General features: G+C 64.3%; 123 protein-coding genes (2 of these 123 running past the window's edge). 49 read left to right on the top strand and 74 right to left on the bottom strand.

Going from position 1 to position 108,064, the window contains the following annotated elements:
• The 5 genes from HYH08_RS03155 to HYH08_RS03135 form a co-directional block, all read right to left on the bottom strand.
• On the bottom strand, window positions 1-411 hold the start of the coding sequence (locus HYH08_RS03155) for a 3-hydroxybutyrate oligomer hydrolase family protein (RefSeq protein ID WP_220008268.1). It extends 1,590 nt beyond the left edge of the window; only the first 411 of its 2,001 coding nucleotides appear in the window; it begins with the start codon at window positions 409-411; its stop codon lies off the left edge, out of view.
• A gap of 3 nt (window positions 412-414) precedes the next feature.
• Window positions 415-744, bottom strand: coding sequence for an AtuA-related protein (locus tag HYH08_RS03150; RefSeq protein ID WP_220008267.1), 330 nt, complete (start codon window positions 742-744; stop codon window positions 415-417).
• A gap of 34 nt (window positions 745-778) precedes the next feature.
• Window positions 779-2,176, bottom strand: a complete 1,398-nt coding sequence (locus tag HYH08_RS03145) for a DUF6351 family protein (RefSeq protein WP_249782245.1) — start codon at window positions 2,174-2,176, stop codon at window positions 779-781.
• A gap of 290 nt (window positions 2,177-2,466) precedes the next feature.
• The gene (locus tag HYH08_RS03140) at window positions 2,467-3,801 is read right to left on the bottom strand and encodes an acyclic terpene utilization AtuA family protein (protein WP_220008265.1); all 1,335 of its coding nucleotides are present in this window, start codon (window positions 3,799-3,801) and stop codon (window positions 2,467-2,469) included.
• A gap of 11 nt (window positions 3,802-3,812) precedes the next feature.
• A complete protein-coding gene (locus HYH08_RS03135) occupies window positions 3,813-5,123 on the bottom strand; it encodes a CitMHS family transporter (protein ID WP_220008264.1) in 1,311 nt (436 codons plus the stop codon).
• 115 nt (window positions 5,124-5,238) lie between these two features.
• Here HYH08_RS03135 and HYH08_RS03130 point away from each other — a divergent pair, with 115 nt between their 5' ends.
• Window positions 5,239-6,150 carry a LysR family transcriptional regulator gene (locus HYH08_RS03130; RefSeq protein WP_220008263.1) on the top strand — a complete coding sequence of 304 codons (912 nt, stop codon included), beginning with the start codon at window positions 5,239-5,241 and terminating at the stop codon, window positions 6,148-6,150.
• 101 nt (window positions 6,151-6,251) lie between these two features.
• Here HYH08_RS03130 and HYH08_RS03125 read toward each other — a convergent pair whose 3' ends face one another.
• On the bottom strand, window positions 6,252-7,148 hold the full coding sequence (locus tag HYH08_RS03125; RefSeq protein ID WP_220008262.1) for a DMT family transporter: 897 nt from the start codon (window positions 7,146-7,148) through the stop codon (window positions 6,252-6,254).
• Window positions 7,149-7,912: 764 nt separating this feature from the next.
• Here HYH08_RS03125 and HYH08_RS03120 point away from each other — a divergent pair.
• The 3 genes from HYH08_RS03120 (at window position 7,913) to HYH08_RS37855 (ending at window position 12,711) form a co-directional block, all read left to right on the top strand.
• A complete protein-coding gene (locus HYH08_RS03120) occupies window positions 7,913-11,683 on the top strand; it encodes a vitamin B12-dependent ribonucleotide reductase (protein ID WP_220008261.1) in 3,771 nt (1,256 codons plus the stop codon).
• Between the two features lie 198 nt (window positions 11,684-11,881).
• Window positions 11,882-12,511 carry a phosphatidylserine/phosphatidylglycerophosphate/cardiolipin synthase family protein gene (locus HYH08_RS03115; RefSeq protein ID WP_220008260.1) on the top strand — a complete coding sequence of 210 codons (630 nt, stop codon included), beginning with the start codon at window positions 11,882-11,884 and terminating at the stop codon, window positions 12,509-12,511.
• A gap of 8 nt (window positions 12,512-12,519) precedes the next feature.
• Window positions 12,520-12,711 carry a DUF2158 domain-containing protein gene (locus HYH08_RS37855; RefSeq protein ID WP_220008259.1) on the top strand — a complete coding sequence of 64 codons (192 nt, stop codon included), beginning with the start codon at window positions 12,520-12,522 and terminating at the stop codon, window positions 12,709-12,711.
• 372 nt (window positions 12,712-13,083) lie between these two features.
• Here the strand turns inward: HYH08_RS37855 and HYH08_RS03105 are convergent, their stop codons facing one another.
• The 3 genes from HYH08_RS03105 to HYH08_RS03095 form a co-directional block, all read right to left on the bottom strand.
• A complete protein-coding gene (locus tag HYH08_RS03105) occupies window positions 13,084-13,488 on the bottom strand; it encodes a hypothetical protein (RefSeq protein ID WP_220008258.1) in 405 nt (134 codons plus the stop codon).
• A 629-nt stretch (window positions 13,489-14,117) separates the two neighbouring features.
• A complete protein-coding gene (locus HYH08_RS03100; RefSeq protein WP_220008257.1) occupies window positions 14,118-14,570 on the bottom strand; it encodes a pyridoxamine 5'-phosphate oxidase family protein in 453 nt (150 codons plus the stop codon).
• Between the two features lie 89 nt (window positions 14,571-14,659).
• Window positions 14,660-15,019: a c-type cytochrome gene (locus HYH08_RS03095; RefSeq protein WP_220008256.1), complete on the bottom strand. Its 360-nt coding sequence runs from the start codon at window positions 15,017-15,019 to the stop codon at window positions 14,660-14,662.
• Between the two features lie 251 nt (window positions 15,020-15,270).
• Here HYH08_RS03095 and HYH08_RS03090 point away from each other — a divergent pair, with 251 nt between their 5' ends.
• Window positions 15,271-15,786, top strand: coding sequence for a ParB N-terminal domain-containing protein (locus tag HYH08_RS03090; protein ID WP_220008255.1), 516 nt, complete (start codon window positions 15,271-15,273; stop codon window positions 15,784-15,786).
• 205 nt (window positions 15,787-15,991) lie between these two features.
• Here HYH08_RS03090 and HYH08_RS03085 read toward each other — a convergent pair whose 3' ends face one another.
• The 3 genes from HYH08_RS03085 to HYH08_RS03075 form a co-directional block, all read right to left on the bottom strand.
• A complete protein-coding gene (locus HYH08_RS03085; protein ID WP_220008254.1) occupies window positions 15,992-16,258 on the bottom strand; it encodes a DUF2312 domain-containing protein in 267 nt (88 codons plus the stop codon).
• Between the two features lie 103 nt (window positions 16,259-16,361).
• On the bottom strand, window positions 16,362-16,925 hold the full coding sequence (locus tag HYH08_RS03080) for a type 1 glutamine amidotransferase domain-containing protein (protein WP_220008253.1): 564 nt from the start codon (window positions 16,923-16,925) through the stop codon (window positions 16,362-16,364).
• Window positions 16,926-16,996: 71 nt separating this feature from the next.
• Window positions 16,997-17,656 carry a cell envelope biogenesis protein TolA gene (locus HYH08_RS03075; RefSeq protein WP_220008252.1) on the bottom strand — a complete coding sequence of 220 codons (660 nt, stop codon included), beginning with the start codon at window positions 17,654-17,656 and terminating at the stop codon, window positions 16,997-16,999.
• Between the two features lie 133 nt (window positions 17,657-17,789).
• Here HYH08_RS03075 and HYH08_RS03070 point away from each other — a divergent pair, with 133 nt between their 5' ends.
• Both HYH08_RS03070 and HYH08_RS03065 read left to right on the top strand, forming a co-directional pair.
• Window positions 17,790-17,972 (top strand): hypothetical protein, encoded by a 183-nt coding sequence (locus tag HYH08_RS03070; RefSeq protein ID WP_220008251.1) that lies wholly within the window; start codon window positions 17,790-17,792, stop codon window positions 17,970-17,972.
• Window positions 17,973-17,978: 6 nt separating this feature from the next.
• Window positions 17,979-18,470, top strand: coding sequence for a nucleoside deaminase (locus HYH08_RS03065; protein WP_228747469.1), 492 nt, complete (start codon window positions 17,979-17,981; stop codon window positions 18,468-18,470).
• A 49-nt stretch (window positions 18,471-18,519) separates the two neighbouring features.
• Here HYH08_RS03065 and HYH08_RS03060 read toward each other — a convergent pair whose 3' ends face one another.
• The 3 genes from HYH08_RS03060 to HYH08_RS03050 all read right to left on the bottom strand — a co-directional run bounded on the left by HYH08_RS03060 (window position 18,520) and on the right by HYH08_RS03050 (window position 21,003).
• Window positions 18,520-19,530, bottom strand: coding sequence for a Bug family tripartite tricarboxylate transporter substrate binding protein (locus HYH08_RS03060; RefSeq protein ID WP_220008250.1), 1,011 nt, complete (start codon window positions 19,528-19,530; stop codon window positions 18,520-18,522).
• A gap of 44 nt (window positions 19,531-19,574) precedes the next feature.
• Window positions 19,575-20,552, bottom strand: coding sequence for an ornithine cyclodeaminase family protein (locus tag HYH08_RS03055; RefSeq protein WP_220008249.1), 978 nt, complete (start codon window positions 20,550-20,552; stop codon window positions 19,575-19,577).
• 172 nt (window positions 20,553-20,724) lie between these two features.
• On the bottom strand, window positions 20,725-21,003 hold the full coding sequence (locus HYH08_RS03050) for a hypothetical protein (RefSeq protein ID WP_220008248.1): 279 nt from the start codon (window positions 21,001-21,003) through the stop codon (window positions 20,725-20,727).
• A gap of 168 nt (window positions 21,004-21,171) precedes the next feature.
• Here HYH08_RS03050 and HYH08_RS03045 point away from each other — a divergent pair, with 168 nt between their 5' ends.
• Together HYH08_RS03045 and HYH08_RS03040 are read left to right on the top strand one after the other, a co-directional pair.
• Window positions 21,172-21,387, top strand: a complete 216-nt coding sequence (locus HYH08_RS03045) for a hypothetical protein (RefSeq protein WP_220008247.1) — start codon at window positions 21,172-21,174, stop codon at window positions 21,385-21,387.
• Window positions 21,388-21,517: 130 nt separating this feature from the next.
• On the top strand, window positions 21,518-21,736 hold the full coding sequence (locus tag HYH08_RS03040) for a hypothetical protein (protein WP_220008246.1): 219 nt from the start codon (window positions 21,518-21,520) through the stop codon (window positions 21,734-21,736).
• Window positions 21,737-21,757: 21 nt separating this feature from the next.
• Here HYH08_RS03040 and HYH08_RS03035 read toward each other — a convergent pair whose 3' ends face one another.
• The 3 genes from HYH08_RS03035 to HYH08_RS03025 all read right to left on the bottom strand — a co-directional run bounded on the left by HYH08_RS03035 (window position 21,758) and on the right by HYH08_RS03025 (window position 23,760).
• Window positions 21,758-22,075 (bottom strand): non-ribosomal peptide synthetase family protein, encoded by a 318-nt coding sequence (locus tag HYH08_RS03035; protein ID WP_220008245.1) that lies wholly within the window; start codon window positions 22,073-22,075, stop codon window positions 21,758-21,760.
• Window positions 22,076-22,152: 77 nt separating this feature from the next.
• Window positions 22,153-22,968: an FkbM family methyltransferase gene (locus HYH08_RS03030; protein ID WP_220008244.1), complete on the bottom strand. Its 816-nt coding sequence runs from the start codon at window positions 22,966-22,968 to the stop codon at window positions 22,153-22,155.
• Between the two features lie 255 nt (window positions 22,969-23,223).
• Window positions 23,224-23,760, bottom strand: coding sequence for a helix-turn-helix domain-containing protein (locus HYH08_RS03025; RefSeq protein ID WP_220008243.1), 537 nt, complete (start codon window positions 23,758-23,760; stop codon window positions 23,224-23,226).
• Between the two features lie 197 nt (window positions 23,761-23,957).
• On the opposite strand from HYH08_RS03025, the gene HYH08_RS03020 reads away from it, so the two are divergent.
• The gene (locus HYH08_RS03020; RefSeq protein WP_220008242.1) at window positions 23,958-24,308 is read left to right on the top strand and encodes a zinc ribbon domain-containing protein YjdM; all 351 of its coding nucleotides are present in this window, start codon (window positions 23,958-23,960) and stop codon (window positions 24,306-24,308) included.
• A 16-nt stretch (window positions 24,309-24,324) separates the two neighbouring features.
• On the opposite strand, the gene HYH08_RS03015 is transcribed toward HYH08_RS03020, so the two are convergent.
• From HYH08_RS03015 to HYH08_RS03000, 4 genes are all read right to left on the bottom strand, one after another.
• On the bottom strand, window positions 24,325-25,245 hold the full coding sequence (locus HYH08_RS03015; protein ID WP_220008241.1) for a DMT family transporter: 921 nt from the start codon (window positions 25,243-25,245) through the stop codon (window positions 24,325-24,327).
• A gap of 90 nt (window positions 25,246-25,335) precedes the next feature.
• Window positions 25,336-25,482 carry a hypothetical protein gene (locus tag HYH08_RS03010; protein WP_220008240.1) on the bottom strand — a complete coding sequence of 49 codons (147 nt, stop codon included), beginning with the start codon at window positions 25,480-25,482 and terminating at the stop codon, window positions 25,336-25,338.
• 287 nt (window positions 25,483-25,769) lie between these two features.
• Window positions 25,770-26,024, bottom strand: a complete 255-nt coding sequence (locus HYH08_RS03005) for a hypothetical protein (protein ID WP_220008239.1) — start codon at window positions 26,022-26,024, stop codon at window positions 25,770-25,772.
• Window positions 26,025-26,163: 139 nt separating this feature from the next.
• Window positions 26,164-26,328 carry a Flp family type IVb pilin gene (locus HYH08_RS03000; protein WP_220008351.1) on the bottom strand — a complete coding sequence of 55 codons (165 nt, stop codon included), beginning with the start codon at window positions 26,326-26,328 and terminating at the stop codon, window positions 26,164-26,166.
• A 307-nt stretch (window positions 26,329-26,635) separates the two neighbouring features.
• Here HYH08_RS03000 and HYH08_RS02995 point away from each other — a divergent pair, with 307 nt between their 5' ends.
• Window positions 26,636-27,934 (top strand): hypothetical protein, encoded by a 1,299-nt coding sequence (locus HYH08_RS02995; protein ID WP_220008238.1) that lies wholly within the window; start codon window positions 26,636-26,638, stop codon window positions 27,932-27,934.
• A gap of 5 nt (window positions 27,935-27,939) precedes the next feature.
• Here the strand turns inward: HYH08_RS02995 and pdxY are convergent, their stop codons facing one another.
• The 3 genes from pdxY to HYH08_RS02980 all read right to left on the bottom strand — a co-directional run bounded on the left by pdxY (window position 27,940) and on the right by HYH08_RS02980 (window position 30,173).
• Window positions 27,940-28,746, bottom strand: a complete 807-nt coding sequence (gene pdxY / locus HYH08_RS02990) for a pyridoxal kinase (RefSeq protein WP_220008237.1) — start codon at window positions 28,744-28,746, stop codon at window positions 27,940-27,942.
• A 48-nt stretch (window positions 28,747-28,794) separates the two neighbouring features.
• Window positions 28,795-29,436 carry an FMN-binding negative transcriptional regulator gene (locus HYH08_RS02985; RefSeq protein ID WP_220008236.1) on the bottom strand — a complete coding sequence of 214 codons (642 nt, stop codon included), beginning with the start codon at window positions 29,434-29,436 and terminating at the stop codon, window positions 28,795-28,797.
• A gap of 92 nt (window positions 29,437-29,528) precedes the next feature.
• Complete coding sequence (locus HYH08_RS02980) at window positions 29,529-30,173, bottom strand: TetR/AcrR family transcriptional regulator (protein ID WP_220008235.1); 645 nt, start codon at window positions 30,171-30,173, stop codon at window positions 29,529-29,531.
• A 98-nt stretch (window positions 30,174-30,271) separates the two neighbouring features.
• Here HYH08_RS02980 and HYH08_RS02975 point away from each other — a divergent pair, with 98 nt between their 5' ends.
• From HYH08_RS02975 to HYH08_RS02965, 3 genes are all read left to right on the top strand, one after another.
• Window positions 30,272-30,952 (top strand): O-methyltransferase, encoded by a 681-nt coding sequence (locus HYH08_RS02975; protein WP_220008234.1) that lies wholly within the window; start codon window positions 30,272-30,274, stop codon window positions 30,950-30,952.
• Between the two features lie 185 nt (window positions 30,953-31,137).
• On the top strand, window positions 31,138-31,482 hold the full coding sequence (locus HYH08_RS02970; RefSeq protein ID WP_220008233.1) for a DMT family transporter: 345 nt from the start codon (window positions 31,138-31,140) through the stop codon (window positions 31,480-31,482).
• Entirely contained in the window at window positions 31,482-32,051 is a 570-nt protein-coding gene (locus tag HYH08_RS02965) for a TetR/AcrR family transcriptional regulator (RefSeq protein ID WP_220008232.1), read from the top strand. Before HYH08_RS02970 ends, HYH08_RS02965 begins: the two co-directional genes overlap by 1 nt.
• Before the next feature lie 33 nt (window positions 32,052-32,084).
• Here the strand turns inward: HYH08_RS02965 and HYH08_RS02960 are convergent, their stop codons facing one another.
• The 6 genes from HYH08_RS02960 to HYH08_RS02935 all read right to left on the bottom strand — a co-directional run bounded on the left by HYH08_RS02960 (window position 32,085) and on the right by HYH08_RS02935 (window position 38,415).
• Window positions 32,085-33,695, bottom strand: a complete 1,611-nt coding sequence (locus HYH08_RS02960) for a hypothetical protein (RefSeq protein ID WP_220008231.1) — start codon at window positions 33,693-33,695, stop codon at window positions 32,085-32,087.
• Window positions 33,696-33,909: 214 nt separating this feature from the next.
• A complete protein-coding gene (locus HYH08_RS02955; protein ID WP_220008230.1) occupies window positions 33,910-34,269 on the bottom strand; it encodes a hypothetical protein in 360 nt (119 codons plus the stop codon).
• 32 nt (window positions 34,270-34,301) lie between these two features.
• Entirely contained in the window at window positions 34,302-34,634 is a 333-nt protein-coding gene (locus tag HYH08_RS37360) for a hypothetical protein (protein WP_228747468.1), read from the bottom strand.
• 287 nt (window positions 34,635-34,921) lie between these two features.
• Complete coding sequence (locus tag HYH08_RS02945) at window positions 34,922-35,200, bottom strand: hypothetical protein (RefSeq protein WP_220008229.1); 279 nt, start codon at window positions 35,198-35,200, stop codon at window positions 34,922-34,924.
• Between the two features lie 170 nt (window positions 35,201-35,370).
• A complete protein-coding gene (locus tag HYH08_RS02940; RefSeq protein ID WP_220008228.1) occupies window positions 35,371-36,348 on the bottom strand; it encodes an SH3 domain-containing protein in 978 nt (325 codons plus the stop codon).
• A gap of 144 nt (window positions 36,349-36,492) precedes the next feature.
• Entirely contained in the window at window positions 36,493-38,415 is a 1,923-nt protein-coding gene (locus HYH08_RS02935; protein WP_220008227.1) for an FAD-binding monooxygenase, read from the bottom strand.
• Window positions 38,416-38,520: 105 nt separating this feature from the next.
• On the opposite strand from HYH08_RS02935, the gene HYH08_RS02930 reads away from it, so the two are divergent.
• Both HYH08_RS02930 and HYH08_RS02925 read left to right on the top strand, forming a co-directional pair.
• Window positions 38,521-38,979 (top strand): MarR family winged helix-turn-helix transcriptional regulator, encoded by a 459-nt coding sequence (locus HYH08_RS02930; RefSeq protein WP_220008226.1) that lies wholly within the window; start codon window positions 38,521-38,523, stop codon window positions 38,977-38,979.
• 143 nt (window positions 38,980-39,122) lie between these two features.
• Window positions 39,123-39,569: a COG4315 family predicted lipoprotein gene (locus HYH08_RS02925; protein ID WP_220008225.1), complete on the top strand. Its 447-nt coding sequence runs from the start codon at window positions 39,123-39,125 to the stop codon at window positions 39,567-39,569.
• Window positions 39,570-39,589: 20 nt separating this feature from the next.
• Here the strand turns inward: HYH08_RS02925 and HYH08_RS02920 are convergent, their stop codons facing one another.
• Both HYH08_RS02920 and HYH08_RS02915 read right to left on the bottom strand, forming a co-directional pair.
• Window positions 39,590-39,790, bottom strand: a complete 201-nt coding sequence (locus HYH08_RS02920; protein WP_220008224.1) for a hypothetical protein — start codon at window positions 39,788-39,790, stop codon at window positions 39,590-39,592.
• 119 nt (window positions 39,791-39,909) lie between these two features.
• Window positions 39,910-40,506 (bottom strand): L,D-transpeptidase, encoded by a 597-nt coding sequence (locus HYH08_RS02915; protein ID WP_228747467.1) that lies wholly within the window; start codon window positions 40,504-40,506, stop codon window positions 39,910-39,912.
• A gap of 330 nt (window positions 40,507-40,836) precedes the next feature.
• On the opposite strand from HYH08_RS02915, the gene HYH08_RS02910 reads away from it, so the two are divergent.
• A complete protein-coding gene (locus tag HYH08_RS02910) occupies window positions 40,837-41,847 on the top strand; it encodes a hypothetical protein (protein WP_220008222.1) in 1,011 nt (336 codons plus the stop codon).
• A 402-nt stretch (window positions 41,848-42,249) separates the two neighbouring features.
• The gene (locus tag HYH08_RS02905; protein WP_129273143.1) at window positions 42,250-42,480 is read left to right on the top strand and encodes a DUF6894 family protein; all 231 of its coding nucleotides are present in this window, start codon (window positions 42,250-42,252) and stop codon (window positions 42,478-42,480) included.
• 1 nt (window position 42,481) lies between these two features.
• On the opposite strand, the gene HYH08_RS02900 is transcribed toward HYH08_RS02905, so the two are convergent.
• Window positions 42,482-43,267 (bottom strand): SDR family NAD(P)-dependent oxidoreductase, encoded by a 786-nt coding sequence (locus HYH08_RS02900; protein ID WP_220008221.1) that lies wholly within the window; start codon window positions 43,265-43,267, stop codon window positions 42,482-42,484.
• A 147-nt stretch (window positions 43,268-43,414) separates the two neighbouring features.
• On the opposite strand from HYH08_RS02900, the gene HYH08_RS02895 reads away from it, so the two are divergent.
• Together HYH08_RS02895 and HYH08_RS02890 are read left to right on the top strand one after the other, a co-directional pair.
• Window positions 43,415-43,807: a hypothetical protein gene (locus HYH08_RS02895; RefSeq protein WP_220008220.1), complete on the top strand. Its 393-nt coding sequence runs from the start codon at window positions 43,415-43,417 to the stop codon at window positions 43,805-43,807.
• A 102-nt stretch (window positions 43,808-43,909) separates the two neighbouring features.
• Window positions 43,910-44,155 (top strand): hypothetical protein, encoded by a 246-nt coding sequence (locus HYH08_RS02890; protein WP_220008219.1) that lies wholly within the window; start codon window positions 43,910-43,912, stop codon window positions 44,153-44,155.
• A gap of 75 nt (window positions 44,156-44,230) precedes the next feature.
• Here the strand turns inward: HYH08_RS02890 and HYH08_RS02885 are convergent, their stop codons facing one another.
• The 5 genes from HYH08_RS02885 to HYH08_RS02865 all read right to left on the bottom strand — a co-directional run bounded on the left by HYH08_RS02885 (window position 44,231) and on the right by HYH08_RS02865 (window position 47,805).
• Complete coding sequence (locus HYH08_RS02885; RefSeq protein ID WP_220008218.1) at window positions 44,231-44,416, bottom strand: hypothetical protein; 186 nt, start codon at window positions 44,414-44,416, stop codon at window positions 44,231-44,233.
• Between the two features lie 208 nt (window positions 44,417-44,624).
• Window positions 44,625-44,909 carry a cell division topological specificity factor MinE gene (minE, locus tag HYH08_RS02880; protein ID WP_220008217.1) on the bottom strand — a complete coding sequence of 95 codons (285 nt, stop codon included), beginning with the start codon at window positions 44,907-44,909 and terminating at the stop codon, window positions 44,625-44,627.
• On the bottom strand, window positions 44,906-45,721 hold the full coding sequence (gene minD, locus HYH08_RS02875; RefSeq protein WP_220008216.1) for a septum site-determining protein MinD: 816 nt from the start codon (window positions 45,719-45,721) through the stop codon (window positions 44,906-44,908). The genes minE and minD overlap by 4 nt, the downstream gene beginning before the upstream one ends.
• Window positions 45,722-45,740: 19 nt before the next feature.
• Window positions 45,741-46,439 carry a septum site-determining protein MinC gene (minC, locus tag HYH08_RS02870; RefSeq protein WP_220008215.1) on the bottom strand — a complete coding sequence of 233 codons (699 nt, stop codon included), beginning with the start codon at window positions 46,437-46,439 and terminating at the stop codon, window positions 45,741-45,743.
• Window positions 46,440-46,800: 361 nt separating this feature from the next.
• Window positions 46,801-47,805 carry an ABC transporter substrate-binding protein gene (locus HYH08_RS02865; RefSeq protein WP_220008214.1) on the bottom strand — a complete coding sequence of 335 codons (1,005 nt, stop codon included), beginning with the start codon at window positions 47,803-47,805 and terminating at the stop codon, window positions 46,801-46,803.
• A gap of 101 nt (window positions 47,806-47,906) precedes the next feature.
• Here HYH08_RS02865 and HYH08_RS02860 point away from each other — a divergent pair, with 101 nt between their 5' ends.
• The 6 genes from HYH08_RS02860 to HYH08_RS02835 all read left to right on the top strand — a co-directional run bounded on the left by HYH08_RS02860 (window position 47,907) and on the right by HYH08_RS02835 (window position 53,095).
• A complete protein-coding gene (locus tag HYH08_RS02860) occupies window positions 47,907-48,554 on the top strand; it encodes a TetR/AcrR family transcriptional regulator (RefSeq protein WP_220008213.1) in 648 nt (215 codons plus the stop codon).
• 66 nt (window positions 48,555-48,620) lie between these two features.
• The gene (locus tag HYH08_RS02855) at window positions 48,621-49,406 is read left to right on the top strand and encodes an ABC transporter permease (protein WP_220008212.1); all 786 of its coding nucleotides are present in this window, start codon (window positions 48,621-48,623) and stop codon (window positions 49,404-49,406) included.
• 14 nt (window positions 49,407-49,420) lie between these two features.
• Window positions 49,421-50,458, top strand: a complete 1,038-nt coding sequence (locus tag HYH08_RS02850; protein ID WP_220008211.1) for an NAD-dependent epimerase/dehydratase family protein — start codon at window positions 49,421-49,423, stop codon at window positions 50,456-50,458.
• Window positions 50,445-51,266, top strand: a complete 822-nt coding sequence (locus HYH08_RS02845) for a GNAT family N-acetyltransferase (protein WP_220008210.1) — start codon at window positions 50,445-50,447, stop codon at window positions 51,264-51,266. The genes HYH08_RS02850 and HYH08_RS02845 overlap by 14 nt, the downstream gene beginning before the upstream one ends.
• A gap of 6 nt (window positions 51,267-51,272) precedes the next feature.
• Window positions 51,273-52,328, top strand: a complete 1,056-nt coding sequence (locus HYH08_RS02840) for a dihydrodipicolinate synthase family protein (RefSeq protein WP_220008209.1) — start codon at window positions 51,273-51,275, stop codon at window positions 52,326-52,328.
• Window positions 52,316-53,095 (top strand): ABC transporter ATP-binding protein, encoded by a 780-nt coding sequence (locus HYH08_RS02835; protein ID WP_220008208.1) that lies wholly within the window; start codon window positions 52,316-52,318, stop codon window positions 53,093-53,095. The genes HYH08_RS02840 and HYH08_RS02835 overlap by 13 nt, the downstream gene beginning before the upstream one ends.
• Before the next feature lie 125 nt (window positions 53,096-53,220).
• Here the strand turns inward: HYH08_RS02835 and HYH08_RS02830 are convergent, their stop codons facing one another.
• Window positions 53,221-54,309, bottom strand: a complete 1,089-nt coding sequence (locus HYH08_RS02830) for a TRAP transporter substrate-binding protein (protein WP_220008207.1) — start codon at window positions 54,307-54,309, stop codon at window positions 53,221-53,223.
• 159 nt (window positions 54,310-54,468) lie between these two features.
• On the bottom strand, window positions 54,469-55,020 hold the full coding sequence (locus tag HYH08_RS02825) for a MarR family winged helix-turn-helix transcriptional regulator (protein ID WP_220008206.1): 552 nt from the start codon (window positions 55,018-55,020) through the stop codon (window positions 54,469-54,471).
• Window positions 55,021-55,457: 437 nt separating this feature from the next.
• On the opposite strand from HYH08_RS02825, the gene HYH08_RS02820 reads away from it, so the two are divergent.
• Window positions 55,458-57,314: a tannase/feruloyl esterase family alpha/beta hydrolase gene (locus HYH08_RS02820; RefSeq protein ID WP_220008205.1), complete on the top strand. Its 1,857-nt coding sequence runs from the start codon at window positions 55,458-55,460 to the stop codon at window positions 57,312-57,314.
• 141 nt (window positions 57,315-57,455) lie between these two features.
• Here HYH08_RS02820 and HYH08_RS02815 read toward each other — a convergent pair whose 3' ends face one another.
• The 3 genes from HYH08_RS02815 to HYH08_RS02805 all read right to left on the bottom strand — a co-directional run bounded on the left by HYH08_RS02815 (window position 57,456) and on the right by HYH08_RS02805 (window position 59,411).
• On the bottom strand, window positions 57,456-57,956 hold the full coding sequence (locus tag HYH08_RS02815) for an SMI1/KNR4 family protein (RefSeq protein ID WP_220008204.1): 501 nt from the start codon (window positions 57,954-57,956) through the stop codon (window positions 57,456-57,458).
• Between the two features lie 166 nt (window positions 57,957-58,122).
• Window positions 58,123-58,380, bottom strand: coding sequence for a hypothetical protein (locus HYH08_RS02810; protein WP_220008203.1), 258 nt, complete (start codon window positions 58,378-58,380; stop codon window positions 58,123-58,125).
• Between the two features lie 80 nt (window positions 58,381-58,460).
• Window positions 58,461-59,411 carry a DUF2778 domain-containing protein gene (locus HYH08_RS02805; protein ID WP_228747506.1) on the bottom strand — a complete coding sequence of 317 codons (951 nt, stop codon included), beginning with the start codon at window positions 59,409-59,411 and terminating at the stop codon, window positions 58,461-58,463.
• 202 nt (window positions 59,412-59,613) lie between these two features.
• On the opposite strand from HYH08_RS02805, the gene HYH08_RS02800 reads away from it, so the two are divergent.
• The gene (locus HYH08_RS02800) at window positions 59,614-60,054 is read left to right on the top strand and encodes a DUF1810 domain-containing protein (RefSeq protein WP_220008201.1); all 441 of its coding nucleotides are present in this window, start codon (window positions 59,614-59,616) and stop codon (window positions 60,052-60,054) included.
• 134 nt (window positions 60,055-60,188) lie between these two features.
• Window positions 60,189-62,270 (top strand): methyl-accepting chemotaxis protein, encoded by a 2,082-nt coding sequence (locus HYH08_RS02795; RefSeq protein ID WP_220008200.1) that lies wholly within the window; start codon window positions 60,189-60,191, stop codon window positions 62,268-62,270.
• Between the two features lie 215 nt (window positions 62,271-62,485).
• On the opposite strand, the gene HYH08_RS02790 is transcribed toward HYH08_RS02795, so the two are convergent.
• A complete protein-coding gene (locus HYH08_RS02790; RefSeq protein ID WP_220008199.1) occupies window positions 62,486-63,076 on the bottom strand; it encodes an NADPH-dependent FMN reductase in 591 nt (196 codons plus the stop codon).
• Window positions 63,077-63,112: 36 nt separating this feature from the next.
• On the bottom strand, window positions 63,113-64,060 hold the full coding sequence (locus HYH08_RS02785; RefSeq protein WP_220008198.1) for an AraC family transcriptional regulator: 948 nt from the start codon (window positions 64,058-64,060) through the stop codon (window positions 63,113-63,115).
• A gap of 298 nt (window positions 64,061-64,358) precedes the next feature.
• On the opposite strand from HYH08_RS02785, the gene HYH08_RS02780 reads away from it, so the two are divergent.
• From HYH08_RS02780 to HYH08_RS02770, 3 genes are read left to right on the top strand one after another with little or no spacing between them, the layout of a single operon-like run.
• A complete protein-coding gene (locus HYH08_RS02780) occupies window positions 64,359-65,444 on the top strand; it encodes a DUF2336 domain-containing protein (RefSeq protein ID WP_220008197.1) in 1,086 nt (361 codons plus the stop codon).
• 3 nt (window positions 65,445-65,447) lie between these two features.
• On the top strand, window positions 65,448-65,780 hold the full coding sequence (locus tag HYH08_RS02775; protein WP_220008196.1) for a PilZ domain-containing protein: 333 nt from the start codon (window positions 65,448-65,450) through the stop codon (window positions 65,778-65,780).
• A gap of 58 nt (window positions 65,781-65,838) precedes the next feature.
• Window positions 65,839-66,960, top strand: coding sequence for an HD-GYP domain-containing protein (locus HYH08_RS02770; protein ID WP_220008195.1), 1,122 nt, complete (start codon window positions 65,839-65,841; stop codon window positions 66,958-66,960).
• 331 nt (window positions 66,961-67,291) lie between these two features.
• On the opposite strand, the gene HYH08_RS02765 is transcribed toward HYH08_RS02770, so the two are convergent.
• Window positions 67,292-67,504, bottom strand: a complete 213-nt coding sequence (locus tag HYH08_RS02765) for a hypothetical protein (RefSeq protein ID WP_220008194.1) — start codon at window positions 67,502-67,504, stop codon at window positions 67,292-67,294.
• 101 nt (window positions 67,505-67,605) lie between these two features.
• Here HYH08_RS02765 and HYH08_RS02760 point away from each other — a divergent pair, with 101 nt between their 5' ends.
• From HYH08_RS02760 to HYH08_RS02750, 3 genes are all read left to right on the top strand, one after another.
• Window positions 67,606-68,571, top strand: coding sequence for an alpha/beta hydrolase (locus HYH08_RS02760; protein WP_220008193.1), 966 nt, complete (start codon window positions 67,606-67,608; stop codon window positions 68,569-68,571).
• Between the two features lie 173 nt (window positions 68,572-68,744).
• Window positions 68,745-68,993 carry a hypothetical protein gene (locus HYH08_RS02755; protein WP_220008192.1) on the top strand — a complete coding sequence of 83 codons (249 nt, stop codon included), beginning with the start codon at window positions 68,745-68,747 and terminating at the stop codon, window positions 68,991-68,993.
• 218 nt (window positions 68,994-69,211) lie between these two features.
• The gene (locus HYH08_RS02750) at window positions 69,212-70,303 is read left to right on the top strand and encodes a type II asparaginase (RefSeq protein ID WP_220008191.1); all 1,092 of its coding nucleotides are present in this window, start codon (window positions 69,212-69,214) and stop codon (window positions 70,301-70,303) included.
• A 167-nt stretch (window positions 70,304-70,470) separates the two neighbouring features.
• Here the strand turns inward: HYH08_RS02750 and HYH08_RS02745 are convergent, their stop codons facing one another.
• The 12 genes from HYH08_RS02745 to HYH08_RS02690 form a co-directional block, all read right to left on the bottom strand.
• On the bottom strand, window positions 70,471-71,346 hold the full coding sequence (locus HYH08_RS02745; RefSeq protein ID WP_220008190.1) for an MBL fold metallo-hydrolase: 876 nt from the start codon (window positions 71,344-71,346) through the stop codon (window positions 70,471-70,473).
• 69 nt (window positions 71,347-71,415) lie between these two features.
• On the bottom strand, window positions 71,416-73,038 hold the full coding sequence (locus tag HYH08_RS02740; RefSeq protein WP_220008189.1) for an ABC-F family ATP-binding cassette domain-containing protein: 1,623 nt from the start codon (window positions 73,036-73,038) through the stop codon (window positions 71,416-71,418).
• 224 nt (window positions 73,039-73,262) lie between these two features.
• Entirely contained in the window at window positions 73,263-74,342 is a 1,080-nt protein-coding gene (locus tag HYH08_RS02735) for a hypothetical protein (RefSeq protein WP_220008188.1), read from the bottom strand.
• Between the two features lie 205 nt (window positions 74,343-74,547).
• Window positions 74,548-75,828, bottom strand: a complete 1,281-nt coding sequence (locus HYH08_RS02730) for a hypothetical protein (protein ID WP_220008187.1) — start codon at window positions 75,826-75,828, stop codon at window positions 74,548-74,550.
• A 78-nt stretch (window positions 75,829-75,906) separates the two neighbouring features.
• The gene (locus tag HYH08_RS02725; protein WP_220008186.1) at window positions 75,907-77,187 is read right to left on the bottom strand and encodes an amidohydrolase family protein; all 1,281 of its coding nucleotides are present in this window, start codon (window positions 77,185-77,187) and stop codon (window positions 75,907-75,909) included.
• Window positions 77,188-77,520: 333 nt separating this feature from the next.
• The gene (locus tag HYH08_RS02720; protein ID WP_220008185.1) at window positions 77,521-78,171 is read right to left on the bottom strand and encodes a nucleoside/nucleotide kinase family protein; all 651 of its coding nucleotides are present in this window, start codon (window positions 78,169-78,171) and stop codon (window positions 77,521-77,523) included.
• A 133-nt stretch (window positions 78,172-78,304) separates the two neighbouring features.
• Window positions 78,305-79,009 (bottom strand): hypothetical protein, encoded by a 705-nt coding sequence (locus HYH08_RS02715; protein WP_220008184.1) that lies wholly within the window; start codon window positions 79,007-79,009, stop codon window positions 78,305-78,307.
• Between the two features lie 260 nt (window positions 79,010-79,269).
• Complete coding sequence (locus tag HYH08_RS02710; protein WP_084292415.1) at window positions 79,270-79,419, bottom strand: hypothetical protein; 150 nt, start codon at window positions 79,417-79,419, stop codon at window positions 79,270-79,272.
• A 55-nt stretch (window positions 79,420-79,474) separates the two neighbouring features.
• Window positions 79,475-80,296, bottom strand: a complete 822-nt coding sequence (locus HYH08_RS02705; RefSeq protein WP_220008183.1) for a tetratricopeptide repeat protein — start codon at window positions 80,294-80,296, stop codon at window positions 79,475-79,477.
• Window positions 80,297-80,328: 32 nt separating this feature from the next.
• Window positions 80,329-81,015: a substrate-binding domain-containing protein gene (locus HYH08_RS02700; protein ID WP_220008182.1), complete on the bottom strand. Its 687-nt coding sequence runs from the start codon at window positions 81,013-81,015 to the stop codon at window positions 80,329-80,331.
• Window positions 81,016-81,248: 233 nt separating this feature from the next.
• The gene (locus tag HYH08_RS02695; RefSeq protein WP_220008181.1) at window positions 81,249-82,283 is read right to left on the bottom strand and encodes a glutamine synthetase beta-grasp domain-containing protein; all 1,035 of its coding nucleotides are present in this window, start codon (window positions 82,281-82,283) and stop codon (window positions 81,249-81,251) included.
• A gap of 92 nt (window positions 82,284-82,375) precedes the next feature.
• Window positions 82,376-82,795, bottom strand: a complete 420-nt coding sequence (locus HYH08_RS02690; RefSeq protein WP_220008180.1) for a hypothetical protein — start codon at window positions 82,793-82,795, stop codon at window positions 82,376-82,378.
• A gap of 27 nt (window positions 82,796-82,822) precedes the next feature.
• On the opposite strand from HYH08_RS02690, the gene HYH08_RS02685 reads away from it, so the two are divergent.
• A complete protein-coding gene (locus tag HYH08_RS02685) occupies window positions 82,823-83,026 on the top strand; it encodes a DUF2735 domain-containing protein (protein WP_220008179.1) in 204 nt (67 codons plus the stop codon).
• Window positions 83,027-83,137: 111 nt separating this feature from the next.
• Here the strand turns inward: HYH08_RS02685 and HYH08_RS02680 are convergent, their stop codons facing one another.
• Window positions 83,138-83,464 (bottom strand): MliC family protein, encoded by a 327-nt coding sequence (locus HYH08_RS02680; RefSeq protein ID WP_220008178.1) that lies wholly within the window; start codon window positions 83,462-83,464, stop codon window positions 83,138-83,140.
• Window positions 83,465-83,533: 69 nt separating this feature from the next.
• On the opposite strand from HYH08_RS02680, the gene HYH08_RS02675 reads away from it, so the two are divergent.
• The gene (locus HYH08_RS02675) at window positions 83,534-84,292 is read left to right on the top strand and encodes a tyrosine-protein phosphatase (RefSeq protein WP_502787388.1); all 759 of its coding nucleotides are present in this window, start codon (window positions 83,534-83,536) and stop codon (window positions 84,290-84,292) included.
• Window positions 84,293-84,315: 23 nt separating this feature from the next.
• The gene (locus HYH08_RS02670; protein ID WP_220008348.1) at window positions 84,316-84,996 is read left to right on the top strand and encodes an SDR family oxidoreductase; all 681 of its coding nucleotides are present in this window, start codon (window positions 84,316-84,318) and stop codon (window positions 84,994-84,996) included.
• On the opposite strand, the gene HYH08_RS02665 is transcribed toward HYH08_RS02670, so the two are convergent.
• Window positions 84,997-85,344, bottom strand: a complete 348-nt coding sequence (locus tag HYH08_RS02665; RefSeq protein WP_220008177.1) for a GrlR family regulatory protein — start codon at window positions 85,342-85,344, stop codon at window positions 84,997-84,999. It lies immediately after the preceding gene.
• A gap of 141 nt (window positions 85,345-85,485) precedes the next feature.
• Between HYH08_RS02665 and HYH08_RS02660 the strand changes: the two genes are divergently transcribed.
• Both HYH08_RS02660 and HYH08_RS02655 read left to right on the top strand, forming a co-directional pair.
• On the top strand, window positions 85,486-86,169 hold the full coding sequence (locus HYH08_RS02660) for a DUF2161 domain-containing phosphodiesterase (protein WP_220008176.1): 684 nt from the start codon (window positions 85,486-85,488) through the stop codon (window positions 86,167-86,169).
• 95 nt (window positions 86,170-86,264) lie between these two features.
• A complete protein-coding gene (locus tag HYH08_RS02655; protein WP_015686575.1) occupies window positions 86,265-86,570 on the top strand; it encodes a hypothetical protein in 306 nt (101 codons plus the stop codon).
• A gap of 74 nt (window positions 86,571-86,644) precedes the next feature.
• On the opposite strand, the gene HYH08_RS02650 is transcribed toward HYH08_RS02655, so the two are convergent.
• Together HYH08_RS02650 and HYH08_RS02645 are read right to left on the bottom strand one after the other, a co-directional pair.
• Window positions 86,645-87,256: a GNAT family N-acetyltransferase gene (locus tag HYH08_RS02650; RefSeq protein WP_220008175.1), complete on the bottom strand. Its 612-nt coding sequence runs from the start codon at window positions 87,254-87,256 to the stop codon at window positions 86,645-86,647.
• A 152-nt stretch (window positions 87,257-87,408) separates the two neighbouring features.
• Window positions 87,409-87,807, bottom strand: a complete 399-nt coding sequence (locus tag HYH08_RS02645; protein ID WP_220008174.1) for a PaaI family thioesterase — start codon at window positions 87,805-87,807, stop codon at window positions 87,409-87,411.
• Between the two features lie 117 nt (window positions 87,808-87,924).
• Here HYH08_RS02645 and HYH08_RS02640 point away from each other — a divergent pair, with 117 nt between their 5' ends.
• Window positions 87,925-88,704 carry a cobalamin-binding protein gene (locus HYH08_RS02640; protein ID WP_220008347.1) on the top strand — a complete coding sequence of 260 codons (780 nt, stop codon included), beginning with the start codon at window positions 87,925-87,927 and terminating at the stop codon, window positions 88,702-88,704.
• 171 nt (window positions 88,705-88,875) lie between these two features.
• On the opposite strand, the gene kynU is transcribed toward HYH08_RS02640, so the two are convergent.
• The 5 genes from kynU to HYH08_RS02615 all read right to left on the bottom strand — a co-directional run bounded on the left by kynU (window position 88,876) and on the right by HYH08_RS02615 (window position 94,065).
• Window positions 88,876-90,078, bottom strand: a complete 1,203-nt coding sequence (gene kynU, locus HYH08_RS02635) for a kynureninase (protein ID WP_220008173.1) — start codon at window positions 90,076-90,078, stop codon at window positions 88,876-88,878.
• 8 nt (window positions 90,079-90,086) lie between these two features.
• Entirely contained in the window at window positions 90,087-90,926 is an 840-nt protein-coding gene (gene kynA / locus HYH08_RS02630) for a tryptophan 2,3-dioxygenase (protein ID WP_220008172.1), read from the bottom strand.
• A 34-nt stretch (window positions 90,927-90,960) separates the two neighbouring features.
• Entirely contained in the window at window positions 90,961-91,770 is an 810-nt protein-coding gene (locus HYH08_RS02625) for a hormone-sensitive lipase (RefSeq protein ID WP_220008171.1), read from the bottom strand.
• Window positions 91,771-92,009: 239 nt separating this feature from the next.
• Entirely contained in the window at window positions 92,010-93,287 is a 1,278-nt protein-coding gene (locus HYH08_RS02620) for an ArgE/DapE family deacylase (RefSeq protein WP_220008170.1), read from the bottom strand.
• A gap of 52 nt (window positions 93,288-93,339) precedes the next feature.
• Window positions 93,340-94,065, bottom strand: a complete 726-nt coding sequence (locus HYH08_RS02615) for a pyridoxamine 5'-phosphate oxidase family protein (RefSeq protein ID WP_220008169.1) — start codon at window positions 94,063-94,065, stop codon at window positions 93,340-93,342.
• A gap of 75 nt (window positions 94,066-94,140) precedes the next feature.
• On the opposite strand from HYH08_RS02615, the gene pdxR reads away from it, so the two are divergent.
• The gene (pdxR, locus tag HYH08_RS02610; protein WP_220008168.1) at window positions 94,141-95,604 is read left to right on the top strand and encodes a MocR-like pyridoxine biosynthesis transcription factor PdxR; all 1,464 of its coding nucleotides are present in this window, start codon (window positions 94,141-94,143) and stop codon (window positions 95,602-95,604) included.
• A gap of 67 nt (window positions 95,605-95,671) precedes the next feature.
• Window positions 95,672-95,917: a DUF6719 family protein gene (locus HYH08_RS02605; protein ID WP_220008167.1), complete on the top strand. Its 246-nt coding sequence runs from the start codon at window positions 95,672-95,674 to the stop codon at window positions 95,915-95,917.
• Window positions 95,918-95,922: 5 nt separating this feature from the next.
• On the opposite strand, the gene HYH08_RS02600 is transcribed toward HYH08_RS02605, so the two are convergent.
• Together HYH08_RS02600 and HYH08_RS02595 are read right to left on the bottom strand one after the other, a co-directional pair.
• Entirely contained in the window at window positions 95,923-96,288 is a 366-nt protein-coding gene (locus HYH08_RS02600) for a hypothetical protein (protein WP_220008166.1), read from the bottom strand.
• Window positions 96,289-96,322: 34 nt separating this feature from the next.
• On the bottom strand, window positions 96,323-96,487 hold the full coding sequence (locus HYH08_RS02595; RefSeq protein ID WP_220008165.1) for a hypothetical protein: 165 nt from the start codon (window positions 96,485-96,487) through the stop codon (window positions 96,323-96,325).
• A gap of 420 nt (window positions 96,488-96,907) precedes the next feature.
• Here HYH08_RS02595 and HYH08_RS02590 point away from each other — a divergent pair, with 420 nt between their 5' ends.
• A complete protein-coding gene (locus tag HYH08_RS02590; RefSeq protein WP_220008164.1) occupies window positions 96,908-97,117 on the top strand; it encodes a hypothetical protein in 210 nt (69 codons plus the stop codon).
• On the opposite strand, the gene HYH08_RS02585 is transcribed toward HYH08_RS02590, so the two are convergent.
• Window positions 97,107-97,655: a CreA family protein gene (locus HYH08_RS02585; RefSeq protein ID WP_220008163.1), complete on the bottom strand. Its 549-nt coding sequence runs from the start codon at window positions 97,653-97,655 to the stop codon at window positions 97,107-97,109. The genes HYH08_RS02590 and HYH08_RS02585 overlap by 11 nt on opposite strands.
• Window positions 97,656-97,862: 207 nt before the next feature.
• Here HYH08_RS02585 and HYH08_RS02580 point away from each other — a divergent pair, with 207 nt between their 5' ends.
• From HYH08_RS02580 to HYH08_RS02565, 4 genes are all read left to right on the top strand, one after another.
• The gene (locus tag HYH08_RS02580; protein WP_220008162.1) at window positions 97,863-99,536 is read left to right on the top strand and encodes a L,D-transpeptidase; all 1,674 of its coding nucleotides are present in this window, start codon (window positions 97,863-97,865) and stop codon (window positions 99,534-99,536) included.
• 89 nt (window positions 99,537-99,625) lie between these two features.
• The gene (locus HYH08_RS02575; protein WP_220008161.1) at window positions 99,626-100,195 is read left to right on the top strand and encodes a glutathione peroxidase; all 570 of its coding nucleotides are present in this window, start codon (window positions 99,626-99,628) and stop codon (window positions 100,193-100,195) included.
• A 165-nt stretch (window positions 100,196-100,360) separates the two neighbouring features.
• Window positions 100,361-101,350 (top strand): polysaccharide deacetylase family protein, encoded by a 990-nt coding sequence (locus tag HYH08_RS02570; RefSeq protein WP_220008160.1) that lies wholly within the window; start codon window positions 100,361-100,363, stop codon window positions 101,348-101,350.
• 7 nt (window positions 101,351-101,357) lie between these two features.
• A complete protein-coding gene (locus HYH08_RS02565) occupies window positions 101,358-101,921 on the top strand; it encodes a dihydrofolate reductase family protein (RefSeq protein WP_220008159.1) in 564 nt (187 codons plus the stop codon).
• 61 nt (window positions 101,922-101,982) lie between these two features.
• Here HYH08_RS02565 and HYH08_RS02560 read toward each other — a convergent pair whose 3' ends face one another.
• Window positions 101,983-104,511 carry an autotransporter domain-containing protein gene (locus HYH08_RS02560; protein ID WP_220008158.1) on the bottom strand — a complete coding sequence of 843 codons (2,529 nt, stop codon included), beginning with the start codon at window positions 104,509-104,511 and terminating at the stop codon, window positions 101,983-101,985.
• Between the two features lie 338 nt (window positions 104,512-104,849).
• Here HYH08_RS02560 and HYH08_RS02555 point away from each other — a divergent pair, with 338 nt between their 5' ends.
• The gene (locus tag HYH08_RS02555) at window positions 104,850-105,965 is read left to right on the top strand and encodes a helix-turn-helix domain-containing protein (RefSeq protein ID WP_220008157.1); all 1,116 of its coding nucleotides are present in this window, start codon (window positions 104,850-104,852) and stop codon (window positions 105,963-105,965) included.
• Between the two features lie 14 nt (window positions 105,966-105,979).
• Here the strand turns inward: HYH08_RS02555 and HYH08_RS02550 are convergent, their stop codons facing one another.
• Both HYH08_RS02550 and HYH08_RS02545 read right to left on the bottom strand, forming a co-directional pair.
• Entirely contained in the window at window positions 105,980-106,432 is a 453-nt protein-coding gene (locus tag HYH08_RS02550; RefSeq protein WP_220008156.1) for a DoxX family protein, read from the bottom strand.
• 302 nt (window positions 106,433-106,734) lie between these two features.
• Window positions 106,735-108,064, bottom strand: the 3' portion of a protein-coding gene (locus HYH08_RS02545) for an NADP-dependent malic enzyme (RefSeq protein ID WP_220008155.1). 980 nt of this gene lie beyond the right edge of the window; the window shows 1,330 of its 2,310 coding nt (coding positions 981-2,310); its start codon lies beyond the right edge, outside the window — the gene reads right to left on this strand; it ends in the stop codon at window positions 106,735-106,737.

The following is a 108,064-nucleotide window of genomic DNA, read 5'->3' as shown; positions in this document are numbered from 1 at the left end:
CGTCGAGAGGTCCGAGGGAATCTGGAGCAGCATCGCAACGTTCTGCCTGCCGTCCCCATCGTCCGCATAGGCAAGAATTTCGTCGCCGGCAATCTTGCCGCCATCCTCGAATGATTTGCCGGTCTCCTGATCGACATTGGGACCGAACAGCCGGCCATAACCCTGCCCCTTGCTCGTCCGGTAGAATATCGAAGCGCGGCGGAGCTCCTGTGCCGTTGGATGCAGAGGATCCGCAAAGCGAGGTGCGGCCCCCGTCATAGCCTCTGCGCCCATCCCCGCGGTGACGAGGTCATCCGAGGCGCCGTCATAATGGCTCACTTTTTCTTCATGCAGCCAGACCGGCAGCTCGCCCGCGGGAGCTGCCACGATCGATATCAGTGCGATGGAAGCGACAAGGAAGGTTTTGATCATGGCCTACTCGTGCGAAGCGGATCTGATGTCATCGGGAAGGTCCATGTTCAGCAAGGCCGAGCTGAGCGACTTTCCGTGTGCATCGATCGCGAGGGATCGCGTCACGCCGCCGCCAAGCGCCTCGGTCATGACGAAGTTCAGGGCCGCGATGCCAGGCAATTCGTATCGCCTGACCTCGCCTTGGACGACGCCGTCGAACAACTGCCTGACCCGCTCGGCGGTGACGTAGTCGCACAGCACGCCGTAGTCGTTCGGGTCGTAGGCGATCAGGGAGACGTTCGAAATGTTGCCCTTGTCCCCCGTGCGCGAGTGCGCGATGTCCCGTAATTTCATGGAGGCACCTTTCTCCTGTCGGCAGGTCTGCTCGTCAGCGGCGATATGCGGGCGCCGTCAGCGGGTCGGGGTAACGATGGCCATCGGTGCAGCTAAAGCTCGTCGCTTCGTTCGGGTTTCCCCGTCCGTCATAACGAGACTGCTGCGGATAGGGGCAAAGTGGTCGCGTGAGCGCAATCCCTTGCGACGTCTCATCGTTGACGAACTTGGTCGCCATGATCCGATCCGGCGCAGTCTTTTGCTCCACCCAGACCTCCAGCGCCCGCTGCGCGTCAATCACGTTGGGGCCCTCACCTCCCTTGCAATGCTCCATGCCGGGCGCGAGGAAGAGGCGATAGAAATCGGCGCTCGTCGTGACGGATGCGGTGTCCGACTTGGCAAGCGCGCGCTGCACCGCCTCGAAATAGTCGATGGAATCGCGGGGCGGCACCACCGGATCCGCCAAGCCGTGATAATGGATCATCTTGCCTCCGGACGCGCGAAACGCAGACAGGTTCGCATCCATCGCATTGATCGTCGCGGCAAGCTTGTCGTCGACCGCCTTCATATCGCGATCGAAATCGAACGACGCCCAATCCCAATTCGCGTCGTCGAAGGCCCATATCTTCCAGAAATTGGAGCGGGCCGGCTTATCCGGATGCGACGGGTCCGCCCAATACAGGCTCCAGCCCGGCAGCGACTTGACGACGTGTCCGGAGTTCTCGCTGCCCTTGGGCCACGCATAATAAATTGCTTCGCCGCTCTTCGGGTTGCGCGCCCCGCGATACATGCGCTCCAGGGCTTCGGCCTCGGCTTCCGAAAGGCAGTCGGCCTGATCGCCCGCCTTGCACAGGATGTCCTTCGGCTTGAAGTCGCATGCTTCGGGATCCATCAGAAACTTGTCGGTTGCGAGGCCGCCATCCCGTCCGCGGCACGCCTTCAGGACGGCCGCCGAGACCGTCGCGAGCTTTGCCGGCGGAATGATCGGCGCGGCGCCAGGACCTTTGCGATTGGCCACGAATTGCCACAAGAACCCGGCATTGAGATGTGTGCGATTGTGCCCGGGATCGCCGGCGATGATGCCATCGAAGTCGGCGGGATAGCGCTGCGCCTCCATGAAGGCTTGATGGCCGCCGGTCGAGCAGCCGGAAAAGTAGGCGTGATGCGCGGTCTCTCCGTAGCGCGCCACGACGACCGCCTTGGCGGCCAAAATGGTTTCGTGCACGGCGCGGTGCGCCCAATCGACGATCGCTTCGGGATGCCCCGCGGCGAAATCGGGGTCATCGCCCTGATGGCCGGTATCGGTGCCCGCAACCGCGTAGCCACGCTTCAATTGTTCGGCGAGCGACGAATATGCAATTTTGGAACTGTAGCCGCCATTGCCGAACATCTCGAGCTTGCCGTTCCAGCCCGTCTCCGGAAGCCATATCTCGAAGCCGATCTTCGATCCCATGACCGGCTGCGCCGTTCCATGCACGCGGCAAAAAGCAGGCATATCCGTCAGCTGCTGACCATCGGGCGCAGCGAAGAGACCGGGACGCTGATCGTCAGCGACGTCGATCCGGACGTGATCGATCTTGACGCTCCTCACGTCATCGCAGCGCGTCCCGGCCCATGCAGATCCGCCCGCCACCACACTGCAAGCCACGATCGCGAGGTGGTGAATTGTCTTTCTTGTTCGACCCTGCGGTGACGCGTGATGCATGGTGCGTTTCCTTGTTTTCGGCGCCGATTTTTTTGCGCTCACGTTTCGAAATACTGGATCGACGTCGCAACGTCGGTCTCCGGAATCAAAGTGGACGCCACGGCAACGACCTCACGGGCCGATTTCCAGGCGCCGCCGCCGCCGGCTGGACCATTGGTGTAGAGGGTCTCGACCTCCTCGCCGATACGTTTGGCCTCAGTCAGTGTTTCGGTGCGGCCGATCACACGAACCCGCACCTCGTAGGGATGGGCGTCCTGCGACAGGCTCTCGCCATGGAGCGCGTTCGATCCGATGAGATCGCACCGCAGTTCGCTCGTTTCCACGCCCGCGATCGCAAGCCGTTCCCGCACGATCTCGATCGCCAGCCGTCCGCGCTCGAGGGCACCCGGCCCGGCATAGGATATCTGGCCTTCGCCGACATAGCTGTCGATGTAGCCGACCGACACTTTCAATTCGCCGGTCTTCGGCGTGCCGGTCGCACCGAACACATGGACGCGATCCTCGCCAACCTCTTCGACCTGGACAAGCGAGAAGTCGGCGACCACGTCGGGCTGGAAATAACGGGCGGGATCGTGGATCTCGTAGAGCAACTGCTCCTTGACCGTCGCGGCCGTCACCTGGCCGCCCGACCCCGGCACCTTGGTGACGACGAGATCCCCGTCCTCGCGCACTTCGCCGATCGGAAAACCGAGGCGAGCAAGACCTTTGACGTCCTTGTATCCGGGATCGGCAAAATAGCCGCCGGTGATCTGGCCGGCGCACTCCAGGAGATGGCCGACCAGAATGCCTTTGCCCAGCAGAGGCCAATCGTCCATTGCCCAGCCGAATTCGTGGATCAACGGACCGAGGAAAAGCGAGGGATCGGCGGCCCGCCCGGTGATGACGACATCGGCCCCTTCACGCAAAGCCTGCGCGATCGAAGCGCCGCCGAGATAGGCGTTGGCGGACGCGATGCGATTGCCGAGACCATCGACGGTGCAGCCGATGTCGAGCGGACGATCGGAGTTTTTCAAATCGCCGAGCACGTCGTCGCCCGTGACGGAAGCGATCTTGAGCCCGCGAAGGCCGAGCTGCCGCGCGATCGCTGCCGCGGCCCGCGCTGCGGATTGCGGATTGGCGGCGCCCATGTTCGTGACGATGCGGACGCCGTTGGCGCGGCAGGCCGGTAGCACCGCCTTCATCCGCGCCTCCAGCAACGGGTCGAACCCGGCGTCCGGATCCTTCAGGCGAGCAGCCTGCGCCAGTGCAATGGTGCGCTCGGCAAGGCATTCGAACACCAGATAATCGAGCTTGCCATGTTCCGCGAGCTCGACGGCCGGTTCGATGCGGTCACCCGAATAGCCGGCACCTGCTCCCAGTCTGATCGTGCGCATTCATCACCTCGCTACAGCGGGAAAAGGCCGAGACAGACGCAGGCTATCGTCATCACCACGGATGCGGCAAAGAGAAACGGTATCGTGAACTTCTGATGGTCGGCGAGATCGATGCCGGTCAGGCCGACGACCAGGAACGTCGCGGGCGTCAACGGGCTCACCGGAAAACCCGTCGTCATCTGCCCCAGCAAGGCGGCCTGCGCAAGCTGGACCTTGGGCACGCCGAGCTGTCCCCCGACCTCGGCTAGAACGGGGAGAACGCCGAAATAAAACGAGTCCGGATCGAACAGGAGGCTGAGCGGCATCGCAACGACGCCGAGCACGACCGGCATGAATTTCGCTGCGCCCGCCGGCACGAAGCCGACGGCATCCTGCGCCATCGCCTTCAACATCCCTGAACCCTGCATGATGCCCGTGAACACGCCCGCCGCGAGCAGGATCGAGGCCATCAGCAGCGCCGCCCTCGCATGTGCATCCACACGCCGGCGCTGGTCGTCGACATTGGGATAGTTGATGAGAAGCGCCAGACAGGTGCCGATCATGAACACGATCGCGGGCGCCAGTTTGTCCCCGAGAGCGACCATGGTCCCGAGCACGATCACGGTCAGCACGATGTTGATCCAGAAGTTGCGCGGCCGCCGCAGCTTGAGCTCGGCTTCGCTCAGGGTTCGTTGTGCCTGGACGTCGACGGACGCTCCGGCTTGCAGGCCGAGCCGCTTCTCTTCCCTGCGCCCCAGCCAGTAGGAGACGGCGAAAATGAAGACGATGCCGGCCAGCTGAACCGGCACCAGCGGGTTGAATATCTCGGGGATCGGCAGCTTGAGCGACGCCGCGGCCCGGATCATGGGGCCGGTCCAGGGCAGGAAGTTCACGCCGGCGGCCAGCGAGGCCGCACAGGCGAGAATGCGGCGATCGATGCCGAGGCGATCGTACAAGGGCAGCATCGCCGGAATGGTGATGAGAAAGGTGACGGCGCCGGAGCCGTCGAGATGGATCAGCAGGGCCAGCAGGGTCGTGCCCATGACGATCCGCGTCGGCCGTGTCCCGACGGTGCGCAGGATGCGGTCGATGATCGGGTCCAGCATGCCCGCATCCGTCACCACGCCGAAGAACAGGATCGCGAACACGAACATGCCGACGACGGGCGCGAGGCTCTGCAGGCCGCCGACGATGAACTTGCTGGTGTCCCAGCCGAAGCCGCCGATCAGGCAGGCAGCCAGCGGGATGAGAATGAGCGCGATGAGCGGCGACATCCGCTTCGTCATGATGACCAGAAGCAGCACCGCAATGGTGGCAACGCCGAGCAACGCCAGATTGTGCATGTCCTCGCCTGACCGTTCTTTTCGCGGGATCGCTCCCGAACACTTGCCGCAAATTGAATGCGTCGACAGGCATTAGGCAATTGAAATGATTCAATCGCAGCGATAGAGAAACGTTATGGATATCAACGTCCGGCAACTCCGCTCCTTCGTCGCGGTCGCCAAGCTCGGCAGCTTCACCCAGGCGGCATCGGTCCTGCACGTGTCGCAGCCGACCTTGTCGGTGCAGATCCGGCGGCTGGAGGAATCGCTGAGGCTACGGCTGTTCGACCGCAATCCGCGATCGGTCGCGTTGACCCGCATGGGGCGCGAGCTGCTGCCCGCGCTCGAACGCACGTTGCAGGATCTTGAATCCCTGCTCAGCGATGCCCGCGATGTCGCGGGCGAACGGCGCGGCGTCGTCCGCATCGCGGCGCTGCCGTCCTTTGCGGCCGGCGTGCTGCCCGACGTGATCGGCGGTTTCCGGACGCAGAATCCCGGCGCCTCCTTCGCATTGAAGGACGTCATCGCCAGTCGCGTGCTGGCGCTCATTCGCTCCGAAGAGGTGGATCTGGGTCTGACGGGTGGAGACGTGTCGTTTCCCGATATCGAGACCCTGTTCACGGCCCGCGACGAGATGAGCGTGGTCTACCCCGACTCCCATCCGATCGGCGCGCAGCGTCGCATCACGGCGCGCGTGCTGGCCCAATATCCGCTCGTGATGATGGATCAGGGCACCAGCGTCAGGGCCGTCACCGACCTCGCCTTCAACCGATCGGGACTTCTGCCGGCGCCGGCGTCGGAAGCCACCTATATGATGACGGCCATCGGCATGGTGCGGGCCGGCATAGGCCTCACCATCCTGCCGACGTCAGCGCGCGAAATCTTTGCCGAACCCTCGCTGCGCAGCCGCAGGATCAGCGACAGCAACTTTTCGCGGCCGGTCGCGCTGATCAAGAAGGCGCACCGGACCCTTCCGCCGCTCAGCCGGTTGTTCGCGGAGTATCTCCAGGCGAGCAGACGCGGCCTGTTCGCGGGACGCCGATCCTGAACCCTAAAGAGCGATGAGACAGGGATGAATCGTCATCGCGCTTTAGGTTGTTTGAGCATGATCTTTTCGGAAAACCGCTTCGCACTTTTCCGGATCATGCTTTAGCGCGTCGCCAGCCCCACCGCGGCGAGCGTGAAGACCAGCCCGGCGATCTGCCCTGCTCCCAGCGGCTCGTGCAGCGCGAGCGCGGAGGCGACGACGCCGATCACAGGCACCGCCATGGTGCCGATCGCGGCGACCGAGGCCGGCAGGCGCGCGAGCGCGGCGAACCAGCTGACATAGGCGATGCAGAACTGCACCACGGTCGAATAGACCAGCAGCCACCAGCCGACCGGCGTCACCCTGTCCAGATGGGTGGTCTCGACCAGGACGCCGATGATCGAGATCGGCAGGCAGCCGATCCCGATCTGCCAGGCCGCGGCCGTGATCGGTGGCAGATGGATCGGGTATTTCTTCAGGAACACGGTGCCGAGTGCGAAGCCGGCCGCGCCGACCAGCACCATGACGATGCCCGGCAGTTTCTCGGCGCTGGCGGCAAAGCCGTTGCCGCCCATGATCGAGGCGAGCCCGACAAAGGCCATCACCATTCCGAGCGTGCGCAGCACCGTCGGTCGCTCGCCCAGCACCGGCCAAGCGATGATCGAGGCCCAGACCGGCATGGTGTAGGCGATCAGTGCCGCCTCGCTCGCCGGCAGCCAGAGCAGCGCCAGCCCCATCAGCACCATCCAGCCGGTGACGTTGAGCATGGCGGCGGTCAGGAGGCGCGGCCAGATCTTGGCCGCCACCTTCAGGCTGTCGCCGCGGACCAGGGCCAGCGCCGCCAGCAGCGCAGCCCCGAGCACGCCGGTGACGCCGCGCAGGGTGAGCGGCGGCAGTTCGCCGATGAGGAATTTGGTCACCGGCCAATTGAAGCCCCAGCCGATCGAGGTGATCGCGAGGAACATCAGGCCGGCCGGGGCGATGCGCGGCCGCGCATCCCGGCGAGTCGAATCAAGCATGTGGGCAGTCCGGCAAAAGGAGGCTTAGCTTGGCGCGGATTCGCACCCCCGACCACCACCTCGGCGGGCATGCCTGCCCTCAGCTTCCGTACCGCTACGTGAGTCCCGCCGGCGCAAGCCCGTTGCCTCAAAATATAGCTGCCCTGTGAAGAGCGGGTGGAAGGGTCCGGAACATCACGGGATGGAAATTTTTTCGGTTGGGAATCCCTGAGGACTCACTGATACTTGGGCCAACAACAGGCGCGGGCTTGCCCCCTGTTATCCCCCGCAATCCACCATATTTAGTATTTGATTCAGGAACTCGCACTAGTTCTTGACGGGCGCTTTGGAGAGTCCTAGCTTTCGATCCGTTCGGCGCGAGTGAGTTTGCGTCCCGCCGGCACTCCCCCAAAGGGTCCGCAAAACTGCACTCCGCCTGGCCAGACGAAGGCAGCGGGATGAGGGCTTGTCTGCCCTGAGAACGCGGATTTTTCGGGCGCCAGAACGGGCCGGCAACAGGCTCGGATGGCATCAGTGGACGTTGTGACTGTGGGGCGTTGAACGCATGTCGGCCTCATCCCCTTGGGGGCGGATGAAGCTGGGCATGCCGGCGGGTGATCGATGCACGCATCGAGCCATCGCGTCGCGAGAAACAGGGCCGGATCCACCGGTCTGAACTGCGGTGCCTAAGGGCCGATGAGGCCTGGGTGGAAACGCGAAATGAAATGTCGACCCGGCACGCCTGAACGGAGGCTGTCGGTCAAAGAATAGGACGGGGCAAGACCATGCGGATTGAGCGGCGCCACACGACTTCGGGACAGTCACCTTATGCGGGAATCGAATTCCGCCTGACCACGTCGGAGATTCGCAATCCCGACGGCTCGGTCGTGTTCAAAATGGACGGCGTCGAGGTCCCGGCCGAATGGTCGCAGGTCGCCTCCGACGTGCTCGCCCAGAAGTATTTCCGCAAAGCCGGCGTCGCCGCGCGCCTGAAGAAGGTCGAAGAGGAATCCGTCCCCTCCTTCCTGTGGCGCTCCGTACCCGACACCGAGGCGCTCGCCGCTCTCCCCGAGAAGGAGCGCTATGTCAGCGAGCTCAGCGCCAAGCAGGTGTTCGACCGCCTCGCCGGCTGCTGGACCTATTGGGGCTGGAAGGGCAAGTACTTCTCGTCCGACGAGGACGCGCAGACCTTCTACGACGAGCTCCGCTACATGCTCGCGATGCAGATGGTCGCGCCGAACTCGCCGCAATGGTTCAACACCGGTCTTCATTGGGCCTATGGCATCGACGGCCCCGGCCAGGGCCATTATTACGTCGACCCCTTCACCGGCAAGCTGACCAAGTCCAAGTCGGCCTACGAGCATCCGCAGCCGCACGCCTGCTTCATCCAGGGCGTCGGTGACGACCTCGTCAACGAAGGCGGCATCATGGATCTCTGGGTCCGTGAAGCCCGCCTGTTCAAATACGGCTCGGGCACCGGCTCCAACTTCTCCCGCCTGCGCGGCGAAGGCGAGAAGCTGTCGGGCGGCGGCCGCTCCAGCGGCCTGATGAGCTTCCTCAAGATCGGCGACCGCGCCGCCGGGGCGATCAAGTCGGGCGGCACCACGCGCCGCGCGGCCAAGATGGTCGTCGTCGACGTCGATCACCCCGACATTGAGACCTATATCGACTGGAAGGTGAAGGAGGAGCAGAAGGTTGCCGCCCTCGTCACCGGATCCAAGATCAACCAGAAGCACCTCAAGGCGGTGCTGAAGGCCTGCGTCAACTGCGAAGGCTCGGGCGACGATTGCTTCGACCCCGAGAAGAACCCGGCGCTCCGCCGCGAGATCAAGCTCGCGCGCCGCAGCCTCGTGCCTGACAATTACATCAAGCGCGTCATCCAGTTCGCGAAGCAGGGCTACAAGGACATCCAGTTCGACACCTACGACACCGACTGGGACAGCGAAGCCTACCTCACCGTTTCGGGGCAGAACTCCAACAACTCGGTCTCGCTGAAGGACGATTTTCTGCGCGCGGTCGAGACCGACGGCGACTGGAACCTGAACGCCCGCACCTCCAAGAAGGTGACGAAGACGCTGAAGGCGCGCGACCTCTGGGAAAAGATCGGCTACGCCGCCTGGGCGTCGGCCGACCCGGGCCTGCACTTCAACACCACCATGAACGACTGGCACACCTGCAAGGCGTCCGGCGACATCCGCGCGTCGAACCCGTGCTCGGAATACATGTTCCTGGACGACACCGCGTGTAACCTCGCGTCGGCGAACCTGCTGACCTTCTACAACACGGAAACAAAACAGTTCGACGTGAAGGGCTACGAGCACCTCTGCCGGCTCTGGACCATCGTGCTGGAAATCTCGGTCATGATGGCGCAGTTCCCCTCGCGCGCGATCGCCGAGCTCTCCTACGAGTTCCGCACGCTCGGCCTCGGCTACGCCAATATCGGCGGCCTCTTGATGACCATGGGCCTGTCCTACGACTCCAAGGAAGGCCGTGCGCTCTGCGGCGCGCTGACCGCGGTCATGACCGGCATCACCTACAAGACCTCGGCGGAGATGGCGGCCGAGCTCGGCACCTTCCCCGGCTACAAGAAGAACGCCGCGCACATGCTGCGCGTCATCCGCAACCACCGCCGCGCCGCGCACGGTGAGTCCTCCGGCTACGAGGCGCTCAGCGTCAACCCGGTGCCGCTCGACCACGCCTCGTGCCCGCAACAAGACATCGTCGCCCATGCCAAGGCGGCCTGGGATGCGGCGCTCGAACTCGGCGAGCAGCACGGCTATCGCAACGCTCAGACCACGGTGATCGCGCCGACCGGCACGATCGGCCTCGTCATGGATTGCGACACCACCGGCATCGAGCCCGACTTCGCGCTGGTGAAGTTCAAGAAGCTCGCCGGCGGCGGCTACTTCAAGATCATCAACCGCGCGGTGCCCGCAGCGCTCCGCGCGCTCGGCTATCGCGAGAGCGAGATCGCGGAGATCGAGGCCTACGCCGTCGGCCACGGCTCCCTCTCCAACGCCCCCGGCATCAACGCCTCGACCTTGAAGTCGAAGGGCTTCACCGACGAAGCGATTGCAAAAGTCGAAAAGGCGCTGCCGACCGCCTTCGACATCAAGTTCGCCTTCAACAAGTGGACCTTTGGCGAGGATTTCATCCGCGACCAGCTCGGCATCGGCGCCGAAGCCATTGCGGCTCCGGGCTTCGACCTGCTCCAGGCCGTCGGCTTCACCAAGCGCGAGATCGAGGCGGCCAACGTCCACATCTGCGGCGCGATGACCGTCGAAGGTGCCCCGCACCTGAAGGCCGAGCACTATGCCGTGTTCGACTGCGCCAACCCCTGCGGCAAGATCGGCAAGCGTTATCTGTCGGTCGAGAGCCACATCCGCATGATGGCGGCGGCGCAGCCCTTCATCTCGGGTGCGATCTCCAAGACCATCAACATGCCGAACGACGCCACGGTGGAGGACTGCAAGTCCGCCTACATGCTGTCGTGGAAGCTTGCCTTGAAGGCCAACGCGCTCTATCGCGACGGCTCCAAGCTGTCTCAGCCGCTCAACTCGCAGCTCATCAGCGACGATGAGGACGAGGACGATGCGGTCGAGCTGCTGCACGACAAGCCGATGGCGGCGCGCACCACGCAAGTGGCCGAAAAGGTCGTCGAGAAGCTGGTCGAGCGCATCGTGGTGATGCGCGAGCGCGAGAAGATGCCGGATCGCCGCAAGGGCTACACCCAGAAGGCGGTCGTCGGCGGACATAAAGTCTATCTCCGCACCGGCGAATATGACGACGGCCGTCTCGGCGAGATCTTCATCGACATGCACAAGGAAGGCGCCGCGCTCCGCTCCTTCATCAACAATTTTGCGATCGCGGTTTCCCTCGGTCTGCAATACGGCGTGCCGCTCGATGAATATGTCGACGCCTTCACCTTTACCCGCTTCGAGCCGGCGGGCCCCGTGCAGGGCAACGACAGCATCAAGTATGCGACCTCGATCCTCGACTACGTCTTCCGCGAGCTCGCGGTGAGCTACATGTCGCGCTTCGATCTCGCCCATGTCGATCCCAACGAGACCGGCTTCGACGCGCTCGGCAAGGGCGTCGAGGAAGGCAAGGAGCCGGACGAGGACGGCGCCCACCACGCCACCAAACTGGTCTCGCGCGGCCTCACCCGCTCGCGGACCGACAACCTGGTGGTGATGCGCGGCGGCTCTGCCGCAGTGGTCTCGGGCAATGACAGCGCGCCGTCAGGCGGCAGCAAGGTCACGGCGCTGGCCGCGCACGGCGCCAGCGCCCGCGTCGGCGACGTCCTGGAAGGCGCCGTCGCCTTGAAGCAGGAAGTCGCCCACGACCTCTCCCCCACGGAGAAGCTGGAGCAGCTGCAGTGGAGCAAGGCCGGCAGCGCCGCGGTCGCAGCCCCCAGCAAGGCCGAGCGCCGCGCCGAAGCCAAGGCCAAGGGCTACGAGGGCGAGATGTGCAGCGAGTGCGGCAACTTCACGCTGGTGCGGAATGGGACCTGTATGAAGTGCGATACTTGCGGCAGCACGACGGGGTGTTCGTGATCCTCGCAAAATACGATCACGGCACAAACGACTGACGATATTGATGGGCGGAGGGTAGTATCCCCCCGCCCACAATACTTTGGTGTTAGCTCAATGCCCCCAAAACAGATGCAGCCGGAAGAGCTTTATAGGCGCGTTGGACGCCTGATCGAGTCGGCTCCCGCGTTTGGCGGGATAGGTCTCCTATCGGCAGATCAGATGACATGGCTTGGCCGAGCTGAGGCTCTGGTTGCCACTAGTGGTGATGTGGCCGCGCTAGCCGAGTTCACCTTAGCGAAGCCGAAGCTCGCTCAACCAACAACACGAGCAATGGCGCAACAGAGCTTGATGCTGACGCTCTATAAAGTTCTCGCGGCAGCCGAACTAGCGTCACCCCCGGGAGCTCAGGGCGCTTTCATTCCTGTTGGAAGCAGCTTCGACGCATATGCCGCAATTGCCAAGGTTATGTCAGCAGCCAAGCATGACGTTTTGGTTGTTGACCCCTATATGGATGACACTGTCCTCATTGATTTTGGAGGAGTGCTGAATGAGGGGGTGACACTTCGACTATTGACGGATCAAGCAACAGCAAGACCAAACCTTGCTCCAGCAGCCAGCAGATGGAAGGCTCAGTTCGACCGTCGCCCCTTGGAAGTTCGATTGGCTTCGCAAAAGGCTCTTCACGATAGAGCCATTTTTATCGATAGATCTGAGGCTTGGACAGTTACCCAATCCCTCAAGGACTTTGCAAAACGATCCCCGGCAGAAATCGTTCGTGCGGACGATATCGCTTCACTTAAGATCGCGTCTTATGAGAGCATTTGGTTGAATTCTACGATTGTTGTTTGAGGCACCGAATGTCCAACGAGATCAGACCCGGCAGCGTAGTCCAATTGAAGTCCGGGGGACCACTAATGACCGTGGCGTGGGTCAATCACGAAGACGGCGTAAGTATGGCCTTTTGTGAATGGTTTATCCAAGATAAGGCTCCGTGGAAACAGGAAGGAACAACGTTCCCAGTAACTTCCTTAAAGCTCATAGAGCCGTAGTATCGTCTGACCGAGGCAATACGGATCAATGCGCGCAGATGGTGGTCCTCACGCCTTGGGCTGACGACGGAACGGCTTATCAAATCTAAAGTGGCTCACCCATTCGGCCAGACCGATACCGAGAGCGATCACCGAAACCATAGGGAGCGTCAAATTTCTTGCGCACCTCATCGCGCTCTTTCCGACTCATATCCGGCCTAGCCCAAATACAAGACAGAGAACGCTGTTCTTTCGACCACCCCGATGCCTGCGACATCGTATATTCCCAAGTTTCGATCCGATCGGCTGGAAACGGCTCCTCGTCCGCGCGCTCCCATCCGTTAGGGGTCAAGTGTAAGTATCCGCTGTCGCTGTCATATGCCATCGGCGCCGTTAATCCTCTCCGCCAGCCTCAAACAAGGCCTTGACGACATCGACAGCCCGCCGACAGCGGCTTTCAGAGGATTGGTTATTCGTAGGTGCATGGAGCGCTAGATCGTCTCCGTCGTTGGGGGTGTCACCAAGAAGGTTATCTGAATCGCTCCAGTCGATGTGGGCGACGCTATTGGTATCAATAGTGAAGAACTTGATGTCGATGCCTTTGGCCTGAACATAAGATCGGAAGATCATCAACGCTGGTACAACTTCGTTGAGCCAGTCTTCCTCGTCTTCAGGCTTACTGTAACGGAGCACACTGCCGCCGAGACGCTTCCAGCCGAAACGTTCGAACATGCTACGGATGTAGTTGCGATCGTTTGTACCAGCATTAGTCAGATCGTACGAAACAGTAACAGGCATTCTTGATCTCCATACAATGAGTTTCCGCGAAGGAAAGAGGTCCCGAAATTGGGAGGCTTCGCTGCCTTCTTAGCTGGGGATTCGAGGTAGCCCGATCAAGTGTCCCGACCGTTCCCTTGCGAAAAGCAAGCTGCGGGGCACGCGCTGGCCTACCCAGCCTCTGCACCGGAGCCCGTAGGATGGGTTGAGCCTGCGAAACCCATCAATCTAAATTCCGAGCCATGACGAGTACGCCCCGATCACGCACGCCGTTACCGCAATCAACTTCATCTCCGTTACCCCGTCGCCAAAACTCCTTTAAATTACGGTGACAGTGCACTTAATTTCCGCGCTCCGTTCTACGGGTTCGGCTCGTACGCAACGCCTAATGTTAACGAAGCGCTTTTCCAAGCTTGACCTGCATGTGCACGTTTAAGACGCATTGCAGTCAGACGCCACCTGATGCATAATTTTGCTTGTAATTAAGAATTTTTGTCATTGATAAGTCCTCGCGCAAATGCGCCATGCGGGGTGAGACATGACAGAGGCTCCAGCCCGTAGGATGGGTTGAGCTCTTGCGAAACCCATCGGCGAGATGTGCGAGGAGAGATGATGGATTTTCGCAAGAGCGCAACCCATCCTGCGCACCCTCAACACATCACCAAGTCTGTGTGTCCGAATCCCTTGGAATAGTCGAGCAGCGAGATCACGGTCGGGGTCAGGGCGATCAGGCGAAGCTCGGATGGGTTCGGCATCGGCAGGCCGGCGGCCTTCTGCTCGGGATAGCGCGACATCACGAGGCCGATCGCCTTCTCGATTTCGACGGGATCGGTCAGGGCGCGTGCCCGCGCCGCCATGGAGAGGCCGGTGATCTCCATCACCTCCGCCGGGTCATCGTCGATCGCGAGCGAGACCCGGTCGTCGCGAGCCAGGTTTTGCGCTTTCTGGCTGTCGATGCCGCACAGGAAATAGATGGTGAAACCTTCGTTGGCATAGCCGACGGTCGTCACCTGCGGCCAGCCGTCCGCCCGCAAGGTCGCAATCCGCATCGTGCGGTGCCGGTCCAGCAACGTCTGGATCTTTTGTCTGATCGCATCGTCCATCGCGCGCGTCTCCATGTCGGTCCGATGAGGATATCCGCTCGCGCGCGCGATGGGGTTGAGGCGCCTCAATCGCGAGGCCCAACCGTCAACTAGTCGCGCCGCAGGCTGAGAATGTAGCTCGCCAGCGCGTCGGCCTGATCGGGCGCGATGACCAGATTCGGCATGTTCTGATGGCTGGTCTTCAAGAAGACCTTCAACGATAGCGCGGTGGTGCCGTTGCGGTTTGCGATGGCTTCGAAGCTCGGAGCCTGATCGAACAGTCCGGCGATGCCGGGCTCGATCGCGTGACAGGTCTGGCACCAGGCTTGCGCGAGACGATGCCCCTCCGTTGCCGTGCGTGCGGCTGCCCTGGAGGCCCCGCTGGCGCTGCGGACGACCATGACAAGAAACAGCACCGACAACCCGATCAGGATGGCGAGGCCGACATAACTGCGAATGCTCCGCGACATGGCCATATCCCGTCACTGCTGGACAGCTTCACAAGCGTAGACCGGCGCAAGCGGGCGGAATTGATCCCTGTCAAAGGATGAGGGAGATGATGCGCTCAGCTCTCAGGGACGAACTTGGACCTCACGAGCGCTTTCGCATTTTTCCTCACCTCCTGCCCCCGAAATTGCCTTTGCGGTCTGGCCCTTGCCTTCCTAAACTCCTAACTGTACCGGCATGGGTTCCGACGTGCCCGGTCGAAGCGGAGTGCCTTATGCCCAAACCGGAAAGCTTCCCGATCGAGACGATCTTCGTTCCGACGAAGCAGAAGAAAGCCCTCAAGCCCGAGACCGTGGCGGAGATCGCGGACAGCATTCTGGAGATCGGTCAACAGGAGCCCATTTCGATCAAGCGCGACGGCGACCGGCTCGTCCTGGTCGAGGGACTGCATCGGCTGGAGGCCTGCAAGGCGCTCGGCGAGACGAGCATTCTCGGCGTCCTGGTCTCCGCGGAACTTGCTCAGCACAAACCGCAGCTCACTGAGCGACCCGAAGTGGAGGCAGAGCGCCTCAAGATGGCGCGGTTGAAGCAGTTGCGCCTGGAGAAGGAAGCCGCGGAGGCAGCGATGGCTGGCTCGCGGAGCGCCGGCGCAACGGAGGCGTCGCGCACCCGTGCGGCGAAAGGCGGCCGCGACAATGCAAAGGGATCACCGGGGCGCACCGTGAAAGCGCCGCCGCAATCATTGTCGGCCTGGATCAATCAGCAAAAGGGCAGCGGCGGCCGCTATTGAGGGCGACGCCGTCATTCCGGGGCACGCCCGCTTGGGCGCGAGCCCGGAGTCCATCGGGTGGGCATCACGCGGGGCGCAATGGATTCCGGGCTCGCGCTTCGCGCGCCCCGGAATGACGGGGAGTTCCGCTACGCTCCACCTTTTGGTTGCCACCGTGATGGCCGCAATCCAGGGATCGCGGCCATCTCTCGATCATTGAGCCATCTCAGGCCGCTTTCGCCTGCTCCGGCGAAGCCGTCTCCATCGCGCGCAAATAGAGGTCCAGCAAGCCTTCGCGCTCGTCGCGCTCGTTCTTGTCTTCCTTGCGCAGCTTGATGATCTCCTTGAGGATCTTCACGTCGAAGCCTTCGCCCTTGGCTTCCGCAAACACTTCCTTCTTCTGCTCGCTCAACTCCTGCATTTCGCTGTCGAGGTTCTCGATCCGCTCGACAAAGGAACGGATCTTGCCGCCGGGAATGGTGATGTCGGACATGGTGCCTCTTTGCTGACTGAGGTCGCGAAAATGACCGCAAAGACATGACCAATCTGTTAACCCAAGAGGCCCGCGCATCACCCTGCCCGGCATGCAATCGCGCTTACGCCGCGTTGCTGCGCTGCGTGTGACGCCCTTCCTTCACCTCCTCGATGATCTTGGCGCTGAACGCCTTGAGGTCGCCGGGGTTGCGCGAGGTGATGATGCCCTGGTCGACGACGACCTCCGCATCCTCCCACTTCGCGCCGGCATTGGCGACGTCGGTCTTGATCGATTTGTAGGAGGTCATCCGGCGGCCCTTGGCGATCCCGGTCTCGATCAGCAGCCAGGGTGCATGGCAGACCGCGGCGACGACCTTCTTGGCATCGAAGATGCTCTTGATGAATTGCAGCGCTTTCGGCTCGACCCGCAGCAGGTCAGGGTTGATCTGGCCGCCGGGCAGCACCAGCGCGTCATAGTCGGCAGGCGATACCTGGTCGAGGGTCTTGTCGACCTTGACCGGGCGGCCCCAATCCTTCAGGTCCCAGCCCTTGATCTCGCCCGCCTGCAGCGAAACGATCTCCACGGTCGCACCGGCCGCCTTGAGCGTATCGCGGGGCACTTCGAGCTCGGATTGCTCGAAGCCATTGGTGGCGAGAATCGCGATCTTTTTCCCGGACAGTTCCATCCGTGTCTCCATTGGTGGTGAGGTAAGCCCAACCAATCGAGGCTGTCGCATTTCGTTCCTCGCGCTCAGCACTACTCCCGCGCCCGGCGAACCGCTTCGTCCAGCTTCTTCCGCTGTTTCTCCCACCTCGCTTGCTCGGTCGCTTCGCGTTCGTCCAGCGCGGCGCGCTCGGCTTCGATCTCCTCCGCCCGCGCCTGATGTTCGCCCCTCGCCTCCTCCAGCGCCGCCTCCGCGGCCGCGACCGCCTTCTCCCGCCGCGCGCGGGCCTTGGCGAGTTCCGCCTCTTCCTTGTGGCGGGCGATGTCGCGCCGCTCCTGTTCCCGCGCAAAGGCCGCGGCGGCGGCGCGCGCCTGTCGATCGTCGGTCTCGGACCTTGCTGCTCCCTTGGCGGCGCGCTTGGCCGCGCCTTTGGACGCAGCTTTCTTCGGCCTGGATCTGGCTCTGCGCTTCGGGGTGCGGCTGTCCTCAGTGAGATCCGTCGGCAGCTCGGCATGCGTGGTGAACGCGCCGTCCGATCCGACCGGCCGCTTGAGCACGACGCCAGGCGCGGCCATCGTCGCAGCGACGATATCGGGATCGTCAGTCTCCTTCGCGATGCCCTGATGAAACAGGTTGGACCTCGCGCCGAACGCCTCCAGCGCCGCCTTCATCGAGGGCGCGGCGACCGCCTGGTCGTAGAAGCCGAGCGAGGTCTGATAGGTCTTCAGCTTTCGTGACGGCTTTTTTGCCATGTCGTCCTCAAGGCTCACTTCCGATGCGCAGCGATCCCATCAACTTCGCCCGCGCTCCGCAAGGGCAGCGGCTTACTGCGGCGACCGGAGAGAGCCCTCAGGAACAAAGCTCGACTCATGCGATTATCCGCACATGCGCACCCTGCCAATCACCATCGCCGTCCTTGCCAGCCTCGCCCTCGGCGCCGCCGGCCTGCTGCTGCTGCCGGCCAAGGAAGCCGACGCCGGGCGCACCGTCACCACGGAGCAGGCCGCGGCGGATGCCGGCGCAAAAGTGCTGCCGACCGATCCCAAGCTGCGGATCGAGCCCAAATAGCCTGAAATGAAAGAGGATGACGCGCACTGGATGGCCGAGGCGCTGCGCGTGGCGCGCGCGAAGGGCACCGATCCTTCGCTGAGCCCGATCGGCTGCGTCATCGTGCGGGACGGGCGGCTGCTCGCCGCCGAGTTCAACCATGTCGCCGAGCATCGCGACGCCGTCGCCCATGCCGAGATCGAGGCGATCCGGGCCGCCGGCTTCAGGTTCGAGAACGGCGAGCTACGCGGCGCCACGCTCTACACCACGCTGCAGCCCTGCGGCATGTGCACGATGGCCTCGATCTGGTCGAAGGTCGCGCGCATCGTCTACGGCGCCGGCCGCGACGACGTCCACCGGATGTATTTCGAGGCGCGCCATATCGACACGCTCGACTTCGTCGCAAAGGCCTATCGCGACGATCTCACCATCTCGGGCGGCGTGCTGCGCGAGGAATGCGCCCGGCTGTACTACCGCCCCTGGGACAAGGTGCCCGAGAGCGAACAGGGCAACATCTGACCGTCCGTTGCAGGCCGCCGTGGCGCCGGGCAGCCCTGGCCTCACGAACCTATTCGACCTTCACACCCGTCTCTTCCACGATCTTCTTCCAGAACCCGGTCTCCTCGACCAGGATGCGGGAAAATTCGGCCGGGCCCTTGTTCACGACGTCGAAGCCGACCTCGGCAAGGCGCTGCTGCGCCGCCGGCTGCTGCAGGAAATCGCCGATCGCGTTGTTGATGATCGTGACCACGCTGTCCGGCGTCCCCTTCGGCGCCATCACGCCGACCCAGGTGTCACCCTGGATCTCGGGGAAACCCTGCTCGATCATCGTCGGAACATCGGGAAGCAGTTTCGAGCGGGCCTTCCCGGTGACCGCGAGCGCGTTGAGTTGCCGCCCTGATATCATCGGTCCGGCCGATGCCATCGTGCTCCACCCGATCGGCACATGGTTGCCGACCACGGCCTGAACCGCCGGGCCCGCGCCTGGAAACGGCACGCCGACGATATCGAGCTTCTGGCTCACCCTGAAGCGCTCGGCGAGAAGATGCGCCTGGGTGCCGACGCCGCCATGCGCGTAATTCTGATTGGAACGCGCTTTCAGGTAAGCCACCAGCTCCTTCGCATTCTTGACCGGGACGGAGGGATTGACGGAGACCACGTGCGTCGAGGACACCGACAGGTTGATGGCGACGAAATCCGCGATCGGATCATATGGAATGTTGGTGAAGACCGACGCGTTGACCGCATGCGTGCTCAGCGCGAAAAGGATCGTGTAGCCGTCAGGCTCCGACCGCGCCGCCTGGACCGTTCCGCGGTTGCCGGTCGCACCCGCGATGTTCTCCACGACGAAGCGCTGTCCAAGCTTCTCCGAAAGATACTGGCAGGCCAGGCGCGCATAGACATCGGCGGTGCCGCCGGGCGCAAACGTGACGATGGCACGAACCGGACGATCGGGATAGGCCTGCGCCGATGCGATCCGGGGCGCGGCCAGCAGCGCGGCGGAGCCACCGACGAGCCCAATGAATCGCCGGCGACCCATCATGGTCTTCTGCTGTCCAAACGACGAATTCTTGCTCATCCTGCGCTCCATTCCGAACGCGTGCGACACGCGTTGACATCCGTTCAACGTGGCAATCGCGTTCCGATGCCCTTGGCGCGTGCCGCTTCATAAATGAAGGCCGCGGCGGCGAGATCCGCGAGGCCCGCGCCCGAAAAGATCAAGGCATTGCGCTCGTCGCGATGGGCGCGCCCGACGATGCGACCGGACACGAGATCGGCGATATCGCCCGCGAACGGTCCGTCGTAATTCAGCACTCCGTTGGGACCGGCGGTGCTCTGCTCGCGGTCATCGGTCATTGTGCGATCGAAGGCGGCAAGACTGTCGCGCCGCCAGCCGAAGCCGAGATCCACCGAGGAGACGAAGGTGCCCGGCCCGACCCAGCTGGCATCGAGCTGCCTGTTGTCTGCCGCACCATGCGGAATGGAGCTGATGACGATGTCACAGCCTTCGATCGCCGCGCGCGGATCGGACACGGCGCGCGCTTGCAGGCCTTTCTCGCGGGCCGTGGCGGCGAAGGCCTCAGCCGTTTCGAGGCGGCGGCTGAACGCAACGACATGGGTCAAGGGAAACGCCGCGGCGAACACGTCCAGATGGCTTCGCGCCTGGGCGCCGCACGCCAGAAAACCGATCGTGCCGGCGTCAGCGCGCGCCATGAAGCGGGCCGCGACGAGCGAGATCAGCGCGGTGCGGATCGCCGAAATCCAAACGCCATCCATGATGGCCACCGGCCGTCCGGTCTCGATCTCGTTGAGAACGATCAGCGGCATGAAGTCCGGCACCCCATTGCTGTTGCCGGGGAAATAGCCGAACCACTTGAAAGCCGCATAGCCCGGCCGATCCATTACCGCGCCCTTGCCGCGGAAGATGTTGGCCCCGCCTGCGCTGATCGTGACCTTGGGATGCGACCAGACCCCGCCTTCGGCGCGGCGAAGGAAGGCATGCCGGAGCGCGGCCTCCAGTTCGCCGACCTGCGCATCGCATGCGACGACATCCGCCTGCGACAGATAGAGCAGTTCGTCATCCGCAAGATTCAGCGTCATGGCGTCGCCTTTGCAGCGAACAAAAACCCCATCAACCCGCAACCGAGACGATGATGGGTTTCGCAGTTCTGTAGGGTGGGCAAAGGCGCGCTTGCGCCGTGCCCACGATCTCTCTCCATCACGGAAGATGCGTGGGCACGCTGCGCTTTGCCCACCCTACGCATTGTTGCCGCTACCACCAATACGGCCAGCGCCATCCCTCATAGCGCACAAAGGACGGCACCAGCGGCGGGCCATAGGGATCGACCTTGTCGTCCTCGGGGCGATAGCGATAGCGCGGCACCACGTTGTAATCCCACGGCGTCGGCCGCAGCACGGGCGCGGTGACGACGAGCCGCTCCTGCGGCGCGCGAACGACGACCTTGCGCGTCCGGGCCTCGGTGGCGGACGTTGCAAGGCTCGACAGCAGCAGGGCCGTTCCGAGCGCGCAGGCGATGGTCTTGATGGTCATGCGTTGATCTCCTTCGACCAGACAGTGCTGGAGGACGCCGGCCGAGGCAAGTCAAAACGAAGCGAAGCCGGATCGGCTGCGGTCGCCATTGCCCATGCGCTGTTGCATCTTTTTCCCTGAACTTTTTTAGCGCTGCGCCGTTCTCTGTGCCAACGGAGGACGGCGACAATGATCTTTGATTTAAGGGCTGTAGTGATCGCGGCGAGTTTCATCCTGGCATCCATCGCGGTGGCTGCGGCCGAGGGCGCCAAGGACCAGCCGGCGCGGATCGCCTCCAGCGCGAGCGACCATGCCGGCGAGGTGCGGCCGATCCGCGTCATCCTGCCGGCGCCCTGGGAGCCCGCCCCGGCGCAAGCCGGCGCCCAGACCGTCGTGCAGAAATAGGCTCTAGCTTGCGCGGCGACGACGAGCCTTTCCGCCGCGCCCCTTGCACGCCCCTGTTCACAAGTGCACATACGCGGCAAATTCGCCCCGCTATGCGAAAGCCGAAGCAAGTCGCGGGAGAATCGGTCTGATGCAGTCGACCTGGCCGTTGGTGAAACGCTGGACGGCCGAGGAGCACGAGCGGCTGAAGGCGTTGGCGGCGTCAGGCCTGCGCGCCGACGAGATCGCAACCACCCTCGCGCGCAGCGAAAAGGCCATTCGAGCCCGCGCTTGGCAGCACGGAATCACGCTGAAACTGGTGGCGCCGAAATTGCAGCCGCGGAAGCGCGCGCGCAGCAAGGGCCGGTGATCCCGGTTTCCGGGACGCCGCTCATCCCTCGCCCTCGCCGTTCAGCAGCGCCAGCGCCCGCGGCACCTGATCGCGGCCCGCGACCAGCACGTATTCCTGCCGCATCAGGCTGGCGCCACTCGCAACCACCACTGATTTCTTCGGACAGAGACCGAAGCAGCCAGTCATGACCAGCTTTGCCGGCTTGCCGCCCTCCGGCCTGCTCGCCTTCAACTCCGACTTGAGCGCGCGCCTGACATCGGCGCCCTCGTCGCTGCGCTTGAGGCATTTGCGGCACACCAGCACGGGTGCCGCGCGGCGCGAACGCGCGATCATCGGATTTGCGGATTTGTCGGGCATGGCATTCCTGTATGGGCTCATCGCTCATATAGGAATGGAACCGCGAGTCCGCAGCCGGGCTGCCGCTGTGCGGAGCGCTACGCCGCTGGCCGCGCGCCCTGGACCGGGTTGATGTCCCGCAGGCTGGCATCGCTCTGATGCACGGCGAGAATGTTGATGCCGAGCACCATGCTCTGGTAGCCGTTGGCCTGCAGCCATTGCTCGAGCTGCCGGTTGTCGGTCTTGATCTTCTCGATCAGCAGGATCGGGCGATATTTTGCGATCGTCTCCCGCGCGCCCGCGAGCGCCTCCAGCTCCATGCCCTCGATGTCGATCTTGATGAAATCGAGGCGCGGCAGGTTGAGCTCGTCCAGTGTCATCTTGCGGACCAGGACGGTGTTGTCGGTGTAATCGATCGGCTGGCCGATGAATTCGTTGCCGGGGCGCTGGCGCAATTCCAGGCTGCCGAAGCTCGACGGCGTGAAATAGTTCGGGCTCGGGATCTGCATCGTGCCCGATTCAGACGACACGGCTGCATTCACCGCGAGCGCGTTGAAGCAGTTGTTGATGGCGATGTTGCCGGCCAGCGCGTAGTAGATCCGCTCCTGGGCCTCGATTGCGATCACCGAGCCCCAGCCCGTCATCGCCGAGGCCCATTCGATCGTGTGCACGCCGATATTGGCGCCGCAATCGACCGCGACTACGCCGTCGCCGAAGTGCTTGCGCCGCAGCGCCAGCAGCTCGAGCGCGATCTTGACCTCGTTCGGATCGAACGCGGCGGTCTCCAGGATCTGGAAGCCGACGCCATAGCCGCGGTCGGGACCGACCATGCGATAGTCGAAGCGATTGACGATCATCGTGCCATGGTTGGACGAGGTCAGCACGAAGGCCAGCTTTTGCCCCGCGATCGGCATGGTGGAATCTCCCCTTCAAAGAAGCAGATGCCACTATGCGAGGGCCGGCTTATGCGAGGCTTGTCGCGGCGCGAGGGGGATCGTGGTCGATCGGTCCCGACCTTGGCCACGATGACATCTTGCACCTGTTTTGCCCGACGGGTCAAGTAAAATTTCGAAAAATCCGCAATTGCATGCGCGTGCAACGACTTGGCTACTGTGCATGGGGTTGTTTTGGAATTTTGGTCGAGACGGCCTCCTCCGGCCTTGCGAATCTCACACCGCGTCGACATCCTCGGGCACGGGACCTGCCACGAGCCCGTCAAGACCAACCATCAGCAAATCGGCGATGTGCATCAGCTGATACAGCGCAATGTCGGCCTCGCCCCTCTCCGCCTGCGCCAGAAAGCCCGGCGTGACGCCGATGCGCTCGGCGAGCTGCGCCTCGGTGTAGCCACGCGCCTGCCGCGCGGCCTTGACGCGCGCGCCGATGCCGAGCCGGTGGCGCGCCTGCTCGTCCGCGGTCATCATCGCGGCCTGCTCGTCCTCGCTCGCATAGCCGTCCGCGAACGCGCCGCCGATCAGCCGCTCCTTGCGCCAGGCCAGCCGGCAATCCTTGCGCAACCCGCTGGAGAAGATCACCACGAACTGCTCCGGCACCCAGGCCGAGCTGTTGAGCTGCAGCCGCGCGCCGGTGCCGGAGACATCGCGAATCGTGCAGGGCACGCTGACGATGGCGCCGGTGCCGTTGTCGAATTCGACCAGTCCGGTCCGCAGCGTATGATGTCTGACGGCGGCGCGATGCTCGCTCATGACGACTCCAATCGTTCGCGGATGCGTCGAACGGCGCATCCGTCTTGTCAGGACATGGATACCGCGGAATTTTTCCCGAACTCCTAAGGTTCCGGCGCTTCAAACCCGACCGGGCGCCATGGTAAAGGAATTGCTCCCAAACCACCTTTTCCGGCGGACAGCGTGCAGCGCGCCCCCGACAGGCGACGAGGCCAACGATGACCGAACCGATGACATGCCCCAAATGCAGCTCCGAGCACGCCTATCAGGACCGCGATCTCTGGGTCTGCCCGGAATGCGCCCATGAATGGAGCGCCGCGGGGGATGTGGCTGCGCCCGCAGCACAGGAGGCCGGCGTGCGCGATGCCCACGGCAACGCGCTCAGCGACGGCGACAGCGTCATCGTGATGAAGGACCTCAAGGTCAAGGGCTCCTCCTCCATCGTCAAGGGCGGCACCAAGGTCCGCAACATCCGCCTGCAGGAGGCCACCGACGGCCACAACATCGCCTGCAAGATCGACGGCATCGGCGCGATGAATTTGAAGTCGGAGTTCGTGAAGAAGGCGTAGGCTTGCGGGCGCGAACTCATCGCTGCCGCTGTGCCAGATAGAACCCGCACAGCACCGTCGCGAGGCCGGCGGTCTGCAACATCGTCGGCGGCTCGCCGAGCAGCAGCCAGCCGGTGAGCAGCGTCAGCGCCGGCACGCAGGCCGGAAACATCGCCGCGCGGGCCACCCCGAGGCGCTGCACCGAGACCGCGTAGAGATAGAGCGCGGCGGGCCCCGCAAGCACGCCCTGCGCCAGCGCCTGGATCGCGTTTTCGCTCAAGCCGATCGCCATGATGCGGGCCAGCCCGCCGCTGGCGACATAGACCGGCAGGAGCAGCAGCGACAGCACGTTGATGACGAGCGCGGCCGATACGGCGGAGACGCGCCAGTGCCGCAGCAGCGCACCGAAGCCGGCGAACATCAATCCGGTCAGGACGAAGATCAGATCGCCCTGCACACCGTCGGCGCCGATATGGCCGATCGATTCGGCGCCGATCACGCCGAGCCCGCCGACGATCACGAGGGCGCCCATCACGCGCGAGGCGGAGATCCTCTCCTTCAGGAACACGGCCGCGAGCAGCAGGCCGCCGAGCGTGGCGCAGGACGGCTGGATCACGCTGCCATGGCCGAGCGGCACGTACAGGAAGCCGGTGTAGGCGATCAGCGACATCACGGGGCCGCCGAGCACCATCAGCACGAGGCCCCTGCCCCAGCCGATGCCGCAGAGATCGGAGACGCCCGCGCGCAACACCAGGGGCAGGAACGCGATGCCCGACCAGACATAACGATGCAGCAGCAGATCGACCGGCGTGAAGCCGATCTTCAGGCCATGCCGCGTGCCGGCAAAGCCGAGCGCCCAGAACAGCGCCGCCGACAGGCCGCAGACGACGCCAACAAGCGCCGGTGCCGCATCGCCTTTGTCAATGAGAGCGTCAGCGCCGCTCGTCCGCTGATCCATGGATCAAGCGATAATTCGCCAGCAGCCGCGGCTCAACCCATATGCGTGCAAGGCAGGCACGCGGCCGCCGATCCGGATGGGCTGTGCCGCTCAGAAAAACCCGGGGCTGAGATCGAGGCCGTAAGTGAGGCTCAGCACGAACACGAACAAGGCGGCCGCCGCAAACAGCGCAAGATGCCTGACGATGAACTCACGCGGCGAGGTGCTGGCAACAACGGCTTTTTGCGCAACGGGCATGACGGCTCCAGTATGATTCCATAATTGGCCGCTCAATATGCGGCGCGCGCATCAGGCGGCCAGATGTCGAAAACAACTATTAAGAAGATCACACTCGTCTTGAACCGCCGTACACAACACAGCGAGCGCGCGATTGTTTCTTCGTGCCTGCTTCTCGATCCGCGCACGATCGCGAAACAATGCGCCCAGCAAAGAAAAACCGCGCTCCCGGGAGGAAACGCGGCTTCAGCCTTCTTAAAACCCGAATCGCGCGCTAGGGACGATCCGTTCGAACCTTGCAACCGGAATCAGCGAGCCGATCCCGTGGTCGCCGTCGCGGTCTTCAGCTTGCGCGGCGTCAGGATCGCGGCCTGCAGCGCCGTCACGCTGGTCGCGGGCGCCGCCACCTGTTGCTCGATATGCGCGGCACCGAGCACGCGGACCTGCACGGGCGATGCCGGAATGCCGCCCGCCTCATAGGCCGGCAGCTCCGCGGCGAAGGTGGCTGTCGAGCCCGCGATGACGAGGGCGGCGGCTGCGATCGACAAAGTCTTCTTGTTCATTGGTGATGCTCCAAAGGGTGGTGTCGGAGCACATCTAAGCCTGATTTGCTGCATTGCGATATGCATTGCCGCATCGCAATATCGCGCCCTGCGCATGGGCGCAATCGTTAACCCTCACAACGATTTGCGCGGTCCCGTCCTATTTCAGCGCCGTCGCCAGCGCCTGCAGCTTTGCCACGAGATTGGTGCCGAGTGCGTAGATGACTTCGATGATGGCGAGCGCTATGCCCGCTGCGATCAGGCCGTATTCGATCGCGGTGGCGCCGGATTCATCGGCGGCAAAGTCGGCCAACAGGCATTTCAATTTCACGGTCCGTGTCCTTCCCATTTCCACCGGAAGTTGCCGGCGCGAGAGCAATGCCAGACCACAATCGAAGATTGAGTAAATTCCCCACCCGCAATTTGGCGACAATGAACGTCGCATTTGCCCAATCTGTTCAGCCCCTGAAATCGCAATGGAACTTACGTTGCATCCGCGCAACACCTGCGCGAAAAGCCCGTTCTCGCCGAATTGCGCCATTGCACTGCCACATCGTCCTCCGAACAATGGACGCACCGCGTAAGCTCGCTGTGCAAACTGGTTCGGTGAGAACCTTTTGGAGGCAGGGATCATGAATGATCGGCGGTCTCTTCTTGTGGCAGTCTCGTGCCCCTCGGCTGTGATGGCGGGCTGGCTGGCGATGTCTCTGGCTGCTTACGCTCCGGCCCTCATCGAAAACAGCGGTGCCAATGCGGCCGCCGTCTCGCGCGCCAAAGATGTCGGCCGCATCGAGCTCGCCGACGTTCCGCATGCCGCAACCATCGAGGATGGCATTGCACTGACCGCCGACGTCGCCGCGGCAGTCGCTGCGGCACCGGCGCCGATCGAACCGGAGCCCGAAGCCCCCGCCCCGGCGATCAAGCTCGCGTCTGCCGATCCGGCACTGATCCTGCCGGCCGAGGCGCCGCCGGCACCGCAGCTCGCGCCTGAAACGGAGCCCGCCGCCGCCGAAGCCGCACCCGCACCGGAGCCCGCGATAAAGCTCGCCTCTGCCGATCCCGGCGATGTCGTGCCATCGGAAGCGCTGTCGCCCGCGGCGATCGCGAGCGGGCCTGCGCCCGTCGCGAGCAAGGCATCCCCGCCCGCCGACACCGTCGCGGTGCTCGACGAATGCTTCGTCATGGACGCCTGCATCGACCGCTATCTCTGGGCGCTGTACCAGCGCACCCCGAAAGAAGACTCGATCAAGGTCGAGGACCGCCGCGCCGTCACCGTCAAGCGCAGGGGCAAGATGGTCACGGTGATGCGCAGCTTCACCAAGCTCGTCGACGAGGATTTTAGCTGGAAGGATCCGAAGGCGGCCGAGCACGCCGGCATGTCGATGATGGATTACGTCATCGGCGGCATGGACAAGAGCTTCAAGCAAAAGCTGTTTCGCACGCTGCTCGCCGCCGAGGCTGCCGGCCTTTCGCCGGGCATCACCAGCGCTTTCCGCGACGATTATCGCCAGTCGATCGCGAGCGGCCTGAAGGCTGCGTCGGACCGCTCCTATCACGGCGGCAGCACGCGCGGCGGCTATGGGCACGGCATGGCCGCCGACATCGTCTCGACCGCCGGCAGTAACCGCGCGCAGCGCTGGGTCTCGACTGAAATCCTCTGGAAGTGGGTCGACGCCAACGGCAAGGCGCTCGGCATCGGCCGGCCCTATCTCGGCCGCGATCCGCCGCATGTCGGCCCGATCGACGGCGCGGAATACATCTCCAAGCGCGGCGTTGCGACCAAGGAAGCCAGCGTCAAGCCAAAGAAGGCGCACGCCGTGGCCAGCGCCAAATCGACGGCCAGGCCGCCAAAGGCTCAAGCGGCGCGCGAGCAGAAGAGCCCGGCCAAGCCGCAGAAGTCGGCACAGTCGGTCGCCAAGCGGACGACCTGACGCCGTTATTGCGTCGGCAGCGGTACGAGGCGCATCTCGGCTGCCCCTGCGTCCTGCGTGCGCACCAGCACGGCAAAAATGGTCTCGACGGCGAGCCGCACCGCCGCCTCCATGGCCATGCCCTTGGCCAGATGCGCCGCGATCAGACCGGTGAGGAGATCACCAGTACCATAGGGACGGATCGGCAGACGCGGCGTCGCAAAGCGCGCCAGCCTGTCATCCGCGCAGAGGATCGTCTCCACCTGCCCCTCAGGCGTGTCCGTGAGCGTGCAGCCGGTCGCAACGACATCGATGCGGCCGGTCCCTGCGAGCGCGGTGCATGCCGCGCGCAGACCCTGCGCGTCTGCGATCGTGATGCCCGAGAGCAGCGCGAGCTCGAACTGATTCGGTGTGATCAGGTTGGCGGCCGGCAGGAGCCGGTGCCGCACCACGTCCAAAATGCCGTCGGCGACATAGACGCGGCCGTCATCGCCGATCACGGGGTCGCAGAGATAGACCAGCTTCGCGTTGCGATTCAGCGCGCGCTCGACGAAGTCGGCGACCACGGCGGCGTTGCCGGGCGAGCCGAGATAGCCGGTCACCAGCACCGCGGCCTCGTCGACCAGATCCCGTTCCTCGACACCCTTCAGCAGGTCGGCGACGAGCTCGCTCTCCAGCACGCGCCCGCGCACGGTCGGATAGCGCGGATGGTTCGACAGCAGCGTCGTCGGCACCGCCGCGACATTTACGCCCTCCGCCTGCATGGCATAGGCGGCCGCGCTGTTGCCGACATGGCCGTGGACCACCTGGCTTTGAATGGAGATGACGAGCATGAGGAGGTCCGTAAGGTCAAATGCTGCGTGTGGCAAGCGCAGCGCGGATCACGAAAAATCGTACGCGAGCCCCGGCCGCAGCGCCTGCATCTTTCGCGCCAGCCGCCGATGGCCGCTCTCCTCCGACTGCGCCAGCCGGCCTGCCACCGCAACATGATCGGCATCGCTCTTGTGCTGGTTGAGCTTGGCCTGCCCCTCGATCTGATCCACGACGAGATCGACGACACGGATCGCGGCCAGCATGCTCTCACGCTTACCCGGCTCCATCTGCGCGAGGTCCCAGGGCTGTTTCGGCAACCGCGCCTCGGCAACCGCAAGCAGCGCATCGCCATGGCCGCGATTCTCGTCGAGCTCCCGCAGATGCGCGACGCCAGACAGGTGCACCGCCTCGTAGAGCCAGGTCGAGACGTTGTCGCGCGATGAATACCAGTCGTTGGAAACATAGGCATCGTCGCCCGCGACGATCAGCAGGAAGCGCCGCGAGCCATCCGCGAGCGGCACGAGCGGATTCTTCGCCGTGAAATGGATCTGCACGATCGTCTGGCCGTCGCGCTGTTCCACCACGAACGGCACATGCGAGGCCCGCGGGCCGCGCTCATCCGCCGCGACGATCATGCCGAAGCCGCGCTGCCCAGCGAATTCCAGCGCGCGCTGCTCCTCGATGCGAAACTGGGGCCGAAGGACGTGCATGGCGCGAGCACTCGAGCTGAACAAGGAACCGCTGCGAAGCTAACCCATCGTCCGGCAAAACCGGAAACATTATTGGCCCGCAAAGACGGATGTCAGGAATGATCTCGGCGCCGTGCAAGCTCGCCGAGATAGGCACAGAACATGTCGGCCAGCCCATCAGCATGCCGTGCGATCTCCACCTCGCCGCGCGGCATTTCCGAGAACCGCTTGCCGACCTCGCTCAGCGTCGTCTTGATCAGCTCGCCGGCGAGCATGCGCGTCGCATCGGAGGCCTTCGGCAGGGCCTCGCGCATGAAGGCTACGACGATGCCCTCGCCTGCGGTCCGCGCGTCCTGCGCCTCAGGCGCGTCGCGATAGAGCGGAGCGGCATCGCTGAGCGCGCCTCGGATCGCGGCCTCCTCGCACTCCGAACGAATGAAGGCGTGGACCAGCGCGCGCAGCCGCACCAGAGGCGGCTTCGCCCGGTCCGCGAGAATGTCGCGCAGCAGCTCGCTGGTGCGCCGCCACTCATCGCTCTGGAGGCGGAACAGGATCGCGGCCTTGTTCGGAAAATATTGGTACAGCGACCCGACGCTCACCCCGGCCCGCTCCGCCACGCGGGCCGTGGTGAATCGCTGAGCGCCCTCCTTTGCCAGGACCTGAACAGCAGCGTCGAGGATGGCCGCGACGAGCTCGTTGGAGCGCGCCTGCTGCGGCTGTTTTCGCGAGGAAACTGAACGGCTTCGGCGGTCGGCCATGACATTCACGGGGTAATGCGAATAGTGAATGCGACGCATTAGTCGTATTTCAATGGCCACGCAAGCACATGCCTCGCCGCCAACTCTGGAGACCTTGAATGACCACCCCACCTATGGCCTCACTTGCCATCACATCGCTCGCACCGCTGCTGGATCGCCTGTTCGACAAGGACGAAGCAGCACGCGGCGTCACGCGAGCGGCCTTCGCCGATGTGACCGACGCCGACCGCGCGCGGATGATGCGGAGCAAGACCGCTTACCGCGATCTCTATGGACGGCTGAAGGACGCACCGCTGGCGGTGTCCCGCGAGACCGGCCAGCTGCTTTACATGCTCGCGCGCAGCTCCGGCGCCAGGGCCATCGTCGAGTTCGGCACCTCGTTCGGCATCTCGACCCTGCACCTTGCCGCCGGCTTGCGCGACAATGGCGGCGGCCGCCTCATCACCTGCGAGTTCGAGCCGTCGAAAGCAGCACACGCCCGCGAGAATCTCACGGCCGGCGGGCTGATCGATCTCGTCGACATCCGCGAAGGCGATGCGCTGGAGACACTGCAGGCCGATCTGCCCGGCATGATCGACCTCGTGCTGCTCGACGGCGCCAAGGCGCTCTACCCGGAGGTCCTGGACCTCGTCGAAGGACATCTCAGGCCCGGCGCGATCATCGTCGCCGATAATGCCGACGACAGCCCCGACTATCTGGCTCGGGTGCGCGCGCCCGGAAGCGGCTACATGTCCACGCCCTTTGCCGAGGACGTCGAGCTCACCGTGCGGATCAACTGACGCCGCACCGAACGCACCGCCCATTCCGGCGCCGCCGCACGATCCGTCGTGCGGCGGTTCCGCGCCGTGTTCCTTCCTGTCGCAGCGGCGTCACTCACACGTGATACCTGCTCCCCATGAAAAGCCATATTCTGCCTGCTAAACATACCTACCGCGCGGTATCTTTCGTCAGCCTGAGCCCCGTCATGACCTCCGCCTTCAACGCCTACGCAGCGCTTGCCCTCGCCATCATCTTCGAGGTCACCGCGTCCGCCTTCCTGCAGCAATCAGCGCAGTTCTCGCGGCCGTGGCCGACACTCGCCATGGTGCTGTTCTATGTCGCCTCGTTCTATGCGCTGTCGGTGGCGATCCGGGTCATCCCCTTGAGCATCGCCTATGCGATCTGGGGCGGCGTCGGCATCATCCTGACCGCGACCGTCTCCTTCGTGCTGTTCCGCCAGATGCTGGATGCGGCGGCTTTCGTCGGCATCGCGCTGATCGTTTCGGGCGTCGTAGTCATCAACCTGTTCTCGGAGACGACGGTGCACTGATGCCGGCGAGCGCCTATACCCGCGCCAAGCAGCCCGAGCAGGTGCGGCGTGCCCTGCTCGACCATGCAGCCGCCATCGCCATGGACCACGGCGTATCGGGCGTCACGGTGCAGGCGGTGGCGGCGGCGGCCGGCGTCACCAAGGGCGGGCTGTTTCATCATTTTTCGAGCAAGCAGGCGCTGATCGAGGGCCTGTTCGCCGATCTGCTCGCCCGCGTCGACGCCGAGATCGACGCTGCCGTCGAGGCCGATCCCAAACCGCGCGGCAGCTTTACGCGCGCTTACGTCAATGCGGTGTTCACCGGAAAAGCCTTCGGCTTTGCCACGCCCTGGGCGGCGCTGAGCATGGTGGTGGTCACCGATCCCTCGCTGCGCCGGCTCTGGAACGACTGGATGAAGGCGCGGCTGAAACGTCATCGTACAACCGACGCCGCGCCCGAGCTCCATGTCGTGCGCCTCGCCGCCGATGGCGCGTGGTTGTCCTTCGTCACGACGGGCCAGACGCGAATGAATGCGGACCTGCGCGCCGTGCACGACCGGCTGATCGCGCAGACGTATCGGCGCGCGTAGTTGCGCCGCGCTCCATCCGGGCTACGAGGGCCGTCACGGCGCGGTCTTGATCTTGGCGCGCAGCGAATTCGAATCGACGATGCCCGGCAGGAAGCTGAAATTCGCCGAGGTCTTGCCGTCCACCAGCGTCGCGAAATTGTGGCAGCTCACGCAGGAGCCCGGACCAGCGGCGCCATTGTCGAGATAGTTCTGGATGTAGGTCTCGAGCGTCATGTTCGAGAGCATGCCCGGCACGGCGTTGAAGGGCACCGGATTGGGCGGGGTCGGCGGCTCGACATTGCCGCCCCATTGCGTGCCGACCAGCATGTAATTGCCGAACACGCTCTTGAGCGAGCCGAGCGCCATCCGCCATTGCTCGTTGAGGGTGCTCGTGGTCGGATAGATCCGCCAGCAGCGCACGGCCTGCGGCTGCGCGGTCGCGCTGGTCGTGCCTCCCATTGCATACGGCTTGCGCGGATTCCATGGGAAGGCTGTTTTGCCCGTCCCGGGCGATTGCGGCGCGATGTTGGTGCCGAGGCTCGCCGGCGCACCGGTGTTGAAGAACGAGAAATGCGATCCCTGCGGCGGACTCGCCGGCCCGCAGCTCGGCTGATTGATCCAGTTCGTGGCCTTGTCGGTGCCGCAGCCATCGGCGACGTTGCACGGCGCATTCGCGAGCGGCGCGTTGTCGACATGCTCGAAGGTTGCCCATATCCATTGCGGCCGCAGCGCCGGATTGGTCTTGTCCAGCGGATTGCGCTGGAGGATGTGCATGCCGACGAGCCCCACCCGCTCGCTGCGGCAGAACGGACGGCCGTCGCGCACGAGATCGCCCGACACCGCCAGCAGGATATTCTGGGTGAAGAACTTTGACGGATCGTCCTTGGAGGGATCGAGGATGCGCCAGGACGCCTTGATCTCGATCGAGCCGTTGGTGCCGTCGGGCACCGTGGCCGACGACGTGAATTCGGCACCACCAGGATTGCTCTTGATGAATGCGAGCTGGCCTGCCTTGGTCGTCAGCGTCTGCGATTTCTGGCTGCCCGGCGCCCGCAGATATTGCGCCTCGATCTCGTTGACGCGCCGCTCGAACAGCGTCCAGTTGCCGTTGACGTCGATCAGCGGCTTGTTGGTCGCAGCCTGCAGATATTCCTCGTTGTTGGGCTTCGGCTGGCCCTTGCCGTCCGAGCCGATATGGAAGATCGGAAGCGCCAGCGCCTGCGTGCAGCCTGTGATCACGGGCGCGTTGCCGAACAGCGACGACACCGTTGGATAGGTCTGCCAGACTCGCCGGCCCGGCTGCGTCAGCCCCTGTGCCGCCGGCTCCTTGACGCCGGTTGCGACCCAGTTGAGCGCGACGAACATCTGCCAGGCCATGTTGTCGAACGGCGATTGCGCATCGTACTTTTCGCTGTTCGGCGGAGCGCCGTAGAGGCCGTTATAGCCCTGGGTCTGGCTCAGCACCGGATCGGGACCGATATAGGCCGGCACGATCGCGCACAGCCCGCCCGAGCCATTGGCGCAGAATTTCGCCTGCGGAATGTAGGGCGGTGCTGCCGCCTGCGGCTGCGGGCTCGGCGTTTGCGCGGCGGGCCGCAACGGCGAGGCCAGCATCGCCACGGCGATCGCGAGCGGCATCACGGCAAAAGACTGCCAATGCTTCATTGGGAGATCCTCACGGATGCGAGCTCAACCGCCCCGTCCCTCGCCCGAGCTCAAAATGCAATGTGCGACAAAATCCCGAGACCTGCCCGACGGGACGCCTCGGTTGCTTTCTATTCTAAAACTACTTCAGGTTTAATATCATCACACGACGGTTCCTACAATCGTTCTGTTTTTGATTAAGGAGACGGCCACGCCCGGACGTCGCGGACAACGACTACCGGCTTGTCACCGGCTTCGGCTGACGTGGCGCGGATTTGGAGGACTGTGCACCCGGCTTGGCCGCGGCGCCTGGCGGCGGTCCATCGACGGACTGCAAATAGGCCGCGAGCGCCTTGGCGGTGTCGGAGCTGGTCGCGTAATGGTCCGTCAGGTACCAGGACAGCATCAGGCTCATGCGCCCCTTGGCGAGGCCGCGGGGACTCTTGTGGCAGGCCGTGCAACCGTCGGCGAACAGCTTTTCGGGCGGCTTGCCGGCATCGAGATTTTGCGCGGACGCCATCGTCGCCGTCAGCGCGGCAACGGTTGCGAGAGCCAACAGGGGCGCGATCACATCGCGCCCCAACCGCATCAGCATCGTCTAATCTCGTGCCCTCGCCCGTCCTGCGGTCAAGCCGCCAGGAGCTGATCGAATTCGGGCGGCGTATAGACGTTGCCATCCTGGTCGGTGATGACGACCTGCCATCCCTCGCTTGCCCACACCTTGGCCTTCGCCACGATGAGCAACCGGCTCTCGCGGGCGAAACTGCACTTCTCATTATCGCGTTCTGCGATCATCTTATAGGCCAATGCGCATCCCCTTGCGTTGCCCTGCACCCGTTTCCCTGGTGGCAGCGGGCTTTGGCGGCAATTCGCCGGGAGCATGGCAATTTGGTGCCATCCACGGCAGCATTGCGCTTCGGGTCCGACCGAACGAGCGAGGGTGATCGTGCCGGGCATCATGAATGTGATTCCGCTTGCCGCGAGCTTGCTTGTGCAGGCCTTTCAGGTGCAAGCCAGCTCGTCGCGATGCCGGCGAAAGCTAGACCGACGATCCGCGCTATCTCGTCTGCATCGAGGTCTACACCCGCGATGGCAGCTTCATCGATTGCCGTTTCATGACGACGGCCCAGTGCGTAGCGACTGCATCCGGGCCATCGACCCGGTACTACGCTAAACTCTATGCCATGCAAAACCGAGAGCCGGACCTCGGCCCATCGCCGCCGCGAAGGGGCCGCTAGCCGCCGCGTTCAGTGCACGCGGATGACGTGCGGGCGACCGAGATCGATCAGCCCCTGCACCGCCGAGAGGCGGTCGTCGAGGGCGGCGATCGTCAGCAACAGATTGTTGCGACGCTCGTCGAGCAGCCCCATCTCGGCGCCGGAGAGCTTGGTGCTCGTCCGTTCCTTGTGGATGCTATCGAGGGATTTGCGCAGTCCGGCAATCAGGCTGGAAAGCTGCTTGGCCTCTTTGGTCATCGACCGCTTCGCGACATTTTGGCGGCGCGTCTCCGTCTGGCTCTGTCTCATGTCATCCTCCAGTGCCCCGCTGCCCTGAGTGGATGCTTACATCTTTGGATACACATCTTACGACCGATGAAATCTGCCCGCGAAGATCTTTCTTAAATTGGATGAGACCGGAACTCAGGTCCCGCGCAAACAGAAAGCCCGGCGCTCGCGCCGGGCTTTCGTAGGCGATGCTAGTGCTTTTGATGCCCGCCACCGGGACCACCGGCCGGTGCACCAGCAGGATGCGGGGCAGCATTGACGTGCGGAGCGCCGCCGCCGGGGTGCGGCATCGCGGGCGCCGCGGCGCGGGGCGCCGGCATCTGCGCTTGCGCATTCATGGGCGAGCCGTGACTGACATTCGGCTGCGCCATATGCGGCATCGCGGGACGGGCAGCAGGTGCCGCCGACACCCGCGGCGTCTCATGCGCATGGGGTGCGATCGGCTGCGCGCGCACCGTGGCAGCGCGGCTCGCCGCATGATCATGCATCATCCGCGCCTGCGCATCGCGCGGGTTGCGGTTTTGCATGGCCGCCCGCTCGTCCACGACGCGGTCGCGCTGCCCGGCGCGAACGCGGTCAGTGGCAAGTGCGGCATCGCGCCTGGCGATGGCCGCGTCGTGCCGTGCCGTTGCGGCATCACGTCCAGAGATCGCGGCATGACCTCTGGGATTCGTACCGTCGCGTCCCAGCGCGATGGCCGCATCGCGCGTCGCCGCGCGGCCGATCCGGGCGGCATGCGGGTCGATGGTCATCCGCGTCGCAACGCTCTGATGCGAGGTCCAGTAATTATTCCAGTAGGCCTGCCGCCGATACCACGGCCGCGCCTCGTAATAGCTCGACCAGTACGAACTCAGCACGAAGGGCACGACCGGCACGTCGATCTCGTCGGCATAGTCAGGCAGATAGACGTAGTGGTTGCGGTAGAGATATTCGAGATATTGCGACGACACCCAGCCGCGATCGTCGGAGAAGCTCACGTCGCACCAGGCATTGCCGCGCAGGCAGCCATGGATGTTGACGCGGGCGCCCTCGGGGATATGGTCGACCAGGGGAAAGCCCGCCCCCGGCCCGGCACGCAGGCCGGTCGAGACGGTGACGATACCCGGCGCGGCCAGCGCGGCTGTCGGGGCAAGCAGCAGTGCAGCAACTAAAGCGGTTCTGAGCCTCATGGCGAAGTCCTCCTCTTGCGAGTCGGAACGCACGAGGCATATGAGCGTTCCGCGCGCGGCCAGCGCATCCGTCAAAAGATCGAGATGCCTGCCGAACGCGGTTCGATATTCATTCGCCATTCATCGACGCGACGCGCTGGACCGTCAGTTCGCCGGCAACATGAACGCATCGAAGTATGACGCAAGCGCAGCAAAATCATCGAGCGGCAACACGGAAGCAACGTACTGATCCGGCCGCACCACGACCATGCAGCCGGCCTTGCGACCGATGCCGCGCATCGTGAAGACGTCGTAACCGCTCTTGAGGTCCGGGCAGAACATCTTTTCGTAATCGAGCAGACCGTAGCGGCCTTTGCGCGGGAGCAGCAGAGGCGGCATCGCCTCGATGGCGAGCTCGCGATGGTCCTGCTGAAACACCGCGCGCAGATCGATCACGCTGTCGATGTCGGCGCCGGCGGGCGTATAGCGCCGCACCGGCGATTCCCTGGCTTCGACGAGGAAATTGCAGAGGGCACGAATGGCCGAGCCAGATGCCGCGGGATTCTCGGCCGGTGAAAATGCGTAGAGGCGAAAGCGGCCGTCGGCCTGGGCCGCGTGGCCGAGATGAACCGGCTTGGCATCCCCAAGCCGGATCACCGGCGCGGAATGGAAGCGCTTGCCGATGACGAGACCTTGCGCGAGATGCTGATGCGATGCCGTGCCGGTGAGAACCGACGGACGGTAATGCGTCGCCGTGCCGGCGGTGTAGCGGCCATGCCGGACGAAATAGTCCTGCGTCCTGGCGGCATCGGCGCCACCCGTCTTGGCGGCGGACGCAAGAATGCCCGCCCACTCGCGGTCGAAGTCGATCAGCTCCTTCGCCACGGCCTGTCGCTCGGCCGAATAGGAATGCAGCAGGCTTGGCGCGCATTGCTTGCGCAGCACGGCGGCGAGCTTCCAGCCGAGATTGAATGCGTCCTGCATCGAGACGTTCATGCCCTGCCCCGCCTTCGGGCTGTGGGTGTGGCAGGCATCGCCCGCGATGAAGACGCGCGGCAGGCGCGTATCGATCTCGACCTCCGGCACGTCGTCGAACTTGTCGGTCAGGCGCTGGCCGATCTCGTAGACCGACCACCATGCGATCTCTTTCACCTCAAGCGTGTTCGGCTTCAGGATCCGCTGCGCTTTCGCGATCACGTCCTCAGCGGTGATGTTGCGGTTGGCGACGCGCTCGCCGACGTCGAGCTTGGCCAGCTCGACATAGATGCGGACCATGTAGCCGCCTTCGCGCGGAATGATCAACAGGCTGCCATCCTTCGCCGACTGGATCAGGCTCTTGAAGCGGATGTCCGGAAAATCGGTCACCGCCAGCACGTCCATCACGCCCCAGGCGTGGTTGGCGGAATCGCCATGCAGCTCGCGGCCGATCGACTTGCGCACCGTGCTGCGCGCGCCGTCGCAGCCGACGACATAACGTGCCCTGATCGTCTCGACCTTGCCCTCGTTGCCGGCATCGACACGTTCGATGCGGACCGTCACCGCATGATCGTCGGGACCTGCGGCCGGATCGACCGCAAGGTCGAGCAAACGCCGGCTGTAATAGGGCGCGAGCTTGGCCGGTGCCTTCCGCATGACGTCGAGAAAGCCGTCATGGATGCGCGCCTGATTGAGGATGACGTGCGGAAACTCGGAGAGGCCGTCCTCGACGTCCTGCACCCGCCCGCTGCGGACGATAGTCTCAGGCTTCCGGTCGTCCGGCTTCCAGAACGTGGTCTCGTTGACCCAATAGGCTTCCTTCAGCACGCGCTCGCTGAAACCGTAGGCGTGGAACATCTCCATCGTGCGGCAGGCAATGCCGTCGGCCTGCCCGACCAGCAGCCGCCCCGGTTTTTGCTCGACGATGCAGGTCTTGATGTCAGCAAATTGCGCGAGCTGCGCGGCGAGCGTGAGGCCCGCAGGACCGCAGCCGACGATGAGGACATCGACCTTGTCGGGCACGGCGCCCACGGCGCCCGGGGCAGGAATGCGCTCGGCGGGATCGGCGATCTCGGGATCACCAGGCTGAAATCCATTGAGATGGAATTGCATGAGCACCTCTCCCGGCAAACGTTCTGTTTTGATGTTGCTCAGTATGCTGACTATCAGTATACTTGTCAACGATCGGCACGGACGGCGCCCGCTAAGGAGAATCCGGTGAAAGATAACAACGACATGCCCGGACATCTGGCGCGCCGGTTCCAGCAGATCGCGGTCGCGGTGTTCCTCGCCGAGGTTGGCGAGGCCGGCTATGACCTCACGCCGGTGCAATACGCGGCCCTTGCGACCATCAAGGCCAATCCGGGGCTCGACCAAGTGACGCTCGCCGGCCTGATCGCCTACGACCGCACCACCATCACCGGCGTGATCGATCGCCTTGCACAGAAGGGTCTGATCGAGCGCCGCGCCTCGAGCCGCGATCGTCGTGCGCGAGAGCTCGAGGTCACCGACGAAGGCAAGCGCACGCTGCGCAAGATCACGCCCGCGGTGGAATCGGCGCAGCGCATCATGCTGCGCGGCCTCAGCGCGAAGGAAGGCGACGAGCTGATGCGGCTGCTCCGCAAGGCCATCGCCGCCGGCAACGAGCTCAGCCGGGCGCCCTTGCGCGAGGCTTAAGCAACGCCTCAAGCCGCCCGGCCCCGTAGTTTTGCTGCCCTATTGTCGCAGTGCCGCGAAACCTTGAACTAACCTTCCGCTGCTAGGGTCGGCCGCATTGTGCGCTTAACGCGCGATTAACTTTGCCGGTTCGGGAGATCAGAATGTTCAGGTTCCACATCGCGGCCGCGGTCATCGCGCTCTCGACCGTCCCCGCGCTCGCGAACGGTCACGGCGGCGGCGGCCATGGCGGGGGTGAACCTGCTGCGCCGAAGGTCGAGGCTCAGGCCGCACCGGCAAAGGTGATCCTGACCAAGCAGGGTCCCAAGCTCGTCGATCTCAAAGGCATGACGCTCTACACCTACGAGCGCGACACCACCGGCAAGACGTCGAACTGCAACGGCAAGTGCACCGAGAGTTGGGTACCGCTCGCCGCCACGGCCGAAGCCCGCGCGGTCGGCGACTTCACCGTGATCAGCCGCAACGACGGCAGCAAGATGTGGGCCTATCGCTACCGCCCGCTCTACACCTCGCCCGCCGACAAGGCGCCCGGCGATGCCAACGGCAATGCCACGACGCTGCAATGGCGAGTCGCCCGGCCCGAGGAGTAAGGACGAGCGACGCCGCCACGTCAGTGTTTCGTCGTGCTGACGATAACCTTCTCGCGCGCGCTGGAATCGACCGAGGCGTAATTCACCTCCGCATTCCAATGCAGCGCGACATAAAGCGCCATTCCGGCCAGGATTGAACCGTAGAAGCCGAACGTGGCGAGCCGCCATTTGCGCACAATCCGGCGGTCGTTCTCATTCAATGGATAAATGAATTTTTGCATGATGCCTCCGATGGCAACCGGCCATCGAGGCATAGCGCAGAACGGGCGAATCCCCTGTGAAGCACTTCACCCTTCGGGGATCGCCGGTCCGGCACGCATTCACGCCTGAGTGAGCGCGACTAGCCGCGCCAGCTTCGCCCCGCCTCGACCTGCGCGCTCTGTCCGGGCGGCAGCACGACCACGGTCGAATTGAGCTTTACGCGGTCGTAGAGGTCGATCACGTCCTCGTTGCGCATCCGGATGCAGCCCGACGAGATCGCCTGCCCGATATATTCGGGCTGGTTGGTGCCGTGGATGCGGTAGAGCGTGTCCTTGTTGCCGGTATAGAGGTAGATGCCGCGCGCACCCAGCGGATTGGCGGGGCCGCCCGGAACGCGCGCCGGATAGGGTCCGAGCCGCGCCTGGATCTCCGCCGTCGGCACCCAGTCCGGCCATTCCGCGAGGCGGCCGACGCGTGCGACGCCAGAGAACGCCATGGCCTCCTCGCCGACCGCGACGCCGTAACGGATCGCCTTGCCCTCCGGCAGCACGAAATAGAGATAGCGCGCATCGGTATCGACCAGGATCGTGCCCGGCTGCTCCTTGCGCGGATAATCGACGATGTGACGGAGATACTGCTCGGGCACGTTGGCTTGGGCGTAAGGCGTGTGCGCGAGCAACTGACGGTCGCGCGGCGTCATGCTCGCATCCGTCGATGGCGAAAGCGTCGTCTGCATGCAGCCGCCCAGCGGCAGCAAGGCTGCGACGAACAAAACGAGTAGAGATTTTGGCACCGCCGGCCCCCCGATCGCGGATAGCAGCGCCCCCAGCGGGGCCAGATACTGCCAAAATCGTGCTGAAAACAAGGCGGGTCCCGAACACTTGCGCGTGTTTGGCCGGCAAGGTTCCATCACCACAAACGGCGGAAGAGCGTCGCAGCATCTCCATGGCCTCGCCTTGCTTTGGTCAAACCCGGCTGGACTCGTGCGTCATCGGGCTCGCGACAGCCCCACCTCAACAGATCGGCTCGCGCCAATGCGGACGAACAGAGCTTCAAAGGAGCTGCGATGCTCGCCACGCTGAACTCCAGGCAAATCGTCGATGAGATCGTGAAGGACACGGTCAAGGACAACGACCCGCACGACGCGGTTCAGATCTCACCCGAGATCGTGCTGGCCTCACGCCCCGTCAGCGCTGCACCGGCGCTGGCGCCCGAGATCGCGCCCCGTCCCGAACCCAGGATCGATCTGAAGTTCACGCCGGAGCCGGCGCGCGCGCAGCCCACCGTCAACGTCGTCGACGAGAAGCCCGTAGCGGCAGCCGCGCCGCCGATCGACACAGCGGTGCGCGTGACGGCGAATGATGGCCTGAGCCGGCCAAAACGATCCTCGGCCGGCAAATGGCTGCGCGGCGCGTTCGTCACGTTCCTGTTTGCGGGCGGCAGCGCAGCCGCAACCATCGCCTGGGAAAAACACGGCGACACCGCAAGACAGCTGCTCGCCGAATGGACGCCGGTCGTGGCCTCGCTGCTGCCGTCGACGTCGCAGACAGCGCCGGTCGCCGCCGCGCAGGCCGCCCCACCCGCGGTCGAGGCCGCAGCCGGCCAGACGGCCGATCAGCCGGCAACGCCGCCTGTCGCTCAGGCCGCTGCTGCGCCCGCAACAACGCCGTCCGATGCAACGCAATCGGTGCAGTCGATGACGCGCGATATCGCGGCGATGGCGCTGCAGATCGAAACGCTCAGGGCGAGCATCGCCGAATTGAAGGCCGGACAAGAGCAGATGGCGCGTGAGATGGCGAAGCCGCCTGCGCCGAAGCCGGTCGTCGAAGCGAAGCCACCGGTCGACCCGCGTGCGCGCGTGTCCGCACTGCCGCCGCGGCCCCCGGCTCCACCGGTGCGCAAGCCGAAGCCCGCGGTGTCGCAGACCTACATGCCGGCCTATCCGCCGACGCAGCTCGCACCTCCGCCGCCGCCTTCGCAGGCCGCAGCTCCGCCGCCGGTTGCACCTGTCACGACGACACAGGCCGTTGCAGATGATGAGGGACCTGTCGTGCGTCCGCCGATGCCGGTGCACTAGAGCCCGGTCTCACGCAATGACACGCGCGTTGCGAACGTTGACCGACTCGATGTGATGCGTTGAGTCCGGGCGACTACGGAGCGCGATGTTTCAATCGATGTCCATCAAGAGAAAAGGCCGTCGGGATTTATGCCGCCGGCCTTCTCTTGCAGCTGCCGGTTCCCGGAGCCCGGTTCTGCTGCAATTCCATGCCTTATGATCGCGCCGACATGTTTAATAAAATCTTAATGCGCATGGATGTTGCACATCATTTCTGCGCCATGGGCACAGAGATTGTGCGGCCCGTTCATTCGAAAATCAGAGACTCAGTGATACCATCAGGGCATGTGTTGAAGACTTCCGTCGAAGGCTTCTCTTGAAGACTCCTCTTCAGGATTTGGGTCGTCACATCGGGGAATTCGGATGCCTTACTACTCTTTCGATCTCGTGGTTGGTGAAGAGTTCAAGAACCAGGGTGGAATCATCCTCGAGGACATCGAGGTTGCCTCCGATCGCGCCGTTCAACTGGCGACCGAGCTGTCGCAGGTGAAGCCGGAGCTGCAGCAGAAGGGCTGCGCGGTGCGCGTCACCGACCGCGATCACAACGAGGTCTATCGCACGCCGCTCGATCCCGTGCCGGCCTGGCAGCGCTGAGCTACTCTTCCAGCACCGGCGGCTCGAACCAGTTCGTCAGCGACAATCCGCCGTCGACGACGAAGGCTGCGCCGGTAACGTAAGCCGAGAGCTTGTTCGAGAGCACCGTGAGCGCCATCGGTGCAAGATCGTTTGCCGCACCGAGGCGCCCGAGCGGTATGTGCCTTGCCAGCGAAGCATCCGCAACGAAGCCGCCAGCGGCGACCGCTCCAGGCACCAGTGCGTTGACGCGGATGTTGTGCCTGCCGAACGTCTTGGCGAGCTCTTTCACCAACATCGCCATTGCCGCCTTCGCGGTCGAATAATGCGGCAGGTTGCGCGGCGTGCCCGCATGCAGCGACGTCAGGAACAGGAACGAGCCGGGCCGCCTCGAAGCGATCAGCCGCTTTGCGAGCTCGCGCGCCAGATGAAAGCCGGCGTCGAGATTGACGGCATGCATCTCCTGCCAAGTCGTGCGATCGACTGCGAGCGCATGATCGGCCTCCCGCCGCGGCGGTGAGGCGCTGTGGACGAAATGCGAGACATCGCCGAGCACATCGTGAGCGGCGGCGAGCAGCGCGTCGCAAGCCTCCAGCTTCGCGAGATCGCCGACCCAGGGCACCGCCAGTTCGGGCCTGCTGCTCGCGGCGATCGCCGCACTCACCCGTTCCGCACTGATATCGGCGAACACCGTCCGGACGCCCTCGCCGACCAAGGCTTGCGCGATGGCGCGGCCGATGCCGTTGCCGGCGCCGGTGACGAGCGCGGTGTCGGATGCGGGATCGAACGGCGTGCTGAACAGGCTCATATCGCGCTCCGGGTCAGGAAGCGGCCAATCTAGCGCACCGCAACAGGCAGCGACAATTGCGCCCCGGCGGCCATTGCGGAGCGGCGCGCCGGGCGCTAGCCTTGCGAAAAATAGCCGTGCAAAAAAAGTCCAGGAGGATACCCAGGAATGCGCACCCGTCTTCTGATCGCAGGTCTGTTGCTGATCGCAGCTCCGGCTGCCCAGGCGGCCGATGACGACCATACCCGCTCGACCTATGTCACGATGGTGCTGCAGGCCTTTGCCGCCAAGGTCGAATGCCCGGGCACCGATGTCGTCTACCAGGATCTGGTGCAGAGGGCGCAGCAGATGCAGCTGCCCGACGGCACCACCGAGCAGGTGCGCAAGGCGATCGCCTGGATGCACACCGGCGGCAAGATGGGCGAGAAGCAGTCAGACGACATCATGGCGGAGGTCGCGGTCGCCACCCAGACGACCGATCTCGACCAGCGCCGGCTCGGCATGAGCAATTGGTGCGAGAAGCAGAAGACCGCCGGCCTGATCCGCAGCAAGGGCGGCTAGGCGTCCGGACGCATCGTTAAGCACACCGCGGCGAATCCTCGCCGCGGCAAAAAATTGTCACATTCCTGACCAGCATGCGCGCTTCTTCATCTGGAGAACCCCATGCGAATTTTCCATTTCATCTTCGCCGGTGCTCTCACGATCGGCACCATGGCGGCCCCGGCGGTCGCTCGAGACACCCAGCCCCAGAAGGGCGAAGACCAAGCCATCTCATCATCCTGCAGCGCCTATCAGCAGGCGGCGGACGGCTCGTGGCAGCGGCTCCCTTGCAAGGAGACCAGCGAGCCCGCGCAGCCGCAACCGCGGAACAAGCGGATGACTCAAGGGGCCGAACGGATCACGCGCTGAGTCACGCGGACGGGCAGCCGCATCCTCGACAATGATCAGGGCTGGAACCGGCAGGGGCCGACCTTGGCCGCTGACTTAGCTATGGGCCGGTCCACGAATGATCTTCATGGCATCGGCGATGTGACGCCATTCCCTGGCCTCATCGGCCTCGCCGCGGCCCTCGCAGGCCTGCGCCTGCTCGGCGGCCTTGGCGATCGCCGCAAAACCATGCTGCTCCAGCATTTGCCGCGCGAGGGTATGGACCTGGACCTCGGACATCATGGGCGCTCTCCGTGTTGAGGAAGCCGCGGCGCCCGGCTCGGCGCTCCGCGGGTCTCCGATAACGAGCTCGCGCCTCGTCCCGTTCCGCACCGCGCCGATCACATCGGCAGTCCCGGAAACTCCCCCCGCAAAAGCGAAGAAGGCGGCCCGCCATGCCCAGCGGACCGCCTTCTCACCCACCCCAATAGGCCGCCGTCGGTCGCGCCCCCTACGCGACCGCCACCTTCTTGCGCTCGAAATCGTTGGGCACCTCGATGTCGACCTCGAGGGTCGAGACCTCGTCGCCGCGCTCGAGCCGGACGATGACCTTGGTCGGGTCCAGCGTCACGTGCTTGGACACGACGGCGAGAATTTCCTCACGCAGCACACCGAGCAGATCGGGCTGGCCGCGCATTCCGCGCTCATGGGCAAGCAGGATCTGCAACCGTTCGCGAGCGACCGGAGCAGACGAGGCCTTGTTGCCGCGGAGAAGCCGGAGCAGACCCATGCTCATGCAGCCCTCCGTCGCAGCAGGCGATCCATGAAGCCTTTGCGCTCGGCCGGCACCTGCATGGCGACGGTCTCGCCACACAGCCGCCGCGCCGCATCGGTATAAGCCCGCGCGGGCGCGCCGTCGGCGTTCGACAGCGTCACTGGCGTGCCGACATTGGAGGCGCGCAGCACGTCCTGGCTCTCCGGGATGATGCCGAGCAAGGGCGTTGCGAGGATTTCGAGGATGTCGTCGATGGTCAGCATCTCGCCGCGCGCGGCGCGCGAGGGATCGTAGCGGGTGATGAGAATGTGCTTCTCGACGCGCTCGCCCTTCTCGGCCCGCACGGTCTTGGAATCGAGCATGCCGATGATGCGGTCGGAATCGCGCACCGAAGAGACTTCCGGATTGGTGACGATCACGGCCTCATCCGCAAAGCGCATCGCCATGGAGGCGCCACGCTCGATGCCGGCCGGGCTGTCGCAGATCACCCAGTCGAAACGGCTGCGCAGGTCCGCAATGACCTTGCTGACGCCCTCTTCGGTCAGCGCGTCCTTGTCGCGGGTTTGCGAGGCCGGCAGCAGCCACAGATTCTCCAGCCGCTTGTCCTTGATCAGCGCCTGCGGCAGCTTGGCCACGCCCTGCACCACGTTGATGAGGTCGAACACGACGCGGCGTTCGGCGCCCATCACGAGGTCGAGGTTGCGCAAGCCGACGTCGAAATCGACGACGACGACCTTGTCGCCGCGTTGCGCCAGCGCAGCCCCCAGCGCGGCGGTCGTGGTCGTCTTGCCGACGCCGCCCTTGCCTGATGTCACGACCAGTACCTTGGCCATCTCAAAAATCTCCTTCTGGTCAGTTCAGCGCGGTAATTCGCATGGTGTTGCCTTGCAGCCAGGCCTGGGCCGGCTTGCCGCGCAAGGCTTCGTCGATATCGTCGGCAGTTTGGTAAAACCCATCGATTGCAAGCAGTTCGGCCTCGATCTTCTGGCAGTAGATACGCGCGCTGGTGTGCCCGTTGACGCCAGCCATGGCGCGGCCGCGCAGCGCGCCGTAGATGTGGATGGAGCCGCCGGCCACGACCTCCGCGCCGGAGCCGACCGAGCCCAGAATGGTGACATCGCCTTCGGGGAAGATCACGGTCTGGCCGGAGCGCACAGGCGATTCCAGCAGCAGCGAGGTCGGCTTCGCCTCGACCTTTGCTTCAGGCTTCTTCGGCGCAGTCGGTTCGACCACGCAGCTGCGTCCGCCCGACAGCAGCGGCGGCATCATGGGCGTCAGCCTGCCCTCGTCCACGCCCTCGATCCCGAGCACGCGAATATTGCGGTCCTGCAGGCTGGTGAGGAGATGGCCGATGCCGGCCTGGCTGAGATCGACCGAGGACAGATCGATCACCACGGGCCGCCCGGCGAAGAAGCCGGGCGAGCGGGCGATGGTGGCGTCGATTTCCTGGAGCCAGTCCTGGATCGGAACCGTCGGCACGAACACAAAGGCCACATAGGAGCGCCCGCGCAGGCGCACCATCTGGCGTTGGACTTTTGCTTGGGCCTCCATGGCGGCCGACTCGTTCCCCGTTATTGAATGGTTAACGATGCGGCGGATATGGTTAACGGCCGGTTAATTTCTCCGTGGGGATACGTGGGTTGGGGATGGCTCCTGCGGCAGGCATCGCCCCTTGCCCCGTCATCCTGAGGTGCGAGCGGCGCGATGCAGTCGCATCGCGCCGGGAGCCTCGAAGGATGCACGGCCGAGCTATAGCCGCGACAACAGTGCCGTAGGGTGGGCAAAGCGAAGCGTGCCCACGAACTTACGCGATTATGAAAGGATGGTGGGCACGGCGCTGTGCGCCTTTGCCCACCCTACGGCACCGACTGCAGGGCACCGCCACGCGCTGCATCCGGGAGACATGGGGCCCCTACTTCTTCACCTTGCTCGCATCCATCTTGATGGCGGGATCCAGCATCTTAGTTGTGAACGCCGTCGACACGTCGAACGGCTTCTCCATGCCGAGATAGGTCTGGACCAGTTCGTAATCCTTCTTCATCCGCTCCCCGTCGATCCAGCCGAGGCTCTTGGTCGTGGTGAACTCATCCGTCATCAGGAATTTGATGCGCTCCCACTGGCGCTCCTGGTTCTCCTTGTCGAGGCCGGAGACATGGTCGAGCAGCGCCTTCAGGCAGGGCGTGACGTCGGCGACGCAGGCGGCAAAGGCCCTCTGCGTGACGCGGACGAAATCTTCGACGACCTTCGGGTTCTTCTGGAGATAGGCGCCGTTGACGATCAGCGAGTTGCCGTAAGGATTGAGCCCGATGTCCTTCCAGTTGAGATAGCCGAGATCGGGCCCGAACTCGATCACCTTGAGATCGTGCTCGTTGTAGAAGTCGCTGATGATATCGACGGTGTGGCTCTTCAGCGCCGCGATCTTCGCGGTCGGCCCGACATTGACGAAGCCGACCGCATCGGGCGCAAGCCCCGCGGCCTTGGCAAAGGCCGGCCACATCACGCGCGAGGCATCGCCGGGCGGATTACCGATCTTGTGGCCCGGGAAGTCCTTCACCCCGTTCACGCCATAGCTCCTCAGCCAGTAGAAAGTCTGCCCGGTATTGGCGTAGACGCTCATCACCGCGACGGCGTCGGCGCCCTTGCTCTTGGCCACCAGCATGGTGGCGAGATCGGCGACGCCGAACGGCGAGCCGCCCGAGCCGACCTTGGCGGCGGAGACGCCGGACCCCTTGCCGGTCTCGATGGTGAGGTCGATGCCCGCCTTCTCGTACCAGCCCTGCGCCTTGGCGTAATAATACGGCGAGTGGTCGGCCGTCGGCGTCCAGTTCAGGATCAGATTGACCGCCTCGCCCGCGCTCGCCGGCACCGCCGGCAGACCGAGCGCCAGCGCCATCACGGCCGCCCGCAAATGCTTCATCGCATCTCTCCTCATTGTCCGCGACCCGGCTTGTCGCTCTCCCCCTGTGAGGATACCAATGCAACAAGCCTGCCCCTCACTTGTCAACTGTTTGGTTGGAAATGCCCGCAAAACGATCTGGCGACACCGTGCCGCAGCGGCGCGATCCCGTCGCCACCCGCAAGAAGCTGCTCACCGCGGCGCGCCAGGAATTCGCCAAACATGGCTTTGCCGGCGCCCGCGTCGACGAGATCGCCGAGCGCGCCGCCGTCAACAAGCAGCTGGTCTATCACTATTTTGGCGACAAGGACGCGCTCTACCTCGCCGTGCTCGAAGTGGTCTATGAGGATATCCGCGAGCAGGAGCGCAAGCTCAATCTCGAAGGCCTGCCGCCGGACAAGGCGATCCGCCGGCTGATCGAGGCCTCGTTCGACCATCTCGCCGCAAACCCTGATTTCATCGTGCTTTTGAACGACGAGAACCGCGGCGGCGCCCGCCATGTCCGCGGCTCGACCCGGCTGGAGGCGATGCATTCCCCGCTGGTGAAGAGCGTCTCGCACATCCTCCATGAAGGCGTGCGCTCGGGCGTATTCCGCAAGGGGATCGACCCGATCCAGCTCTATATCTCCATTGCGGGGCTGAGTTATTTCTTCTTCTCCAACACGCCGACGCTGTCGGCGATCTTCGGCAAGGACCTGTCGAGCCGCGCTCAGCGCCGCGCCCGCCGCCGCCATGTCGTTGACCTCGTGCTTCAGTCGCTCCGGCCCTAATCAACCAACTGGTTGAAAGTTGGTGCGAGGGCGGCTAGGCTGCCCCCGCGGCCATGAAGCCGCGGCATGGGGAAGCAAAAGGTGGCCGCTCGCGGAGCAAATCCGGCACGCAGCATTGCGATCGTCGTGATCGTGCACCTCGCCGTGCTCGTGCTCTGGCAGGTCTCGGTCGATGCCTTCCACGTGCCGAAATTCATCCTGCCCTCACCGCTTGCGACCGTGCAGACGCTGGGCACCACGGGCTATGCCTGGGGCGCCAATACGCTGGTGACGGCGGTCGAGATCCTCGGCGGCTTCGCGCTCGGCGCCGTCGTCGGCGTCGCGCTCGCCGTGATCTTCAGCTGGGCGCCGCTGCTCAGCCTCGTGCTGCTGCCGCTGTTCGTGACGCTGAACATGATCCCGAAGGTCGCGCTCGGACCGCTCTTCATCGTCTGGTTCTCCTACGGTATCGTCCCGAACATCCTGATCGCCTTCAGCATCTGCTTTTTCCCGATCCTGCTCACCACCGCGCGAGGCCTGCGCGAGGTCGAGCCCGACCTGCTCGATCTCGTCAAATCGCTGCGCGGCTCGCGCTGGACGCTGTTCCGCAAGATCCAGCTGCCGGGATCGCTGCCTTACATCTTCTCCGGCATGAAGGTCGGCGCGATCCTCGCGGTCGCCGGCGCCATCGTCGGCGAGTTCATCGCCTCCGAGCGCGGGCTCGGCTACCTCATGATCCAGGTGCAGTCCTCGCTCGACACGCCCGCGATGGTGATGGCGGTCGTGCTGCTGACGCTGCTCGGCGTCGCTCTCTACGGCCTCGTGCTCGCCCTCGAACGCATGTTCGTGGTGGGCGACGCGAGGCAGACCTAACGAAGGACCGATCCATGCTGCTCACCCGCCAGACCCTGCCGAAGACCATTCCCGATATCGCGGCGCTCGACGATCTGCTGTGCCGGCCGACCCAGGCGCTGATCGACGACCTCAACAAGGTCGAAGGCGACATCATGATCCTCGGCGTCGGCGGCAAGATGGGCCCGACGCTGGCGGGGCTGGCGAAAGCTGCCGTGCCTGACCGCCGCGTCATCGGCGTCGCCCGCTTCAGCGAAGCCGGCGTGAAAGAGTGGCTGCATGGGCGCGGCGTCGAGACCATCAATTGCGACCTGATGGACGAGAAGGCGATTCACGCGCTGCCGAAAGCGCCCAACATCATCTTCATGGCCGGTCGCAAGTTCGGCGCCGAGGGCGATCTGTCACTGACCTGGGCGATGAACGCGCATGTGCCGGCGCTGGTGGCACAGGCCTTTCCGTCCTCGCGGATCGTGGCGTTCTCGACCGGCTGCGTCTATCCCTTCGTGCCGGTCGACGGCAAGGGCTCGCCTGAAGACATGGCACCGAACCCGCCCGGCGAATATGCCCAATCCTGCGTCGGTCGCGAACGCATGTTCGAGTATTTCTCGCGCAAGTTCGGAACGCCCGGTCGGCTGTTCCGCCTCAACTACGCGATCGACATGCGCTACGGCGTGCTGCACGACATCGCCACGAAGGTGCTGAACGGCGTCCCGATCGACGTCAGCCTCGGACATGTCAACTTCATCTGGCAGGGCGATGCCTCCGCGCAGGCGCTGCGGTGCCTCGCGCACTGCACCGCCCCGGCCTCGCCGATCAATGTCAGCGGCCACGAGATTTGGGCGGTGCGCGATCTCGCGCAGAAATTCGGCGCCCGCTTCGGCCGCGCGCCAGTGCTGACGGGCAAGGAAGAGCCGACGGCCTGGCTCACCGATACCTCCAGGGCCGTCGAACTGTTCGGCCTGCCGGTGGTCGACACCGAGCAATTGATCGCCTGGACCGCCGACTGGGTGTCGCGCGCCATGCCGAGCCTCGGCAAACCCACCAAATACGAGGTGCGCGATGGACGCTACTGACGGCCCCGCGATCCACAAGCTCGGCGCCGACGACGCGATCGCCGGGCTCGCGCTGTCGACGGAAGCGCATTGGAACCAGACCGAGGAGGACTGGCGCATTTTCCTGCGCGACGGCATCGTCTTCGGCATCCGCGATGGCCTGCGGCTGGTCGCGACGGCGGCGCTGCTGCCCTATTCCGGCAACAACGCCTGGATCAGCATGGTGCTGGTATCAGGCACTCATCGCCGCCGCGGCCTCGCCACGCGCCTCGTCGACGCCTGCCTCGAAACCGCCCGCAAGAACGGCCTGACCAGCTGGCTCGACGCCACGCCCGACGGCGCCGCGGTCTACGGCCCGCTCGGCTTCACGCCGACGCTGCAATTGCGCCGGCTGAAACTGGTGAGGCCCGGACGGGCCGAAGCCCCGCCGTCGTCATCCGCGACCATCGATGCGCTGCGCGCGCGGGACCGGCGCGCCACCGGCCTCGACCGCACCGCCCTCCTCGAAGCCTTCGCCCAGCGTTCCGGCTCGCGCATCGTCTCCGCGCATGGCGCCATTGCTCTCGTGCGCGACGGCCGGACCGCCCGCCATATCGGGCCGCTGTTTGCCGACAATGCCGCGGCCGCGCTGGCCCAGGTTCACGCGATCACGCGGTCCGAGACCGGCCCGCTTCTGATCGACGCCATCGCATCCCAATCCGCGTTCCTTGACGGCTTGACCGCCTCGGGATGGACCATCGAGCGCCCGTTCCAGCGCATGCGGTTCGGCCCCGCCACCACGGCCGCTGAGGAATTGCCCTTCGCCGTTGCCGGCCCTGAATTCGGATAGGACATCATGCACCACAGCCAGATCAATTCCGACATCCGCGAGCTGATCGCCGAGGGCACCGTGCTGCCGGCCCACCCCCTCGCGCTCACCGCCGAGCGCCAGCTCGACAAGCAGCACCAGCGCGCATTGACGCGCTATTACATCGACGCCGGCTCCGGCGGCCTCGCCGTCGGCGTCCACACCACGCAATTCGCGATCCGCGACGTCGGCCTCTACCGTCCGGTGCTGGAGCTTGCAGCCGAGACCGCCGCAAACTGGACCAGGCGGCCGCTGGCGATGGTCGCGGGACTTGCCGGTCCGACGAAGCAGGCCGTGACTGAAGCCCGCACCGCGCGGGACATCGGCTATCACGCAGGTCTCCTCAGCCTCGCCGCGATGAAGAGCGCCTCCGAGGACGAGATCATCGCCCACTGCACGGCGGTCGCCGCCGAGATCCCGCTGGTCGGCTTCTATCTGCAGCCGGCCGTCGGCGGCGTCATCCTGTCGAGCCGGTTCTGGCAGCGCTTTGCTGCGATCGACAACGTCATCGCCATCAAGATCGCCCCCTTCAACCGTTATCGTACCCTCGACGTGCTGCGCGGTGTCGCCGCCGCCGGCGCGCTCGATCGCGTCGCGCTCTACACCGGCAATGACGATCACATCCTGCTCGATTTGATGCTGCCGTTCGATTTGCGCGACAAGGGCGTCACCACGCGCACCTATTTCAAGGGCGGCCTGCTCGGCCATTGGTCGGTGTGGACCGCAAGCGCCATCAAGCAGTTCGAGCGCTGCAAGGCGGCGCGGCACAAGGATAGCCTTCCGGCCGATTTGCTCGCGCTCGATGCCCGCGTCACCGATTGCAATAGCGCCTTCTTCGATGTCGCCAACAATTTCCACGGCTGCATCGCCGGCTGCCACGAGATCCTGCGCCGCCAGGGCCTGATGCAGGGCCTGTGGTGCCTCGATCCCAACGAAGGCCTCAGCCCCGGCCAAAAGGAGGAGATCGACCGCGTCTGCCGCGAACACGCCGATCTCAGCGACGATGCCTTCGTCGCCGCCAATTTGAACAAATGGCTGGCATGAGCTCAAACCCGTTCATCAGCCTGCAAGGCGTGCGAAAAGTCTATCGCAGCGGCGGCGCCGAGTTTCTGGCGGTGTCCGACGTGACGATGGACGTGCAGGAAGGTGAGCTGGTCTCGCTGGTCGGTCCCTCCGGCTGCGGCAAGACCACGGTGATGAAGATTCTGGCGGGCCTGCACAGCGCCGACGGCGGCACCGTGACGATCGGCAATGCCAACAGCCCGTTCGATCCGAGCCGCGACATCGGCATGGTGTTCCAGCAGGCGCTTCTTCTGAAGTGGCGCACCATCCTGGACAATGTGCTGCTGCCGGCCGAGATCGTGGGCCTGCCGATCAAGGCCGCGCGCGAGCGGGCGCGCGATCTGCTCAATCTCGTCGGCCTCTCGGGCTACGAGCAGAAATATCCGCAACAGCTCTCCGGCGGCATGCAGCAGCGCACCGCCATCGCGCGCGCCTTCATCCACGATCCAAAGCTGATCCTGATGGACGAGCCGTTCGGCGCGCTGGATGCGCTGACGCGCGAGCAGATGAACCTGGAGATGCTCAGGATCTGGCGCGAGAGCGGCAAGACCATCATCTTCGTCACGCACTCGATCCAGGAGGCGGTGTTCCTGTCCTCGCATTGCGCCGTGCTGACGGCCGGCCCGGCCAAGATGGCCGACTATTTCCCGATCGACCTGCCCTTCCCGCGCGACCTTCCGCTGAAGACGACCGATGCATTCGGCGCCTATGCAAGGAGGATTTATGCGAAACTGGGCCTCAGTTCGTAGGGTGGGCAAAGCGCAGCGTGCCCACGTCTTCTATCGATCATGGAGAGATGGTGGGCACGGCGCAAGTGCGCCTTTGCCCACCCTACGAGGTCTGTGCGCGGCATAAGCACCGCGCCCCCTCACACTCAGCCCTTGCGCATCTTGCTGAGCAGATAGTTGTCGTAAAAATTCTCCGCGATCTGCGTATAGAACAGCAGCTCCTTCATATACGCGTCGTGGCTGTCCTTGGTGCGCTTGAACAGGTCGCTCTTGGCGGCGAGCTCGTTGAGGTGCTCCTGGGTCGCGGTGTAGCAGGCCTCCAGCACCGGTTGCGGGAAGGCCTTCAGCTCGGCGCCGTTGGCGATCAGGCGCTTCAGCGCAGCCGGATTGACGCTGTCATACTTCTCGAGCATCCAGGCGCCCGCTGCTGACGCGGCCTGATTGACGATCGCCTGATACTGCTTCGGCAGGCTCGCCCATTTCTCGTCGTTGACGATCATGTGCAGCATGGCGCCGCCTTCCCACCAGCCGGGGAAGTAATAGTATTTTGCGACCTTCTGGAAGCCGAGCTTCTCGTCGTCATAGGGGCCGACAAATTCGGCGGCGTCGATCGAGCCCTTCTCCAGCGCCGAATAAACGTCGCCGCCCGCGAGCTGCTGCGGCACCACGCCGAGCCGCGCCAGCACGTGGCCGCCCATGCCGGCGATGCGGAATTTGAGGCCCTTGAGGTCGTCGACGGTCTTGATCTCCTTGCGGAACCAGCCGCCCATCTGGGTGCCGGAATTGCCGCAGAGGATGGCGTGCGCCTTGAACGGCTTCAGCGCCTCGTTGGCGAGGTCCGCGCCGCCGCCAAAATACCACCAGGACTCCTGATGGCGATGGTTCATGCCGAATGGCGCGCCGGTGGCGTAAGCCAGCGCCGGCTCCTTGCCGATGTAGAAATACAGCGGCGTCTGCGCCATCTCGACCGAGGCGACACTGACGGCGTCGAGCGCCTGAAGGCCGGGGACGAGCTCGCCGGCGGCAAAGGTCTGGATCTGGAATTTGTTGTCGGTGGCCTCGGCGACGTATTTCGCGAACGTCTGCGCCGTGCCGTAGATGGTGTCGAGCGACTTCGGGAAGCTCGAGGTCAGGCGCCATTTGACCTCGGGCGCGCTCTGCGCGATCGCGGGCGCGGCAACCAGCGTCGTTGCGCCGGCGACGGCGCCGCCCTTGAGGAATGTCCGGCGTTTCATGGGGTCTCTCCCTAAAAGTCAGGCTTGAAATGGGTGGCGCAAGCCACGGTCGTCGCGGATCGTTTGCCCGTTCCGGCCATGCAGTTCAAGCCATGATAAAGGAGGGGCGCCCTGCCAAATCGCCGCTGCGGCATGGCCCAGGAATGGGCCGGGGATCGCTCAGGCGTCCCCGACAAAGACCGACAGCGCCCGGCGCAATTCCTTGTAGGCGCGCGGGCCGATCTTGGCCGCGAGCGCCTCGTCGCTTGCGGCGGCCGCCGGCCGCAGCCGGGCCAGCAGCGCCGTTCCGGCTTCGGTCAGGTAGAGCACGTAATAGCGACGGTTGATGGCCGACGCGCTGCGCCGCACCAAGGCGCGGCCTTCGAGATGATCGACCAGCCGGCCGAGCCCGGCCCGCTCGATCGACAGCAGCTGTGCCACCGCGAGCTGATTGACGCCGGGATTGGCGTCGATCACGCAGAGCACGGAGAACTGGGCGGGGCTGATCGCGAAGGCCGCCAACTGCCGGCTGAACTCCTTGAAGATCCAGAGCTGCGCGCGGCGGATGGAATAGCCCAGCAGTTGCGACAGGTCACCGAGCGCCAGCGGTTTCGCCCGGGTTGATGTCGCGCCGGACGCGGTGCGCGCCACCGTGCGCTGCGGCTTCGTCGCGCGAGGCGCGCGCCGCGGTCCCGCGATCCGTTTCCTCACCCGTGCCTTGGCTGGCCGCATCGACTCGCTTTCTTTCGCTGAAAGATTTGGACAGCGAGCCTAACGCAACGCAGCGGAATCGAGAAGCGCAGCGGAACCTCGGTCCTGACTCTACAGCTTCTACGACAGGTTGCATGGCAATATCGCGCAACGCGTCATGTTGACACGGCAACATGGCTCCCTTAAGCATCGTGAAAACCTGCCGTCACGCGAGCGGGTTCAAGGGAGTGAACGTCCGTGCGGTCCATCAGGGGTGGGCGCCTATCCGCATGCAACACGCATCGCGGCGGCACGATCTTACGCGCAGCCGAAGCTGCCTCGCCGCTCATCGCTGGCACGATGCGCATTCCTCCCAACGTCCATTTCGCAAATCAATCCGGCGCCTTGCGGCCTCGCCAGGCAGCGTGCGTCAAACGTTTTTTGTTCAATCACCAACGTTGAAACCGGGAGGGCATGACATGAAACGACTTTTCCTCGCCTCGACGATCATCGCCACATGGTCTTTGCTCGGCGCTCCCATCGCCGCACACGGCCTGCCGCCGAGCGGCGTCGCGCCGCGCGCGTCCTGCACGGCGCTGACCGGCCTCTCGCTGCCGAACACGCAGATCCTGAGCGCGACGCAGAAGCCCGGCTATTGCAACGTGGTCGGCATCATCAACAAGCGCGTGTCCACGCAGGACCCCGATCATTTCACCTACGGCATCGGCTTTGCGCTCAACCTGCCCAACACCTGGCACGGCCGCTTCGAGATGATGGGCGGAGGCGGCACCGACGGCAGCCTCAATGCCGATCCGCAAGGCGCCGCCGGCGTCGAGCTCGGCCAGGGCTGGGCCGTTGCCGCCGATGACGGCGGCCACGAAGACAACGCCGCGAACGTCGTCGGCGGCTATCAGGACGACGACGCCAATGCCGGCGGCTCCGCGCATTTTGCCATCGACGCGCAGGCGCGCCGGGACTTCGGCTACAACGGCATCGAAAAGACCGCCACGATCTCCAAGCAGATCATCTCCTATTTCTACGGCCTCGACACCGTCTATTCCTACATCATGGGCTGCTCGAACGGCGGCCGCGACGCCATGATGGCCTCGCAGCGCTTCCCCTGGCTGTTCGACGGAGTGATCTCGCAAAATCCCGGCTTCAACTTGCCGCAGGCGGGCATCGCCGAAGCCTGGAACGAGCAGGTGCTCGGCGCGCTCGCTACCAGCACCGACGTCAACGGGCAGCCATTCATTCCGGACACGTTCCCCGGGCAGGATCTTCAGGTCGCGTCCGCCGCGATCCTGAGCGCCTGCGACGCGCTCGATGGTCTCGTCGATGGCATCATCGACAATTACCATGCCTGCACGGCAAGGAAGGTGTATCCGGCCCTCGCCTCTTACACCTGCGGCTCCGGCTCGCACGGCAGCACGCCGCATGGCGGCACCTGCCTCACGGCTGCGCAGGTCGGCGCGCTCAAGAAGATCTATGCCGGGCCCGTCAACAGCAAAGGACAGCGGCTTTATTCGAACTGGTTCTGGGATGCCGGCATCTGGACGCCGCCCACTGCGCCGGGCGCGGGCTGGCAGCTCTGGAACGTCGTCACCGCGCCGGTGCCCGGCGTCAACACCGCCATCAATCTGACGCTCGGCGCCGGCGCGATCCCGATGATCTTTCAGACCCCGCCGGCGGTGACGCCGGTGGGCGGGCCGAACGGCCAGGAAGCCTTCGTGTTCAAGTTCAACTTCGACACCGATGCGCCCAAGATCTTCACGAAGACGGCGGCCTATCCGGAAAGCAGCATGGACTTCATGGCGGCCGTCTCGACCGATCTGCGGCCGTTCAGGGCGCGCGGCGGCAAGCTGATCATCTCCTCCTCCGTCAATGACGGCATCTTCTCCGGCGCCGCGATCGCGCGCTGGTATCGCCACATGGACCGGAACATGAGCGGCCATGCGAGCGATTTCGCGCGCCTGTTCATGGTCCCTAACATGGCCCATTGCGGCGGCGGCGCGGCCACTGCGAACTTCGCCGGCAACCAGCTCAAGGCGATCACTGACTGGGTCGAGAAAGGCATCGCGCCGGAACGCATCGTCGCGGCCAACACCAATGCCACCTCGCCCTACCCGCCCGGTGGCCTCTTTGACCCGCGCATTGCCATGAACTTCCCGGCCAGCGGCACGCGGCCGCTCTGCGTCTATCCGAAGATCGCATCCTACAAGGGCAGCGGCCTGACCAACGATGCCGGCAGCTTTGCCTGCATCGATCCCGGCTTCCCGCACGGCGGCGACCACGACTTCCACGATGACGACGACGGGCGCGGCGACGACAGGCATTGAATTCTCTTGTGCCCCGGACGCAGCGCAGCACGCAGTGATGCGCTGCCGAGCCGGGGCCCACGTTTCCACTTGCTTTGTGGTCTCTGGGTCCCGGCTCAGCGCAGCAGCGTTGCACGCTGCAGCGCGTCCGGGACACGGATATCACCTCGCCGCTTCCTCATAGATGCCTGCGATGAAATCGCCGAATGTCGGCGCGAGCGGCAGGACGTAGCCCCAATTGTCCGACATGGCTTCAGCAAGCGTCCAAGGCTTGTCGTATTCGGCGACCTCGTGATCGATGAACCAGATCCTGCCGAAATGCGCCTTGTCGATCGTCATGCAGATCGGATTGCCGCCATGGTCGCCCATGATCCACAAGAGTTCATCGACAGTCGGCCATTGCGGCGCCTTGCGCGTCTGGACCAGTGAGCATTCGTCGCTGCGCAATCCCAGCACCTCCTGGATCGCGCCGGCCCAGTGTCCCTGCGGCCAGTTGAACTCGGCTGAGCCCCGATGATAGCCGCCGGCGCAGGCCAGCAGGAATTGACGATACTCATCCGGCAAGCGGCAATGAATCGATTGTTCGAATGCCTCGAGTTCAGCTTCTGTCGGTTGTTTCGCGCCGGCGCGATCGACGCCTGCAATGAATGCTGCGATATCCATGTAATCCTGTTCCTCGGCGCCAAATGCGCCAAGCTTGGTCGCAGTCGCGCAGGAACGGGTTCGAGATAGCCGTAGCCCGGATGGAGCGCAGCGTAATCCGGGATTCGCGCCTCAAGCGAGTCGGCCCCGGATTGCGCTTCGCTTCATCCGGGCTACGAGAGCACCATCACAGCAGCTTCGCGCTCACGAACAGCGCGCGCACGGCGTTGGTCGCCTGCACCGCGAGCATGGCGTTGTCGGCAGCGCCTTCCAGCGCCGCGACGGCGTCCTCGTGCAAGGCGCGGAATTCCATCCACTCGACCGACTTGAAATTGGTGAGGAACTGATAGGCCTGGCCGACGGTCGCAATCGCCAGCGTGTCGCCGTTCAGCTTGATCTTGAACGTCGTGCGCAGCGGGGTCTCTGAACTTTGGGGATCACTCATGGGCTGCTTCTGGACGATGACGGCTTAACGAAGGGAAAACGGCAGCCCCGCAGCGAGCAGGCAAACGTCAGATCTTAGGATCAGGAATCGGTGTTGGCGCGCTGCGCCACGGTGGTCGATCCGCTCAGGCTCCGCACCACGACAAGGCGATTGAATTCGCCGTTGTCATAGGCCTTGATGAACCGGTCGTAGTCCTTGATCGAGACGCAGCCGTTCGAATCACCGCGCGGCCCGAGCATGTAGGTGTGGGTGAGCAGGCCGACACGGCCGAGCGCACTGGTGCCGTCGGTCGGCGTCAGTCGCAACGCCCGAACGCCGTGAAACAACTTTTCGCGCGGCTTCAGGTCGTAGGTGGCGGGGGGCGTCGCGCCCACCATCCGCTGGTCGACATGATCAGGGTCGTCCATCAACGCCCCCATGCCCGAATGCGCTTCCAGCGCGACGCCGCTCGGCAGGTAAAGCGCCTTGGCCGTGATGTCATACACCGCCGTGCGCGAGTCGTAGCCAAGAGCAGCCAGATCAGGTCCCCGGCTGAGCAGGCCGTCGCCAGGCGTCAGCGAGGCCAGCCTGATCTTGTCGGTGAATTTTTCGAAGAAGTTGCGGTTGTCGACCTTGGGGTTGGTCTCCGCATAGGCCTGGCTCGAGGCAATCTGGAAGGCGAAATCGGCCTGGGCCGGACGCGAGCGCGGCATCGGGACGGCGTCGGCGCGCTGCGTGGGCCGCGTCTCGTCCGCCGCGGGACGGCTGTCATCGGTCAGGCTCGTACGCCAATCGTCGCTCTGGAGCTTCTGGGCCAGCATCGCCTTGGCATCGCGCAGCTTCGACTGCACGGCATTCAGGGCGGAGCGCTCCATCGTCCGCAAGCCAATGTCGCGGGCCGACGGGTTGACCGAGGCCGAGGCGAAACGGTCTTCGAAGGACGGGGTATTGGACGGCGGCAGGGCGGCGGACACGAGCGGGGTCGAATCACCGATGTCAGCGACCCAGGCGGCCGCTCCGAGCGACAGCGCGACGGCAGCCAGAGACAGCAGTATCGTCTCCGCTCGCCCAATACGGCGGCGCGACAACAGCCTCTCGGCGCGTACGCGGTCGGAAACCATCAGATCCCCAAAATCGACCCCCGGGGGTACCCACCCCCACCCGGAGACTCTATACCAGCTACCACATTGGGAGCCAAAAGTTAGGCATAATCGCGGCCGGCAAGGCACCCCCAAAAGTATCAAAAGGCACCCAATGACCGATCCTTTTGGCCTAGACCGGTTCGTTCAGGCCCAAAACCCGGTTTTTAGCGCCGTTCGGGGGGAGCTGGCCCGGGGCCGGAAGCAAAGCCATTGGATGTGGTTCGTCTTCCCGCAAGTCGCCGGCCTCGGCTTCAGCGCCATGTCGCAGCGCTACGCCATCGGCTCGCAGGCGGAGGCCGAGGCCTATCTCGCCCACCCCGTGCTCGGCCCGCGCCTGATCGAATGCACCCGCCTCGTGCTCGCCGTCGAGGGACGCACCATCAACGCCATCCTCGGCCCGCCCGACGATGCCAAATTCCGCTCGTCGATGACGCTGTTCGAGGCGGTGTCCGATGAGCCAATTTTTGGCGATGCGCTCACCCGCTATTTCGCGGGCGAGCGTGATGCGGCGACGCTGGAGATCCTCGCGAAGCTCGATCAGGCGCCGCGTTAGCGCGACCTACGCCTGGACGAATGGACGCATGCAGGCGGGTCATGGCGCCTTTCAGCGTAAACCCCTGGTTAATACCGGCTACCTATCGTTGCGCGGAATAATTTTCTCTCACCGCGCCAATTGCCGGACAGACCATGAAAATCGGTACCCTGCTGACCACCGCCATCGTCTCGCTCTCGACCGTCGGCGGCGGCCTTGCCGTCTACGTCGCCGTGACGAAGTACCAGACCATGGAGCGGATCACCGAAGCGCAAGGGCGGCTCGCCATTGTCCGCGCCGTCAGCGACATACCGCGCTATCTCAATCCCGAGCGCGGCTTTGCCACCAACATCCTTTATGGTCCGGCGACCTACGATCCGGCACAGCTGTCCGAGCATGACAAGCTGCGCAAGCAGACCGACGGTGCGCGCGACAAGATGAACGCACTGCGCAAGGAGCTGCCCGGTCCGTTCGACGACGGCACCACCACCGGCAACAGCATCGACGCCATCAATGCCAAATTCACCGCGCTGCGCGAGGCCATCGACAAGGCGATGGCGGGACCGCCGGAGTTGCGCAAGGACGCGGCCAAGAAGATCGTCGCCGACAACGCCGTGCTCAACGCCGGCGTGACCGCGCTCCTCAACGAGCAGGTCCGCCGCATGGCGATCCTCAACGGCGACGCTTACCGGCAGGCCAGCTACGCCAACATCGCGATGACATTGCGCGATGTCGGCGGCTTCAATTCCAGCCTGCACAAGAATCTCGTCGGCGGGAAGAAACCGGCAACCGACACCGAGAAGGCCGATATCGCCCGCTCGCAGGGTCGCAACGACCAGATCGTGATGTCGTTGCTGGAGCTGCGCGGCAATCCCGCAACGCCGGCGAACATCGCCGCCGCGCTGGAGAAGTTCAACACGATCTACATCGAGGAGTTCGGCCGCGAGCTCAAGCTCGCGAAGGAAGGTGCGATCACCGGCAAGTACGAGCACGACGTCGACACCTATTACGCCGCCACGCAGCGCGGCCTCGGCACCATCATCGAGGTCCGCGACGCCTTCTACGACAATGCCGAGCAGATCCTTTCCGGCGCCTCCTCCGCGGCGCGCACCAGCTTCGGCATCGCCCTCGTCGGCCTGCTCGCCGTGCTGATCGCCAGCGCCGGCCTCATCATCATGGTCCGCCGCCGCGTCTGCGCTCCGATCGTCAGCCTGACGAGCCGGATGTCGCGGCTTGCCGACGGCGAAATGGCCGAAGAGATTCCCGGTGCCGCGCGCTCCGACGAGATCGGCGCGATGGCCGCCGCCGTCCAGGTGTTCAAGGACAACATGATCCGCGCCGACCGGCTGGCTGCCGAGAAGCAGGCCGAGAACGACGGCAAGATGCGCCGCGCCCAGGCGCTCGACGGCCTCACGCGGGCCTTCGAGGCCAAGGTCACCGAGCTCGTCGGCGGCCTGTCGAAGGCCTCCTCCACGATGGAGAGCACGGCGCAGTCGATGACCTCGACGGCAGCCCAGACCAACAGCCAGGCCGCGGTCGTCGCCGCCGCCTCGCAGCAGACCTCGACCAACGTGCAGACGGTCGCGAGCGCCACCGAAGAGCTGACCTCCTCGATCGCCGAGATCGGCCGTCAGGTCGCGCAGTCCACCGAGATTGCAGCCCGCGCCGTCGACAACGCCCGCCGCACCGGCGATACCGCCCGCGCCCTCGCCGAGGGCGCCCAGAAGATCGGCGACGTCGTCACGCTGATCCAGAGCATTGCCGAGCAGACCAATTTGCTGGCGCTGAACGCCACCATCGAAGCCGCCCGCGCCGGCGAGGCCGGCCGCGGCTTTGCGGTGGTCGCCTCCGAGGTGAAGTCGCTGGCCGGCCAGACTGCCAAGGCCACCACCGAGATCTCCGAGCAGATCACCGCGATCCAGTCCGCCAGCGACGAGACCGTGACCGCGATCCGCAACGTCGCCGACGTCATCGCCGAAATCGACCAGATCGGCACCGCGATTGCGGCCGCGATCGAGGAACAGGGCTCCGCCACCCGGGAGATCGCCCGCAGCGTCCAGGAAGCCGCCCGCGGCACCCAGGAGGTCAACACCAACATATCAGGCGTCCAGCGCGCCGCCGACGACACCGGCGCGGCCGCCCGCGAAGTGCTCGGCGCGGCCGAGCAGCTCTCGACGCAGTCGCGCGATCTCGCCGGCCAGTTCGACCGCTTCCTCGGGGAAGTCCGCGCGGCCTGACGACGGCGAGCAAGGCAGCGAACGATCTCAACCGTAGAGCTCCGTGTACCTCTCCCGAAGGGAGAGGTCGGATCGCATCGAAGATGCGATCCGGGTGAGGGGTTACAGTCTCACCGTATGCTGCGGCCCCTCACCCGGATTGCTCAGGCGCGCAATTGCGCGCCATAGCAATCCGACCTCTCCCCGCTGGGGAGAGGTGACCCCAGACCGCTCCTTCAATACGGCGGCGCCTTGCGTGCGCGCTGTGCCTTGGCAGCTTCAATCCACCAGGTGAGATCATCGGCAAAGCGCGGGAACGACCGCTCCAGCGCCTTGCCACCCTCGCCGATCGGCTGGCTGTCGGCCGACAGCGTCTGCGCGATCGGGCCGACACCGATGGTGCTCGACACCACCACCATGCCCATCTCCGATAGCGTGCCATGCCAGGCGGTCGAGGCGCGCGCGCCGGACAGGCGGCCGGCGGAATAGCTCACGATCGCGGCCGGACGCCAGAACCATTCTTCGAGGAAATGGTCGGTGAGGTTCTTCAGGCCCGGTTGAATGCCCCAATTGTACTCGCCGGTGACGAAGACGAAGCCGTCGGCGCCGCGGATCTGGCCGGCCAGCTTCTCCAGCGCCTCGGGCGCGGTGCCTTTGGGATATTCCTTGTACATGCGATCGAGCATCGGCAGGCCGATCGCCTTGGCGTCGATGAACTCGACGTCATCGCCGCGGCTGCGCAGGCGATCGATCACGAAATTCGCAAGGCGGATGCCCATGCGGTCGGAACGGTAGGAACCGTAGAGGACAAGGATGCGATTGCTCATGGCCTGACGCTAGCACGAACCGATCACCTTGTCGCGCTATCGCCTGCGCCCGAGTTCCAGCGTTTGCGACGGCGTCTCGCCGAACTGGTCGCGATAGCTTCTGGAGAAGTCGCTGAGATGCCAGAAGCCGAACGCCAGCGCGACGGCCTTGACGCTGTCGGCTCCCGCCAGCAGTTGTCGGCGCACCAGCCACAGCCGGCGCAGCCGCAGATAACGATGCAGGCTCATGCCGCGATAGCGGCGGACCGCGTCATGCATGGTGCGGACGGACAGGCCGAGCTTGCGCGCGATCTCTTCGCTGTAGATCGGCTGCGAGAGGTCGTCGGACAACAGCGCGCGGATGTTCTGGAAGATCCTGAAGTTTCGCTCGTCGTTGGCGCGCAGGATCCAGCGCGCGGGCACGATGCTTTCGAACGCCTCGTCGACGGCACCAAGCAGCGACTCCTTCATCGCCGCGGCCTTCGTCGGCAGCCCGGTTGCATCGACGGGTTCGGACGCAGCTGCCAGAACCTCCCGAACCACGCTACGCAGCCGGTTCAGGCCCGCAGCGGTCGTCTCGAAAATCTTGAAGCTCGAGGCCGCATGCGGCCAGCCGCGATCCGTCACCTCCGGCCTGAACACCACAGAGCCGATCAGCCGCTGCACCTCCTCGATGGTGGTGTAGGCCGCACCACCGCTACCGATGACGATGACCGGGCGGGCTCGCTGCGAGCCGTTAAAGCGAATGGGCACGTCGAGATCGTCCATCATGAAGCCGATCGCCGTGCAATTCTCGACGAGTTGCGCGTCGACGACGCGTGGAAACGCGCGCGTTAAATTCACGTCGCAGCCGGGCAGCGACAAGATGGTCTGCTCAGCCGAAATCTTCCGTACGAAAGGCGTGAATTCGAAGCTCAGGCCTCGTATGGCATATCGAAATTCATCGACGTCGGAGAAGCGAAATGTTTTGGGCGCCAAGGCGGGCGCGTCATCAATACTGTTCATGGCAATATGAAACGTCGCGTCACAATGGACGCGCGTCCGGCAACGATGCCGGATGACTTCCCCCTATCGGTCACCATCAAGCCGAAGGAATCACGCTGACTTCGCGGATCAGTTGGCGAGTGTCCCGTTCAAAGGACAAGCCGGCACATCAGGCCTCGCCGAATTTCGATATCGTTTCCGGCGATGCCGGAGGTGCATTCATACCCGGGAGAGCGAGATCTAAAGTTCGAATTAACGTCTCTGGCGCGGAATGGCGGCCGTTAGATCGTTGAAATTTATTTGAGTACAGGCCCCTGCCATGATGGCAAATTCGCCTGCCGATATTCTGGAAGAATTGGAAGAAGCGGTTGCCGCCTGTCCGCAGGACCGCTGCGCTCGCATCCTCGACGGCATCGTGCAGTTGCTCACGAGCAGCCGCGACCGGCCACAGGAGCTGCTGGCCGGTGTGGTCGACGGCGTTCTGCTGCGATTGACCGGGCGGGTCGACGTCCGCGCACTGGCTCAACTCGGCACCACGCTGGCCGAGCTGAAGGTGGCGCCGCCCAAGACCTTGCTGCGTCTCGCCTCACACAGCGACCCCGATGTGGCGTGTCCGGTCCTGCTCAAGTCCCAGGCCATCTCCGCGGCGGATCTCGCGGCGATCGCGGTCTGCTGCGGCGAGCCGCAGCAACGCGCGATCGCAGCGCGGGGCGCCATCGCGCCTGCAGTTACCGAGGCGCTGATCGCGCGCGGGGAAACGATTTGCCTCGCGCTGATCAAGAACCCCGGCGCCCAATTCTCCGATGCGGCCTATGCGGCGCTGATCGCCATGGCCGAGCTGGACGGCGAGATCATGAAGGCGCTGGCGCTGCGGCCCGGCACGCCTGACCTCGTCGTGCGGAAACTGCTCGCGGTCCCTTCCCGGCAGAAGGCCAAGCCCAGCGCATCCGCGGTGCCGCCGGCGCGGGATACCGCACCAAAGCGGCCCTGCGCAACCGACTACACGAATGCGAGGCCCGAGATCGTCGCGCTCAACCGCGTCGGCAAGCTCAACGATTCCACCGTGAACCGCTTTGCGATCCGCGGCGAGACCGCCAACCTCTTCACCGCACTGTCCGTGCTGTCGGGCGCGCCGATCGAGATCGTCGAGCACGTCATGATCGATGACGATTGCGAAGGCCTGGTGATGGCCTGCCGCGCCTCGCGCCTGAACTGGCAGACCACGCTCGCGATCCTGAGCAACCGGAGCGGCACGCGGCTGTCCTTCGCGGAGCGCGAACGCGCGCAGCATCTGTTCGAAACGCTTCTTCTGTCGACCAGCCAATGGACCGTGCGCTGGGGGGAAATTGCAGCAAGCGCCAACATGCGCGATCGGGGACATCGCGGCGCGGGAATGGGGGGTTAGCCGATGAAATTCGATGGTCGCAAAATGCCTCGCGTGCGGATGGACCACCGGCAACCGGTCAATTTGATGGGGTCGGACGGCACCTGGCGGCGCAGCTGCGTGCTGATCGACGTGTCACAGTCGGGCGCCAAGCTCGAGGTCGAGGGCACGCTCGACGTGCTCCAGGCCAAGGAATTCTTCATGGTGCTGTCCTCGACGGGCCTCGCCTACCGGCGCTGCGAGCTGGTCTGGATCGACGGCACCATGGCCGGTGTCCATTTCATCACCGCAGACGGCAAGCGCAAGCCGGCAAGCAAGCAACCGGCGAGCGCGCAGGCTTCCGCACAAGGCAAGTAGATCCGAAGCTTCATTCCACGCATCGAGCTCCCCCCAGGGTCAACGTCCAGGCCAGACTGTGCAGAAGGCGCGAACCATACAGAAGGCCGCGAGTGGTGACGGCGGCGCCCGGGCAACCGAAGCCGCCCGCCCGCTCGTGCAGGTTCTGGCCGACTCCTCCGGCAAATTGTCGGGCGTCTGCGCGATCCTCGAAGAGAAGTTCACCGTTGCGGGCGAGCGGCTCGATGCCGATGCCAAGCTGGCGCAGCTGCCGGACGCCATCGTCGTCCGCGCCGAGCTGCGCGACGTCGACACCATCGCGGCGATCAAGAAACGAGCCGGCAAGTTCGCAAAGGCGAGGAAGCGCATCTTCCTGCTTGAGCACGCCTCTCACGTCGGTGTTTCGCAGGCCTATGCGCTCGGGGCGACACTCGTCCTTCCCGGTCCGGTCAATCGGATCCAATTGCTGGCGGCGCTGAGTGATCCGCGCGACGATGCGGCCGCAGCGCCAGCTGGCGCGACGCAGCCGGACAACGCCGTCGAGACCGCGGCAACCGCGATCGCATCGATGTTCATGTCCGTCACCCTCGGCCAGCCGCTCGATGTCGACGGCACCAGGGAAGCCGGCCGCCAGATCGCCGACCGCATCACCCAGCACGGCCTGTCGGAATGGCTCACCACCGTGCGGCGCCACCATGAAGGGACCTATCAGCATTGCCTGCTGGTCACCGGCGTCGCGATCGACTTTGGCCTCAGTCTCGGCGTCGGGCGCGCTGATCTGGAACGGCTGTATACGGCGGCGATGTTCCACGATATCGGCAAGGCCCGGATTCCGCTCGCCATCCTCGACAAGCCCGGCCGCCTCGATCCGGAGGAGCGCGCCATGATCGAGACTCACCCGGCCGCCGGCTATGATTTCCTGAAAGGCCACGACAAGATCTCGCCGGAGATCCTCGATGCGGTGCGCCACCATCACGAATATCTCGATGGCAGCGGCTATCCCGACGCGCTCTGCGCCGAGAACATCGGCGACATCGTGCGCATCCTCACTATCTCGGATATTTTCGCAGCGCTGATCGAGCACCGCCACTACAAGCCGACGATGCCGCGCAATGAGGCCTACAATATTCTGTGCGGGATGAACGGCAAGCTTGAGAAGGCGCTGGTCAACTCGTTCAAGCAGGTCGCGCTCACGCGCTGAGCGTGGCAACCATTTCGAACGCGAGCCTCAGTGCGTCGCGCGATATCTGGCGCGTCGGGGAATCGAGCGGCAGGCAAGCCCCTCGGCCAGCAGCTTCATATCCTCGCGTTTACCGCTGCGGATCAGCCTGGAGAGCTCATCGGGAGTGAAGGGAAGACTGGGGTCATCGTCGATCGGGTGCCGCAGTCGCGGACCAAACAACCATCGAACCAGGCTAGCCAGCCGCCGCATGCCAATTCCCTCGCGCCAGCAACAAACCTCTCACGGGGCATATTGTTCCTCCCGCACGGTCGAGATTTCAAGAGGCCTCGTGGACTCCACACCAAAAATTTCAGTGAGAATGTTCTTCTCCGTGCGACCGGGCTCGCCCTGCTGACAGGCCGTCGTGCCAATCGGCAAAACCGACATAGCGCTCAAAATCGTCACTGCCCTCGCAATCCGAGCGAACCATGTTGGCGGCAAAGTTGTCGTCGCAACAACCCGTCGCAAAGCAGATCATGATGACTTGCGGCGATGCACCTCTTCCGCCGGCGCGCTCGCTCATCCCACAGCATTGCAAGTGCAACGCGTAATCGGTTGCCGATAGTGCCGGGCAAATCTATGCTGGGGCGCAAACAAGACCAAGAATCCCGTGAGGAGTCCATCATGGTTGCGCCGCTCGATCCTGTCATCGCCCAGATCATCCCGCTGCTGCCGCTGCGCGATCCCGCCACGATGACGCCACAGAGCGCCCGCGATTCCTTGCGTGCACTCGCTGCCTCGCGCGCGGCCGTGCCGCCTCCGCCCGTCGACATCGTGCAGGACATCAAAGTCAGGGGCGGCGCCGGCCCGCTTGCGGCCCGCCTCTATCGCGCTGGTAGCAGCAATCCCGCACCGACGGTGGTGTTCTTCCATGGCGGCGGCTGGGTCGCCGGCGATCTCGAGACCCACGACCGGCAGGCGCGCAATCTGGCCATCGAGACCGGTGGGGTGGTCGTCTCCGTGGATTATCGGCGCCCGCCGGAGACGCGCTTTCCTGGCGCGTTCGAGGACGCCTTCGCGGCGACGCGCGATATTTTCAGCCGCATCGCGGAATTTGGCGGCGATGCGAAACGCCTCGGCGTCGCTGGCGACAGCGCCGGCGGCAATCTCGCGGCCACGACCGCCCTCGCCTGCCGCGATGCCGGCATCAAGCTCGCCGCGCAACTGCTGGTCTATCCCGTGACCGACGTCCTCGGCCATTATGCCGATGCGCGTGAGAACGCACGCTATCCGTCGCGCGCCGAGAATGCCGAAGGCTACTTCCTGACGCGCGCCACGATGGAATGGTTTTGCGGCCATTATCTCACCGAGGCCAGCGATGCCGCCGACTGGCGGGTCTCGCCGCTGCGCGCCACCTCGCTCGAGGGCCTTGCACCCGCGGTTGTGACCACCGCCTGGTACGATCCGCTGCGCGACGAGGGCGCGGCCTATGCGCGGGCGCTTGAGGCCGCGGGCGTCCGGGTCAAGCACCACGAAGGCGCCGGGCTCATTCATGGCTATTTCGGCCTCGGCGATGCATCCGAGGCTGCTCGTAGCGAAGCGCAACGGGCGCGTGCCGACTTCAAGGCCTTGCTCTCGCGCGGCACCTGATCCTGCGCCGGGAATCAGGCGGCGATGTCCGATGCGCTCATCAGGGCCGTCGCCCTCCTAGACCGCTGGAGAAAATGAACCGCGCATGAATGGCTCACGCCTGATCCTGCTTGATTGCGCCACGATTCCGGTCTCCAATTCGCGCCGCCAATTTCTGGTTTAGGGAGACACCCATGATGAAACGGATTTTCCTCGCGGCGATCGTTGCCACCTTCGCAGCGGGCTCGGCGCTGGCCGACGACACCTGCGAGAGCAAGGCGGTCGGCAAGGACGGCAAGCCGCTCGCCGGCGCAGCCAAGACCTCGTTCTTGAAGAAGTGCAAGGCAGACGCGTGCACGCCGAAGGCGGTCGGCTCCGACGGCAAGCCGCTCGCCGGCGCCGCCAAGAACAGCTTCATGAAGAAGTGCGAGACCAGCGCCTGATCGCTGCGGATCTGCTGCTTCTTTAGCGAGCAATCGCCCCGCGAAACGCGTCATGCCCGGGCCTGTCCCGGGCATCGACTTTCTTGCTTCCGCATAACGCGCGCTGCGCGTCATCCCAAGACATCACGACCCTAGACAGAAGCCGCTCGCTGGCGGATCATGCAGCGCTGAGTGAATCCGGGGCGCATGGACGAGGCTTCTGCGAAAGGGACGTCAAGATGTGGCAACTTCAAGTGCGTAATCCGATCATGGCGACGATGAGCTTGCTGGTCGCACTGCTCGTCAGTCTTGACGCTGCGAACGCGAGGGGCCCCGGTCTGCCCAACGTCACGGTTCTCGCGACCGGCGGCACGATCGCCGGCAGCGGGGCGAGCAGCACCACCGTGGTCGGCTACACCGCGGCCACCGTGGGTATCGAAACGCTCCTGAACGCCGTGCCCGAGTTGAAAACGGTCGCCAACGTCAAGGGCGAGCAGGTTTTCCAGATCGCCAGCGAGAACATGAACAATGACTACTGGCTCAAGCTTGCCAAGCGCGTCAACACGCTGCTCGCGCAGGACGACGTCGACGGCATCGTGATCACGCACGGGACCGATACGATCGAGGAGACCAGCTATTTCCTGAACCTCGTCGTCAAGAGCAAGAAGCCGGTCGTGGTCGTCGGCGCGATGCGGCCGTCGACGGCGATCAGCGCGGACGGACCAATCAATCTCTTCAATGCCGTGATCCTCGCCGGCAGTGAAGAGGCGGTCGGCAAGGGCGTGCTGGTTGCGCTCAACGACCAGATCAACGCGGCGCGCGACGTCACCAAGAACAACACCTCGACGGCGGACACCTTCCGCACGCCAGAGCTCGGCTTTCTCGGCTACATGCAGGGCAACAAGCCGTACTTCTATCGTCAATCGACCCGCCGGAACACGGCGGATTCCGAGTTCGACGTGTCCAATCTCGATGTCCTGCCGCAGGTCGACATCGTCTACGGCTACGCCAACATGAACCGGGTCGCGGTCGACGCCTTTGTCGCCGCCGGCGCCAAGGGCATCGTGCATGCCGGCGTCGGCGACGGCAGCCTGGCCCGGCCCGCGGTCGAGCCGGCGCTCGACGAGGCCCGCAAGAAGGGTGTCGTGATCGTTCGCAGCAGCCGCGTCGGCAACGGCATCGTCGCGCGCAATGGCGAGGCCAAGGACGACGAGCACGATTTCGTCGTCTCGGATACGCTCAATCCGCAGAAGGCGCGCATCCTCTTGATGCTGGCGCTGACCAAGACGACCGACACCAAGGAAATCCAGCGGATGTTCTACACCTACTAGGGCGCCGGGGCCGCAGGCGCGCCCGGAGCGCTGAGGCCCGGTAGCCCGGATGGAGCGAAGCGTAATCCGGGTTCGGTACCACGCGGACGGTCGTGCGATGCGGATGGTCCCACCCCGGATTGCGCTGCGCTCCATCCGGGCTACACGTCCACCGACGGCGAAAAGCTCTAATCCCGCTTGTAGCGGTAGTCGAACGCGGCGCCGAACGGCTTGATCAGGCCGACCGTCGGCGCCGGAAAGTGAATCGGCAGGATCAGCGTGTCGGTGTCGGCGACGGAGGCGAAGAATTTTCGCCGCGACACCGCCGACTGCTTGGAATCCCAATCGGGCTTCGACGACCACTCCGGCTCGCGGCACTGGATCTGGTGGTGCATGAGGTCGCCCGCGACCACCGCCCGCTGCCCCCTGGAAAAAATGTTCACGCAGCAATGGCAAGGCGAATGCCCCGGCGTCGGCGTCAGCGTGACGGTATCGTCGAGCGCGTAATCGTCATCCACCAGCAGCGCCTGCCCCGCCTCGACGATCGGCAGGCAATTGTCGCGGAATACGGTTCCGGGCGGATCATTGTTCTTGGCGTTTTCGGCTTCCCATGCCGCGTACTCGCCCTTGTGGAAGACGTATTTCGCATTCGGAAAGGTCGGCACCCAGCGGCCGTCGCGCAACGTGGTGTTCCAGCCGGTATGGTCGATGTGCAGATGGGTGCAAAAGACGTAGTCGATCTGCTCGAAGGAGATGCCGAGCGCGAACAATTCGTTGCGCCAGCGCTCCTTGCCGGGAAAGTCGAACGGCGGCGGATGGCCCTTATCCTCGCCGGTGCAGGTGTCGACCAGAATCGTATAGCGCGGCGTGCGTACCACGAAGGTCTGATAGGTGATCACGATCATGCCGCGCGCGGCGTCGAACACCTCCGGCTCCATCGTCGGCAGATGGCGCTTGAACACGCCCTCGTCATAAGCCGGGAAAAAATCCTGCGGCCGCCGCCACGGCCCCTCCCGCTCGATCACCGCATCGATGGTGATATCGCCGATCCTGAGCTGCTTCATGGTCGTTCACTCCCCTTTTGAAGGGAGCGTAATGGGAGACGTTAGCGCGTCAAGGCGCGCCGCGGAATACTAGCTCCGCAACCCCGGTGCCTCCTGCCCGGTCCGCGCGACATATTCCGTATAACCGCCGCCGAACTGGTGGATGCCCTCCGGCGTCAGCTCCAGCACGCGGTTCGACAGCGTCGCCAGGAAGTGGCGGTCATGCGAAACGAACAGCATGGTGCCGTCGAAATCCGACAGCGCCTTGATCAGCATCTCCTTGGTGGCGAGATCGAGATGGTTGGTCGGCTCGTCCAGCACAAGGAAGTTCGGCGGGTCGAACAGCATCTTTGCCATCACGAGGCGCGCCTTCTCGCCGCCCGAGAGCACGCGGCAGCGTTTCTCGACGTCGTCGCCCGAGAAGCCGAAGCAGCCCGCGAGCGCACGCAAGGAGCCCTGCCCTGCGGTCGGAAACTGGTCCTCCAGCGACTGGAACACGGTACGCTCGCCGTCGAGCAGGTCCATCGCGTGCTGGGCGAAATAGCCCATCTTGACGCTGCCGCCGACCGACACCGTGCCCTCGTCCGGCTCGCTCGCGCCGGCAATCAGCTTGAGCAGCGTCGACTTGCCGGCGCCGTTGACGCCCATCACGCACCAGCGCTCGCGCCTGCGGATCATGAAGTCGAGCCCGTCATAAATGCGCTTGCTGCCATAGCCCTTGTGGACGTTCTTGAGCGCGACGACGTCCTCGCCCGAGCGCGGTGCCGGCGGAAAGTCGAACGCGATGCTCTGGCGGCGGCGCGGCGGCTCGACCCGCTCGATCTTGTCGAGCTTCTTGACCCGGCTCTGCACCTGCGCGGCATGCGAAGCGCGCGCCTTGAAGCGCTCGATGAACTTGATCTCCTTGGCCAGCATGGCCTGCTGGCGCTCGAACTGCGCCTGCTGCTGCTTCTCGGCCATCGCGCGCTGCTGCTCGTAGAACTCGTAGTCGCCGGTATAGGTCGTGAGCGAACCGGAATCGATCTCGATCACCTTGGAGATCACCCGATTGATGAACTCGCGGTCATGCGAGGTCATCAGCAGCGTGCCCTCGTAGTCGTGCAGGAACTTCTCCAGCCAGATCAGGCTTTCGAGATCGAGATGGTTGCTCGGCTCGTCGAGCAGCATGACGTCGGGCCGCATCAGCAGGATACGCGCCAGCGCCACGCGCATCTTCCAGCCGCCCGAGAGTTTTCCGACGTCGCCGTCCATCATCTCCTGACTGAAGCCGAGGCCGGACAGCGCCTCGCGCGCCCGGCCGTCGAGCGCATAGCCGTCGAGCTCCTCGAAGGCGTGCTGGACCTCGCCATAGCGCGCGATGATCTCGTCCATCTGGTCGGCCTTGTCGGGGTCGGCCATGTCAGCCTCGAGCTGGCGCAACTCGGCCGCGACCTCGCTGACGGGACCCGCCCCATTCATCACCTCGGCCACGGCGCTGCGACCACTCATCTCGCCGACGTCCTGGTTGAAATAGCCGATGGTGATGCCGCGATCGGTCGAGACCTGCCCCTCGTCGGGCAGTTCTTCGCCGGCAATCATCCGGAACAGGGTGGTCTTGCCGGCGCCGTTCGGCCCAACCAGGCCGATCTTCTCGCCCTTGTTGAGGGCGGCGGAGGCTTCGATGAACAGGATCTGGTGGCCGGCTTGCTTGCTGACGTTATCGAGGCGGATCATGGGGTCTTTTTGGGGGGATTTTTGCGTTGCAGCGTCATAGGCCATACGGGACGCCAGGGGAAGCCCGGCGGGGTACGGGCTTGGCTCGCCAAACGCCTGCATCTGCAATTCGCCCCGACGCTCCCGATACGACGCTTCGCATCCGGGGAGGGCCGGCCCGCTATCCGCTTGAGCCCCAAGCACACCGGCCGAGCCATCGGGCGCCCGTTGTCACGAGGGTCACGTCATGGGGCCTGTGAAGCGGGGCTCGCGCCACTCGAACTCGGCTGCGGCGCGTATTTGGCTGCGAACTCCGAACAGAGCCTGTTCCGGTATTGGGCGGGCAAGGAGGCCAAGACCGATGCGGCAGCGACCGCCCTTGGATCGCCCTTCGAGTTCACCGCAAGGTAAGCGATCAACCGACGAAGCGTGAGAAAGATAGAAAAGAAATTCCGGGAGTTGACGTAGAAACAATGATTGCTTTCCCGTTTCGTGTCGCCGCGATCCTGCCAATACCGCTGGACTATCACCGTTCCCGCATCGAGGTCGGTCACCGCAAAGTTGCCGTCGCCGAGCGGCGTGAACAAGGGCTGATTGCTCAGAAACTTTGTTCCGTCGAGTTGCTGGCCGCGAACCGCGCCGATCAGCGCCTTACGTTCGGCCATATCGATGTCGCGGCCAACCCGAAACCCTTTCGGCAATTCAAGGGCGCACACGACGTAGCGTGGAAGGCGAATAGATTCCATCGCCCTCCCCTGTGCAGCCGGTGTGCATAGGTCCTGCCTGACGAGCTGCGACAGATGCGCAAGCGCGGTCGAGACCGCAGCCGCCTTCCCATTGAGGAGCAAGGGAGCTGGGTCTTTCTGACGAAGCCTGATTCCAGCTTCCAACAGGTCGTCAAATTGATCGCCTGCGGAAAATTCCAACTCGAGCAAGGAAGACCAGCCGAACGGCCAGAGCCAGATCGTTGATCGCGCCTTCCCGCCCGCGTTCCACTCCGCTCCATTCAAGGCCACATCGAAATTCTTGGGCCTGCAGCGAAGAGGCCACATGAAATCGCAGGCATCCCCAAACCCGGGGATGCTTCCGGGAACATTGTCAGCAGCCGTCTGATAGCGCGGCCAAAAGTGATTCCGGCGCAGATCCAGTTCATCACGCAGCGGAAACAGGACCAGATTCGCCAGTTCGATTTTGGCCCCGCCAACGCGCATCTGGCGATAGCCGGCCGAGGACAAAAGAAAGTGAACTCTTGGATCGAAATCGGTCGCGATGAACGGCTGAGACCAGAGGTGAACATCGAAAACGCAGTACACTACGCGCGCCATTTCAGATCCCTCGCAAGCGCCGCATCCCGATTGGCAACTTCCTGTCGGTCAACTGCAAAACCTTTGTCTTCTTGCGCTGGGCAAGATACCCTGGATGGGCTGTACAGCTGGGCGACAGCCCAAACATGCCGCCACTGCATGCCAGCCAAGGCGAGCAAGGCGGCAGCTATCTCCTGGGGCCAGCCGCAAGGCTGGCCCCAGCCGCTCACCGTTTCACGGTGAGAGGTGTCCTCCCTTTAAGCTCCGCTCGCCCGGCCGTCGACCGCACCGCCTTCCCGTCGAAGTACATCCTCATCTCCGAAGTCGGCTGAAGATCCCCACCGGCGTCCGGCACTTTGATCGGGTCCATCATGGTAGGAGCAATACCCCAGCGGGCCGCATTCTCCAACAGTTGGACGAACTCGTTCCTACGAACCCATTCCTCCGCTTGCGATCGGCGTTTGTCGTCCGGCACCTTGAGCTGAAACCATCCGAGCAAGAAACTGCCACCGTTGTTTGCCGGCACCACGAGTGAACCGAAGAATTGCTTGTTGTCCGCGGCCATCATGACCGGCTCGAACTTGCCGTCGGCGGCGCGCAGAGCTTTCAGAATTATCGTGGACTCGCTGTCGGCTCCCTGGACAATACGAGCATTGCGCCGGTTATCCTGGATCCATGAAATGCCATGCAAAACGGCGGCTACGATAAGGGCCAACACGGCAGCGAATCCACACTGCACGAGAAACGCCAGCGCGTTTACGGTTGATCCGATCCCTGCAAAACGCAGATGCAAGGATGGGAGCCCAAACGCCGCCAGAAGAAACAAGAGAACCGAGATCAAGATGCTGAGTGTGGCGGACTCCGTCGCGCCGAGCTCCATATTCCACTGCGGCGCGCACAATCGCAAGATCATCAGAAAAAACACGCCGGGAATGATATACGACGCGAGCCGCAGTGAAACACCGCCAACGCTTTCAGTTCCGAACAGACCGAGGCTGAGCTTCTTTTCCGAAACAATTGCGCCTGAAGTTATCTTTTTGTCTTTCTCGAGCGAATAGCTGACGCCGAAGCCCAGGTTTTCGTCTCGCTCTTCGATGCTTGAACCTGCCTGCAAGCACAGTCCATTCCAGACCCGAGTTGAGCCGGACTCAATGTCACCGAGATCGATCGCGTCTTCCGGAGTGCATGCGTCATTCTTGCCGAATTTCCCGATCTTCAGGGAGGCGGGGCCATACAGGATGAGCCTAGCTTTGGTCATCTTGGCATCGGTGGCATTCTCGATCCACAGACTGAAGCTCATCGTCTGACCGGCAAGGATTTCGTTACGCTCGAGAATGACCGTCAACGCGGGCTTGCTAGGAGCATCAGCCCAGGCCTCGCTGACAAGCGAGCCTATTAGCAGTTGGAGGACGACGACCGCGAAAGATGCGCGGAGCCAACGCACCATCGAGCGGCGCAAGCGCGCGCTTGTTTCGATTCCTGCCCTGCATGCCCAGCGGCGCGTCATCGGATCAAACCGCCTTCTACCACAACTTGTGCAAGCTAGGCTTACTCGGCGGGCAAGGCAAGACCACGCTGGTTCCCGCTACCTCACTGCGAACGGCGCCTGATACGGCCGGCCGAAGGGCACGCCGTTGATGACGGTCTGGATCGGCTTGAGCTGAGCCGTCCCGTCTCTCTTGTTGTTGCGCGTGTCGACGAAGCTGACCGGCCCCTCCACCAGCTCCATAATCGCGACGTCGGCGGGCGCACCGACTTGCAGCGTGCCGATTTTCGGCGCGCGATTGATGATCTTCGCTGGCGCTGTGGTCGCCATTGCAACCACCTGCTCCAGCGTGAAGCCAAGCGTCATGAACTTGCTCATCACATTGGGCAGGAAGGGCGTGCCCGGCGTATTGCCGGAGAAGACGTGGATGTCGGAGGAGATGGTGTCCGGCGTGCACCCACCGGGAATCGCGACTTCCGCGACGGTGAAATCGAAGCTGCCGCCACCATGACCGACGTCGAACAGCACGCCGCGCTGCTTGGCCGCCAGAGCCGCAGGCAGCAACCTGCCCTCCTGAACGATATTCGTGAAGAGGTTGGACATGTTCGGGGCACCTGAATAGGCATGCGTCAGCACGTCGCCCGGCCGCAGCAGATCCAGAATCTGCGACATCAGCTCCTTGGACTCGACGCCGCCGATATGCACCATCATCTTCGCCGGCCAGCCGCACATCTCGCAGGCCTGGATCCCGCGCTTGAGCGGCTCGAGCCCATGCTTGAAGATCACGTTCTCGGACATGCGCACCTTGACCCCGAGGAGGAAGTCCGGGTTCTCGGCAAGCGCCATCGCGCAGGCTTCGGTCTGTGCGTTGTCGATGTTGTAGAGCTCGGCGACCGGGAACGCCGACAAGCCGTTATTTGCGATGTGGACGAAGGCATACATCCGCGCCCGCGTCTGGGCCACGATGAAACGGCGCAACGCGGCGAGATTGTTGACGCCGGCGTCGCCCGCCGACACGACGGTCGTCGTGGCCTGGAATTGTACCAGCTCGTCCGCGGGAATACCGATCGCCGAGCCGTAGGGGTAGACGTGGCAATGCAGGTCGACGAGACCCGGCATAACGAGCTTACCGGACGCATCGATGCTCTTCAGCGCGCGCTCGGCGGGGATCGTCTCCTGGACGGTCTCGATGAGGCCCCAGCGAATGCCGATATCGCGCCTGGCGCGCAGAGACTGGCTGGGGTCGAGGACCTCTCCCCCGCGGATCACCAGATCGTACTTGTCGTTCGGCCCCATCGCGGCCCGCACAGGCGCGGCGAGGCTGACGGCTGCGGCTGATGTCGAAAGTGCCAGGAAATCGCGACGTGACAACGCGGACATGATGCTCCCCTGTGGTTTATTCTCGTTCGATGACCGACGGCATATCGGCGGACGGCTCGATGTGTCCGTTCCACATGCGTGCAATCGGACCGGGGCCGCTTCGCCCCAAACGATAAATCCTATGACGGCTCACCGGTGCTGAGGAGCCACAAAATATTCTGGGATGCGTGAACCTTCGAAGACAAATGCCGACTAAGCGAGCGCTGGGCCTATCAGGCCATGTCGATTGAGCACCTTCCTGGCGGCGCGGATGGTCGGATACCAGATTGTCGTTGCGATTTGCTCCGCAACACATTTGCCAAGGCCCCGAGCGGCCATAGTTGCTCGATCTGCTCAGATCACAAGCGAGGGGAGCGAAAGATCGTTGTAATCGATGACGAGGGTGGCCTTCGCTTCCGGCTGGCAGGTGCGAAGATAGAGCCGCTGTCCCTCAACGTAACGCCGGTTCGATGGAGCCTCAGGGTCCGGCGACGAGCCATCGCGCGAGGCGCACCGGGCAATGGACACGGCGAAGTCAGTTCGGAGGAAGACCGAAACGTCCCAATAGGTGAGCAGTTCGGGCCGATGCAGAAAAATGCCGTCGATCAGCAAAATGGAAGACGGCGATGCCTCCAGATCAATGGCAGGTACGATGTCGTCGGTCACATGATCGAAGATGGCTCGACGATAGATGCGAGAACCACCGGGGCTTAGCGGGTCCAGCAGGTGTTGTTTCAATGCCGGGTAATCATAGGAGTCCTCGAAAAAGCCTTTCGGAGAATGTCGGCCATGCCGATACCTGACGACCTTGGGATTGTGAAATCCGTCTACCGACGCTCGAATGACCGGCCGCCCCTTGGACGCAATGAAGCTTCCGAGTTCATCAGCGAATGTGGTCTTTCCTGCCCCGTCCACACCGTCGATGGCGATCCGAGCAATCCGATCTGGCGAGGTTAAAACCAGGCGATCAGCCAAGCCGGATAGAAATTTCTTTCTCTTATCCATCTGGATTGAAATGCGCCGGGCGGGAGAGACCTGAATCTACAATGAAGCCGATGACGTCCGCAATCGGGCCCCTGGCCGACACCGAAGCGCATGCCCTCGACGTCGCCTCCAGACGCGACGAACTCTCCGCCGCCTACGCCCTTCGCATCAGCTTGAGCGAAGCCGCGAGGCGCAGGCTCCGCTTGCCCGCGAGCGCGATGCCTTCGAGCTCGCCGCTGTCTTCCGTGCAGGTCCCCAAAAAACCGATCCCGACCTCGTAGCCGCCGAACACCGGGCTCTCGCCTTTCGCAGGCGTATGCTCCTGGTTCAGCATTTCGCCCTTCCAGCGGCCGTCGGCCGACGAGTACGAGCCGAGATAGTAGAAGAACGCATCGCCCCCGAGGATGCGGCCGTCGATCAGCAGCATCACGCCGGAGAGGGAGGCATCGACCCCGTCGAGCGCGCGCAGGCTCATCCCGTAGAGCCCGTTGGCGATCCCGCCCTGCCCGATCGTGCCGCGCGGCGGCAGCGCACCGTCGTCGAGCCGCGTGAGATTGGCCCAGAAAGGTGCTCCCGGCATGGTGTCGGCACCGCCCTGCAGACGGATCTGATTGCCGTGAAGCCGCCCACGCGCGCCGATCGAGGCGACATCGGCTCCCATCAGCGGCTTGTAGTTGGGATCGAGATTGTGCCGTTCGGTGATGACCTCGGCAACGATCTCACCGTCCTGCTCGGTATAGCTGCCAAGATGCGCAAAACCCGAATTGCCGCCGAGCATCTTGCCATCGTGCAGGCACATGATGCTGCGGCCGAACGCGTCGTTGACGCCGTATTCAACCTTGTACAGTCCGTCCAGCAACGCAATGAGCCCACAACATCGAAAAAAGAGTCGCCGGCTGCCTAGCACCGGCGCTGCAGCGAAGCCATCCGGCTTTTCCGCGCAGGGGGCAACCCGCGGAGCCATCGCGGCAAGATGCCATCATGCCACTGTTTTGCCCGACGGGTCAAGAGAAATTTCGTAAAATCCGCAATTCTTGCGATTGCGCCGTGATTTCAATGCACCGTCTACTGTGCATGGGGTTGTTTTCGAAATTTGGTTTGGCGGCGATCTCCGGGGCGTCAGTGACGCTTGAAATACTGCACATCGCGCTCGTGCTTCTCGGCCGCCGCGCGGCTTTTGAAGGTGCCGAGATTGCGCCGCTTGCCGGTCTTCGGATTGACCTTGCGTGAGTAGAGCCGGTATTCGCCGGATGCGAGCTTGCGGATCATGATCCGTGCCTCCTGCTTGTCGCCGATCAACGGCCTGCAGGCAGGCTGGTTCCGCTCAGAAGCACAGCGTGGTGACGAGCTTGCCCTGCTTGTCCTTGATCGCGTAGGGGCAGCGCAGCCGCTCCAGCGCCGCCTTGGCGTCCTCGTCGCCGAGCGCTGAAGCGCGTTCGTAATAGGCCTTTGCGGCGTCCTTGTCCTTCGGACCGCCGCGGCCCTCCTGCGCGAAGGCGCCCATCCGCTCCAGCGCACCGGGATGGTTTTGCGCCGCCGCCTTCTCGAACAGCGCACGCGCCGCGACGTCGTCCTTGGCACCGCCCGTGCCTTCGGAGAGCATCAGGCCGAGCTGGTATTGCGCCTCCGCGTTTGTCTCGGCGGATTTGGCCAGCAGTGCGCGGGCCTGCGCGGGATCGGCCGGCATGGCACCACCGGCGCCGCCGAGCGCGGCAAGATTGCTGACGCCGCGAGGATTGCCCGCCTGCGCCGCCTTCTCGAACAGCTTTCGCGCCTGCGCCTCGTCCTTGGCAACGCCTGCCCCGGTGCCGTAGACGACCCCGAGCTCGACCATGGCCGCGCTCGATCCCTTGTCGGCCGCCTTGCGCCAGGCGGCGATCGCCTCGGCGGTCTGCCGGTTGGCCGCATAGGCGCGGCCGAGCGCGAACATCGCGCGGCGCGACGATGATGCCGCCTGCTTGCAGAACTTGATGGCGGTTGCGACGTCGGCGGCCGCGATCTCGGCCACGCCCTTCACATCGGCCGGCTTGTCGGGATCGCTGGGATCGGCAGCGAGGCGATCGCAGAGGACGAGGTCGGCCGATTGCGCATGCGCCATAACCGGCACCGCAAGCGCGAGGAGAATGGCAAGGAGACAGGTTCGCATGGATACCACGTTGCGTCCGCGTGCCGGCGATTTCAAGGCTCGAGTCCCGATCGGCGCAGCACAGGCACGACCTCCGGCGATGCCAGATAGCGCAGCAGCCTTTCGGCGGCCTCGGCATTCCCAGTGGTCGCGATGCGGCCGGCGGAGAACACCGCCGGCGTCTGCAACTCGTACGGCACTGGACCAACAACCTCGATGCCATCGACCTGCTTCAGCTCGCTGATCTGCTGCACGGCAAGGTCGGCCTCGCCACTGACGAGCCGCTCCGCCGTAAAGCCCTGCTCGACGATGGTGGCCCTGGCGTTGATCTGTTCGGCGATCCCCATCCGCGCGATCAGCTGGGCGAAGTACACGCCGCTGGCGCCGAGCCGCGAATAGGCAACGGAGCGCGCCGCAAGCAGCGTCGCGCGCAGCGCAGCTTCGCTGGCGATATCGGGATGTGTCTGCCCTGCCCGCACGGCGATGCCGACGTAGGAGCGCGCCAGATCGGCCGCGCCGTCGGCAATCACCCGGCCCTCGCCGATGATCTCGTCGAGCCCTTCGCGCGTGAGGATCACGAGATCGGCCGCCTCGCCGCTGCGCAGCCGCTTGAGCAGCGCCAGCGTCGGGGCGAAATCGGCATCGACCCGAAGACCGCTGGCGGCCTCGAAGGCGGCGGACAGGCTGCGCATCGCGCCCATCAGGCCGAGCGTCGAGAGCATGCGAATGGAGTTTGTCATGTGGAGTCCCGGAGTAGCGTTCAGGCGCGGTGCATCAGCTTGAGCGCATCCGGACACACTCTATCCGGGTTTCGCCGGTGATGGACAGACGTCAAACCGGCCTAGAAACCTGGAAGACCGACAGACACGCAACGAGCGTTGCCATCGGAATACAAAAATCCGCCGGAGCCTTGCAGCTCCGGCGGATTGAATGCCAACCCGGGCCAGCCCCCTCGCCCGGGCCGGGAGGATCTTTAGGCCGCGGCCTTCTTGTCAGCCGGGACGGACGCGATCGTCTTCAGGATCTGCGAAGCGATCTGGTAGGGGTCGCCCTGCGAGTTCGGACGGCGGTCTTCCAGATAGCCCTTGTAGCCGTTGTTGATGAAAGAGTGCGGAACGCGGATCGAGGCGCCGCGATCGGCAACGCCGTAGCTGAACTTGTTCCACGGCGCGGTCTCGTGCTTGCCGGTCAGACGCTTGTCGTTGTCCGGGCCGTAGACGGCGATGTGGTCCATCAGGTTCTTGTCGAAGGCGGCCATCAGCGCCTCGAAGTACTCCTTGCCGCCGACGGTGCGCATGTACTCGGTGGAGAAGTTGGCGTGCATGCCCGAGCCGTTCCAGTCGGTGTCGCCGAGCGGCTTGCAGTGGAACTCGATGTCGATGCCGTACTTCTCGGTCAGGCGCAGCATGAGGTAGCGGGCCATCCACATCTGGTCGGCAGCGGTCTTGGAGCCCTTGCCGAAGATCTGGAATTCCCACTGGCCCTTCGCGACTTCCGCGTTGATGCCTTCATGGTTGATGCCGGCGTGCAGGCAGAGGTCGAGATGCTCCTCGACGATCTTGCGGGCGACGTCGCCGACGTTCGAGTAGCCGACGCCGGTGTAGTACGGACCCTGCGGAGCCGGATAGCCGGACTCGGGGAAGCCGAGCGGACGGCCGTTCTTGTAGAAGAAATATTCCTGCTCGAAACCGAACCAGGCGCCGGCGTCGTCGAGGATGGTGGCGCGCTTGTTGGACGGATGCGGGGTCTTGCCATCGGGCATCATGACTTCGCACATCACCAGCACGCCGTTGGTGCGGGCGCCGTCCGGGAACACCGCGACCGGCTTCAGCACGCAATCGGAGCTGTGGCCTTCGGCCTGCTGGGTGGAAGAGCCGTCGAAGCCCCAGAGCGGAAGCTGCTCGAGCGTCGGGAACGACGCGAACTCCTTGATCTGGGTTTTGCCGCGCAAGTTCGGAGTCGGCGTATATCCGTCGAGCCAGATGTACTCGAGCTTATACTTGGTCATTGAGCCTCTCTGTAGATGATGCGAAAGGTGGGGGCCTGAAGGCCCCCGCACGATTGTTACCCGGCCACCATCGGCCGCCCGTTTACAAGCATTTAACGTGCCAAAAGGCCGCACTGCGGGCGTTTTTCCCCTGCGGCGGGAGCCGCCGCGATGACGGCAAACCGTCCACAGCGGCCTGCGTCATAGGCGCGCACCTTGTCGTGAAGCCGCACTGCAAAAATCCTGCGGAAAAAGCCTGATTCTGGAGCAGACGGCGCGCTGCCGAAGGTTGCCGATGAAACGCGCATCAACGGCCGGCAATTTTCGTAAAGTCTTCGTCCCCCGCCCGCAACCTTCGCAATGGCCCAAGCGTTAGTCACGGACACCGTGCCTTGAAGGATGCAGACGGCAAATTGCCCACAAAATGGGCTGAAACTGATCTCCTTTTCAGCACTTTGCATTTCGGGACGCGCGGCCGATATGGGGATTCCAGTAACCACAATCGAACGAGTCGGGCGCACCATGGAGGTCAAGCGCTTTGGCCCGAAGGAGATACCGCGATGATGAACAATGGACTGAGTCAGGGATCGGCAACGATCTATCAATTTCCTGTCGGGGGCCGCGCAGCTCTCGCGGGACGCCGCTACGGTGAGGCCCGCCTTCCCGCCGACCGCCTCTCGCTCCCAGTGAACGAGACGATCTGCAGCGGCAGCTGGTACCATCAGGAAGCGGTCGATGAAGCCAAGCCGAAATGGGATCGCTGATGCCCGCGTTTGGTTTGATACCGCAGCGCTCTCACATGCGCCTGTCGGCAGTTTGAAAAAGGGTCGAAACAACGAGGTTTCGGCCCTTTTTGATTCTGGCCGGCCTTACGGCTAGAGCATGGGCTTTTCGACCACCGCACAGGCCGTCGCCGGCCGCTTCAGGTGCTTCACCGTGGTCGCTCCGGTCTTGGCGATCCTCAACGTGATCCCCGCCCCCGAATAGCGCGCGCCAGATAGCGCCAGCCGCCTCTCGAGCATGACCGGCGCGCCGTCGATCTGGAGGAAGGCCCGCGTGTCGTGGTCATAAAACCCGACAATGAACTGCGTACCATCCGTGCAGCGATAGGTCCGGAACGTCTGCGCGGCCGCCTGTCGCGCGTTGATCATTCCGCCCGCCAGCATGGCGATCGCCAAGACAATGGCCTTGTGCCGGCCCATGATTACCCCCTGAATGCACTCAAGGACGCCGCTCGTGGGTCCAATGGAAACATCGCCCAAGCTGATCTCATGCCAGATTCCTCCCTGAAAGATTCCCCTACCCGCCACCTCGCCTTGCAAGGCGCAAGCAATTTTCGTGATCTCGGCGGCTATCCGACCACCGACGGCCGCATGACGCGCTGGCGACACATCTTCCGCTCCAACCATCTCGGCCAGCTCACCGCGGCCGATGTCGAGATCGTCCGCGCGCTTGGCGTCAAAAGCGCATTCGACTTTCGTGGGCTGGAGGAGCGCGCAGCCGGCGTCTGCGTCGTGAACGAGATCACCGTTCACTCGCTGCCGATCGAACCGACGGTCGTGGCCGGTCTGCGCGCCGAGCTCGCGAGGGGCACGCTGACCGCACCGGTCGCGCTCGAGCTGATGCGTGAGTCCTACCGCAACTATGTCCGCCACAACACCCACAGCTTTCGCGCCCTGTTCGGCCATCTGCTGGAGGACCACGCGCCGCTCGTGATCCACTGCACCGCCGGCAAGGACCGCACCGGCTTTGCCAGCGCGCTGATCCTGCATGCGCTGGGCGTGGCCGATGAGGTCATTGCCGAGGACTATCTGCTGACCAACCAGCACTACAAGCGCGACGCCGCGGCAGCCACCGACCTGCCCGAGGACGTGCGCAATGCCATCGGCAAGGTCGAAGCCTCATATCTTGCGGCTGCGTTCGAAGCCGTCAGCAAGGACTACGGTGACCTCGAAACCTACTTGCGCGACGGCCTCAAGCTCGGCACATCGGAGCAAGCCGCGCTGAAGGAGCGTTATCTGCAATCGTAAGCGGCCGCGCCGGGAGACCAATGATGCAAGGCAAGGTTCTGATCATCACGGGCGCGCTGGGCGCTCTCGGCAAAGTCGTCGCGGAGATCGCACAGTCTCGCGGTGCACGGATCGCCGGCATCGATCATGCGACCTCGCAAGTCCCCGCAACCGCTGAAAGCATCGAGATCGGTGGGGTCGACCTGTCCGACGCCGCGCAGGCAAAAACGGCGGTCGAGGCTGCCGCAAGACATTTCGGCAAGCTGGACGCGCTGATCAATATCGCGGGCGGCTTCGCCTTAGAGACCGTGGGTGACGGCGACATCAAGACCTGGCAGCGCATGCATGCGCTCAACGTGCTGACCGCCCTCAATAGCTCGCGCGCAGCACTGCCGCATCTCGCTGCATCCAGCGCCGGCCGCATCGTCAATATCGGCGCCATGGGCGCGCTCCAGGCGGGCTCCGGCATGGCTCCCTATGCCGCGTCGAAGGCCGGCGTGCATCGTCTCACCGAGGCGCTGGCGAGCGAGTGGAAGGGCAAGGTCACCGTGAACGCGGTGCTGCCCTCCATCATCGACACCAAGGCCAACCGCGCCGACATGCCGAAAGCGGACTTTTCCAAATGGGTGACGCCGCAGGAGCTCGCGGAAGTGATCCTGTTCCTCGCAAGCGACGCCGCCAGCGGCATCACCGGCGCGCTGATCCCGGTGGGAGGGCGCGTCTGATCAATCCGGTACCAGCAGCCGCAGATTGCCCTTGAAGCGGATGCTCTGCTTGCCGGCAAGCGCGATGCCCTCGCCGTAAGCGGTCTCGTCGGTGTAGGTCCCGCTGAAGCCGATGGTCACGACCTTGCGGCCCCATACCGGGCGCTGGTCGAACGAGGGCGAGTGCTCCTCATTGGTCAGCTCGCCCTTCCACTTGCCATCGGCGGAGGTATAGCTGCCATAGGCATAGAAGAATGAATCGCCGCCCCGCATCGTGCCGTCACGCAGCACCATGACGCCCTGGTTGCCGCCCTGGACCGCATCCAGCATCTCGATGCGGATGTGATAGAGCCCGTTCCTGATTGTCATCGTTGCAAGCCGCCCGGCTATCCGGCCGCAGAATAACCGCAGCACCGGTTCCGATCAAATGGCGCAAAGCTCCGTGTCCGATCCGGGCTAGACTGACGGCAACTGATTCTCTGATCCGCGCGCCAGACCCGGAAGCTTTCCTTGGAAACCGAGCTTTATCTCCCCGTCAAACGCTTCCTCGAACAGCTCGGCTTCTCGGTCAAGGGCGAGATCGGCGGCTGCGATCTCGTGGGGCTCAGCGCCGGCGATCCGCCGGTCGTGGTGATCGGCGAGCTCAAGCTCGCCTTCAATCTCGAGCTGATCCTGCAAGCCGTCGATCGCGCGCCTGCCGGCGACGAGGTGTGGATTGCCGCAAAAATGTCATCGCGCGGCAAGGGGCGCGAGAGCGATGCGCGCTATCGCAATCTCTGCCGCCGGCTCGGCTTCGGTATGCTCGGGGTAACCGATCGCGGCCAGGTCGAAGTGCTGGTGAAACCGCCAACCGCAGCACCGCGCCGCGAGCCGAAAGTTCGCTCGCGTCTCGTCGCCGAGCATCAGCGCCGCCAGGGCGATCCCGTGCTCGGCGGCAGCACGCGCGCGCCGATCATGACGGCCTATCGTCAGCAGGCGCTGGCCTGCGCCTGCGAGCTTGCGGCGGGCCCGCGCCGCGTCAGCGAATTGCGCCAGCGCTGCCCCGACGCCGGCAAGATCATGCTTAACAATGTGTATGGCTGGTTCGAACGCACCGAGCGGGGAATCTACCGGCTCACCGAGGCGGGACATGCCGCGCTGAAGCGCTGGCCGCAGCAGCGAGCCGGCGATGGCGGTGTCGCGTCACCGCCATGACACCTGACCGGTGCATAGCTGAGATGCCACACGGATTTCATATTGCAATGCAACATCTCTGGCACTAGGTATCCCGGCATCACATCGAGGCCGTTATGAGCGCAGACTGGAATACCAAATATGGCACGCGTCGCGTGCGTCACGATCCGCCCACCCTGGACGAAGCGATCTTCGCCGCCGTCGGCATCACCGACGACCAGGAGCAGCAGGCCGAGATCGCCGCAGCGCTGATGGGGATGCCGCTCGACGTCGTTCAGGCCGAGGTGAAGAAGCAGGCCCGCACCAACAGCCGCATCACCGCCACGCGCGTGATCGCCGGCGAACAGGGCGCGCAGCGCTCCGTGGTGGTCGAGCGCCGCGTCGTCCGTCGCTTCGGCAACGACAAACGCACCGGCACCTGAGCCTTATCGCCTGTGCCAATACAAAAGCGGACCGGTTTCAGCCGGTCCGCTTTTTGATTCAGGCGGCTTTCGCTTCAGGCGGCACGATTGCCGTACATGCTGGAGATGATCTTCCAGCAGGTCGAGTTGAAGCTGAGAAGCGCGCGACCTGCCGCGAACGGCGAGGCCGCAAGATCCGCGAGCTCGGCTTCGGGCGACTTGGTGAGATCGATCGTGCCGGTCGATTCACCGTGGCGGAATTGCAGATTTGCGCCGAACTTCCGGGCCAGCGCCCGCATCGCGTGATTCTCGGCGCCGGTCGTGATGCGCAGGCACTTAAAACCCTTCCAGCGCGCTTCGGCGATCAAGCGGCTGAACAGGATAGTGCCGACGTTCTGGCGACGCGCCGAGGCCTCAACGCTGAAGGCGACCTCGGGCAGCGAATCGCCCTCCGGCGGATGCAGCTCAGCCGCGCCGCGGACCACGCCGTCGACGATATAGGCGACGATCACGGTGCCGTCCTCGGCGCAGCGGGCGGCGTAGCGCTCGATGAAACTGTCGTCGAGAAAACCGTTGAAGCGGTCATGCCGGCTGGCGGCATCGAGTCTCAGCAGGTGATCGCGCAGAAGCGGCAATTCTTCCTGCCGGCTCAGGGTCCGCACGTAGCCTGGAACGGACGTCGCGCGAACGGTCTCTTCAAGTGTCACGTCAAAACTCCTCTTGGTGTCCCTCGAGGAGGCGTTCGAATCCCTAGGCCCCCTATATTGTGCGACGCATCAAATTTTTCAAGTCGGCAGCCTGCCTAAGTTAGTGGCACCGGAAGCGACTATTTCGTTAACAAAATCAAGGCCCCGTAGTCTTACAGGACCAGCTGCGTCTGGGTCACCACGGCCACCAGCTTGCCGTCCTCGGTCTCCAGCCTGGTGGTCCAGACCTGGGTCCTCCGCCCCCGGTGCACCGGGGTCGCCGTGGCAATGACCGTGGTTCCCTCCTTGGCCCCACCAATGAAGTTGGTCTTGCTCTCCAGCGTGGTCGTGCCCTTGGCGTCCTCCGGCAGGTTGATCACGGTCGCGGCAGCACCGACGGAATCGGCCAGCGCCATCACCGCGCCGCCATGGATGGTGTGGTGAAGCGTGCAGAGGTCGGGGCGGACCGTCATCCGCGCCACCACACGATCCTTCTCGGCCTCAACGAATTCGACGCCCTTGAGCTCGGCGAACGGCATCTTCATCGCTTTAAGTTTCTCGAGCGGCGTCATCGGATTTCCTCCCAATACATTGTTGCCTCAACGTGAATGGCTTCGCGCGGCAAAGCAATGACGTGCGAGGTCATGGCCACCGTGACATCCCTGCGGCATCAGCGCATATGGTCCACCATGCGTCACTTCCCGCCCCGCCGCATTGTCTGCCTGACCGAAGAGACCGTCGAGACGCTCTATCTGCTCGGTGAGCAGCATCGCATCGTCGGCGTCTCCGGTTACGCTGTCCGCCCGCCGCAGGTCAGACGGGAGAAACCACGCGTATCGGCCTTCGTCTCGGCGGACATCCCGAAGATCCTCGCGCTGGAACCGGATTTGGTGCTGGCCTTCTCCGATCTTCAGGCCGGCATCGTTGCCGATCTCGTCCGCGCCGGGGTCGATGTCCATGTCTTCAACCAGCGCGACGTCGCTGGCATTTTGGCGATGATCCGGATGCTGGGTGCACTGGTCGGGGCCGCCGGGCGCGCGGCGGAACTCGCGGAGGGTTTCGAGCAACGCCTCGCCGCAATCGCCGCAACATCCCACCCCTCGCCGCGGCCAAGAGTCTATTTCGAGGAATGGGACGAGCCGTTGATCTCCGGCATCGGCTGGGTATCGGAGCTGATCGAGATCGCCGGCGGTGAGGATGTGTTTGCCGGGCTAGGCCATTGTCAGGCGGCGAAGGATCGCGTCGTTTCGGCGGACGCGGTGTGTGAGGCCAAGCCCGAGGTGATCCTGGCGTCATGGTGCGGGAAGAAGGTCGTTCCCGCACGCATCAAGCAGCGTGATGGCTGGAGCGACATTCCGGCCGTACGGGACAATCGCATCGTTGAGATCAAGTCGTCGATCATCTTGCAGCCGGGACCGGCCGCCCTGACGGATGGGCTCGATGCAATCGTGAAGGCGCTCTGGGGTTAAGCGCAATAGCGTGACCGGCCGACGCTCTCGTGTCCCGGACGCGCTGCAACGCCTTGGCGTTGCTGCGCTGAGCCGGGACCCATTTCGCGACGGCTTCCGGTACGGCATGGGCCCCGGCTCTGCAGCGCACCGCCAAGAGGCGCTGCGCCGCGTCCGGGGCAAGAGACCTCCTCACGTCACCGCATTGACGACTTGGTACTGCGGCTGCCGCCACACCTCGCCCGCGATCACCTGCTCGATGATCTCGGCCGCACGGATGATCTCGCTTTCACCGATGTAGAGCGGCGTGATCCCGAACCGCATGATGTCAGGCGCGCGGAAATCGCCGATGACATTACGGGCGATCAGGGCCTGCATGGCGGCATATCCGCCGTCGAAGGCGAACGAGACCTGCGAACCGCGGTGCGCGTGCGCGCGCGGGGTGACGAGCTTCAACGACGGACAGCGGCGCTCGACCTCCGCGATCAGGAGATCGCCGAGCGCCAGCGAGCGCGCGCGGACCTCGGCGATATCGACGCGGTCCCAAATATCGAGCGAGGCCTCCAGCGCAGCCATGGCCAGCACCGGCGGCGTGCCGACGCGCATACGCTCGACGCCTCCGGCGGCCGCATAACCAAGCTCGAACGCAAAGGGTTTTGCGTGCCCCATCCAACCTGACAGCGCCGCGCGCGCACCGTCTGCGTGCCGCGGCGCGACGTAGAGGAAGGCCGGCGCACCGGGACCGGCATTGATGTATTTGTAGGTGCAGCCCGCGGCGAAATCCGCGCCGCACCCTGCAAGATCGACCGGCAGCGCGCCGGCCGAATGGGCGAGATCCCAGACCGTGACGATGCCGAGCGCATGCGCTTTCGCCGTCAGCTTGGCCATGTCGTGACGACGGCCGGTGCGGTAATCGACCTCCGTGACGTAGAGTACGGCGATCTCCTCCGACAACGCGGCTTCGATCTCCTCCGGCGCGACCAGGCTCAGCTGATGACCGCGCCCGAGTGTCGCGATCAGTCCTTCGGCCATGTAGAGATCTGTCGGGAAATTGCCGGTATCGGACAGGACGACCTTGCGCGATGCGTTCATGTCGAGCGCGGCCGCAAGCGCCTGATAGACTTTGAGCGACAGCGTGTCGCCGACCATGACGGAGCCGGCTTCCGCGCCGATCAGCCGCGCGATGCGATCGCCGACATGGCGCGGCTGGGCGTACCAGCCCGCCGTGTTCCAGGCGCGGATCAGCTCGTTGCCCCATTCGGTGGTGATGACGCGATTGACGCGCTCGGCAACGCCAAGCGGCAGCGCGCCAAGCGAATTGCCGTCGAGATAGATCACGCCCTCAGGCAGATGGAACAGAGCCTTGGTATCGTCGTAGACGCGATATCTGGTCATGGATGTTTCTACAGAATGGTGCGGACGCGCCAGAGTTCGGGAAACAGCTCGACCTCCAGCATGCGCTTGAGATAGCTGACGCCGCCGGTGCCGCCGGTACCGCGCTTGGAGCCGATGACGCGCTCGACCGTCGTCACGTGGTTGAAGCGCCATCTCCGAAAATAGTCCTCGAAATCGACCATCTTCTCGGCGAGCTCATAGAGCATCCAGTGCGCCTCCGGCGCCTCGTAGACGATACGCCAGGCCTGGAGCACGCCCTCATTAAAACTGTGAGTCTCGCGGACGTCGCGCGCCAGCACCGCCGCCGGCATTTTGAGCCCGTTGCGGTCGGCGAGCCTGAGCACCTCGTCGTAGAGGCTCGGCGTCGCGAGCTCGGCTTCCAGCAGCTTCGTCGTCTCCGCATCGTGCGCGTGCGGCTTGAGCATGGCGTGGTTGCGGTTACCGAGCAAAAATTCGATCAGCCGGTATTGCCGCGACTGGAAGCCCGAGGACTGACCGAGCTGCGAGCGGAAGCGGGTGTATTCGCTCGGCGTCATCGTGCGCAGCACATCCCAGGCGCCGTTGAGCTGCTCGAAGATGCGCGACATCCGCGCCAGCATCTTCATCGCCGGCTGTACCTCGTCCCTGGCGATGGCACGGCGCGCGGCGCTGAGCTCGTGGATGGCGAGCCGCATCCACAGCTCCGTGGTCTGATGCTGGATGATGAACAGCATCTCGTCATGCGCCTCCGAGAGCGGATGCTGCGCGCCGAGGATCGCGTCGAGCGCGAGATAATCGCCATAGGACATGCGCCGGGCGAAATCCGTCTCGGCGCCTTCGTTTGAGGGATCGTAACCGCTGGACGTCATGGCTGGCCCTTTCGATCGATCATCCCCGCCCTCGTCAGTCGAGGCCGATCAGGCGCGCGGTGATCTGCGACGACGGATCCTTCAGCCCGTCGATCACGGTGAAATGGTTCAGCGCAGGCTCCACCACGAGGCGCGTCGGCACGTCAAAGCCGGTCCAGACATTGGCCATCAGGTCGGACTGGCGGATGAATTCGGGCCGCTCGCTGCCGCCGACCCAGGCCGTGACGGGCGAATGCCCGCGCGGCAGATGCAGCGCCGCGCTTTCGAGCGTCGCCTCCTCCATGGTCATGCGCAACGTATCGTTCATCTTGGTCTTCAAGAGCGGACGCAGATCATGCAGGCCGCTGATCGAGAGCGTGCCTGCGATACGGTTGAAGATCGCAGGCTCGAGCCGGCTGTCATCGCACAGCATGCGCGTAACGAGATGGCCGCCGGCTGAGTGCCCAGCGAGCCGGATCGGGCCAGCAACGAGCGACGCCGCCTTGGCGATGGCGGCGGTGATCTCTGCGGTGATGTCGGAAATGCGCGCGGCCGGCGTCAGCGTGTAGCTTGGGAGGCAGACCGTCCAGCCATGATGGCGCGCGCCTTCGGCAAGATCGCTCCAGGTCGATTTGTCGAAGCGCATCCAGTAGCCGCCGTGGACGAAGACGACGAGGCCCTTGCTGTCGCCGTCGGGCAGGATCAGGTCGAGGCGCTGACGTTCACCGGGCCCATAGGCGATGTCGGCACGGAACTCCTTCAGCCCGGCGCGATAGGCGGCCGCCCGCTCCGCCCATTGCGCCGGCATCTTGTCCGAGCCCGGGATATGGGCCGAGTTGGCGTAAGCATCATCCCAATCACGCATTGCTACTCCCTCGACGGACTCAGGCTTGCGATTGGAAGCCAGTCTGCCACCGGCGCGGCCGGCATCCTAGTCTTTCTTTTAAGCTTAAAGCATTTGGATCAGCCCGCGTTTCAGGCAGCAGGCCGGCAAACTCGTCATGCGAGCGCAGTGAAGAAATCCAGTCTGTCGCCTCAGCAGCAGTCCGGATTGCGTCGTCGCAAGGCTCCTCGCAACGACGGCGGAGAGATCGCGACTCGCTCCTACGCCTTCTCTACCCCGCACCATTCCGCGATGAACAGCGCCGTTGCCTTGGTCGTCTTCTTCAGCGAGTCCAGGTCGACATATTCGTTGAAGCCGTGCATCTCGCCGCCGCTGGCGCCGAAGCAGAGGCTCGGGATGCCGTAATTGAGGCCATAGAAGCGGGTGTCGGTGAGCGCGGTGAAGACGAGGTCCTCGACCGCGCCGCCATAGACCTTGTTGAAGGCCTTGCCGAAGGCGGCTTCCGGCGCGGCGGAGTCGGTCAGCTCATAGCCCTCCGACAGGAAGCCGGACCATTCGACCTCCGGCGGATTGTTGGCGAGGAAGCGGTGGTTGCGGGAAGCTGCGGCGACGCAGGCCAGAATCTCCTTCTGGTGATCGGCGACCGACCAGCCCGGCAGGATCGCGATGCGGCAATCGACATCGCACCAGGCCGGCACGCTTGAAGCCCAATCGCCGCCCTTGATGATGCCGGGGTTGAAGTTGATGGGATGGTTCAGCGTCTTGAAGTGACGGTCAGTCTTGGCGCGCTCGTTCCACTCGATCTCGAGCTTTTGCAGGGCGTGGACCAGATGATAGGCCGCCATGATCGCATTGGAGCCCGAGCCGGCAAAGGCGACATGGGTCGGATGGCCCTTCACGCGCAGGCGGAACCAGATGACGCCGACCTGCGAGCGCACCATCTTGCCGCCGGTCGGCTCCGGAATGAAGCAGGCGTCGGCACGATAGCCGCGCTGGAGCGTCGAGAGCGCGCCGACGCCGGTGCTCTCCTCCTCGATCACGGACTGGAAGTGAATGCGCGCGGTCGGCTTCAGGCCGGCGGCCTTGATCGCATCGAGCGCATAGAGCGCGCCGATCGTGCCCGACTTCATATCGCAGGCGCCGCGGCCGAACATCTTGCCGTCCTTGATGACGGGCGAGAACGGCGGGGTGTCCCACAATTCCAGCGGGCCCGCCGGCACCACGTCGCAGTGGCCCTGGAGGATCAGCGACTTTCCGGCCTCGGTTGAAGGACGGTATGTGCCCACCACGGTGCGGGCCCTGGAGAAATCATGCTCGATCGGCCCGAAGCCGCGCAGGTCCTTCAAATCGTCGACATTGATGTGCCAGTCGTCGACCTCGTAGCCGCGCCCGCGCAGGAGATCGCCGATCATATCCTGGCACGGCCCCTCCGCCCCCCGGGTCGAGGGGATCGCGACGAAATCGCGTGTGGTCGCAAGCTGGGCTTCGAAGCCGGCGTCGACGGCGTCAAGAATCCTCTGCTGCGTTTCGGCATTCATCAGGCAACTCCAGGCATTCGAACGGTTCAAGGAGCGCGCAAGCTAGCCGATTTCAGCCGTTCGGGTACTCCACAAAATATGCATCCCGCAATGCATCTTCGAGCAGTCGGCCTTCCGAATAGCCAGCGAGCGTCGCAGGCCGGGTCACGCCGTCGAGCAGGCGCGGACAAGGCTCAGGCGCGCCCAGCACCGTGCGCACCGGAATGCGCTCGGCGTAGATCGGCAATTCGTAGTCCTCGTCGTCATCGGCAACGCCCTTGGCGCGGACCTTTGCCGAGGCCTCCTCGATCTCCATCGCGATGAAGGAGGTCGCCTTGATCTCCTGGGTGTTGCTGGCCCGCAGGCTCGCGGTGCGGTTCGGGAAGAAGCGGTCGACCATCGCGATCACCGCGCGCTGCTTCTCCTCGGGGTCGGCGACGAGATAGGCGGTACCAAACGCCATTACCGCACGATAGTCGGCGGAGTGGTTGAAGCCGCAGCGCGCGAGCACGAGACTATCGAGATGGGCCACCGTGAGGCAGACACGCTCGCCCCTGGTCTGGTTGCGCAGCATGCGGCTCGCGCTCGAACCGTGCCAGTAGAGTTTTGTCCCTTCGCGCCAGAAGAAGGTCGGCGTGCAATAGGGCTGGCCGTCAATCACATAGGAGACGTGGCAAAGCATCGAGGAATCCAGGATGCGATGGACGGTCTCGTAATCGTAGAAGCCGCGGTCGTGACGGCGCTTGACCTGGTTGCGCGCCGAGGTCGGATAAGAATTTTGGCTTTCGGTCTGGCTCACGGCCGCTCCTGTCATGCCTGGAACAATTCCAGGAGAGTTGTAGCCGCGGATTTGGTCTGCGATAGTGCCAATTCCATGCAAAAAATTCCGACCAATTCTCCAGCCAAGCCTGAGCTGCCGCTCAACCTCACCGGGGCGCACATCACAGCCGGCGCGTCATCTGCACACCGGCTGTACCAGGCACTGTGCGAGATGATCGTCTCCGGCCTCGTCAAGCCGGGCGAGCCGCTGCCGCCGTCGCGAACGCTGGCGAAGCAGACCGGCTTTCGGCGCAACGCCGTCGTCACCGCCTATGAGCGGCTGATCGCCGACGGCTTTGCCGACGCGACCGTCGGCTCCGGAACGTTCGTTGCCGCGCGCATCCCGGCGCGCGCGGCGGAGCCGAAGAAGTCGAAGGTCGTAGTCGAGGCTCCGCGACAAGGCGCGTTCGCGCTCGGCTGCACCCATATCGACCAGCGCGCCGTGCAGCGCTTTCGTGCCTTCGTCGGTCGGCGCATGCGCGCGTTCGGCGCCGAGCATCTGCATTACGGCGATCCGCGCGGCAGCCGCGAGTTGCGTGCTGCGATCGCCGATCATCTGTTGTCGGTGCGCGGCCTGCGCTGCGATCCCGACCAGATCATGCTGACATCAGGCACACTGCACGCGCTGCGCATCGTGCTGAGTGCGATCGTCAAGCCGAACGACCAGGTCTGGTGCGAGGACCCCGGCTACCCCGCCGCGCGAAAAACCATCTTGCATTGCGGCTATCGCGCCGTGCCCGTTCCCGTCGACGAGCATGGCATGCGTGTCGCCAAAGGACGAACTGCCGGGCCTAACGCACGCGCGGCCTATGTCACACCGTCGCACCAGTTTCCCCTGGGCGTGCAGATGTCGATGCCGCGCCGGCTGGAACTCTTGGACTGGGCCAAGCAGGCCGGCGCCTTCGTGCTGGAGGACGATTACGACAGCGAGTTCCGCTATGACGGCGCGCCGCTGATGTCGCTCGCCGGCATCGACCATCTCCAGCGCGTGATCTACATGGGCACCTTCGCCAAGACACTGTTTCCGGGCCTGCGCATCGGCTATTGCGCCCTGCCCGAGCGGCTGATCGCCGACGTCACGGCCGCGCGCGCCGCGCTCGACCGCTTCCCCGGCACGCTAATGGAGGGCGCGGTCGCCGACATGCTCAATTCCGGCGCGTTCGCCGCGAATTTGAAACGGGTGCGAAAGCTCTATCGCGAGGCGCGCGATGCGCTGGCCGGGACGCTGCAAGCCGAGTCCGACGGCGCGTTGTCCGTGCCGGTGCCCTCGCAAGGGCTACACCTCGTTGCCCGCTTCGATCCGTCCGTTGACTTGTCGGTGGCCGCTGAGGCCAAGCACGCTGCCGGCGCGGAAGGCTGGCTGCTGGCCGACACCTATTCGCGCACACGCCCCCTGCCCGGCTTCGTCCTGGGATTTTCGGGGCACGCGGTTCCACACCTCGTGGCGTCCGCCGAGCGGCTTGCGCGGGAATCGCGCACGGCGTTGCGCGCGAGGGGAAAGCCGGCAAGGCGGGCGTGACAAAGGTTCACTATCAGAATCGCCAGGCCGTCTCTACATTGCAGCACCGATGCCGGGACCTTTCGCTATGCTTCTGCGCTATGCAGTCTGCTTCTCGCTCCTGATCTCCGCAACGTTTGCGACGACGGCGCACGCGGTCACTGTCGGACGCGAGCAGGACATCACCGATCTCAAGCTTGGCCAGCGCGTGCAGGTGGACGATGGAACCTGCCCCGCCGGGCAGGTCAAGGAAGTGCGCGGCGCCAAGATGACCGACAAGGGCGTGGCGCGAACGGCGACCTGCGTGCCACGGTTTGGTCCGAAGACGAAGTGAGCGCTTTAAGACTTCGCCGGATCGAACATGCACTGCAGGGTCGGCTTGGCGATCTTGGTGAAGGTCGGTCCGATCTCGCTTTGCTTTGACGTCGGCACCCAATCGGTCTCGATCGTGGGAACGCCGGTCTCGCTGATGCCGCGCAGCAACGCCTCGCGCAGATCGCGATCCTCCACGACGGCTGCGGCATGGTCATGCAGACAGCCGCAAACCTCTTCTGGATGTTCCCAGCGCCCGAGCATGTGCGGCGCGCATTGGCGCACGAATTCGCTGCGCGGATCGGGCAGTCGCGAGGGCGCACGCACCTGAGCTTGCACCGAATTGATGGTCAGAAGGGAGACGAAGACTGCGGCGCAGAAACGAAGGAACATGATGGCCTTTGCCGGCTGATTTTCTTGTTGGCGATCAGAAGCGCGCGGCAACCACGATCGGCTGCGGCACCGTCGTGGTGATCGGCGAGCCGCTGTACTGGAAGGTGCCGACACCGGGGAGATTGCCATCGGGCGTGCCGGCAAACGAGGAACCGGCGAGAACGAAACCGAAAGCAAGGATGAGGCTGAGCGCGCGCATGGTCTTGTCCCTCAATTCCGTGGCCGGCGGGGCGCCGTCGTCGTTACGGAGGTGATAACCATGGGCGGTTTCGCGCGTGATGCGCCAAAAGCGGAAAATGGTTTCATCTTCGTGTGAATTGTTTCGTCCGGTCCGGAACGACGAAACAATTCGCGAAAAATGCCAGTCATTTCAGTCAGGTTGCGCCGCGGCTCAAAGTGACGGCGGAGGTCCGTGTATCGCTGCGCAGATGCGTCCGATGCCGCGGTCGTCATGCGCGCGCCATGCACGCTTCACATGCATTTTACGTTTGTCTGCTGAAGAGAAGCCAAACGAAGGCTGGGTGTCGTCGAACCGGCGACGTATCGACTGCGACCCAAGCCATCGAAACCAAGACGCCTGGAATCACCGGGCGCATTCACGTGAGGGATGATGGCCATCATGATGGCGCAAGATCGCGCAGCGGCGCGCGACGCGGAGCAATTGACGGATCGCGCCGACCAACGAGTCTTTGGCAAGCGCGTCGCCTCAGTCGGCGCGATGTCGCTGCAATCGGGCCGCGGCTACGAGGCCGCGCCGCAAGCATTCGTACGGCTGACCGGTTCGCATCTGGCAAAGCCGCACGCCAGCCGCACCTCTGTCACTGAGTGAAGAACTCGCCGCATTTCTGGACGCTGGCGTCAGCCGGGCCCCACGGCATGATCGGCACGGTCGAGGTCGAGTTCTTCGGCGAGCCCTCGATCAGCTTGTCCGAATAGACCATGTAGACCAGCACGTTGCGCTTGGCGTCACAGCCGCGCACGATCTGCATCTTCTTGAAGAACAGCGAGCGGCGCCGACGGAACATGTCGTCGCCCTGCTCCATCTTGTTCTTGAACTTGATCGGGCCGACCTGGCGGCAGGCCAGCGAGATGTCCGAGACCTCCTCGGCCAGCCCCAGCCAGCCCTTGAAACCGCCTTTCTCAGGCACCGTGAAATGACAGGCGACGCCCTCGACCTCGGGGTCATCGAGACCATAGGTTGCGAGCTTGTCGTTCGGGCTCATCCATTTGAACACGGTGGAGCGGCGGAAGATCAGATCGGGCTCGTCCGCAGCGGATGCGGAAGCCAAGGGCACGGCCAAGGCCAGAAGGAATAAAGCGAGGCCTTTCAAGCGGATGCCGGAAAGACCGGGGAAACGAGATGACATGAAGTTCTCCGGTAACAAGTCCCCGCAATGTAGGAATGCGATGGCCGGAGGGAAGATGACCGCCGGCCGTAGGCGGCCGCCGTTTACCGTCCCGTGAGGCTTTTTTGCTACGTCTTGGACAAAAGTTGCTGATGGCAGAACTGCCCTGCTGGTGAACGCGTATCCCCTCTGCGACACTAACGTCTGATTTGGATTATGGATTCGAGGATGAATAGCGTGAACGGGTCTGGTTTTTCTGCCAAGCCGGCGCGGCTTTGGCAGGTCGCCATTTTGACGGCGGCGGGTGCGATCGGTACGGCCAGCCAGGCGGACGCGGCGTTCTATTACTGGACCGATTATTCCGACGGGTCCTATGCCGCGCGGCAGGATCGGCATCCTGACGAGCCGCGACAGAAGCCGCAAAAGCACGGCGCCGCCAGCAAGAAAAAAGAAATCGTCGCCGAGAAGGAAGTCGGCGCCAAGCCGCAAGGCCCGCTCGTCATCGTCGTCTCGATCGACCGGCAGAAGGTCACGGTCTACGACAGCAATGGCGTGTTCGCGGAATCTCCGGTGTCGACCGGCATGAAGGGCCATTCGACGCCGATGGGTGTTTTCAGCGTCATCCAGAAACACAAATTCCACCACTCCAACATCTATAGCGGCGCGCCGATGCCGTACATGCAGCGGATCACCTGGTCCGGCGTTGCGATGCATGCCGGCGTGCTGCCGGGCTATCCGGCCTCGCATGGCTGCATCCGCATGCCGATGGCGTTCGCCGTGAAGATGTGGAATTGGACCAAGATGGGCGCACGCGTCATCGTCTCGCCCGGCGAGATGACGCCGCACAGCTTCCAGCACCAGTTGCTCGCCTCGGTGCGCGTGCCGCCGCAGCCTGCAGCGAGCCTCCCGCCGCAGACCAATTCCGGCGACAAGGCGGACAAGGTTGCCGCCGACGCCAAGGCCAGCGACGCGAAGCCGGTCGAGACCAAAACCGCCAGTGCCGATGCCGTGCTGGAGCTGCGCTCGTCGGTCGGCCACACCGTGATGTCGGATATGACGACCGGCAATGCGCCGGCGCGCGAGCAGGCCGCCGCATCAGGCGACAAGACCGAGGCGATTGCGAAGTCCGAGGCCAAGATAGCCGATTCCAAGACAACCGATTCCAAGACGGCCGAGGCATCCGACGCGGACAAGCCGCAGTCGGAGGACGCCGCCAAGCCTGCGAACAGCGAAGCGAAGCCCGCCGAAACCGCGGAAGCGCCCAAGGCGTCGACGCCAACCAACGACAAGCCGGCCGATAAGGTCGAGGCTGCCAAGACCGAAGCTTCCGACACCGCGAAGAAGCCCGACGCACCCGCGACGGCTGCGGCGCCTGGGCCCGACATCAAGAAGGACGAGACCCGCGTTTCCGAGTCCGCGCCTGTTGTAAAACCTGAGGCGCCGAAGCGCGCCGGCCAGATCGCGGTCTTCATCAGCCGCAAGGATTCCAAGCTCTACGTGCGGCAGAACTTTGCACCGTTGTTCGAGGTGCCGGTCACGATCGCCGCGAGCGACCGGCCGCTCGGCACCCATGTCTTCACCGCCGAGGTCGACAAGACCGATGCCAATGCGCTGCATTGGTCGGTGGTATCGCTGCCCGTCTCCGCGCGCTCGGCCACGCGTGAGGATGACAGCCGCATAACGCGCCGCAAGGGTGGCGCCGCCGTGATCCCCGTCGCCGCAAAGCCGGCGGTGATGCCGGACAGCCCGGCCGAGGCACTCGACCGCATCTCGATCCCCGCCGACACCATGGCGAAGATCAACGAGATGCTGACATCAGGTGGCTCGATCATCGTCTCCGACCAGGGCATCAACCAGGGCGAGACCGGCGAAGGCACTGATTTCATCGTTCGCCTGTATTAAGACTTTGCCATTCCCGATAACGCGGTGTTGACGAGGTCGGTCTCCGCGGCGGAGTAAGATCCGTCCCGGATCATTTCGGGGACGCCGTCATGATGAACCGAAGGACTATGCTCATCGCAGCGCTTGCCGGCGCGGTCGCGCCGGTCACGCGCGCGCTCGCCGATGGCGGCATGAGCCGGATCCCGGCTTACGCCTTTTCCTTCCCGGCATTGTCCGGCGATGACATCCGCCTCGCCACGTTCACCGGTAAACCGCTGCTGGTGGTGAATACCGCCTCGCTTTGTGGCTACACGCCGCAATATGCCGGCCTGCAGGAGCTCTGGAACGAGTTTCGCGAACGTGGGCTCACCGTGATCGGCGTGCCCTCGAACGATTTCGGCGGTCAGGAACCCGGCGGTGCGGGCGAGATCACGGAGACTGCGCACCACCAATACGGCGTTACCTTCCCGATCGCGGCCAAGGCCGTCGTGGTCGGCGCCAAGGCGCATCCATTCTACAAATGGGCCGCCGAGGCGCGGCCCCGGGACGTTCCGCGCTGGAACTTCCACAAATACCTGATCGGCCGCGACGGCTACATTGCCGAGGTCTATCCGTCCGCCGTCGAACCGACCGATACGCGGATCAAGACGGCCATCGCCAGGACGCTGGCGGACAGCTGACAGCGCCCGGCCCCCATCCGGTTGGGCACAATTGTGGCGGAGTGCCAAACAGCCGTTGCAATGGCGAGGGCCCACCATCTAGGCTAGGATCATCAGGGGCAGGATGGTTTGGCCGGAGGCGAAAAGCTGCGGCGGAACAACGGGGTCAATCTCGAGGATAACACCATGCGTGTGGCAGGACTGATTTTGGCAAGCGCGATGTCTGTTGCGATGACAGGCGCTGCGTGGTCGCAAGCCCCGGCGGCAAAGCCCGCAGCTACTGCGCCCGCCGCAGCTGCTGCTCCCGCACCGGCTGCCGCCGCGCCCGCGCCCGCCGCCTTCGTCAACCCGCCCCCGCCGCAACAGCCGCCGCAGCCCGCGCGCGCGGCCTGCAACACGCCCGGCGCGCTCGGCGTCGCCCGCACCGTCGAGATCGACACGACCGGCGGTCCCGGCTTCGGCTTCGAGCATTTCAAGGAGCTCGACTTCCTGCGCGACAAGGAGGTCGTGCTGACCTTCGACGACGGCCCCTGGCCGAAGAACACGCCCGCCGTGTTGAAGGCGCTGGCCGACGAATGCACCACCGGCATCTTCTTCTCGATCGGCAAGCACGCGACCTATGAGCCGGAGATCCTCAAGCAGGTCTATGCGGCCGGCCACACCGTCGGCACCCACACCTGGTCGCACGCCAATCTCAACAACAAGAAGCTCACCGAAGCGCAGCGCAAGGAAGAGATCGAGAAGGGCCTCTCCGCGGTGAAGTGGGCGCTCGGCGGCATCTCGCCCTCGCCGTTCTTCCGCTTCCCGGCACTTCAGCATCCGCCGGAGATGGTCACCTATCTCGGCAACCGCAACACGGCGATCTTCTCCTGCGACATCGACTCCTTCGACTTCAAGGCGTCCAAGCCCGAGAAGGTGATCGAGACCGTGATGAAGAAGCTCGACAGCAAGGGCAAGGGCATCATCCTGATGCACGACTTCCAGAAGCACACCGCCGAAGCCCTGCCCGAGCTGCTCAAGCGGCTGAAGGCCGGCGGCTACAAGGTGGTGGCGATGCGTGCCAAGTTCCCAGCCTCGACGCTGCCGGAATACGACCAGGAGCTGATGAAGGACATCAAGCTGCCGACGGTGAGCAGCCGGCCGGTCAACAGCGTCGTCACGACGGTTTCCGAATAGACGCCGCTTGTCTTTCCGTATCGAAGGCTACGTCATCGTCTCCGCGGACGGCATGCTTGCCGACGCGAGCCATACCATGCCCGACAGCCTGAAGTTCGACGGCGACAAGCTGTTCTTCGAGCAGGCACTCGATCGCGCCGCGCTGATCGTGCACGGCCGGCACTCGCATGAGCAGCAGCCGAACTCAGCCAGGCGCAAGCGGCTGATCCTGACCGGCAAGATCAAGGCGCTCACCGTCGATCCTGAAATGCCCAACGCGACGTTGTGGAATCCGGATTACGCGAGCTTCGAGGAGGCCTGCGCCTTCGCCGATGTCGCCTCCGGCATGGTCGCGATCATCGGCGGCCCGCTCGTGTTCGACATGTTCATGGACCGCTACGACACGTTCTGGCTGTCGGAGGCCCCGCAGCTGCGGCTGCCCGGCGGCGAAGGCTGCTTCGTCGGCGTGCCCGAACGGACGCCGCATGAAGTGCTGGCGTCACACGGGATGACGCCGGGCGAACCATACCTGCTGGACGCCGAGCATGGGGTGACCGTCACGCCCTGGCGGGCGGCACGACGCACGACCTGAATTTCCAAAACAACCCCATGCACAGTACCGGTGTTTTAGTACCTGGCACTATCCTGCGTATTCACCACGCATAACGGACGACGCCCTTTCCCGTGTAGGCGCGCGTCGCGTTCGAAAATTCGCCCTCCAGGGCCGCAAGGGCCGACCAGCCGCTCAGCCATTTCTTTTCGATGGACGCGGTCAGAAGCGCGGCGTCTGCGGCTTGCGCCGCGCCATTGACCACGAAGCTCGCGTCGGGCAGCGCCCTGAACGTCGCCGCCATGGTGCGGTTGGGATTGAAATCGTGTCCCCATGCAAGCCGTCCGCGCAGCGTGAGAACACCGTCGCTCAGGCCGAAAACCCTGTCGGCGCGGAGACCGAGTTCGGTGCGCGGATCAGTTTCGCTCTTCGCATCATATCCCAGCGCAAACGCGCCGCTCCCTGACAGCACGGACTCCGCGTAACCCGGCAAGGCGACGGTGGCGAATTGCCCCGCCAGATAGGGCGTGAGGCCGACATTCATCCAAGGCGCAACGAATCGATAGCCACTCTCGGCCCGGCCGGACCAGGCGTTGGCGTTGAACCCGGCCCGCAGCCGCTCCGCGCCGGCGATGGTCACGGTGCGATCCGTGGTGACGTCCTGCCAGCCATAGGCCAGCGCCGCGGAGATATAGGCCGGGCCACTCACATGCCGCAGATGTGCGCCGGCCTGAAACAGATCGGAACGCCCACTGCCGAGGCCGTTCACACTGAAATTGGTCCCGCCGCCGGCCAGCGCAAAGCCGGCTAGCGTATCAGCCGAGAACCGGTAATCGGCCCCGACGGCGGTCCCAAACACGCGGCTCGTCGCATCATGCGATCCGAGCGCGGCATGTCCGTTGCTCTCCTGCGCCCCGCCGAAGCCGGACGCCCACACGGTCCAGCGTGCAGCCTCAGGGCACGGGCGCGGCGTGCCGCGCCGCTCGGACACGGCGCAATCAGGCACGCCGCGATCCGTGAGCAAATTGACGAACTGTCCCATCGCCTCGAACGTCGTCTGCTGCACCCGCGTTGCGAGTTCGCCGGACGCTTGCGTAAGCCCGCCGGCCGGCAACAGGGCGTAGACGGCGGGAATACCGCCGTTCCGGTTGAACGAGTTCGTCAGGCCGTTGCCGACATTACGCTGATTGACATTGAGGTCTCGCGCGATCGCGAAATCGAGCGCGAGGTTGAGATAGACGTTGTTGGCGTCATAGCTCAGCGAGCTGTGGAAATTCGCGGGGAGACCCGCGTTGACGAGCGACGCAAACGTTCCGGAGACGCCGCCTGCCGCACTCAGGATCGTATAGGTCTTCGAGACGTAGCTCCCCGCAGCAAACACCGCCTTCACGGTGGCGCCGCCGAGATCCGCCGTTCCCGTGACGGTCGTCGCGGTGGCGACCGACGGGTTCACCTGCACCAGATAGAACGCACCGGACGCGAAGGCGAGACTGCCGTCGATCGTCAGCACTGTTCCCGCGCTGCCATTGCCGGGCGCCAGCGTGCCGCCGGTGTCGACCGACACGGTCGGCGAGACGATGCGGCCCGCCCCCATCAGCAGCGCACCGGACTGCACGGTCGTGGAGGCGGTCCCGTTGAGAGAGCCTTCGACATCGAGCACGCCGCCGGCAACGATGGTGGCGCCGGTATATGTGCTTGCACCCGTCAGGACGAGCGTGCCGGAGCCGACCTTGGTCAGCGAGCCGCCCGAGCCTTCACCGCTCCCGCCGTCCTGCAACACGCCGGCATAGGTGGTCGAGCGATTGTTGCCGCCAACCTCGAGGCTCGTCGATCCGAGATAGATCGTGCCGGATCCCTCGATCGAGCCCATCGTGACGCTGGGCGCGACATTGTAAGACAGGTCGATCCCGGCATTGTTGATGAAACGCGCCGTCCCGCCGCTGCTGCTGTCGGCGAGGTAGATCATGCCCGCACCGGAGTTGACGATCGTCGCGCTGCCGGCCGTGCTCCCGTTCTCGAAATTGATCGTTCCCGTATTGCTGATGCTGGCGTTGCCGGCCGTGCTGAAATTCCTGAACGAGATCTCGCTGCTGCTGTCGTTGTTGATCACGGCACTGCCTGCCGTCGCGCTCTGGGTGAAGGAGAGCCTCGCGTTGTTGACGTTGATCGTAGCAGTGCCGGCCGTGCTACCGTTGCCGAACCCCACGCCGCTGACGTTGATGTCGAGCACGACGCTGCCGCCGTTGACGACGATGCCCGCGCCAAGAAAGCGCAACGACACCTCGCCATCGACGGTGATGACGTAATTTCCTGCGTCGGCGTTGAAGGTCCATCCGCCGATCGATTGAGCCGTCAGGATGCTCAGGTTCGTGATGGTCGATGCTCCGAACGAGGCGGTCCCGTTGGGAACGCTGCCGCCGCTCCAGTTCGATCCGGACGCGTAGATGCCCGAGCCGGGAGCGGCGAGCCAGGACGAATCGATCGCGATCGCAGGCGATGCGGCCATCACCAGCACCGCGGTCACCAGAGCTAAAGTGCCGGCCCGCGCGGTGGACGACCGTACCGATTCACTCACCCAAGCATCAACGGACCGGCCTGCGAAGACCGTTCCGAGATCAACACGCAACATCATTCCAGCCCTTGACCCAGCCTCCGGCATCGTGCCGTCGCAGGGCCGGTCTCCCGATGCCCCGATGCGCTATGCCTCGGGGCGCTCTTCGGGCCTCCCTGAGGCGGCGTCAACACGAGCGGGCGGCCTGGAAACGCCGCATCAATAAACTGAGACAAAAGAGCAAAAGCCCGCGTGATCGCGGTTGCGACCTCAAGCGCTGGTCGGGCGCCGCGCACCCCATGATACCGCAAGGATTCGTATACAAACGATCCGCTTTCCCTCCGCCGGAGATCGCCCTATACCCCGGAACCGGCTTCCCGGCCCCCCTGCACGACAATCGAGACGCACCTGCGGCCACCATGAGCGACGACGGCACGACCACATGTCCGAAGGACGCCGGCGGACTGACCGGCGATGCTAGCCCCGTCTCATCCCTGCTGCCGGCCTTCGGCTTCACGGCTAGTCTCATGGACACAAACGCGAATGTCGCGGCTTGGCGCGAGGCCGTCGCTACGCTGTTCGACGTTGACGAGTTGGCAGTCGGCGAACCCGGCCCATTCCGTGCCGACATCAGCTCCTATTCCATGGGGCCGGTGCTGATCGGGCTGAGCCGGGCCAGTGGCCAGCGCTTCCGCCGTACTGCCGAAACGATTGCACGCAGTGGCGTGGACCACGTCATCCTCCAGCTCTATGTGGCGGGCGGCTTTGACGGCGTCGCCGGCACCCGGCCGGTCCGGGTACGCGCCGGCGACATCTGCCTGTTCGACCTTGCCCAGACCCTGGAGACCAGGGCGACCGCCTTCGAGAACGTGACGCTGGTGGTGCCGCGCCCGATGTTCGGAGCGCATCTGTTGCGGGTCGACGATTTGCACGGCCTCGTGCTGCCGGGCAGCGGCGTGATCGCGAGGCTGCTGGCGGGACACCTCAGCGCCCTCTTCCAGTTTGCACCGCGCATGACGCTCGACGAATGCCAGTCGGTGGTCGAAGGCACGGTCTCGCTTCTCGCCGCATGCCTGCGCAACGAGCTCGAGCGCGTCGAGACCGAGGCCGACCAGCCCGCCACCGCAGGACCGTCTCTGATGCACATCCGCCGGCACATCGAGGCCAGCCTTGGCAGCGACAGTCTGTCGGCCAGTTCCGTCGCGGCCCATTTCGGCCTGTCACGGGCCTCGCTGTACCGGTTGTTCGCCCCGGTCGGCGGCATCGCCGATTACATCCGCAGCCGCCGGCTGCACCGCGCCTTCTTCGACCTCGCCCATTCGGATGCGCGCAGCCTCAGGATCAGCGAGGTCGCATGGCGCTGGCAGCTCGGCACCGATGCGCATTTCACGCGCTCCTTCAAGGCCGCCTATGGCATCACGCCGCGCGCCGCACGCGAGGCCGCATTGCTCGGCGCTCAGCGCGGCAACGACGAGGCGAACAGCGCGACGATTTCCAGATGGATGCGCGAGATCGCGCCGCCCCGCCTGGTTTGAGACCCGACAGGATCCTACACGTCGCCGTAGGCCGTCTCGGCCGAGCGCGTGGCGCGGCCGTAGCCCATGATCATGAACAGCGCGCCGATGATCGCGAGATTCTTCAGCGCGTCGACCACCATCCCGGCATTGTCGGGCGCGGCCTGATTCCAGAAATCGGAGAACAGGACGGTCGAGGCTGCGATGTAAATGATCATCAGCAACGCAAAGAAGCGCGCGCCGAAGTTCAGTGCGATCATCAGCCCGGCGAGAATTTCGAGCCCACCGAGCGCGATCGCGAGCAGCTGCGGGGTGGTCATCGCCGTCGCCGTCTCGATCTGCTTCGCGTAGGGCGCGATCGCATCGGGCACCACGATCTTGCCAGCGATGAAATCGGCGGTCGCCTGAAGTGGGAAGAACTTGATCGCGCCCGTGTAGATGAACAGCACGGCGAACAGGATCCGCCCGAAAGTCACGAACGCTGGCATGAAAGGCCTCTTGGCTCAGGCTTTTTGAAACCGGAATTTTGACGAAAGCCCCAAGGGATTATGGAGAGTCGTGCGCCGGTTTACAAACGGGGAAATGGAGAAACTCTTTTGAAAATATTGAGACTGTGAGACTCGGGCGGTCCGTTCCCTCGCCCGTTCTTACGGGGAGAGGGTTGGGGTGAGGGGCTGCTTCCGCAATCACGGTGTGAGACGGACTCGCGGAGAGTCCCCCTCACCCGGAATTTGCTCCCGCAAATTCCGGCCTCTCCCCGCACGCGGGGAGAGGCGAAGAAGCTTGCCGTCTACGTGAACAAGGTCGGCTGCTGGCGCGAGGCGCGCTCCTGGGCTTCCACCACCGCGACGGCGGTCATGTTGAGGATGCCGCGCGCCGTCACCGAGGGCGTCAGGATGTGCGCCGGCCGCGCCGGGCCGATCAGGATCGGGCCGACGGGCAGCGCGTCGGCCAGCGACTTGATCATCTGGTAGGCGACGTTGGCGGTGTCCAGCGTCGGCATGATGAGAATGTTGGCCTCACCCTCCAGCTTGGAGTGCGGCAGCACCATCCTTCGCGCAGCGGCCGAAAGTGCCGTGTCGCCCTGCATCTCGCCGTCGGCCTCGATCTCCGGATGCTTCTCCTTCAAGAGCTGGGTCGCCCGGCGCATCTTGCGCGAGGAGTCCGTATCGTAGCTGCCGAAATCCGAATGCGAGACGAAGGCGATCTTCGGCTTGATGTTGAAGCGCTGGACGTGGACCGCGGCGAGCGAGGCGATCTCGGCGAGCTCTTCCGCGCTCGGATTGGGGCGCACCTGCGTGTCGGCGATGAAGAACGCGCCCTTGCTGGTGATCAGCAGTGCCAGCGCCGCATAGTCGCTGATTCCGGGCGTGAAACCGACGATCTCGCGGACATGACGCAGATGATGCATGTAGCGGCCCTCGACGCCGCAGAGCATGGCATCGGCCTCCCCGCGCGTCACCGCGAGCGCCGCGATGACAGTGTTGTTGGTGCGCACCACCGTGCGCGCCGCGTCCGGCGTCACGCCGCGGCGGCCGGCGAGCTCGACATAGGACTGCACGTAGGAGCGGTAGCGCGGATCGTCCTCGGGATTGACGAGGTCAAAATCCTTGCCGGCCTTGATCGACAAGCCGAAGCGCTTGATGCGCGCCTCGACCACGGAGGGCCGGCCGACCAGGATCGGCATCGCCAGCTTCTCCTCCAGCACCACCTGCGTGGCGCGCAGCACGCGCTCGTCCTCGCCTTCGGCGTAGATCACGCGCACCGGCTGGGTCTTGGCCTTGGCGAACATCGGCTTCATGACGAGGCCGGAACGGAAAGCGAAACGCTCGAGCAGTGCGGTGTATTCGTCGAAATTGGTGATGGGGCGCGTTGCAACGCCCGATTCCATTGCAGCCTTCGCCACCGCCGGCGCGATGCGGAGAATCAACCTGGGATCAAAGGGGCTGGGGATCAGCGAGCCCGGGCCGAAGCCTTGGGCCTCGCCGGTATCAAAGCCCTGCGCGACGGCATCGGACGGCGCCTCGCGCGCGAGCTGCGCGATGGCCTCAACGGCGGCGTGCTTCATCTCCTCGTTGATGGCGCTGGCGCCGACATCGAGCGCGCCGCGGAAGATGAAG

This window comes from Bradyrhizobium sp. BR 10289, from assembly GCF_019455385.1.
Taxonomy (GTDB): Bacteria; Pseudomonadota; Alphaproteobacteria; order Rhizobiales; family Xanthobacteraceae; genus Bradyrhizobium.
Note: the sequence above shows the minus strand (reverse complement) of the source record. Positions and strands in the feature narration are given on the sequence as shown.

Bases quoted from the DNA above. Each gene is read 5' to 3' on its own strand.
- HYH08_RS03150 (WP_220008267.1), bottom strand. From the start codon at position 744: ATGAAATTACGGGACATCGCGCACTCGCGCACGGGGGACAAGGGCAAC.
- HYH08_RS03145 (WP_249782245.1), bottom strand. From the start codon at position 2,176: ATGGGATCGAAGATCGGCTTCGAGATATGGCTTCCGGAGACGGGCTGG.
- HYH08_RS03140 (WP_220008265.1), bottom strand. From the start codon at position 3,801: ATGCGCACGATCAGACTGGGAGCAGGTGCCGGCTATTCGGGTGACCGC.
- HYH08_RS03135 (WP_220008264.1), bottom strand. From the start codon at position 5,123: ATGCACAATCTGGCGTTGCTCGGCGTTGCCACCATTGCGGTGCTGCTT.
- HYH08_RS03130 (WP_220008263.1), top strand. From the start codon at position 5,239: ATGGATATCAACGTCCGGCAACTCCGCTCCTTCGTCGCGGTCGCCAAG.
- HYH08_RS03125 (WP_220008262.1), bottom strand. From the start codon at position 7,148: ATGCTTGATTCGACTCGCCGGGATGCGCGGCCGCGCATCGCCCCGGCC.
- HYH08_RS03120 (WP_220008261.1), top strand. From the start codon at position 7,913: ATGCGGATTGAGCGGCGCCACACGACTTCGGGACAGTCACCTTATGCG.
- HYH08_RS03115 (WP_220008260.1), top strand. From the start codon at position 11,882: ATGACATGGCTTGGCCGAGCTGAGGCTCTGGTTGCCACTAGTGGTGAT.
- HYH08_RS37855 (WP_220008259.1), top strand. From the start codon at position 12,520: ATGTCCAACGAGATCAGACCCGGCAGCGTAGTCCAATTGAAGTCCGGG.
- HYH08_RS03105 (WP_220008258.1), bottom strand. From the start codon at position 13,488: ATGCCTGTTACTGTTTCGTACGATCTGACTAATGCTGGTACAAACGAT.
- HYH08_RS03100 (WP_220008257.1), bottom strand. From the start codon at position 14,570: ATGGACGATGCGATCAGACAAAAGATCCAGACGTTGCTGGACCGGCAC.
- HYH08_RS03095 (WP_220008256.1), bottom strand. From the start codon at position 15,019: ATGTCGCGGAGCATTCGCAGTTATGTCGGCCTCGCCATCCTGATCGGG.
- HYH08_RS03090 (WP_220008255.1), top strand. From the start codon at position 15,271: ATGCCCAAACCGGAAAGCTTCCCGATCGAGACGATCTTCGTTCCGACG.
- HYH08_RS03085 (WP_220008254.1), bottom strand. From the start codon at position 16,258: ATGTCCGACATCACCATTCCCGGCGGCAAGATCCGTTCCTTTGTCGAG.
- HYH08_RS03080 (WP_220008253.1), bottom strand. From the start codon at position 16,925: ATGGAACTGTCCGGGAAAAAGATCGCGATTCTCGCCACCAATGGCTTC.
- HYH08_RS03075 (WP_220008252.1), bottom strand. From the start codon at position 17,656: ATGGCAAAAAAGCCGTCACGAAAGCTGAAGACCTATCAGACCTCGCTC.
- HYH08_RS03070 (WP_220008251.1), top strand. From the start codon at position 17,790: ATGCGCACCCTGCCAATCACCATCGCCGTCCTTGCCAGCCTCGCCCTC.
- HYH08_RS03065 (WP_228747469.1), top strand. From the start codon at position 17,979: ATGAAAGAGGATGACGCGCACTGGATGGCCGAGGCGCTGCGCGTGGCG.
- HYH08_RS03060 (WP_220008250.1), bottom strand. From the start codon at position 19,530: ATGAGCAAGAATTCGTCGTTTGGACAGCAGAAGACCATGATGGGTCGC.
- HYH08_RS03055 (WP_220008249.1), bottom strand. From the start codon at position 20,552: ATGACGCTGAATCTTGCGGATGACGAACTGCTCTATCTGTCGCAGGCG.
- HYH08_RS03050 (WP_220008248.1), bottom strand. From the start codon at position 21,003: ATGACCATCAAGACCATCGCCTGCGCGCTCGGAACGGCCCTGCTGCTG.
- HYH08_RS03045 (WP_220008247.1), top strand. From the start codon at position 21,172: ATGATCTTTGATTTAAGGGCTGTAGTGATCGCGGCGAGTTTCATCCTG.
- HYH08_RS03040 (WP_220008246.1), top strand. From the start codon at position 21,518: ATGCAGTCGACCTGGCCGTTGGTGAAACGCTGGACGGCCGAGGAGCAC.
- HYH08_RS03035 (WP_220008245.1), bottom strand. From the start codon at position 22,075: ATGCCCGACAAATCCGCAAATCCGATGATCGCGCGTTCGCGCCGCGCG.
- HYH08_RS03030 (WP_220008244.1), bottom strand. From the start codon at position 22,968: ATGCCGATCGCGGGGCAAAAGCTGGCCTTCGTGCTGACCTCGTCCAAC.
- HYH08_RS03025 (WP_220008243.1), bottom strand. From the start codon at position 23,760: ATGAGCGAGCATCGCGCCGCCGTCAGACATCATACGCTGCGGACCGGA.
- HYH08_RS03020 (WP_220008242.1), top strand. From the start codon at position 23,958: ATGACCGAACCGATGACATGCCCCAAATGCAGCTCCGAGCACGCCTAT.
- HYH08_RS03015 (WP_220008241.1), bottom strand. From the start codon at position 25,245: ATGGATCAGCGGACGAGCGGCGCTGACGCTCTCATTGACAAAGGCGAT.
- HYH08_RS03010 (WP_220008240.1), bottom strand. From the start codon at position 25,482: ATGCCCGTTGCGCAAAAAGCCGTTGTTGCCAGCACCTCGCCGCGTGAG.
- HYH08_RS03005 (WP_220008239.1), bottom strand. From the start codon at position 26,024: ATGAACAAGAAGACTTTGTCGATCGCAGCCGCCGCCCTCGTCATCGCG.
- HYH08_RS02995 (WP_220008238.1), top strand. From the start codon at position 26,636: ATGAATGATCGGCGGTCTCTTCTTGTGGCAGTCTCGTGCCCCTCGGCT.
- pdxY (WP_220008237.1), bottom strand. From the start codon at position 28,746: ATGCTCGTCATCTCCATTCAAAGCCAGGTGGTCCACGGCCATGTCGGC.
- HYH08_RS02985 (WP_220008236.1), bottom strand. From the start codon at position 29,436: ATGCACGTCCTTCGGCCCCAGTTTCGCATCGAGGAGCAGCGCGCGCTG.
- HYH08_RS02980 (WP_220008235.1), bottom strand. From the start codon at position 30,173: ATGGCCGACCGCCGAAGCCGTTCAGTTTCCTCGCGAAAACAGCCGCAG.
- HYH08_RS02975 (WP_220008234.1), top strand. From the start codon at position 30,272: ATGACCACCCCACCTATGGCCTCACTTGCCATCACATCGCTCGCACCG.
- HYH08_RS02970 (WP_220008233.1), top strand. From the start codon at position 31,138: ATGACCTCCGCCTTCAACGCCTACGCAGCGCTTGCCCTCGCCATCATC.
- HYH08_RS02965 (WP_220008232.1), top strand. From the start codon at position 31,482: ATGCCGGCGAGCGCCTATACCCGCGCCAAGCAGCCCGAGCAGGTGCGG.
- HYH08_RS02960 (WP_220008231.1), bottom strand. From the start codon at position 33,695: ATGAAGCATTGGCAGTCTTTTGCCGTGATGCCGCTCGCGATCGCCGTG.
- HYH08_RS02955 (WP_220008230.1), bottom strand. From the start codon at position 34,269: ATGCTGATGCGGTTGGGGCGCGATGTGATCGCGCCCCTGTTGGCTCTC.
- HYH08_RS37360 (WP_228747468.1), bottom strand. From the start codon at position 34,634: ATGATGCCCGGCACGATCACCCTCGCTCGTTCGGTCGGACCCGAAGCG.
- HYH08_RS02945 (WP_220008229.1), bottom strand. From the start codon at position 35,200: ATGAGACAGAGCCAGACGGAGACGCGCCGCCAAAATGTCGCGAAGCGG.
- HYH08_RS02940 (WP_220008228.1), bottom strand. From the start codon at position 36,348: ATGAGGCTCAGAACCGCTTTAGTTGCTGCACTGCTGCTTGCCCCGACA.
- HYH08_RS02935 (WP_220008227.1), bottom strand. From the start codon at position 38,415: ATGCAATTCCATCTCAATGGATTTCAGCCTGGTGATCCCGAGATCGCC.
- HYH08_RS02925 (WP_220008225.1), top strand. From the start codon at position 39,123: ATGTTCAGGTTCCACATCGCGGCCGCGGTCATCGCGCTCTCGACCGTC.
- HYH08_RS02920 (WP_220008224.1), bottom strand. From the start codon at position 39,790: ATGCAAAAATTCATTTATCCATTGAATGAGAACGACCGCCGGATTGTG.
- HYH08_RS02915 (WP_228747467.1), bottom strand. From the start codon at position 40,506: ATGCAGACGACGCTTTCGCCATCGACGGATGCGAGCATGACGCCGCGC.
- HYH08_RS02910 (WP_220008222.1), top strand. From the start codon at position 40,837: ATGCTCGCCACGCTGAACTCCAGGCAAATCGTCGATGAGATCGTGAAG.
- HYH08_RS02905 (WP_129273143.1), top strand. From the start codon at position 42,250: ATGCCTTACTACTCTTTCGATCTCGTGGTTGGTGAAGAGTTCAAGAAC.
- HYH08_RS02900 (WP_220008221.1), bottom strand. From the start codon at position 43,267: ATGAGCCTGTTCAGCACGCCGTTCGATCCCGCATCCGACACCGCGCTC.
- HYH08_RS02895 (WP_220008220.1), top strand. From the start codon at position 43,415: ATGCGCACCCGTCTTCTGATCGCAGGTCTGTTGCTGATCGCAGCTCCG.
- HYH08_RS02890 (WP_220008219.1), top strand. From the start codon at position 43,910: ATGCGAATTTTCCATTTCATCTTCGCCGGTGCTCTCACGATCGGCACC.
- HYH08_RS02885 (WP_220008218.1), bottom strand. From the start codon at position 44,416: ATGATGTCCGAGGTCCAGGTCCATACCCTCGCGCGGCAAATGCTGGAG.
- minE (WP_220008217.1), bottom strand. From the start codon at position 44,909: ATGAGCATGGGTCTGCTCCGGCTTCTCCGCGGCAACAAGGCCTCGTCT.
- minD (WP_220008216.1), bottom strand. From the start codon at position 45,721: ATGGCCAAGGTACTGGTCGTGACATCAGGCAAGGGCGGCGTCGGCAAG.
- minC (WP_220008215.1), bottom strand. From the start codon at position 46,439: ATGGAGGCCCAAGCAAAAGTCCAACGCCAGATGGTGCGCCTGCGCGGG.
- HYH08_RS02865 (WP_220008214.1), bottom strand. From the start codon at position 47,805: ATGAAGCATTTGCGGGCGGCCGTGATGGCGCTGGCGCTCGGTCTGCCG.
- HYH08_RS02860 (WP_220008213.1), top strand. From the start codon at position 47,907: ATGCCCGCAAAACGATCTGGCGACACCGTGCCGCAGCGGCGCGATCCC.
- HYH08_RS02855 (WP_220008212.1), top strand. From the start codon at position 48,621: ATGGGGAAGCAAAAGGTGGCCGCTCGCGGAGCAAATCCGGCACGCAGC.
- HYH08_RS02850 (WP_220008211.1), top strand. From the start codon at position 49,421: ATGCTGCTCACCCGCCAGACCCTGCCGAAGACCATTCCCGATATCGCG.
- HYH08_RS02845 (WP_220008210.1), top strand. From the start codon at position 50,445: ATGGACGCTACTGACGGCCCCGCGATCCACAAGCTCGGCGCCGACGAC.
- HYH08_RS02840 (WP_220008209.1), top strand. From the start codon at position 51,273: ATGCACCACAGCCAGATCAATTCCGACATCCGCGAGCTGATCGCCGAG.
- HYH08_RS02835 (WP_220008208.1), top strand. From the start codon at position 52,316: ATGGCTGGCATGAGCTCAAACCCGTTCATCAGCCTGCAAGGCGTGCGA.
- HYH08_RS02830 (WP_220008207.1), bottom strand. From the start codon at position 54,309: ATGAAACGCCGGACATTCCTCAAGGGCGGCGCCGTCGCCGGCGCAACG.
- HYH08_RS02825 (WP_220008206.1), bottom strand. From the start codon at position 55,020: ATGCGGCCAGCCAAGGCACGGGTGAGGAAACGGATCGCGGGACCGCGG.
- HYH08_RS02820 (WP_220008205.1), top strand. From the start codon at position 55,458: ATGAAACGACTTTTCCTCGCCTCGACGATCATCGCCACATGGTCTTTG.
- HYH08_RS02815 (WP_220008204.1), bottom strand. From the start codon at position 57,956: ATGGATATCGCAGCATTCATTGCAGGCGTCGATCGCGCCGGCGCGAAA.
- HYH08_RS02810 (WP_220008203.1), bottom strand. From the start codon at position 58,380: ATGAGTGATCCCCAAAGTTCAGAGACCCCGCTGCGCACGACGTTCAAG.
- HYH08_RS02800 (WP_220008201.1), top strand. From the start codon at position 59,614: ATGACCGATCCTTTTGGCCTAGACCGGTTCGTTCAGGCCCAAAACCCG.
- HYH08_RS02795 (WP_220008200.1), top strand. From the start codon at position 60,189: ATGAAAATCGGTACCCTGCTGACCACCGCCATCGTCTCGCTCTCGACC.
- HYH08_RS02790 (WP_220008199.1), bottom strand. From the start codon at position 63,076: ATGAGCAATCGCATCCTTGTCCTCTACGGTTCCTACCGTTCCGACCGC.
- HYH08_RS02785 (WP_220008198.1), bottom strand. From the start codon at position 64,060: ATGAACAGTATTGATGACGCGCCCGCCTTGGCGCCCAAAACATTTCGC.
- HYH08_RS02780 (WP_220008197.1), top strand. From the start codon at position 64,359: ATGATGGCAAATTCGCCTGCCGATATTCTGGAAGAATTGGAAGAAGCG.
- HYH08_RS02775 (WP_220008196.1), top strand. From the start codon at position 65,448: ATGAAATTCGATGGTCGCAAAATGCCTCGCGTGCGGATGGACCACCGG.
- HYH08_RS02765 (WP_220008194.1), bottom strand. From the start codon at position 67,504: ATGAGCGAGCGCGCCGGCGGAAGAGGTGCATCGCCGCAAGTCATCATG.
- HYH08_RS02760 (WP_220008193.1), top strand. From the start codon at position 67,606: ATGGTTGCGCCGCTCGATCCTGTCATCGCCCAGATCATCCCGCTGCTG.
- HYH08_RS02755 (WP_220008192.1), top strand. From the start codon at position 68,745: ATGATGAAACGGATTTTCCTCGCGGCGATCGTTGCCACCTTCGCAGCG.
- HYH08_RS02750 (WP_220008191.1), top strand. From the start codon at position 69,212: ATGTGGCAACTTCAAGTGCGTAATCCGATCATGGCGACGATGAGCTTG.
- HYH08_RS02745 (WP_220008190.1), bottom strand. From the start codon at position 71,346: ATGAAGCAGCTCAGGATCGGCGATATCACCATCGATGCGGTGATCGAG.
- HYH08_RS02740 (WP_220008189.1), bottom strand. From the start codon at position 73,038: ATGATCCGCCTCGATAACGTCAGCAAGCAAGCCGGCCACCAGATCCTG.
- HYH08_RS02735 (WP_220008188.1), bottom strand. From the start codon at position 74,342: ATGGCGCGCGTAGTGTACTGCGTTTTCGATGTTCACCTCTGGTCTCAG.
- HYH08_RS02730 (WP_220008187.1), bottom strand. From the start codon at position 75,828: ATGACGCGCCGCTGGGCATGCAGGGCAGGAATCGAAACAAGCGCGCGC.
- HYH08_RS02725 (WP_220008186.1), bottom strand. From the start codon at position 77,187: ATGTCCGCGTTGTCACGTCGCGATTTCCTGGCACTTTCGACATCAGCC.
- HYH08_RS02720 (WP_220008185.1), bottom strand. From the start codon at position 78,171: ATGGATAAGAGAAAGAAATTTCTATCCGGCTTGGCTGATCGCCTGGTT.
- HYH08_RS02710 (WP_084292415.1), bottom strand. From the start codon at position 79,419: ATGATCCGCAAGCTCGCATCCGGCGAATACCGGCTCTACTCACGCAAG.
- HYH08_RS02705 (WP_220008183.1), bottom strand. From the start codon at position 80,296: ATGCGAACCTGTCTCCTTGCCATTCTCCTCGCGCTTGCGGTGCCGGTT.
- HYH08_RS02700 (WP_220008182.1), bottom strand. From the start codon at position 81,015: ATGACAAACTCCATTCGCATGCTCTCGACGCTCGGCCTGATGGGCGCG.
- HYH08_RS02695 (WP_220008181.1), bottom strand. From the start codon at position 82,283: ATGACCAAGTATAAGCTCGAGTACATCTGGCTCGACGGATATACGCCG.
- HYH08_RS02685 (WP_220008179.1), top strand. From the start codon at position 82,823: ATGATGAACAATGGACTGAGTCAGGGATCGGCAACGATCTATCAATTT.
- HYH08_RS02680 (WP_220008178.1), bottom strand. From the start codon at position 83,464: ATGGGCCGGCACAAGGCCATTGTCTTGGCGATCGCCATGCTGGCGGGC.
- HYH08_RS02675 (WP_502787388.1), top strand. From the start codon at position 83,534: ATGCCAGATTCCTCCCTGAAAGATTCCCCTACCCGCCACCTCGCCTTG.
- HYH08_RS02670 (WP_220008348.1), top strand. From the start codon at position 84,316: ATGCAAGGCAAGGTTCTGATCATCACGGGCGCGCTGGGCGCTCTCGGC.
- HYH08_RS02665 (WP_220008177.1), bottom strand. From the start codon at position 85,344: ATGACAATCAGGAACGGGCTCTATCACATCCGCATCGAGATGCTGGAT.
- HYH08_RS02655 (WP_015686575.1), top strand. From the start codon at position 86,265: ATGAGCGCAGACTGGAATACCAAATATGGCACGCGTCGCGTGCGTCAC.
- HYH08_RS02645 (WP_220008174.1), bottom strand. From the start codon at position 87,807: ATGACGCCGCTCGAGAAACTTAAAGCGATGAAGATGCCGTTCGCCGAG.
- HYH08_RS02640 (WP_220008347.1), top strand. From the start codon at position 87,925: ATGCGTCACTTCCCGCCCCGCCGCATTGTCTGCCTGACCGAAGAGACC.
- kynU (WP_220008173.1), bottom strand. From the start codon at position 90,078: ATGACCAGATATCGCGTCTACGACGATACCAAGGCTCTGTTCCATCTG.
- kynA (WP_220008172.1), bottom strand. From the start codon at position 90,926: ATGACGTCCAGCGGTTACGATCCCTCAAACGAAGGCGCCGAGACGGAT.
- HYH08_RS02625 (WP_220008171.1), bottom strand. From the start codon at position 91,770: ATGCGTGATTGGGATGATGCTTACGCCAACTCGGCCCATATCCCGGGC.
- HYH08_RS02620 (WP_220008170.1), bottom strand. From the start codon at position 93,287: ATGAATGCCGAAACGCAGCAGAGGATTCTTGACGCCGTCGACGCCGGC.
- pdxR (WP_220008168.1), top strand. From the start codon at position 94,141: ATGCAAAAAATTCCGACCAATTCTCCAGCCAAGCCTGAGCTGCCGCTC.
- HYH08_RS02605 (WP_220008167.1), top strand. From the start codon at position 95,672: ATGCTTCTGCGCTATGCAGTCTGCTTCTCGCTCCTGATCTCCGCAACG.
- HYH08_RS02600 (WP_220008166.1), bottom strand. From the start codon at position 96,288: ATGTTCCTTCGTTTCTGCGCCGCAGTCTTCGTCTCCCTTCTGACCATC.
- HYH08_RS02595 (WP_220008165.1), bottom strand. From the start codon at position 96,487: ATGCGCGCGCTCAGCCTCATCCTTGCTTTCGGTTTCGTTCTCGCCGGT.
- HYH08_RS02590 (WP_220008164.1), top strand. From the start codon at position 96,908: ATGATGGCGCAAGATCGCGCAGCGGCGCGCGACGCGGAGCAATTGACG.
- HYH08_RS02585 (WP_220008163.1), bottom strand. From the start codon at position 97,655: ATGTCATCTCGTTTCCCCGGTCTTTCCGGCATCCGCTTGAAAGGCCTC.
- HYH08_RS02580 (WP_220008162.1), top strand. From the start codon at position 97,863: ATGAATAGCGTGAACGGGTCTGGTTTTTCTGCCAAGCCGGCGCGGCTT.
- HYH08_RS02575 (WP_220008161.1), top strand. From the start codon at position 99,626: ATGATGAACCGAAGGACTATGCTCATCGCAGCGCTTGCCGGCGCGGTC.
- HYH08_RS02570 (WP_220008160.1), top strand. From the start codon at position 100,361: ATGCGTGTGGCAGGACTGATTTTGGCAAGCGCGATGTCTGTTGCGATG.
- HYH08_RS02560 (WP_220008158.1), bottom strand. From the start codon at position 104,511: ATGATGTTGCGTGTTGATCTCGGAACGGTCTTCGCAGGCCGGTCCGTT.
- HYH08_RS02555 (WP_220008157.1), top strand. From the start codon at position 104,850: ATGAGCGACGACGGCACGACCACATGTCCGAAGGACGCCGGCGGACTG.
- HYH08_RS02550 (WP_220008156.1), bottom strand. From the start codon at position 106,432: ATGCCAGCGTTCGTGACTTTCGGGCGGATCCTGTTCGCCGTGCTGTTC.